We start from the raw sequence: 115,343 nt of genomic DNA, 5'->3' as shown, positions 1-115,343 counted from the left end.
AGCCCGGTGGCTCGCCCTGGCTGGGCGGTCTGGACATCGACGACTTCGGCGGCGACCCGGTGGCGGCCGTCGCCTCCTTCGGCGCGGACGCCTTCTCCCCCGTGCACGGCTCACCTCAGGACGGCAAGGTCACCGATTCCGGTTATGTCCCCTACACCACGCAGGAGTTGGTGCGTCGAGCGCACGACGCCGGGATCAAGGTGATCCCGTGGACCGTCGACGACGAGGCGACCATGCGCAAGCTGATGGACGACGGAGTGGACGGGTTGATCACTGACTACCCGGACCGCCTGCGTGCGGTGATGGCCGAGCGTCGCCTGAAGCTGCCCAAGCGGTATGCCGCGCCACCGCTCGTGCCGCAGAACTGAGCGCCTTGCCGGCCTCCAGCAGAACGCCATCGCCGCATCGGCTCTGGAGACGTCACCGAAGCCAGATTCGCCCGCCAGGCCGGAGGCGACCGCATGACGTCCAGAAACCGCTCGGAAAGTAGCCGACCTCGTACGTCCGGGGCCGTTCCTGCCGATGCAGGCGCGGCCCCGCTGGAGTTCAGACCGCTGACCTCAAAACCGTCCGCCGGCACCTGAAGTCCTACCGCCACGGCACGCTCCCCACGAACACTCCGTTGCCCCACATGGCCGTCCGCCGGGTCACCGACTGGATCATGCGACCCCGGAATGCCTCACCGGCACCGAGCGTAAATGCCTCGACGACTCCGACCGAAGTACCGCGCCGGCCGCAACCGTCCAGTACGCCCGCCACCTGGCACTCATGGTGTGCGAACGGCGCGATGGGCCCCTGGCCCTGGACATCTAGTGCCGTATCAAGCAACGTTCGCCCCCTCTCGCGGGGTTGGGTGCCGCTGCCGGGTGCGTAGTGTCGCGGCATGCATTCACATCGGGTTTTCGAGAACCCTCCGGCCCTGCCTCATGTCGTGGTCGTCGAAGTGTTGGAGCGGGCGCTCAAGGACCGGGGGCATGAGTCCGAGGCAGCGAGCGTGCTGGTCGGGACCGCGTTGAACGACGAAGAGCGGACGTTCGTCGAGCACTGGTGCGTGGAGGTGGGGACACGGGCCGTGCCAGGAAGTCCTCTGCTCGGGCTTGCCGGCCTGTGCCTGGGACATACCGCTCGGCGCTTCGGTCGTCTCAGCGATGAGGCTTTGGCGCTGGCTGAGTCTTTGGCGGCACGTGCTGAAGCGGACCCGACGGAGGTGGACGGGCGGGCACTTGACGGCTTTGACGACGTCAGGAGCTTCCTGCACCTGTGGTGAGTCTGGCTGATGCAGCCGAGCTCAGGCGATGTTCGCTCTGGCCACGAGGTCGTTGAGGCGCTTGTCGGTGGCATGCTTGTTCCGCCAGATGATGTAGCGGCGGATCATGCTGCCCTGTTCCTTGTGAGTGGCATGGTCGGTTCCGTCGAGAGCGAAGTAGCGTAGGGCGGTGAACTGGGCCTCGATGCGGTTGAGCCAGGAACTGTTGGTCGGGGTGTATGCGATCTCGACGTTGTTCGCCGCGGCCCAGTCGCCGACTCGCTGGCACCTCTTCGTGGTCAGGTGCGGGGAGAAGTTGTCACAGACGATCGCGATCCGCACTGATGGCGGGTAGAGCGTGCGCAGGTAGCGGCAGAATTCCAGGAACTGGGTGCGCTTCTTGACTGGCTTGATGTGCCGTAGAGCCTGTCTTTGCCCAGGTCGTAGGCGGCGAACAGGTGCCGTACTCCGTCGTAGCGGTTGTAGGTCGCTCGCCGTCTGCGGCGTGGCGCACGGTCGGGGTCCTTGTTCTTGCCGCTGAGTTCGGCCCACTGCCGGCCGGGGTGAGGCATCAGATTGAGCGGCCCGAACTCGTCGGTGCAGAAGATGACTTCCGGCTCGCCACCCTCGGGTATGACCTCGCCGTCGGCGATCGCGTAGAGGTGTTCGACCCGCGCCTTCTTGGCCGCGTAGTCCGGATCCCGAGAGGTCTTCCAGGTCTTCAGCCGTTGAAAGGAGACTCCCTCCTCGCGGAGCAGAGTGCGCAGGCCCTCGTGGCTGATGTCGTCGACCACCCCCTCGGCGACGAGGAAGTCCGCCAGTTTGGTCAGGCTCCAGGTCGAGAACGGCAGGTCGTGTTCGGCCGGCTTGGACTTGGCGATCTTCTTGATCTCGCGGCGTTCGGGCAGGGTGAAGGTCTTCGGCCGACCGCCGGAGTACTTCGGATACAGCGACTCGAAGCCGTCGGCGTTGAAGTTGTGGATCACGTCACGCACCCGGTCGTCACTGGTGAACGACACCTCGGCGATCTTCGCCACTGGCATGCCCTGCGCGGACAGCAATACCATCTGGGCCCGCCGCCAGGTCACCACCGAACCGGTGCCCCTGCGGATGATCCGTAGCAGCCGCCGACCCTCGTCATCGTCGATCTCACGTACGCGTACTCGTTCTGCCACCCGCACACCGTGACAGCCGTCCGGCATCCGGCCACAGACCCCGGACGGCGCGTCACATCACAACAGGGCAAACGTTCACTGCTACGGCACTAGATCGCCGGCGTCCGCCTCGACGGCCAAGACGGTCGGCGAGAACTCCGCACCCTGGCCAACGGCCTACGACGTGACGACGCAGCCGTCCAGGGAGCCTTGGCCACCACCTACACCTCGGGTGCAGTCGAAGGCAACGTCACCAGAATCAAGCTGTTGAAGAGACAGACGTACGGGCCGGCCCGGCGAGCTCTCCGGCCGTCACTTCCTGACCTCCTTCTCGTTCAGGACGTAGGGCGGTGCGCGTTGCCCGAGCGGCCCGAAACCGACGATCGGTCGGCCCCGATGCGCACAGGCGACGGCCGGACCGGCCGGGTGGGGCGCGTACCCGGCGCATGGGAGCTTGTCGTGATCTCTGTGCAGAGCGGGAGTGCGCGGGCGCACGCCGGGGGATTTCCGAAAGTGCGCTGTTCAAATCAAGTGGTACCCGCATCATTGGGACATCGCGTGGCTGAATATCTCAGCCCATGGCTGATGGCATATTCCTCGGGCGGGTGCTCCTCCTCCTCGACGATTCGATACTTGTGAGTAACCAGGCGAACAGTCGTCTTTCGTGGTCTCGGGTCCTCTAATGTGATTGGCGTGCGGGCGGAGCCGGGTAATCTCCGTATCGGTCCTGGGTGGCTCAGCGCTACGTGGAGGCGTGACGAATCGCCGTTCCGTATGTCCGGCGCCGCGCTGTGGGGGTGTAGGGGTCCGGCGGATTCTCGCGGAAGTGACCGACGCGGAACGCCGGGGTACAACTGATGGACGTGTCGTGGAAAGAGTGAGAACAAGTGGGGGAAGGCCGTGACTAATCCTTTCGATGACGAGGCGGGCCGGTTCGTGGCGCTCGTGAACGACGAGGGCCAGTACTCGCTGTGGCCCGCGCATCTCGAGGTTCCGGGCGGCTGGCGTGCCGACGGGCCGGAGGGCTCACGTCAGGAATGTCTGGACGTGATCGAGCGGGCCTGGACGGACATGCGGCCCGCCAGCTTGGTGCGGCTGACGAGGGACGACGCCCGGTAGACCGGTGGTAGGGCCGCCAGAGGGCGCCTGTGAGGTGTCCTCGGCCGAGCAGTATGGGGGCACTCCGATTTGATCAATTCCGCTCTCGTGTGAGCAGGATTGATCAAATCGCGAGCAGATGTCCGCTCATCTTGCGCCTAAATGCTCGTGCGTCTTTCGTTTGGTGTTCAGTCATTCGGCCGTCCTGCGGGCTCCTCCGCTTAGCTGAGTCGACGCGTTCTCCTGTCGGGGCGGTATGCCAGTATGCGATCCCGGCCGCGCCCAACACCGAGCGCGCGGTGTCGTATTTCTCCGCTTCCTCCTGCCCCGGCGTCGGCGTCGACGATCGGTGCACTGGCGTGGTCGGTTCGCCCGGCCCTTCTTCACCGTCCCCGAAAACTCTCCCCAAAGGTGTGGACCGGCATGCAGGAAAATCGTTCTCTCCTCACGGATGCGGCTTCCGAAGACTTTCTCGAGCTGACCACGGCACAGCAGGGAGTCTGGTACGGGCAGCTCGTCGATCCGGACAGCCCGAAATACAACATCGGGGAATGCTTCGAGATCCACGGTGACCTCGACGAGCAGTTATTCGCAGCCGCGGTCGGGCGCGGCGCTGCCCTGTGCGACAGTCTCAACCTCGAGTTCGTCGCCGACGGGGAGACCGTGCGTCAGCACGTCATCCGCCGCCCCGCGGCCAACACGGGCCGGCTCCACGTCGTCGACCTGTCGGACACCGACGATCCCGCCGCCTCGGCCGAGCGTTACATGGCCGACGAGATGCGCACCGTCGACCGGCTCGACGCCCCGCACCACCACTTCGCGCTGCTGCGTCTCGGCGGTCGGCTGCACTACTGGTACGTCCGCTTCCACCACATCGCCGTCGACGGTCTCGGCGGTGCCGTCTTCGGCCGCCTCGTGGCCGACCTCTACGGGCATGCCGCCCGAGGCGAGGACATCTCCGCATCAGGGCTGCCCGCGGCACCCCTGCGCGAGCTCATAGCCGACGAGGCGGCCTACCGTGCCTCGGAACGCTTCGACGCCGACCGCGCCTATTGGACAGGCAAGTTCACCGGCCGGGCAGGCACAGGCGTGGCGGGGACGGCGGATTCCGGTGCCGGTGCCCGGACACGCGCCGGAACCGCGCTCATCCGTCGGCGTACCGACGCTCCCACACCGGACGCGGCAGGGGTGGACGTCCGGATGCACACGGGGGAGACCCTTCCCGTCACCGTGCTCGACGACCTGCGCGCACTGGCGGCCGACCATCGGACGAGGTGGTCAGCCGTCCTCGTAAGCGCGGTCGCCGCCTACGTCGGCCGGGTCACCGGGGCGCAGGACGTCACCGTGGGCCTCGCGTCGAACGGCCGTCACGGCGGGCTGCGGCACATCGTCGGCATGACGGCCAACATCCTGCCGCTGCGGCTGTCCGTCACCGGCGATATGACGGTCGGGGCCTTGGTCCGTACCGTCGCTGCCGAGATGGGCGGCGCCCTGCGCCACCGGCGCTTCTCCCGAGAGCAGCTCGCCCGTGAGCTGAACATGAGCGACGGCGGGGCCCGCCTGACCGACGTCGTCGTCAACATCATGGGATACGACTTCGACCTCGACTTCGGAGGCAGCCCCGCGGCCTCCCGCGTCCTGTCAATCGGACCGGTCGACGACGTGTCCCTCTTCGTCTCCGAACGGGCCGAGGGCAAGGGGCCGTTGATCGGACTCGACGCCAATCCAGAGGTATACGACCCCGAGGACGTACGGCTGCTCCAGCAGGCGCTCGTGTCCTTCCTGACGGCCCTGGCCCGCGCGGACGCCGGCACGGCTCTTCGCGACATCCCGTTCCTCGACGACTCCGCGGCCGGGGCGCTGCTGAACCGAGGGTGTGGCACCTCCCTGCCCGCTGTGCCCGCGACCTCGGGCCTGCCGGAGGCGTTCGGCGCGCGGGCCCGGCTGACGCCCGACGCCCCGGCAGTGGTGGACGGCACTGCCGCGCTCTCCTACCAGGAGCTCGCGCGGACGGCCGGGGACCTCGCGGGCGCTCTGACCGGCTGGGGCATCGGCGCCGAGGACGGCGTCGGTGTCCTCGTGGGCCGGTCGGCGGCCGTGGTGGCCGCCACGATCGGCACGGCCGGCGCGGGCGCCGCCTACGTACCGATGGACGCAGCCTGGCCGGCCGAGCGGCTCGGCCGCGTCGCCGAAGTGGCCCGCCTCCGCGCCCTGGTCGTCGACGAGGCCGCCGCTGCCCGGCCCTGGGTCCAGGAGACGGCCGCCACTCTGCCGGTGATCGTCGTCGACGGTCTCGGAGCCGTCGTACGCGGCGCTCCGCCCCGGCCCGGACCGCTGCCGGAAGCGATCCCCGCCGGCCGGCTCGCCTACGTGATGTTCACCTCCGGCTCCACCGGCCTGCCCAAGGGCGTTGCAGTCACCCACGCCGACGTGATGGCCCTGGCCGCCGACACGGCCTGGAAGGACGGTGCGTGCGACGCCGTCCTGCTGCACTCGGCGTACGTGTTCGACGCCTCGACGTTCGAGATCTGGGTGCCCCTCCTGAACGGCGGCCGTGTGGTCGTTGCTCCCGGAGGCGTCCTCGAGGCGCCTGCCCTCGAAGAGCTGGTGGGTCGGCACGGAGTGACGGCGCTGTTCCTGACGACGGCGTTGTTCAACGTCGTGGCGGAGGCCGACCCCGCCGCGTTCGCGGGTCTGCGTCTTGTGGCCGCCGGTGGCGAGGCAGCCACCCCGGACCTGATGCAGCAGGTCGCCGCCGCCGCGCCCGGTACACGCGTCCTGCACGTGTACGGGCCCACGGAGACCACGACCTTCGCCACCCGTCACGAGGTGGCCCCCGGTATGCCGGGCGTACCGCCCATCGGCCGGGGCCTCGACGGGATGCGCCTGTACGTGCTCGACGGCGCCCTCGCATTGGTGCCGCCCGGCGTCGTGGGGGAGCTCTACGTCAGCGGCCACGGCGTCGCCCGTGGCTATCAGGGCCGTGCGGCGCTGACCGCCACCCGGTTCGTCGCCGACCCGTACGGCGCACGCGGGGCCCGGATGTACAGGACCGGTGACCTCGTCCGCTGGACCGCGCGCGGCGACATCGAGTACGTCGGACGCGCGGACGGGCAGGTCAAACTCCGCGGATTTCGCATCGAGCCCGGCGAGATCGAGAACACCCTGCACACCGACCCCGGTGTGCAGGCCGCCTGCGTCGTGGTCCGCGAGGACATACCGGGCGACCGGCGACTCGTCGCCTACGTCGTGCCCGCACCCGGAGCCGCGCCGGACGACTCCGCCCTGGCCCGCCGCGTGAGACGCGCCCTGCCCGCGTACATGGTGCCGTCGGTGTTCGTCCTCCTCGATGCACTGCCTCTGAACGCCAACGGCAAGGTCGACCGCCGCGCTCTGCCTGCCCCTCGCGCCGCCGCCACCACGGGCCGCGCCCCACGTACGGCACACGAGGAGGTCCTGGCCGGCCTCTTCGCCGATGTTCTTGGGGTCGACGCCGTCGGTATCGACGACAACTTCTTCTCCCTGGGCGGCCACTCCCTGCTGGCCACCCGCCTCACCGGACGCGTGCGGGCCGCCCTGGGCGCCGAAGTCGGTATGCGCACTCTGTTCGACCACCCCACGGTCGCCACCCTCGCCGCGGCCCTCGACACCACCCGCCCGTCCCGGCCGGCCCTCACACCGCAGCACAGGCCCGAAGCGGTGCCGCTGTCCTACGCGCAGCAGCGCTTGTGGTTCCTCGACCGGGCCGAGGGACCGGGCGACACCTACACCATTCCGCTCGTGCTGGAACTGGAGGGAGCCCTGGACGCGGAAGCCCTGCGCGGCGCACTCGCCGATGTGGTCGCCCGGCACGAGAGCCTGCGCACCGTCTTCGCCGAGCACGACGGTGTCGCCCGCCAGGAAGTCCTCGGCGCGTCCGCCGCCACCGCCCGCGTCCCCCTCGTCGTCGAACTGCCCCCGGCCGGGGAGAACGCCGACGCCTGGGCCGACAGCACGGTGCGCCGCCTGTCCGCGGTGCCCTTCGACCTCGCCGGTGACCTCGGCGTCCGCGCCCACCTGCTCCGCCTGGGCTCCGCCCGTCACATCCTGGTCCTGGTCCTCCACCACGTCGTCGCCGACGGCTGGTCCCTCGCCCCGCTCAGCCGCGACCTCGGAGCCGCCTACCGGGCGAGGTGCTCGGGTGGCAGCGCGCCCGACTGGCCCGAGCTGCGCGTGCAGTACGCCGACTACACCCTCTGGCAGCGCCGACTGCTCGGGGACGACGGCGACCCGGAGAGCCTGGGCGCACGCCAGCTCGCCTTCTGGCAGGAGGCGTTGCGTGGCGCTCCCGACCTGCTCGACCTGCCTCTCGACCGCCCCCGCCAGGCCGTCGCCGGCCACCGCGGCGGCGCGGTCCCCTTCGAGCTGCCCGCTCCCGCGCACGCCGCGCTCACCGGTCTCGCCCGCGCCACGGGCTGCACCCCGTTCATGGTGCTCCAGGCGGCCCTCGCCGTGACACTGCACGCCCACGGAGCCGGCACCGACATCCCGCTGGGCACGGCGGTGGCCGGAAGGACCGACGACGCTCTCGACGACCTGGTCGGCTTCTTCGTCAACACCGTCGTCCTGCGCGCGGACCTGTCGGGCGACCCGGCCTTCCGTGAACTCCTTCAACGGGTCAGGGACTTCGACCTCGCCGCTCTCGGCCACGCCGACGTTCCCTTCGAACGGATCGTGGAGGCGCTCAACCCCGAGCGGTCCGGCGACCACCACCCCCTCTTCCAGACGATGCTGGTCCTCCAGAACCAGGACCGGGCCGCGCTCGACCTTCCCGGCATCACGGTCCACGACCGGTCCCGGCACACCGGGGTCAGCAAGTTCGACCTCACGTTCTCGCTGACCGAGGCCACCGGGGACACCGCGGGCGGCATCGGCGGGTACCTGGAGTACGCCACCGACCTCTTCGACGAGGCCACCGCCCGCGCCCTGTGCGCCCGTTTCGCGCGGGTCCTTACCCTCGCCGTGACCGACCCGGACCGTACCGTCGGCGAGCTGGACCCACTCATGCCCGGCGAGCGGGAACGCCTCCTGGCTCAGGGACGCGGCGCGGAGCGTCCGCTCCCCGCCCGTACCGTCCCCGAAGCGGTCCGGGCGTGGGCCGTGCGCACGCCCCACGCGGTGGCCGTGCGCGACGCGCACACGAGCCTCACCTACGCCGAGCTCGACGCCCGTGCCGACGCACTCTCCCGCGTGCTGACCGAGCGGGGCGCGGGCCGGGAGGACCGAGTGGCCCTCGCCGCGCCGCCGTCCGTGGACACCGTCGTCGCCATGCTGGCCGTCCTGCGGGCCGGAGCCGCCTACCTGCCCGTCGATCCGGAGTATCCGCCCGCCCGCATCCGGCACATGCTCGACGACGCGGAGCCCGTCCTGCTGCTGACCACCACGGCGACCCACGCGGACCTGCCCGCCTGCGACATACCGTGGCTCGCCCTCGACGACCCGGCGACCCGGCCCGAGAACCCCGCCGGCGCCGGCACGCCCCACCCGGCGGACCCGGCCTACGTCATCTACACCTCCGGCTCCACCGGCCGGCCCAAGGGCGTCGTCGTCACGCACGAAGCGCTGGCCAACCACATGGACTGGATGGCGCGGCACCTGGACGTCACCCCGGAGGACCGGGTCCTCGCCCGCACGTCCAGCAGCTTCGACGCCTCCGTATGGGAGTTGTGGCTGCCGCTGACGAACGGCGCGGAAGTCTGTGTGCTGCCGGACGGGGCCAACCGGGACCCCCGTGCCCTCGTCTCCTGGATGAGCCGGTTCGACGTCACCGTCGCCCAGTTCGTCCCCTCGCACCTGGCCCTCGTCCTCACCGAGGCGGCAGACGCCGAGCCGCTTCCCGCGCTCCGTGCCGTCCTGTGCGGCGGCGAACCGCTGCCGCGGGCCCTCGCTCACGACATCGCCGGACTGTGGCGTGCCGAGGTGCACAACCTCTACGGGCCCACCGAGGCCACCATCGACGCCACCGCGCACCGCTTCGGCGGGCAGGGGGACGCCGGCGCGGTCTCCGAGACGGTGCCGATCGGCCGCCCCGTCGACACCATGCGCGCCTACGTCCTCGACGGCCGGCTCCGGCCCGTACCACCCGGCGTCACCGGGGAGCTCTACCTCTCGGGCCCCAACCTCGCCCGCGGCTACCTGGGCCGGCATGCGCTGACCGCCACCCGGTTCGTCGCGGACCCGTTCGGGTCCACCGGCGCCCGGATGTACCGGACGGGTGACCTCGTACGGTGGAACGGGCACGGTCTGCTCGACTACGTGGCCCGCGCCGACGACCAGGTCAAACTCCGCGGGTTCCGCATCGAGCTGGGTGAGGTCGAGGCCGCGCTGCTGGCGCGGCCCGGCGTCACGGCCGCCTGTGCCGTGATCCGGGAGGACGCACCCGGGCGGCGCCGGCTCGTCGCCTACGCCGTCGGCGGTGACCCGGCCGCGCGCCCCGCCGCCCTGCGCGACGCCCTCGCGGAGACCCTGCCCCACTACATGGTGCCCGGCGCCGTCGTCGTGCTGGACGACCTCCCGCTCCTGCCCAACGGCAAGGTGGACCGGCGGGCACTGCCCGAACCCGAGCCGGAGGGCGACGCCCCCGCCGGACCGGGGCGGCGCACGCTCCACGAGGATCTGCTCGCCGGGATCTTCGCCGATGTGCTGCACCGGCCCCGGGTGGGCCCGCACGACAGCTTCTTCGACCTCGGGGGGCATTCGCTCCTCGCCATGCGTGTCATCAGCCGAGTCCGCGCCGTCCTGGGCGCCGAGATCGACGTACGTACCCTCTTCGAGCACCCGACCGCCGGGGGCCTGGCCCGCGTCCTGGACACGCCCGGGCAGGCCCGCCCGCCGGTGGTGGCAGCGGCGCGGCGTCCCGACCCGCTGCCCCTGTCCCACGCGCAGCAGCGCCTGTGGTTCCTCAACCGCCTCGAAGGCCCCAGCTCCGCCTACAACATCCCGCTCGTCCTCGAACTGCACGGCACCCTCGACACCGACGCGCTGCGCACCGCCCTCCGCGACGTGGTGGAACGGCACGAGGCGCTCCGCACCCTGTTCCCGGAACGGGACGGTGTACCGCACCAACTGGTCCTCCCCGTCGACGCCGCCCTGCCCTCCCTGCCTGTCACGGCGCTGGCCCCCGCCGATCTGGAGCAGGCCGTCCTGGCGGCCGTGCGCGAGCCGTTCGACGTGGTCGCGGACGTGCCGCTGCGGGCCTCGCTGCTGCGCTCCGCACCCGGCCACCACGTCCTGGTGCTCGTCCTGCACCACATCGCCGCCGACGGCTGGTCCCTCGCCCCGCTCGCCCGCCACCTCGGCGACGCCTACCGGGCCCGCGTCGCGGGCCTGGAGCCCGGACCCACAACCGGCACCCCTGTGCAGTACGCCGACTACACCCTCTGGCAGCACGCCACCCTGGGCGACGGCGTCACGCCGGGGAGCGTGCTGAGGCAGCAGCTCGACCACTGGCACACCGCCCTCGCGGGTCTGCCCGGACTGACCGGCCTGCCGCTCGACAGGCCGCGCCCCATGACCACGGACCCGAGAGGGGCCGTCCACACCTTCGACGTGCCGCCCCCGGTGTACGCCCAGCTCCTGCGGCTGGCCCGTGAGTCGGGCAGCAGCCTGTTCATGGTGCTCCAGGCGGCTCTGGCCACCCTGCTGCACCGCCACGGTGCGGGTGACGACATCCCGGTCGGCTCGCCCGTCGCCGGCCGGACGGACGAGGCGCTGGAGGACCTGGTCGGGTTCTTCGTCAACACGCTCGTCCTGCGCACCGACCTGTCCGGCTTCCCGACCTTCCAGGAACTGCTCGTACGGGTGCGGGAGTTCGACCTGGCCGCGTACATGAACCAGGACGTTCCCTTCGAGCGCCTGGTCGAGAGTCTCAACCCCGCCAGGGCCCACAACCACCACCCGCTGTTCCAGACGATGCTGGTCCTGCAGAACCAGGAGACCGCGCGCCCCGACCTGCCCGGTCTCACCGTGGAGGACCGGCTCGTCCACAACGGCCTGAGCAAGTTCGACCTCACCTTCGCCTTCACGGAGGAGCCGGGCGAGGACCGCCTCACCGCCGGGGTCGAGTACGCCACGGCCCTCTTCGACCGGGCCACCGTCGAGACGCTCGCGGCCCGCCTGGTCCGCCTGCTGGAGCAGGTGGCGGCCGACCCCGGACGGCCCCTGGCCGACTACGACCTCATGACGCCGGACGAACGCGCACGTGTCACGCGCTGGGGCACCGGACGCGAACTGCCCCCGGGCACACGGGACGCCACCCTGCCCGCCCTCTTCGCGTCACAGGCACGCCGCACCCCGCACGCCGTCGCAGTGACCGGCGACGAAGCCACCCTCACCTACGCCGAACTCGACCGGATCTCCGCCGGCCTCGCGGGCGCGCTCGCGGGCCTCGGTATCGGCCCCGAGTCAGGGGTGGGCGTGCTGCTCACCCGGTCGCCCGCCGTGGTGTCGGTATCGCTCGGCGCGGTCCGGGCAGCCGGCGCGTACGTCCCGCTGGACGCGCGCTGGCCCGGTGAACGCCTCGAACAGGTCGCCGGTGTCGCGGCCGTACGGGTCCTCGTCGTCGACGAGGACGCCTACGCCTCACCCTGGGTGACCGCGACGGCGCGCCGGATGCCGGTCGTCGTCGTGGACCGGCTCGGCCGGATCCTGCGGGGCGCTCCCGGGCAGCCGGGCCGCCCGGCCGCCGTACCGGGTCCCCGGGCACTCGCCTACGTGATGTTCACCTCCGGGTCGACCGGCCTGCCCAAGGGGGTCGGAGTCACGCACGCCGACGTGGCGGCGCTCACGGCCGACTCCGCGTGGGACGACGGCGCCGCCGACGCGGTCCTGATGCACTCCGCCTACGTCTTCGACGCCTCCACGTTCGAGATCTGGGCCCCGCTCCTGCGCGGCGGCCGGGTCGTCGTCGCACCGGACGGCGTCCTGGAGGCCCGTGCCCTCGGTGACGCCGTGGATGAGCACGGCGTGACCGCGGTCTTCCTGACGACGGCCCTGTTCAACGTGACAGCCGAGACGGATCCGGGCGCCTTCGCGGGTCTCCGGCTCGTCTGCGCCGGCGGGGAGCTGGCCTCTCCGGACGCGATGCAGCGGGTGGCGGGCGCCGCACCCGGCGTGCGGGTCCTCCACGTGTACGGGCCGACCGAGACCACCACCTTCGCCACGCGCCACCACGTGGCGCCCGGCTCGGCATCAGGCCCGCCGCCCGTGGGGCGCGCTCTGGACGGCATGCGGCTGTACGTTCTCGACGGCTCCCTGGGCCCGGTCCCGCCGGGGGTCGTGGGCGAGCTGTACCTCGCCGGACACGGCGTCGCACGCGGGTACACCGGGCTCCCGGGGCTGACCGCCGCGCGCTTCGTGGCCGACCCGTTCGGCCCGCCGGGCAGCCGCATGTACCGCACGGGTGACCTCGTGCGGTGGACCCGCGACGGCCAGATCGCCTACGTCGACCGGGCCGACGGTCAGGTCAAACTGCGCGGTCACCGCATCGAACTCGGGGAGATAGAGGGCGTGCTGGCGCGCAGCGAGGGGGTCGCCGACTCCTTCGCGGTCGTCCGTGAGGACACTCCCGGCGACCGGCGGTTGGTCGCCTACGTGGTGCCCTCCGGCGGCGCCCGCCCCGAACCCGGCGACCTCGCCCGGGCGGTGGGCCGGTCCCTGCCCGCCTACATGGTGCCCTCCGCGTTCGTCCTGCTCGACGCGCTGCCCCTGACCCTCAACGGCAAGGTCGACCGGCGGGCGCTGCCCGCCCCCGAGCACCGGGCTCCGGGTCACGGGCGCGCCGCCCGCACGGTCCGCGAGGAGATCCTGTGCGGGCTCTTCGCCCATGTGCTCGGCCTGGCCGGCGCGGGAGCCGAGGACGACTTCTTCTCCCTGGGCGGCCACTCCCTGCTCGCCACCCGCCTCGTCGCCCGCATCCGCACCGTGCTCGGTGTGGAGGTCCAGGTCAAGGCCCTCTTCGAGCATCCCACGCCCGCCGCGCTCGCCGCGGCGCTGGAAGGCGCCGAGGCGGCCAGAAGCCCTCTGGAGCGCGCCCCGCGCAGACCCGACCCGCTGCCGCTGTCCTACGCGCAGCAACGCCTGTGGTTCCTCAACCGGTTCGAAGGGCCCAGCGCCACGTACAACGTGCCGCTCGTGCTCCGCCTGGCCGGCCCGCTCGACGCGGAAGCCCTGGAGAGCGCCCTCGCGGACGTCGTCGGACGTCACGAGAGTCTGCGCACCGTCTTCCCCGACACCGACGGAGTGGCGCGCCAGGTCGTCCTCGACGCCGATGAGGCCGACCTCGACCTCACGCCCCGCGACACCGGCCCCGCCCACCTCGACGAGACCGTGCGCGCGGAGGTGTCGCACGCCTTCGACGTGAGTGCCGAACTCCCGGTACGGGCACGCCTGCTGCGGCTCGGCGCGGAGGACCACGTCCTGGTGCTGGTCGTCCACCACATCGCGGGCGACGGCTGGTCCCTCGCCCCGCTCGCCCGCGACCTGGGTGAGGCCTACCGGGCACGGACCGAGGGCGTGGAACCACCCTGGACGGAGCTGGGCGTCCAGTACGCCGACTACACCCTGTGGCAGCGCGCCCTGCTCGGCGACGCGGACGACCCGGACGGCCGGGCGGCCCGCCAGCTGGACTTCTGGCGCACCGCTCTCGCCGGTGCCCCCGACCTCCTCGACCTGCCGTACGACCGTCCCCGCCCCGCCGTGAGCGCGCACCGAGGTGACGCGTTCGCGTTCCCCGTCGGCGCCGACACCCACCGGGCCCTGGCGGAACTCGCCCGCGCCCGCGGGTGCAGCCTCTTCATGGTCCTCCAAGCGGCCCTGTCGGTGCTCCTGTCCCGGCACGGCGCCGGTGAGGACATCCCGCTTGGCACCGCCGTCGCCGGACGGACCGACGAAGCCCTCGACGACCTGGTGGGCTTCTTCGTCAACACGCTCGTCCTGCGCACCGACCTGAGCGGCGACCCGACCTTCGGCGACGTACTCGACCGGGTCCGGGACTTCGACCTGGCGGCGTACGCCCATCAGGACGTGCCGTTCGAGCGGCTGGTGGACTCCCTCAGCCCGGTCCGGGCCCAGAACCACCACCCGCTGTTCCAGACCATGCTCGTCCTGCAGAACCAGCAGGACGCGGTGATCGACCTGCCAGGTCTCACGGTGACGGAGCAGCCGGTGCGCACCGGCATCAGCAAGTTCGACCTGACCTTCACCTTCACCGAGAGACGTGACGGCGCGGGCCTGCCCGCCGGCCTCGACGGCGTCCTCGAGTTCTCCACCGAGCTCTTCGCCCGCGCCACCGCGCACGCGCTGTCCGGCCGGCTGACCCGACTGCTCGCTTGGCTCGCTGCCGACCCGGACCGCCGCGTCCACACCGCCGACGTCCTCGACGCGTCCGAGCGACGGCGGCTCGAAAGCGCCGCACACGGCCCGGCCCGGACCGGGGCGGCGGGCACCGCTCCCGAGGGCTTCCGTGCCCGATGCGCCCGGAACCCGGCGGCGATCGCCGTGTGCGACGGCGCGCACCGCCTCACCTTCGGCGAACTGGACGCCCGGTCCGACGATCTGGCGTGCCACCTGCACAGCCGGGGCATCGGCCGCGGCGACCTCGTCGCCCTCGCCCTGGAGGGCACCGCAGACCAGGTCGTCGCGATGCTGGCGGTGGCCAAGGCCGGGGCGGCGTACCTGCCGGTCGACCTGGAGTACCCCGAGGCGCGGATCGCCCACATGCTGCGGGACGCCCGCCCGGCTCTGCTCCTCACCCACGGCACCGCACGCGCCGCGCGGTACCGGGCGTCCGTTGCGTGCCTCGCCCTGGACGACCGGGCCGCATGGTCCACCGGGGGCAGTGTGCCGTCGGCCGCCGCCCCGGACCCGCGCGACGCGGCCTACGTCATCTACACCTCGGGCTCCACCGGCCGGCCCAAGGGCGTCGTGGTCACCCACGGCTCCCTGACCAACCACATGGCGTGGATGGCGGACCACCTCGGCCTCACCGACGAGGACCGGGTCCTCGCCCGCACCTCACCGAGCTTCGACGCGTCCGTCTGGGAGACATGGCTGCCGCTCCTGCACGGCGGCTCCACCTGTCCCGTGCCGCCCGCACTCAACCACGACCCGGCCGGCCTGCTGGCCCGCATGCGGGAGATGGGCGCGACCCTCGTGCAGTTCGTGCCCTCGCACCTCTCGCTCGTCCTCAACGAGACGGCGCCGCACGAGGCGCCGGCGACGCTGCGGGCCGTCCTGTGCGGCGGTGAGCCCCTGCCCCGGCATCTGGCGGAACGGGCCGCGCGGGCCTGGCGGGTCGAGGTGCACAACCTCTACGGCCCCACCGAGACGACCATCGACGCCACCGCCCACCACTACCGGGCCGCCGGGACCGACGGCCCGGCGGGGGAGGGGAACGTGCCCCTCGGCCGCCCCGTCGACAACACCCGCGCCTACGTCCTCGACGCCGGCCTGCGCCCGGTACCGCCCGGCGTCACCGGCGAGCTCTACGTCGCGGGCGCCGGTCTCGCACGCGGCTACCTGGGCCGCCCGGGCCTGACCGCCGCACGGTTCGTCGCCGACCCGTACGGTCCCGCCGGCAGCCGCATGTACCGCACGGGCGACCTCGTCCGGTGGGATGCCGACGGCCTGCTCAGCTACGTGTCCCGAGCCGACGACCAGGTCAAGCTGCACGGCTTCCGCATCGAACTCGGGGAGGTCGAGGCCGCCCTCACCGCACTCGACGGCATCACCGCCGCATGCGTCGTCGTCCGCGAGGACCGCCCGGGGGAGCGGCGCCTGGTCGCCTACACCGTGCCCGACGCGCGCGGCGGTGCCCAGGCACTGTCGGACGGCGAGCTGCGCGCCCGGCTGGTGGCGGCCCTGCCGCCGTACATGGTGCCCGCGGTCCTCGTCCCCCTCGACGCGCTGCCCCTGCTGCCCAACGGCAAGACCGACCGGCGCGCCCTGCCCGTCCCGGCGCGCCCCGCGACGGCCCGGCCGGGCGGGGAGCCGCGCACCGAGCGGGAAAGGGTCCTGTGCGAGGTGTTCGCCTCCGTGCTGGGCGCTCCCGCCGTCCGTGCCGACGACGACTTCTTCGCACTCGGCGGCGACAGCATCCTCTCCATCCAGCTCGTCAGCCGCGTCCGGGGGGCCGGCATCGGAGTCACCCCCCGCGACGTCTTCGTCCACCGCACGCCGGAGGCCATCGCGGCCGTCGCCACCGCGCTCGGCCAGGACACCGCCGCACCTGACGGACACGGCACCGGCGAGATGCCCCCGACACCCATCGCCGCCTGGTTCCTGGAGCGGCCCGGAACGACGGACGGGTACAACCAGTCCGGGGTGCTGCGCACGCCTGCCGACGCCGACGAGGCCACCCTCGTGTCCACGCTCCAACTGCTCATCGACCACCACGACATGCTGCGGCTGCGGACCACACGCTCCGCCGACGGCGCAGCCGTACTCGAAGCCCTGCCGCCCGGCGCGGTGGAGGCACGGCACCGCTTCACCCGGGTCGACGTCGCGGGCCTCGACGCCGGCGCGGTCCGCGCCACCGTCGACGAGGCGGGCGAACTGGCGCGCAGGCGGCTGCGGCCCGCGCACGGTGAGGTGGTCGAGGCGGTGTGGTTCGACGCCGGGCCGCGCACCAGGGGGCACCTGCTGCTCGTCGTGCACCACCTGGCCGTCGACGCCGTCTCCTGGCGCATCCTCGCCACGGATGTGGCCACCGCCTGGCAGGCCGTCACCGAGGCGGGGACCGCCGCCGGCCGGCCGGCCGCGCTGCCGCCGGCCACCACCTCCTACAGGAGCTGGGCGCGACTCCTCTCCTCCCAGGCTCGGGAGCCCGCCAGGGAGGCGGAACTGGCCCTGTGGCAGGAGACGGTGAGGACCCCCGACCCACAACTGGGCTACCGGCCGCTCGATCCCGACCTGGACACCGCGGACCGGACACGCACCCTGGTCACCCGCCTGGCCGCCCAGTGGACGAAGCCCCTGCTCACCACCGTTCCGGCGGCCTTCCACGCCGGAGTGGAGGACGTCCTGCTCACGGGCCTCGCTCTCGCCGTGTGCTCCTGGCGGGCGGAGCGGGCCGGGCCGGGCAGGCCCCGGCCGGGCGGCACCGCCGTCCTCCTCGACCTGGAGGGCCACGGCCGCGAACAGATCGCCGACCACCTGGACCTCTCCCGTACGGTCGGCTGGTTCACCAGCCTCTACCCGGTCAGGCTCGACCCCGGGCCCGTCGACGCACGCGACCCCCGACGCTTCGACGCCGCACTCGTCGAACGTGCCCTCAAACGGGTCAAGGAGCAACTGCGGACCATCCCCGACCACGGGGTGGGCTACGGAATGCTGCGCCATCTCAACCCGGACACCCGTCCTCTGCTGGCCACCGCCCCCCACCCTCAGATCGGTTTCAACTACCTCGGCCGCTACCCCGCTCCGCCCGGGGCGGGGGGCGGGCGGGACGGCGCCGACTGGGACGTACTGCTCGACGCGGGCGGGCCGCGCAGCCAGGACCCCGACATGCCCGTCCACCACGTCCTCGACATCAACGCGCACGTCGAGGACCTGCCGGACGGTCCGCGCCTGGTGACCCGCTGGACCTGGCCCAGCGACCTCCTCAAGGAGGAGGACATGGAGTCCCTGTCCGACGCGTTCACCCGCGCCCTGCGCGCCGTGGCGCAACACGCCGAACGACCCGAAGCGGGCGGCTGGACGCCCTCCGACCTTCCCCTGGTCGCGCTCGACCAGGCACAGATCGACCGACTGCAGAACAAGTGGGGTGGACGCAAGTGACCGGGTTCAGACTGGAAGACGTACTGCCGCTGACGCCGTTGCAGGCAGGCATGCTCTTCCACGCGCTGTACGACTCCCGCGCCGTTGACGTCTACACCGCGCAGTTCGTCTTCGACTTTCAGGGCCCCGTCAGTGTCCCGGCTCTGCACGCCGCCGTCGGAGGTCTGCTGCGGCGGCACGCCAACCTGCGGGTCGGTTTCCTCCACGAGGACCTGGACGAGCCCGTGCAGGCCGTCGCCGCCGAGGTGCCCGTACCGCTGGAGGAGCTGGACCTGTCCGGGGCGGCGGGGACGGGCACGGCCCAGGAGCGCCTCAGCGCGTTCCTCGCCGCGGACCGCACCCGCCGCTTCGACCTCGCCACCCCGCCGCTGATGCGTTTCACCCTCGTGCGCACCGCCCCGCAGCGGCACCGGCTGGTGATGACGAGCCATCACATCCTGCTCGACGGCTGGTCGATGCCCCTGCTCGTGCGGGAGCTCTTCGAGCTGTACGCCCACGAGGGCGACGACAGCACCCTGCCGCGCGTCGTCCCCTACCACACCTACCTGGCCTGGCTGGCACAACAGGACCGTGCCGCCTCCCTGGAGGCCTGGCGCACCGCCCTCGACGGCGTCGAGGCGCCCACCCTGGTCGCCGGGCGGGGCGGGGCGGACGCCCCGGACGCCGGCGAACTGCCCGAGACCCTCGTACTCGAACTCGACGCCGCCACCACGGACCGGCTGCGCGAGACCGCCCGCACCCACCGGCTCACCCTCAACACCCTGGTGCAGGGCGCCTGGGGTCTGCTGCTCGGACACCTCACCGGGCGTCCCGACGTCGTGTTCGGCACGACCGTCTCCGGCCGCCCGCCGGAGATCGCGGGTATCGAGTCGATGGTCGGCCTCTTCATCAACACCGTGCCGGTACGGCTCCGCCCGGTACCCGGCGAGACCCTGGCCGCGCTGCTGACCCGGCTCCAGGAGGAACAGGGCCGTCTCCTCGGCCACCAGTACGTGGGCCTGACCGAGATACGCGGCGTCACCGGACTGGACGAACTCTTCGACACCCTGGCCGTGTTCGAGAACTACCCCATGGACGCGGAGGCCCTGCGCACCGCGCAGCAGGCACTGCCCGGCCTCGCCGTGACCGGGTTCAGCGGCTCGGACGCCGCCCACTATCCGCTCACCCTCGCCATCGCTCCGGGTGACGCCCTGAGGATCACGTTCAGCCACCGCACGGCCGTCCTCGGACGCGACGAGGTGGCGCGTACCGTCGCCCGCATGCGGCGGCTGCTGACCGAGATGGCGGACGGCCTGGACCGCCGCGCGGACGCGCTCCCCCTGCTCCTGGACGGGGAACGCGAGGAACTGCTCGCCCAGGGGCGCGGCGCCGGACTCCGGTGCGCCGCCCCGGACGAGGCCGTCGGGGCCGCGGTCGCCCGGCGTGCCGCCCTCCACCCGGACGCGGTCGCCGTCTCCGGCGCCGGCGAACACCTGACGTACCGCCGGCTCGACTCGCTGTCACTGGCGCTGGGCCAGGCCCTGGCAGGGCTCGGTGTCGGCGTGGAGGACGGCGTCGGCATCCTCCTGGGCCGGTCGGCGGCCCTCGTCACAGCCTCTCTCGGGGCCCTGCGCGCGGGGGCCGCCTACGTTCCGCTCGACCCGGGCTGGCCCGCCGAACGGCTCACCCGCGTCGCGCGGGTGGCCGCACTGCGCGCGCTGATCGTCGACGAGACCACCGGAACGCACCCCTGGGTCCGACGGCTCGGCCCGGACGTACACGTGGTGACCGTCGACGCGGCCGGCCGGGTCCGGCAGGGCGGGCCGGCCGTCGCGGCGGCCCTCCCCGCCGTCGCGGGCGGCACCGGGCTCGCCTACGTGATGTTCACCTCCGGCTCCACCGGCCTGCCCAAAGGCGTGGGCGTCACCCACGCCGACATCACCGCACTCGCCGCCGACCGTACGTGGGGCGACGGTGCCTCCGAAGCGGTGCTCCTGCACTCGGCGTACGTCTTCGACGCCTCCACCTTCGAGATCTGGGTGCCCCTCCTCAACGGGGGCCGCGTCGTCGTCGCCCCGGAGGGCGCCCTCCAGCCGGCCGTGCTCCGGGACCTCGCCACCGAGGACGGCGTGACCGCGGCGTTCCTGACGACGGCCCTGTTCAACGTCGTCGCCGAGGCCGACCCCGGCGCCCTCGGTCTGCTGCGCCTGGCTGCCTGCGGCGGCGAGACCGCGGCGCCGGGAGTCCTCCAGCGCCTCGCGGCGTCGCACCCCGGTACCGCCTTCCTGAACGTCTACGGACCCACTGAGACCACCACCTTCGCCACCCTCCACCGGGTCCGCCCCGAGGACGCCCACGACGGGGTGCCCCCGATCGGCCGACCGCTCGACGGCACGCGCGTCTACGTCCTCGACGCGGCGATGCGGCCCGTGCCGCCCGGCGCGGAAGGCGAACTGTACGTCGCGGGCGCCGGTGTCGCGCGAGGCTACCTGGGACACCCCGGCCTCACCGCCACCCGGTTCGTCGCCGACCCCTTCACCGGCACCGGGGCCCGGATGTACCGCACCGGTGACCTCGTACGCCGGGACGCCGACGGCACCCTGCACCACGTGGCCCGGGCCGACCAGCAGATCAAGCTGCGCGGCCACCGCATCGAGCCCGCCGAGATCGAGGCGGCCCTGTGCGCCGATCCCTCCGTGCGCGCCGCCTGCGTCCTGGTCCGTGAGGACCTGCCCGGTGACCGCACCCTGACCGCCTACGTCGTCCCCGCCCCGGGGCGGACACCCGACCCGGACGTGCTCGCGGCCCACCTCGGCCGCCGGCTGCCCGCCTACATGGTGCCGACCGTCATCCAGTCACTCGACGCGCTGCCCCTCACCCGCAACGGCAAGCTCGACCGCGCGGCACTCCCCGCGCCGGCCACCCCGGCCGGCGCGGCGGGCGGACCGCCGCGCGGCGCCCACGAGGAGATCCTCGCCGGGCTGTTCGCCGACGTGCTGGGGGTGGCCCGCGTCGGTGTCGACGACAGCTTCTTCGCCCTGGGCGGTCACTCCCTGCTCGCCACCCGCCTCGTCGGCCGCATCCGTACCGCCCTGGGCGCGGAGACCGAGATCCGCACCCTGTTCGAGAACCCCACGGTCGCCACGCTCGCCCACGCGCTCCAGGACGCCGCCCGCCCCACCCGCCCCGCCCTCGTACCGCAGGAACGCCCCGCCGAGCTCCCGCTGTCCTACGCACAGCAGCGCCTGTGGTTCCTCCACCGACTCGAGGGCCCCTCCGCCACCTACAACATCCCCTTGGCCCTGCGCGTCGACGGACCGCTCGACACGGAGGCCCTGCGCCACGCCCTCCGCGACGTCGTCATCCGGCACGCCGCGCTGCGGACCGTCTTCCCCGAGCACGACGGACGGCCGCACCAGCACATCACCGCCCCGGCCGACACCCGGGTCCCGTTCGTCCTGGAAACCGTCGACGAGAAGGCGCTCCCCGACCGGATCGCAGCCGCCGCGACGGCGCCGGTCGACATCGAGCGCGGGCTCCCGCTCCGGGTGACCCTGCTGCGCCTCGACGACGACGCGCACGTCCTGGTCCTCCTGGTCCACCACATCGCCGCCGACGGCTCGTCCCTCGCACCCCTTACCCGGGACCTCGGCCTCGCCTACCGGGCCCGGACACGGGGCGGGGAACCGGCGTGGACGGACCTCCCCGTCGACTACGCCGACCACACCCTCTGGCAGCGCCGCCTGCTCGGGGACGAGCACGACCCCGGAAGCCTCGTGGCGCGACAACTGGCTTTCTGGAAGCACGCGTTGGACGGGCTGCCGGAGATGGTCGAACTGCCCAGGGATCGGTCGCGCCCCGCCGAGCCCCGGCACACCGGCGCCACCCACGAATTCCTCCTGGGCCCCACCACGGCGCGGGCGGTCTCGGACCTCGCCCGCGACCGCGGATGCAGCGTCTTCATGGTGCTCCAAGCGGCTCTCTCGGTGGTTCTCTCCCGGCACGGCGCGGGCGACGACATCCCGCTGGGCACGGTCGTCGCCGGGCGCACCGACGAGGCGGCCTCGGACCTCGTCGGCTTCTTCGTCAACACGCTCGTGCTGCGCACGGACCTGACGGGTGACCCCACGTTCCTCGAACTCCTCGACCGCGTGAAGCAGTTCGACCTCTCCGCCTACGCGCACCAGGACGTCCCCTTCGAACGCCTGGTGGAACTGCTCGACCCCGCCCGCTCCCGGAACCACCACCCGCTCTTCCAGACCATGCTGGTCCTCCAGAACCACACCCCGGCCGCGCCCCTGGACCTGCCCGGACTCACGGCCGAAGGCGTGCCGGTCGATCTCGGGGTCAGCAAGTTCGACCTGTCGTTCGCCTTCACCGAGACGTACGACGGCGACGGCAGGCACAGCGGCATGCGGGCCACCGTCGACTACGCCACGGAGCTCTTCGACGAAGCCACCGTCCGCGGCCTCGCCGAACGGCTCCTCCTGTTGATCGGCGCCGTGACCGCCGAGCCCGACCGCCCGCTGAGCACGTACGACGTCCTCACCGAGGCAGAGCACACCAGACTCGCCGCCTGGGGCACCGGGCCCGTCGAGAACCTGCCGGAGTCGACCGTCCCCGCGCTCTTCGCGCAGCGGGTCCGGCTCACCCCGGACGCCCCCGCGGTCCGTGACTCCGCCACCGTCCTCACCTACGGCGAGCTCGACGCCCGCGCAGAGGTCCTCGCCCACCACCTCGCGGCACGGGGTATCGGACCCGAGGACCGGGTGGCCGTCGCCCTGCCCCGGACCCACGAACTCGTCGTGGCCCTCCTCGGAGTCCTCAAGGCCGGGGCCGCGTACCTGCCGCTCGACCCCGACTACCCCGCCCAGCGCCTGTCGTACATGCTCGACGACGCCCGGCCGAGTCTGCTCCTCACCACGCCCGCCGTCCGCGACCACCTCCCGGAGTCGCAGGTTCCCTTCCTGTACGCCGACGACCTCGGGGAGCGGGCCCCGGCCTCCGCCCACGCCACCGTGCCGGCCACGCCCCTGCTTCCGGCGCACCCCGCGTACGTCATCTACACCTCCGGCTCCACCGGCCGCCCCAAGGGCGTCGTGGTCACCCACCGGGGCGCCGGAGCCATGGCCAGGACGCAGAGCCAGCGGCTGCGGGTCGCGCCGGGCAGCCGGGTGCTCCACATGGCGTCCGTCAGTTTCGACGCCGCGTTCTGGGAGCTGTGCATGGGGCTGCTCTCCGGGGCCTGCCTGGAGATCGCCGAGCGCGACGCCCTGCTGCCCGGCCCCACCCTCGCCGCGCTCGTCCGGGAGCGGGGCGTCACCCATCTCACCCTGCCGCCCGCCGCCCTCGCCGTGATGCCGCCCGGCTCGCTGCCCGAGGGAACCACGGTGGTCCTCGCCGGCGAGGCCTGCCCGCCGGCCCTGGTGCACGCGTGGGCGCGGGACCGGTTCCTCGTCAACGCGTACGGCCCGACGGAGACCACCGTCTGCGCGACCATGAGCACCTTCCAGCATCCGGACGGGCCGTACGCCCCCGGCCGCACGGTGCCCATCGGGGTCCCCGTCAACGGCACCCGCGTCCACGTCCTGGACGACCGGCTGGTCCCCGTGCCCCCCGGGGTCGTCGGAGAGCTGTACGTCTCCGGCGAGGGAGTGGCCCGGGGCTACCACGGGAAGCCCGCCCTGACCGCCTCCCGGTTCGTCGCCGACCCCTTCGACCGGTGGGGGGGCCGCATGTACCGCACGGGTGACCTGGTGCGCTGGACGGCCGACGGGGAGCTCGCCTACGTCTCCCGCGTCGACGACCAGGTCAAACTCCGCGGCTTCCGCATCGAGCTGGGTGAGGTCGAGGCCGCGCTCTCCGCCCTGCCCGGCGTCGCCGCGGCCTGCGCCGTCGTCCGTGAGGACCGGCCCGGCGACCGGCGCCTGGTCGCGTACACCGTGCCGGCGGACGGCACGTCGGGCCCGGACGACGCCGAGGTGCGCGCGCACCTGGCCACCACCCTGCCCGACCACATGGTCCCCTCCGCCCACGTGCGGCTCGACGCCCTGCCCCTCACCCCCAACGGCAAGACCGACCGGCGCGCACTGCCCGCACCCGGGCGGAGCGGACCGGCCGGCGGCCGCCCGCCGGCCACCGCCCGCGAACGTGCGCTGTGCGACGTCTTCGCGGAGACGCTCGGTGTGCCCGAGGTCGGCGTCACCGACGACTTCTTCGCCCTCGGCGGCCACTCGCTGCTCGCCGTGACCCTCGCCCAGCGCATCGCGGAACGCTGCGGGCACCGCCCCTCCCTGCGCGCCCTGTTCGCGGCACCCACGGCCGAGGGCGTCGCCCGGCTCCTGGAGGACGGGGAGCGGGAGGACACGCAGGAGGACCCCGCCACCCCCGACCTCGCCGCCGAGGTCCGCCTGGCGGCGGACATCACGGGCGAAGGCAGGGCCGGAGCGGCCACGGTCCCCGCCCCCGCCCGCACACCGGCCCGCCCTTCCACCCGGCCCCTTCTGACCGGCGCCTCAGGATTCCTCGGCGCGTTCCTGCTGCGCGACCTCATCGAGACCACCGACGGCCCGGTCGACTGCCTCGTCCGGGCCGACGACGACCAGCACGGCGCGCACCGGCTGCGGGCCAACCTGGAGCGCTACGGACTCTGGCGCCCCCGGTACGCGGACCTGGTCCGCCCCGTCCCCGGGGACCTCGCCGCCCCCGGCCTCGGTCTGTCCCCCGAGGGCAGGGCCGCCTTGGTGCGTCGTCTGGGCCCCGTCATCCACAACGGCGCACGCGTCAACTTCGCCGCCGCGTACGGCGATCTGCGCGCCCCCAACGTGGCAGGCACCGAGGAACTGCTGCGCCTGCTCGCCGACTCGGGTTCCCCCGGGATGCACTACGTCTCGACCACGAGCGTCTACGCCCCGGTCGCCGGATCCGGCATCATCACGGAGTCGACCCCGGCGGGCCCCGCCTCCGGCCTCCCCGACGGGTACGCGCAGAGCAAGTGGGTCGCCGAGCAACTCGTCGGCCTGGCCCGCGAGCGCGGCCTGCCGGTGACCGTCTACCGGCCGGGCCGCATCAGCGGCGACACCACCACGGGCGCCTGCCAGGACCGCGACCTGCTGTGGCAGCTCATCAAGGGGTGCCTCCAGGCGGGCGCGGTACCGGACCTGGCGCACGGCTCGACCGACTGGGTTCCGGTGGATCACGTCAGCGCGGCGGTGGTGGCGCTCGCCGCCGCCGGACGGACCGGTGCCGAGACGTATCACCTCACGAACCCCGACGCCCCGGGACTGGACCGTGTCTTCGACGTGGCCACCCGCCTCGGCCACGAGTTGCGCACCGTCCCCGCGCCTCAGTGGCGGGCCCGCGTCGAGGCACAGCACGACAACGCGGCACAGCTGTTCCTCGGCGACGAGGGCCGGACGCGGCGCGAGGCGGTGGACCACCGCGCATTCGACTCCAGCCGGACGGCCGAGGCCGCGGCGTCCCTGGGAGTCCACCTGCCGCCCCTGACCGACGAGACCCTGATCCGCTATCTGACCTACTTCCAGGAGACGGGTTTCCTGCCCATGCCGCAGGGGGTGCGCGCCACGACGTGAGCCGGCCGCGCCCCGACGGACGACCGCATCCGCCTCCGGCTGTCAGAGGCGGATGCCAGACTCCCTGAGCATGAATGACGACGTGTGTTTGCGAGACGTCAGCCAGGCCGACCTGGAGGTGTTCCTCGCCCAGGAACACGACCCGGAAGCCGCGCGCCGGTCGAACTTCCCGCCCCGTGAACGCGAGGCCTTCATGAGGCACTGGACGACGAAGGTCCTGGGCGACCCCTCCAACCTCGTGCAAGCCGTCACCGTGGACGGGCAGCTGGCGGGCAACCTGGTGGCCTGGTGGCACGAGGAGCGGCGCTTCATCGGGTACTGGCTCGGCCGGGAGTACTGGGGCCGGGGCGTTGGCACTCAGGCGCTGGGCCTCTTCCTGGCCCGGGAGACCACCCGGCCCCTGTACGCCGATCCCTTCGCGGGCAACACCGGTTCGGTGCGGCTGCTGGAGAAGCACGGCTTCCGGCGCACCGGCACGGTCACGTACGGCGAACACGAGCACATCATGCTGGAGCTGCACTGAGAGGGCGTGTCGTCCCGTTGTTTCATCCCGGATCGACCGATTGGGGGCGGTTCAGGTTCCGCGCCAGCTCGGAGCGGATTCTGCGGTGAGTCTGCGGGTCATGAGGTTGATCATCGCGAGGTGGATCATGGCTTCGGAGCGGTGCGGGCGGGCTTCGTGGTCGCGGGCCAGGCGTGCTTCGGCCCTGCCAATTCCTGTTGCGCCGTGGGTGTCCCCTCCCTTCGAAGCGGCATAGAGGGGCCTGGGCCGAGTGGCCCATGGCGGTGCGCAGCCAGGCTCCCGGTGGGTCGCCCTTGTTCCTGACTGCCGCCCGGATTGTCAGAGTGACGGTGATCACGAGCACCCATCGGTGGAAGCTGCGTAGGCTTGTGCAGTCGTCGTGGTGGGGGCCAGGGGGCAAGGTCTCCTGCAGCTGCCTGGCGGGCTGTCAGGAAAGTGAGCAAGCGGTGAGCATGAGTCCTGCACAACCTGGGGAAAGCTGCCCGAACGCGCGACTGGTTGTAAGGTAGGGAAATAGCACTTGACCTGCAAAAACGCAGGCAGGGAGCCTTAATTCAGGAGCGTCTCGATGATGCGTACGATGTTCAAGTCCAAGATTCACCGCGCCACCGTGACCCAGGCCGACCTGCATTACGTGGGATCGGTCACCGTCGACGCCGATCTGATGGACGCCGCCGATCTGCTGCCGGGCGAGCTCGTGCACATCGTGGACATAGACAACGGCGCCCGCCTCGAGACGTACGTCATCGAAGGGGAGCGTGGCTCCGGCGTCATCGGGATCAACGGTGCTGCCGCCCACCTCGTCCACCCCGGTGACCTGGTCATTCTCATCAGCTACGCCCAGGTCGACGATGCCGAGGCGCGGGCGCTCGTGCCCAGTGTCGTCCACGTCGATGCCGGCAACCGCATCGTCGAGCTGGGGACCGACGCGTCCGCCCCCGTGCCGGGCACCCGCACCGAGCGCAGCCCCCACGCCGTTCCCGCGCGGAGCTGACCCGCTCACGCGGCCCCTGACCGAGGGAGCACCCGCCATGGCAGGAGCGAACACCGCAGTCGAGATCCGGGACGACCGGGAGCACGGCAAGCTGGTGGCCTACGAGGACGGAACCGTCACGGGCGTCATCGCGTACTTCGTGATGTACCCCGAGCCGGGGGCCCTCGTGGCCGTACACACCGTCGTCGAACCCGAGCACCGGGGCAAGGGCATGGCGGGCGCCCTCGCGCGTGAGTTCTATGCCATGGCGGCCCGCGAAGGCGTTCCCGTCGTGCCCCTCTGTCCGTACGTCGCCAGGTGGGCCCAGCGCCATGCCGACCAGGCGCCGGAGGTCCCGCAGGAGCTGGTGCGCGGGGCCGAGCGGCAGCTCGCGTCGCATCCTGAGCTGCTCTGAACCCGGGCGGGGCCGCAGTCGGCACAGTGTGTACGTATGGACTCGGCAGGCGCGGGCAGCCGCACGGGGAGACGGTGGAGATGAGATCGACTCGTCCTCGCCAGCCGTCGTTGGAGGCCCGTGATGACACACCCGTATCCCGACCCCGTGCCGCCCGCGCCGACGCCCCCGCCCGTGCCGGGGCCGCCGACGCCGGTGCCTTCCCCGCCGCCTGTTCCGCCGGGTCCCGTACCGCCGGGTCCGGCGCCGGATCCCATCCCGCAGCCGCCCAACCCGAATCCCGAGCCGGTTCCCGAGCCCGAGCCCTCGCCCTCGCCGACGGGATGAGCGGAGCGGTAGTCCGGCCGACGTGACCACCGGTCCAGGGGCGGACCCGTCCGGCCGACGGGTCCATCGGCCTAAGGGCGTGTATCGAGAGTGCGTGCGGCGGCCGGTGTGGCGTAGTACTCCTGTGGGGAGCATCAACGCCGGTCTGTTGTCACCTTGGAGTTGCCGATGGCCGTTCGCCGTGTCGTACCCAATCTCCGGTCGGAGGCTGCGCAGGAGAGCCGGGAGTTCTACGGCCTGCTCGGATTCGAGGAGGTCATGAACCATGGCTGGATCATGACGCTCGCGTCCCCGTCCAGCCCGACGGCGCAGATCAGCTTCATGGCCAGTGACAAGACCGCACCAGTCACTCCCGATATGAGCGTCGAAGTAGATGACGTGGATGCGGCCTACGCGGCCATGCGGGAGAGCGGCGCGGAGATCGTTCACCCCCTGCAGGACGAGGAGTGGGGGGTGCGCCGGTTCTTCGTCCGTGACCCCAACGGCCGGGTGGTCAACGTGCTGGGCCACCGCTGACGGGTCCTCCCGGCTACAGGAGAATGCGGGTCATGGCCATTCGTCGATGGCCGCGACGAGCACGGCCGCCACGTGGCGGACGGCGAGTTTCTCGTAGCGGGTGGTCACCGCCCGGTGTCTCTTGAGCCGGTCGATCCCGCACTCCACCGCGCGCCGCTCCCTGTAGTCGATCTTGTCGAACTTCGGTGGGCGGCCACGGCGGGAGCCCAGCTTCTCAGCTGCCGCCGGGCCCGCATCGGCGGCCGACCAGACTTCTTGCCCTCCGGCACCAGCGGCTCCAGCACCGCCCACTCCGCATCCGTCAGATCTCCACGTGCCACGAACCAAGATCATCGCACCCCGAGATCCACTTTCGATACACGCCCTACAAGGGGCGGACGGTCCCGCAGAGCTCGGTCAGCACGTCGACGTGGACCAGCCCGCTCTCCGCTGCCACCGAGTCCAGCGTCTGAGCGTCGCGCACAGGGGCGAAGCGCAGGCCGGCGCCGCCCGGGTCCCCCGCGAATCCGTACACGGCGGGCCGGGGCAGGCTGTTGTAGGCCCACGGGGTCGAGAAGTAGTACGCCCCCGTGTCGTACAGCGCCACGAAGTCGCCCTCACGTAGTTCGGGCAGTTCGCGGGCGTGGGCCACGATGTCCCCGGCGAAGCAGCAGGGCCCCGCGATGTCCTGGATGACCGGCCGCCCGCTCCGGGGGCGTCCCTCCGCGTCGAAGGCACCGACCCGGAGCGGCCAGGCCTCAGGCATGAGGACGGTACGGGTGGCGACCTGCGCGCCCGCGTGTGTGAGGGCGATCCGGCGTCCGCCGGCGTCCTTCGTGTACTCCACACGCGCGCCGATGAAGCCGTTCTTCGCCAGCAGCGACCTGCCGAACTCGGTGACCAGGTCGTACCGCCCGTCGAAGATCTTCGGAGCGGCCTCCCTGAGTGCGGTCACATAGTCGGCGAAGGCGGGCCGGGCCTCCTCGCCGGTGAAGTTCACGGGAAGCCCGCCGCCGATGTCGATACCCGTGACGCGCCGGTCACCCAGGGTCGCGTTGATCTCCTCGGCCAGTTCGTACGTCTCGGCGATGCCCGCGGCGATGAGTTCCAGCGAGCAGCCCTGGGACCCCACGTGGGCGTGCAGACGAGTCAGCCAGGGCCGCTCGGCGAAAGCCCGTATGACCTGTTCCCTGGCGCCGGGGTCCCTCAGGGCCACTCCGAACTTCGACGTGGTCGTCGCCGTGCTCATCGGGCCGATGGACCCGCCTCCCACCTGGGGGTTCACCCGCAGGCCGAGGACCGAGGCCGAGTCCGGCGAGCGCAGCCCCTCGATACGGCGGATCTCTGCGAAACTGTCCGCGTTCACCGCGACCCCCAGGGCCAGAGCGAGCCGCAGCTCGTCGCGTGTCTTGGCCGGTGAGTCCAGCACGATCCGTTCCGGGGCGAAGCCGGCCTCGACCGCGAGCCGCAGCTCGCCCGGGCTGGCCACCTCGCATCCCATGCCGCAGTCCGCGAGCAGCCGCAGCACCGGAATCAGGGAGGCAGCCTTCGCGGCGAAGGTGTGCAGAACCCGTACCCCCGGCTCGACCGCGAAGGCGTCCCTGAGCGCGTCGACGGACGCGCGCACCCCGTCCGCGTCCAGAAAGCCCGCCACCGGGCGCTGCTCGCCCAGCAGCCCCTGCGCGACGGCGAGGCGGAGCGCCTCGGCGAACCGGGTGGGGCGGAGCGCCTCGGTGTAGCCGGTGGTGCTCGGAGAGCCGGGGGAGCCCTCGGTGGCCGGCGGTGGGGTGCGGCGATTGTCGTCGATGGGAGCCTCGCAGGTCGGAGCCTTCAGGCGATGAGCGGGACCACGGCCTCCGGGGTCAGCATCCGGAAGGTGAAAGCCTGATGAAAGTACAGCCGGATACTGGTGGCGTCGTGGTCCAGATAGCCGATGGACAGGTCCTGCCCCAGGCAGAGCTCGAAGTCGCCGCCCCGGGTGGACAGCAGCACCCCGCCTGCGACGGCAGGTGCCCACAGGATGGGTTCGTCGAGCTGCCGGGCGAGATGGGTGGTCACGGGATAGCCGTGGTCGGAGGTCTCGGACGCCTCGGTGAAGGCATCGGCGCCGAGCAGCAGCCGGTACGGCCCGTCGACACCTGCGAGCCGCAGCCGGGTCAGCGCCTGGCCCACCGCGGCCGGATAGTCGCGCGCGTCCGCGGGCAGCGGCAGCGGGGAGTGCGAGGAACCGTCCCGCAGCCCGGTGATGCCCGCCGCGGCGTAACCGTCGATGACGGCCATGTCCTCGGCGAAGGCACAGGTGCGGGCGGCGTCCTTGACGGGCTGCCAGTCGCTGTCCTCGGAGCCGCGTTCCACGTCGTCGACCGCCGCCCTGGTCACGGTGAACGGCACCCGCCACTCGATGACGGGCGTCGCCGTACGGGCCCGGGCGATCACATCCGGGGTGGGCGGGTCGATGTCACGCAGATGGCCGTCCCCGATCGCCGCCAGCGTAGGTCCCTGCGGGTCGCGGACGTCCACCACCCGGCGGCCGGCGACGTGCCTGCTGAAGGTGCGTCTCGCCTCCTCCTCGATCTGGTCCCAGGCGGCGTCGGTGACGGGGGCGAGCTCACGGTGGAGGTTGTTCATCGCGGGGCGCTTTCTTGCAGGCTGCCGATACGCAGCGAACCGTCGCGCGCCACCGACGCGTCGACCGGGGGCCCGGCCGTCGCAGCCTGCGGCTCGGGGACGCCAGTCGTACCGGCGGGGGAGGGCGGCGGCGGGGGAGCGTCGAGGAAATCGGCGCGAGGGGCGTGGAAGAGGCTGCCGGTGACCGCGGTGGAGAAGTCGAGAATGCGGTCGTGGGTGCCGGGCGGGCTGCCCAGGAACATGTTGCGGAGCATCTGCTCGGTGATTCCCGGATCAGCCGCGTACCCGATGAAGTACGTACCGAACTCGCCTTGTTCGAAGCTGTAGAACGGCATGTTGGCGCGCAGGATGTCGCGTTCGGTGCCGTCGGCCTCGGTGACGGTGTTCAGTGCCACATGGGAGTCCGAGGGTTTGACGTCGTCGGCGAGTTCCATGTCGGTGAACTTCGTACGCCCGATGATCCGTTCCTGCTGCTCGGTGCTCAGCGCGTTCCAGCCCGCCAGGTCGTGCAGATACTTCTGCACCACGACGTAACTGCCGCCTTCGAACGCCGGGTCCTCCGGGCCGACGAGGACCGCGGTCCTGGCGTCATCGCCCACGGGGTTCTCCGTGCCGTCGACGAAACCGAGCAGATCCCGGTGGTCGAAGTAGCGGAAGCCGTGGACCTCGTCGACCACCTTCACCGCGTCACCGAGCCTGCCGAGCAACTGGGAGACCCACTCGAAGCACACGTCCATCCGCTCGGCCCGGACATGGAACAGCAGATCGCCAGGAGTGGCCGGGGCGTGATGCAGCGGCCCCCTCAGTTCCTGGAACGGGTGGAGATCCGCCGGCCTGGGGCCGGCGAACAGCCGGTCCCAGGCATCAGAGCCGAAGCCCGTCACACACGCGAGACCGGCGCTCGGCACCCGGAAACCGATCGAGCGGGCGAACGCCGCGAGATCGGGGAGCACCGCGCGCACGGCGGACTCACCGCCGGGCTCGATGGTGGCGACCAGAACCACTGCGGCGCTGGTCAGAGGTGTTACGACCGGCTGGACCGCGACGGGTTCCGGTACGGCGTCCGACATGCGCGCGCTCCGTGGTCGGTGGACAGGGCTTCCTGCCACTTATCCACACCAGGCACCCGGCCGCACCCTCTCCCGGTCCGGCCGGGCGACGCATCTCCCCGAGCCGCCCCGTCCTCGGCCCTGACCCGGAACGCCCACACAGCTGACGGCGGCCACCTGACGCCGCGCGGATGACGCACCCGGCACGCCGGATCGCCGGCACGGCACCCGGACCGATGCCCCAGTCGCACGTCTCGTCGCGCGCTACCCGGTCGCCGCTGTCCCACCCTGTCGTCCACGCTGGCCAAGCCCGCCGAGGCTGCTCCCGCTGCACGCGCCGCACCCATACGGGTGCCGGATCACGCACGCTGGGTCGCCGCAGGCGTTCACCTGGCGGCATGCTCCGGTGGTTGTGCGGACCTCAACCGCGTGCACCCGCGCGAGGTCCGACGGTCGGGCGCCGCGGAACCAGCTCGGACACACCACTCGTAGCCGGCCGGGTCAGAGCCGTCAGTGTCGCGTGGTCCGGGGACAGGGAGCAGGCAGGGTCGGTGCGGGTGGCGTCGCCGGTCAGGGCGAAGGCCTGGCACCGGCAGCCTCCGAAGTCCTGGTCGCGTCGTTCGCAGGTACGGCAGGGAGAGGGCATCCATTCGCTGCCTCGATAGAGGTTGAAGGCCTTGGACTCCTCCCAGATCCACCGCAGCGCATGGTCCTTGACGTTGACGGGGTCGAGCCCAGGCAAGGTGGCGGCCGCGGGGCAGGGCAGGACTGTGCCGTCAGGGGTCACGGTGAGCGAGACGGCTCCCCAGCCTCCCATGCAGGGTTTGGCCACTCCGTCGAAGTAGTCAGGAGCTACCCAGACGATCTCCAGCCTTCCGCCGAGCCGCTCACGCCATGTGCTGACGGCCTCCACCGCACGGGCGAGCTGGTCCCGCTCTGGCATCAGTGCCTCCCGGTTGAGGAGGCCCCATCCGTAGAACTGGGTGTTGGCCAGCTCGATCCGGTCCGCGCCCCAGCGCAGCGCCAGCTCCACGAGACCGTCGACGGCGTCCAGATTGTGCCGGTGCAGTACGGCGTTGACACCCAGGGGCAGCCCGGCCTCTCTGACGAGTGCTGCCGCGGACTCCTTGGCGGCGAAGGCGCGGCTGCCCGCTATGAGGTCGGAGGCAGCGGGGTCGGCGTGCTGGACCGACAGCTGGACGCTGCGCAGCCCCGCACTGGTCAAGGACTGGAGGCGCTCCTCGGTGAGCCCTGAACCGCTCGTGACCAACTGGGTGTAGATACCGGACTCTTCGGCACCGGCGACGATCGCTTCGAGGTCCTTGCGGAGCAGCGGTTCTCCACCGGACAGATGAGTCTGCAGAACGCCGAGTTCCGCAGCCTGGCGAAACACCCGCACCCAGTGGGCGGCGGTCATTTCCTGTGAGCGTCGTGTCAGTTCGAGTGGGTTGGAGCAGTAGCCGCAGTGCAGCGGGCAGGCGTGTGTCAGTTCTGCCAGCAGGGCCCAGGGAGGTGCGATCGTGGTCATCTGATCCAGCCTTCCTTGCGCATCCGTTCGATGAACGGACCCACTTCTGTATCGACGGGGGCCTGAGGAAAGCGTTCCGCGAGCTCTTCGATGATCCGCCTGAGCGTCCGGGTTCCGTCGCACAGCTCCACCACGTGACGGCCGCTGCCCTCCAGCACCACCACGCGTTCCGGCATGAGAAGGACGTCCTTGCCGCGAGTCCGGTCGTGCCGCAGGATCACACCGGATGCCGGCCGTGGACACCAGGTGGGGTCGGAAGCGGTCATTCAGGCACCTCCCGGTCTGCTGCCCTGCTCCACCCCGTCGAGCAGGGCCCAGAGGACATCGCATTTGAAGGCCAGCGCTGACAAGGCCCGGAGCTGGTCGTCGCGGGTCCGTGCCCAGTCGGTCACCCAGGTCAGTGCCTCGGCGCCGTCTCGGCGCCCCTGCGGAACCCGGCTGCGGAAGTAGGAGAGCCCCGACTCCTCGATCCACGGGTAATGGACGGGAAACGTCTCCAGACGGGTCATCATGATGCTCGGCGCGCACAGCTCGGTGAGCGAGGACGCGACAGCCTCCAGAGCCGGACTGAGCCGGCAGAAGTTCACATAGCCATCGACGGCGAACCGCACCCCGGGGAGCACGCTTCTGCCCGACTCCAGTTCGGCGCGGTCGAGGCCCACCGCCTCGCCGAGCCGCAGCCAGCGCTCGATGCCACCCTCGCCGTCAGCCAGACCGTCGTGGTCCTGGATCCGGCGCAGCCAGGAACGCCGCATGGCCGGCTCGGGCAGCTTCGCGAGGATGAGCGCGTCCTTCACGGGGATGCTGCGCTGATAGTGGAACCGGTTGGCGACCCAGGTGCGCAGTTCGTTCGGGCTGAGCTCGCCCCGGTGCATCCGCACGTTGAAGGGGTGGGTGTCGTGGTATCGGCTTCGCGCCAGCTTCCGTAGTTCGGCCTCGAACAGGGCCGGGGGCAGAGGACCGTCGTCCGGCGCCGCAGGGTGCACGGCTCTCGGGGTGGACCGTACCGGTGCTGTCGTCATAGCTCGATCACCATCCCGTCCTGCGCCACTTCGAGCCCTTGCCCGGCCAGGACGCCGTGCTGAGGGGCCGAGGGGTCGACCAGGGGGTTCGTGTTGTTGAAGTGGGTGTAGAGACAGCGGGCCGACAGCGCGGCCAGTTGTGCGGCCGTGCCGTGAGGGCCGGCGACGGGCAGATGCCCCATGCCGGTGGATGTCCGGGCGGAAATGCCCATGCGGCGGGGCTCCTCGTCGTCCCAGAAGGTTCCGTCGACGAAGACACAGTCGGCGTCGGCCGCTTCCTTGCCGAAGTCCTCACTCCATGCGGCGAGTGCCGGTGCGTACAGGGCCGTCGTCCCTTTGTGAGGGTCATGCAGCCGCGCCGCCACGACCCAGTCGCTGTTCTCCGGCGCGTCCGCGGCGTATCGGGGGCGCTTGGTGGACAGGTGGACCGCTGACACCTCGATGCCCGCGATCACTGCCGGGCTTCGGCCGGCCTGCGGCAGATCGTGCCAGGTGAGTGTGGTGTACGGGGTGAGGACGGTGTCCAGAGCGAGTCGCTCCCGGAGCGCCCGGCGGACCGAAGCGGTGGCGAGGATCTCCAGGTGCCGGGCTTCGCGCAACCTCAACAGGCCGATGGTGTGGTCGAGTTCCGCGTCGGTGAGCAGGACCCGGACGACCGGAGTGCGTTCCTCGCCCGGCCCGGGGCGCAGTCCGGGGTGTGCCTCCAGGTGTTCCGCGATGTCGGGACCGGCATTGACGAGGAACCAGGAATGCGGATCGCCGCCGAGGACGGCGAGGGAGTCGTGGCTACGGCGACGCTCGGGGTGGGCGCGTGCCCCGGAACATCCGGGGCACGCGCAGTTCCACTGGGGAACCCCTCCACCCGCAGCCGTGCCCAGCGTGAGCAGGCGCATGGAGCCTTCTTCTAGAGCGCGTTGAGGGAGTAGGCGGTGACCTCCATGGCCGTGTCGACGACCGTGAAGTCCGGCGTGACCCATTCGGCCGACGTAGCCGCGGGGGTCTCTGCCTGCTGCTGGGAGGTGGTGGATTCGAGCATGGTCGGTATCCCTTCGAAGAACGGAGCATGGGGCGAGGAGGGAGCGGCAGGGGTGCTTCCGGCGTGGCAGGTAGGGGGTCAGGCGTGTGGTGACACGGGCGGTGCGCCCTGCCCTGGCGGCGCGGACGGGGATCTGATAGACCGTAGGGCGGTCCTGTCGGTCCGCCAGGCGGATCGGTGCTTACGCTATTCCTGCGCCTCGGCCATGGCAAGAGGGCGGACGGGGCCGGTGGCACCCCCTCTTGCTGTGCGTTTCGGGCACGCCGGTGCCGCAGCGCGGCCAGGGTGATCGGGCAGATGGACGGCAGGACCAGGGCCGCAGGGAGGGGGGACTACTTGCAGAACGGCTTCATGCCAGCGGCCGACTGGATGCCTCCGATGACGAGCTTCTGGAACTCGGCCGCACCGGCGAAGGATCCGTCCGTGGTGAACTGCTTGGCGTCATGGCCCAGGGTGGTGACCCAGGAGCGCCCGCCGTCGTAGTACTGGCACCACGCGACCGCGTGCTCGTTGCCGTGGCCCGGGTGGCTGTAGTTGCCGGCCACGCCCTTGGTGAGCGTGCTCTCGTCGACCTCGGCCAGGACACGCACCTCGGTGGGGGCGGGCACCAGGTTGTACCACTCGTCGGTGAAGTCCCACCGGGCCGGCAGCTCCTTGGTGGAGTTGTCCTTGCGCTCCACCGTCTGCACGGTGCCCAGCTGCGAGGGGCCGTGATCGTAGAAGTTGGCATTGCCCAGCAGGCCCTCGTACCAGGGCCAGTTGTACTCGGTACCGAAGGCGTTGTGCAGCCCCACGAAGCCGCCGCCGCCTCGGATGTACTGGCGCAGAGAGGTCTGCGCGGCGTCGTCCAGAGCGTCTCGGCTGGTGGAGAAGAAGACCACCGCGTTGTACTTGAACAGGGTGTTCGGGGAGGCGAGCTGTGTGACGTCCTCGGTGTAGTCGACCTGGAAGCCGCCCCGTTCTCCCAGCTTGATCATGGACTTCTGGACCACGTTCGCGTCGGTGAGCGCGGGGTTCAGTCCCGTCGCCAGCGCGGGGCCGAGGTTGGCGTGACGGGGCCCAGCCGTGCGGGTGTAGAGCAGGACCCGGTAGCCCTCGGCCGCGTCGAAATTACCCCAGTCGTGATAGCAGTCCGGGTCCACCCCGCGGCACACCCCGTAGTCCGGGTCGCCCAGTTCCTTCGCCCCGGTGCCGATCCGGCCGTGTGCGACGCTGAGAGTCCCGGTCGCGACGAGTGTCGCGACCATGGCTACCGCCATTCCGAGCGTGGCGAGGACGGTGGTGCGGGTGCTCAGGGCTCTCGCCCGGAGCGTTCTTCCTGACATGGGAGTGCTTCCTTCCGTGATGGACGCATGCGAAACCGGCACGTCGAAGAGACGGAGAAGTGGGGGCGCGCCGGCGTATCGGTGGACCCCGGCCGCACGGACGCGCCTGGCGCGTCGGACCGCATGGGGATGAGCGCGCCGGCAGATCTGCGGCGGAGTGACGTGTGACTGGCGCACAGGGCCGGACCGCGGGGGAGGAGCTACGAGACGACGATCTTGCCCGTGCTCTGCGGGGAGACCGGGTCGTTGTAGAAGAACTCGCCCGGGGTGTCGAAGGTGTACGTGTACGAATCGCCGGGCATGAGCAGCCCGGTGTCGAACTCGGCCTCGAAGAAGGCCACCGCGCCGTGGGCGGTCCTGTTGCCGGCGGGGTTGGTGAACGTCACCGTGGTGCCCCGGGGGATGGCGAGGTGCTGCGGTGACATGGCGTTCTGCGACACCAGGTTCTCCGTGCCCCCGGGCGCTCCCTTCGCGGTGTCCCAGACGCGGCCGAGGGTGACGGTGTTGCCCGCCGCGGCGCCGCTGACCGCCGCCGCGCGGATCTGGTTGCGCTTCGAGGGGGGTACCGGCGCGGGCGCCGGTCCGACCTTGCCGCCGACCTTGAACGCCCACAGATGGTCGCCGCGCGGAATGTCCGGGTAGGGCAGTCCGTTTCCGCCGGCCAGCACGGCGATGTACTGCTCGCCGTCGACCTCGTACGTCATCGGACTCGTATTGACCCCCGCTCCGCACTGCCAGGTCCACAGTTCCTCGCCGTTGGAGTCGTCCAGGGCGGTCAGGACACCGTCCGGGCGGCCCTGGAAGAGCACGCCGCTCGCGGTGCTGAGGACGCCGTTGCCGTGGGCGAGTGACCATTCGCCTTCCTGTCGCCAGGAGACGGTGTTGGTGCGGGGGTCGACTGCCACGACTCCGCCGGCGAAGTACTCGCCGAGAGGGCGCGCGGTGTTGACGCGGCCCCCGTGGGTGTTGGAGTAGGCGGAGTTGATCAGCCCGTACCCGACGTAGACCAGACCCGTGCGGTGGCTGAAGGAAGGCGAGGACCAGTCCGCGCCGCCGCCCGCCCCCGGGTACAGGATGGTCGGCCGGTCCCAGTGCACCTCGAAGAGGCCGCCGGTGGCGTAGAACGGCACCGGCCGGGTCGCCTTGTCGATACGCGGCTCCGTCTCGACGAAGGGTTCGCCGCCGGGGAACGGCTGGGTGGGCGCGGTCTTCTGCGCCGCGTGCTGCGGCACCGGCCGCTCTTCCATGCCGTGCACCGGGTCGCCTGTCGCACGGTCGAGGATGTAGTACATCCCGGTCTTGCTGCCGTAGACGACGACCTTGCGCCTGCGCTTCTCGATCTGGATGTCCGCGAGCACGGGCGACATGACGCCGTCGTAGTCCCAGATGTCATGGTGCACGGACTGGAAGTGCCAGCGTCGCTTGCCTGTCTTCGCGTCGATGGCCACCAGGCAGTTGGCGAAGAGATTGTCCCCGCCCCGGGTGGAACCGTCGGTGCGCGGATACGGGTTCCCGAACGTCCAGTAGACGAGGCCCAGTTCGGGGTCGACGGCGGGGTGGATCCAGCACACCGCTCCGCCGGTCTTCCAGGTGTCACCCTCCCACGTGTCATGGCCGAACTCGCCGGGCCCGGGTGTGCCCCAGAACGTCCAGACGACTTCGCCTGTCGCGGCGTCCAGGCCGTAGCCTCGCCCTCGGGCGCCCGCGGTGCTGCCCTGGGTGCCGACGTAGATCATCCCGTCCCAGTAGACGACCGCCCCGGCCAGACTGCCCTTGCTGCCGCCGCACTGGCCGCTGGCGGGGTCGCATCCCGGGTCGCCCTGGTCCTCGATGAGCATCTCCCGGGTCCACACGACGGCGCCCGTCCGTTGGTCCAGGGCGTAGACGATGTTCGCGCCGGAAATGGTGAAGGCGAGCCCCTGGCCGAGGGCGACCCCACGCATGTTCGTGGTGTCGGTGCCGACGCTCGTCTTCCATTTGACCGCGCCGGTACGCCCGTTGACTGCGAAGATGTTCTGCTGGGTGGTCGCTATGTAGAGCACACCGTCCTGGGCGACGACGGCGCACTGCTGGGCGCGGCCCGTGTCGCCGCCCTCCAGGTTGATGTGCCAGGCACCTCCTAGCTGCTTCACGTTGCGCGGGGTGATCTTCTTGAGCGCCGAGTAGTTCTGGTTGGCCAGGTTGCCCCCCGCCTTGGGGAAGTCCTTCGCCGTTGCCTCGAACGCCTGCTTGGGGACAGGCGTCGCCAGTGTGCCCGTGCGCGTTTCAGCGGCTTGGGCGGGCGAGTTGAGTACTGCGATGCCGGCGGTCGTGCCGGCCGCTGCTGTGGCGAGAAAACTGCGTCTGTCCATGAACCCTCTTTCGTGGCATGACCCTGCCGAGCTGCGAACCATCCGGTGGTCCGGTGTGCGGCGAGGGGGAAGAGAGAGCGGGATGCGGATCTTGGTCCGCTGTGCGGTTCGCTGAACCCGCATGATGGTCGCCGAGAGGCGCTTCCATACGTTAAGGACGTGGCAGCGGCCTGACAAGGGTCAGGACGCGGATTCCTCGGTGGCACGTGGATCGACAGGGTTCAGTCGGGCGGGGAGGACGGACCGGGGGATGGGTCCCTTGTTCCGGCGGCCCTGCCCGGTCTCCTCCCACGCGTGGGCCAGGATGCCCACCGACCGGCTGATCACGAACAGGCCCCTGGCCAGTGGCGCGGGGAAGCCGAGCTCGGCGTAGATGACGGCTGTGGCACCGTCGATGTTCATCGGCACAGGGCGCGCGCCGGCGCGGCGCTGCCGCAGGGCGCGTTCGACGGCCAGAGCCGCTTGCAGATGGTCGCCCGCCACTACGCCGGCGGCCACGGCCTCCTCCGTCAGCTGTAGCAGGGGATCGCGGCGGGGGTCGACCGGGTGGAAGCGGTGCCCGAAGCCCGGAAGGTAGCGGGAATGTGCCTGGCGTAGTGCCATGACCTCGGCAGCCGCTGCGTCCCAATCCCCACCCTCCACATGGTGGATGCGGATCTCCTCGAGCATTTCCACGCACTGCTGCCCTGCTCCGCCGTGTACGTCGCCGAGCATGTTGACACCGGTGGCGATCGCGTTGTTGAGCCCCACCCCGCAGGTCGCTGCCATGCGGGCGGCCGCGATCGAGGGCGCCTGCGGCCCGTGGTCCACGCCTGCCACCAACGCCGCTTCCAGCAGCGCGGACTGGCGTGGTGAGGGAAGGCTGCCGCGCAGCAGGAGCCACAGGGTGTCCACCAGGCCTACCGAGCCGATCAGTTCCTGTACGGGCCGGTCCCGTAGTTCGATGGAGCCGGGCTCGATGTGGCTGACCGCGGTGGCCCACCACTGAGCGGCCTCGTCGTGAGCGGATGCGGACGCGGGCGTACTCATGAGCCTGTCGTCTCCTTCTCGGCGGTGGCAGTCGCGGACCAGCGCGATGCGAGCTCGCTCCTCTCGTGGTTGTGCTCGCCCAGGAGCGGGGGTGGTGTGCGGGGCAGGAAGGCCTCACCGTCGAAGAGCACGCCGCTGCCGAGGACCGGCAGTGCGACGTCCGAGGCGTCGGGTCTGCGGAATTCACCGATGAACCCCCGGTGCCGCAACTGGGGCTGCTCGAGGGCCTCCGGGACGGTGAGGACGCGCGCCGCGGGCACTCCGGCGGCGGTCAGCAAGCGTTCCCACTCCGCTGCCGGACGCTGTGAGAGCGCGCTGTTCAGGGCTGCGTTGAGATCCTCACGGTGGGCCTTGCGGCCCTCCCGTTCGGCGAACCGGGGGTCGGTGACGAGCTCGGGGGCACCGACCAGCCGGCACAGCGTCTCGAACTGTCGCTGCTGGTTGGCGGCGATGTTCAGTGGTCCGTCCGCCGTACGGAATGTGCCGGACGGTGCCGCCGTAGCGTTCTGGTCTCCCATGGGCTCCGGCGGTACTCCGCTGACCATGTAGTTCGACACCGCCCATCCCATGGCCGACAAGGACGTCTCCAGCATGGAGACGTCCAGCCGGCTGCCCTGGCCCGTGCGTTCCCGGTGCAGCAGTGCGGCGCTGACCGCGAGGGCCGCGGACAGCCCACCGGTGGTGTCGCACACCGGGAAGCCGACCCGCAGCGGGGCGGTTTCGGCGGTCCCGGTCACGCTCATCATCCCGGACAGCCCCTGGATGATCTGGTCGTACGCCGGAGCGTCGCTCAACGGCCCGCTCTGGCCGAAACCAGAGATGGAACAGCAGACGAGCCGCGGGTTGATGTGGTCCAGCCGCTCCTGGTCGTACCCCATCCGTGAGAGGACCCCCGCGCGGAAGTTCTCCAGGAGCACGTCGGCGCCGGCCAGCATCTCCTCGAAGACCTCGCGGTCGGCGGGGTCCTTGAGGTCGAGCTCCACGGACTTCTTGCCCGCGTTCTGCGCCAGGAAGGAAGCCCCGATGCCGGCGCGGTTCAGGTCGGCGTCGGGGCCGAGGTTGCGGGCCAGGTCTCCCTGTCCGGGACGCTCGATCTTGATGACTTCCGCGCCCAGGAGCATGAGGTGGTAACTGCAGTAGGGACCTGCCAGGACGTTCGTCAGGTCCAGGACTCTTATGTTGTCGAGCGGTCGCGCATCCATGGGCATTGTCTCCTTACGCGGCGCCGGCGGGCGGCGCCGCTTTCCGGCACGGTTGTCAGCCCCGCGGTCCCAGGGGGTGGTCGAATCCCTGCGACATGATCTCCGCGGCCACCTGCATCAGGTCCTGGGCGAACTCCTCGATCGATCCTTGCGTGATACGTGCACTGGGGCCGCTGAGGGAGAGCGAGGCGACCACCACGCCGGAGGAGGTGGCGAGTGGCACGGCCACGGCCGTGAGGCCGACGTCGCGCTCGCCCTGGCTCACCGCGTACCCCTGCTGCGAGGCTTCGTCGACCCACTCCCGCAGCCGTTCGACGTGCGCCTCGCCGTGGGGCGAGTCCCTCGCGACCCGGTGCATCAGGGCGTCGCTCGCGCCGCTCAACAGCACCTTGGACGAGGCGCCGGCCCAGAGCGGGAGTTCGTCGCCGACCCGCACCACGTGACGCAGCGGCTGGGGACTCTCCTGCTGCGCGACGCAGACGCGATGGATGTCGCGCCGGATCATCACGTTGGCCGTCTCGCCACGCCGGTCGGCCAGCTCGCGCAGGAGCTTGATCGTTTCCTGTGGCAACTCCCAGCTTCCGTGGGCCAGATGCGCCCATCTCCACAATCCGGGTCCCGCGGTGAAACCCGCGTCGGTGGACCACAGAAGCCCGTAACCCTCCAGGGTCTGCACCAGCCGGACCACGGTGGTCTTCGCGAGGCCGGTCGCCTCCACCATGGTCCGGAGGGATACGACGGGTTGCTCCTCGGTGAGCAGCGACAGGATGTCCAGGGCCCGGCGCACACTGCGCACACCGCCCTGTCCTTGCTCGGAATCCATGTTTTCTCCTTCGTACGTCCTTGCCGGGAGAGCCTGCCAGGGATGGTGCGAGGCGGGCGCAACCACGCGTGCGGCAGCGCCGATTTCGGCGGGAAACCTGAGGATTCAACTTCTTCTGACCGGGCTCTTGCCAAGCTCAACCGGCGCCCGTACGTTACACGCCAGTCCACAAGGCGGTCTACGCAAACCGCTAGATGGCTTGTCTGGAGAAGTGATGCTGGAAGTCATCCTCAAATCCGTCGCCGATGCGGATGTCGTCGACGCACTGCCCTTCCTCGCCGGTGCATGGTCGGGTGACGGACCGACGGCGGAGCGCACCGGCCCTTACCTGCGGCGCACCGTGAGCCGCGCCCCCACTGCTCTGCGGGCCGAGATCGACCAGGCCGTCGCCGACGCCCGCCAGTACGCTCCCCAGGTCGCCACGCTCGCCCCGGCAGCACGGGCCGACATCCTGCAGCGCGCCTCCACGGCCGCGCTGACCCACCGCGACCGGCTCGCCCAACTGCTGGCCCTGGAACTGGGCAAGCCGGTGAAGGACAGCCGCGTCGAGATCGAACGGGTCGCCTCGACTTTCGAGGTCTGCGCCGCCGAGGCCCGTCGCATCGACGGGGAGACCCTGCCGGTCGCGGGCTGGAACACGGGTGTCGGCAACAGCGCCTTCACCTACCGCGCACCTGCCGGGGTCGCCCTGGCGATCACGCCCTTCAACGCCCCCGCGAACCTGCTGGCACACAAACTCGGCGCCTCGTTCGCCGCGGGCAACACCACTCTCGTCAAGGCGCCGCCACAGGCGCCGGGTATTTCGTCGGCAATCGTCGCCCTGCTGCTGGACAGCGGCCTGCCCCATCAAGCGGTCCAACTGCTGCACGGCGGAGGCGACGTCGGAGCTGCCCTGTGTGCTGCCACCGAGGTCGATGTCATCAGCTTCACCGGCAGCGCCGCCACCGGCGCGGCCGTAGCCCGTGCCGCCGGCGCCAAACGCCTTGCTCTCGAACTCGGTGGCAACGCGGCGACCATTGTCTGTGAGGACGCCGACATCGAGGCGGCAGCCAAGGCATCCGCCCGTACCGGCTACAGCAACTCGGGGCAGAGCTGCATCTCCGTCCAGCGGGTCTACGTGCACCGCAGTCGCTACGCCGACTTCCTCGACGCCTTCACCGCCGCGGTGGACACCCTGGTCATCGGTGACCCGATGGACGCGCTGACGGACATCGGGTCCATGGTCGACGAAGACGCTGCCGAACGAGTGGTCCGCTGGTCCGCCGAAGCGAAGGAACTGGGCGCCTCGGTGCTGCGCGGCGGAACGCGAGACGGAGCCACCGCGGCTCCGACCATCATCGCCGGGCCGCCGGCCGACGCCTCGGTCGTCGTCCACGAGGTGTTCGGCGCGCTCGTCGCCGTCATGCCCTACGACGACTTCGACACGGTCATCGGTGAGTGCAACGCCAGCCGCTACGGACTGCAGGCCGGCCTCTTCACCCACGACATCAACCGCATCTTCACCGCCTGGCGCGTCCTGCAGGTGGGCGGGCTCATCGTCAACGGGACCTCGAACTACCGCCTGGACCACATCCCGTTCGGTGGGGTCAAGGACTCCGGGTTCGGACGCGAGTCGCCGCGCTGGCTGATCGACGACTACACCGTCGTCAAGACCCTCATGCTCCGCGGCCTGTCCATCTGGGGCGATCGCCACGACCTCACGGAGGAGAACCAGTGACCACCGTCACCGCTGCCGAAGCCCTTGTCGCCCAGCTCGAGTCCTACGGTGTCGAGTACGTGTTCGGGACGTGCGGCCACACCAACATCGCCCTGCTGGACGCCATGGGACCCAGCTCGATCCACTTCGTGATCGCCCGCCACGAGCAGGCCGCCGCCCACGCTGCCGACGGATACGCCCGCGCCTCGGGCAAGCCCGGAGTGCTGCTCACCCATGTCGGCCCGGGGATGATGAACGCGGTCACCGGTGTCGCCACGGCCGCCATGGACTCCGTTCCGCTCGTGGTCATCTCCGGTGACATCCCCTCCTACTACTACGGACGCCATCCGCACCAGGAGGTCAATCTCCACGCGGACGCCGACCAGACCGCGATCTACCGCCCCTTCTGCAAGCGAGCCTGGCCCGTCCAGCGGACCGCCGACCTGCACCGAACCCTGGAACGCGCGTTCTGGACGGCGACGTCCGGCCGTCCCGGTGCTGTCCTCGTCAACGTACCCATGGACCTCTTCTCCCGGCAGGTCGAGCCCTACGTCCCCGGATCGCACGCCATACCCGAGAGCTCTCTCCCCGGCATCACCCAGGAGGCTGCCCGGCGCATAGCCCAGGCGCTGGTGGACGCGGAGCGACCGCTGATCTACTTCGGCGGCGGACTGCGTACACCGGAGGCCAAGCAGGCGCTGCTGAGCCTGGCCGACCACCTCGACATCCCGCTCGCGCACTCCCTCATGGGCAAGGGAGCCATACCCGACCGGCACCCCCTGCTCCTGGGAATGCCCGGCTTCTGGGGACTGGACTCCACCCACGCCCACACCAAGGACGCCGACGTGGTGCTGGCGTTGGCCACGCGCTTCGCGGAGACCGACGCCAGCTCCTGGGAGGCCGCGTACACCTGGAACTTTCCGCCGAGCAAGCTCATCCAGATCGACATCGATCCGGCCGAGATCGGACGTAACTACCCGGTCGAGATCGGGGCTGTCGCCGATGTCGGACACTCCGTGCGCGCCATCGAAGCGGCCGTCCGCACCTTGCGGCCCGAACCCACGCGTCGGCCGGGACTGCGTGAGACGATCGCCGCCAGTCGTACGGAGCTCTTCGACACCGCGGCGGCCAACGGCGCGAGTGACAACTTCCCCCTGCGACCCCAGCGCATCCTCGCCGATCTGCGGGCAAGCCTGCCGGCCGACGCCATCCTGGTGACGGACGTCGGCTGGAACAAGAACGGCGTCGCCCAGTCCTACGACCTGCCGCCCGAGGGCCGCTTCATCACCCCCGGCGGAGCCTCCACCATGGGCTTCGGACCGGCCGCCGCTGTCGGCGTGCAGATGGCGCAGCCTCAGCGCACCGTGGTCGCCCTCATCGGCGACGGCGGGATGAGTGCACAGCTGCCGGCCGTCCCCATGGCCGTGGAACAGGGTCTTCCCGTCATCTTCGCCGTGATGAACAACCGGGCTCACGGCACGATCTCCGACCTCCAGCGCTCCAACTACGGCCGCGGATACGGATGCGACTTCACCGGCCCCGACGGTGAGTCCTACAGCCCCGACTTCGCCGCCTACGGACGGTCCTGCGGGGCCGACGGTTACGAGGTCGCCTCCGCCGAGGACCTGGCGAAGGTGCTCACGACCGCGGTGGAGCGCCGCAGGCCGGCGGTCATCGACATCCCCATGGTCAACGAGCCGGTTCCCACGCCCGGCCACTGGAACATCAACGACATCTATCAGGGCAAGTTCGAGGACGAAGGATGAATCCCATGCGCGCCAGAACCCGTCACACCGTCCCGGTCGTCGCCCTCGGTGTCCTGCTCGCCGCATCGGCGTGCAGCGCCCCCGGCGATTCCGGCTCCGACAAGGCCGACGGCAGCGGTCCCATCGAGATCGCCGTGGTGAACGCCCAGAGCGGCCAGCTCGCGGCGCTGGGCGACTGGGAGGCCAAGGGCGCCAAGCTCGCCGTGGACGAATGGAACAAGAAGGGCGGCATCGACGGCCGCAAGATCAAGGTCACGGTCTTCGACGACCAGGGCGACCCCACCACCGGCACCAACATCGCGCGCAAGCTGGACAACGGCAACTACGTCGCGATGATCGGTACGGCCGAGAGCGCCGTCACCGTCGCCATGGCGCCGATCCTCCGGCAGGCGGAGATCCCCAACATCACCTCCGGTCAGGCCACGGCCCTCGTCGACGTCAAGAGCCCTTTCCTCTTCCTCAACGGGCCCACCAGTACGACCTACGACAGCACGCTGGCCGACTACCTGGTCACCACGAAGAAGTTCAAGAAGATCGCGATGATCTCCAACAACGGGTCCTACGGCAAGGGCGAGCACGACGCCTTCACCGCCGCGCTCAAGAAGTCCGGCATCACACCGGTCAGCGACCAGGTCGTCACCACCGACCAGAAGGACTTCAGCGCATCGCTCTCCCGCATCCGCCAGGCCAAGCCGGACGCCATCTTCCTCGGCGCCGAGGAGGTCCAGGCCGGGCTGATCGTGAAGCAGGCACGCGATCTGGGCATCAAGGTGCCCTTCGCGGGCGCGGCCCCCCAGGGCACTCCGGTCTTCATCGAGACGGCCGGTGCAGCGAACGCCGCTGACACCATCGTCAGCTCCCCCTACCTCAGCAACGAGATCAACGACGCGAGCCGCGCGTTCGCCGCCGCCTACAAGGCCAAGTACAACAAGGAAGCCGAACTGCACGGGGCCAAGGCCTACGACGGCACCAACATCGTGCTCACCGCGCTGAAGAACAGCGGCCTGGCCACCGGGAAGAAGCTCGCCGACGAGATCCGCGCCACCAAGTACCAGGGTCTGCTCGGTGACTTCGCCTACGACGAGACCGGTGTCGGCATCTTCAGGACCACCATCGGCGTCATCAAGGACGGAAAGCTCTCCGCAGCTCAGTAACCACTCCGTCGAGCCGAGAGCCGGGCTCCGCACCGGCTTCAGGGAGCCACCATGCAAGTCACCCTGCAAACCCTCGTCGGAGGCCTCAGCCTGGGGGCGATCTACGCCCTGATCGCTGTCGGATTCTCCGTCGTCTACCGCACCATGGGCCTGGTCAACTTCGCCCATGCCGATGTCGCGATGATCGGCGCCTACGCCGCCTCCACGTTCTATCTCACCACGCACGTACCCTTCGGCATCGCCATCGTCATCTCCATCGTCGTCACCGGCGTCATCGGCCTCGTCATCGAGCGGGTCCTGCGCCCGCTGGAGAACAAGGACTTCGACCTGATGCTGATCGGGACGATCGGCTTCGGCACCGTCCTCCAGGCAGCCGCCACACTCATCTGGGGCACCACGGGACGGGCCATGCCGTCACCGATAACCTCGGGGCCCCTGGAAATCATGGGCATCCGTATTCGCACCTACGACCTGATGGTCATCGCCATCACCGCTCTCTGCGTCGTCCTGCTCACCCTGTTCCTCCAGCGCACCAAGCCGGGGGCAGCCATGCAGGCAGTGGCCATGGACCACGAAGCGGCAACGGCGGTCGGCATCCACGTGGGCCGCAGCAACGCCCTCGCCTTCGCGATCGGAGCCGGCATCGCGGCTCTCGCCGGCAGCCTCGCCGGACCCATGCTCTACGTCGATGCGACCTTGGGCGGCGCCCTCGGGGTGAAAGGTTTCGCGGCAGCCATGCTCGGCGGGTTCGGGAGTATCCCCGGTGCGGTGGTGGGAGGGCTGGCCATCGGGGTCCTGGACTCCTACGCCGGCGACCACTTCCAGGGTTACTCCGTCCTGGTCACCTTCCTTGTCTTCACCGTGGCCATCATGATCCGGCCCACGGGCATCTTCGGCGAGAGAACGGTGAGCCGGGCGTGAACATCCTCAAATCCAAGGCGTCGCTCATCCTGCTGGCGTGTGCAGCCGCCTTCCTGCTGCCCTACGGCCTCAACGGCTACTCGATGCACGTGGTGGACATCGCGATCATCTTCGCGCTCCTCGCCGTCGGCATGGGGCTCGTCATGGGCGTGGCGGGCCAGATCAACCTGGCCCAGGTCGCCTTCTTCGGGGTCGGCGCGTACACCACCGCCATCCTCACCACCCACTCCGGATACGGCTTCTGGACGGCGGCGATCGTCGGGCTCGTCGCCACCGTCCTGGTGGGACTGCTGGTGGGGCTGCCGGCCTTGCGCATGCAGTCCCATTACCTCGGGATCGTCACGCTCGGCCTGGCGCTGGGCTTCGTCAACTGGATCACCAACGCGGAGATCACCGGGGGAGCGGACGGCATCTCGGGCATCCCCGTCCCGCCGCTCTTCGGGATCGACCTCGCCGACGAGTACATGTACTACTACCTGGAGATCGTGGTCTTCGGCCTCGCTCTTGCCTTCGGTACCTTCGTGGTGCGGACCAGGCTCGGCCGCAGGCTGAGGGCCATGCGGGACGACGCCCTGGCCGCGGGCGCCATGGGCGCGGAGATTCCCCTGCTGCGGATGACCGCGTTCCTGCTCGCCAGTGTGTACGGCGGTGTGGCAGGCATCCTCTACGCAGGTCTCATCCGGTACGTGGCACCCGAGACCTTCAGCCTCAGCAACATGTTCCTGCTCCTGGCCATGGTGATCATCGGCGGTCGGCGCAGCCTCGTGGGGTGTGTCGTGGGGGCGGTCGGACTCGTGCTGATCCGTGAGGCACTCGTCGACTTCGCCGTCTACGCGCAGCTGGGTTACGGCATCGTCGTCGTCCTCATGGTGGTCTTCGCTCCCACCGGGCTCGCAGGTGTCCCCGATAGGATCCGGGAGGCCATCAAGCGCCGTACGAAGAGTGATGACGTACGCGCCGCTGAGCTGGGCCCCTACCTGCCCGACGCCGTCCCCGCGGATCAGGCGCCCGATGGGGACACTGCCGGCGGCCCGGCACTGGAGATCAGCCACGTCACCAAGCGGTTCGGGGCGCTGACCGCGCTCGACGACGTCACACTGACGGTGGAACGGGGAGAGATCCGCGGCATCGTCGGACCCAACGGGTCGGGGAAGACGACCCTGTTCAACGTGATCAGCGGGCTGTACAGGCCCACAGCCGGCCGGGTCGCCGGTGTCGGCTGCGACATCGCCCGGGCCCGTCCGTACCAGTTGTCCCTGGCGGGAATGGCGCGCACGTTCCAGAACCTGCGTCTCTTCTCCCAGATGACGGTCCGCGAGAACATCCTCGTGGTGCTCGACCGATCCCGCACCAGCACGGTCTGGCAGTACGCCGTGTGGCCCGTCGGTGTCATGTCGAACGAACACAGGTTGCAGGCTGAGGCGGACCGCATCCTGAAGGAATACGGTCTCGCCGCTTTCGCCGATGCTCACCCGCAGTCCCTTCCCTACGGCATCCAGCGGCGCATCGAAATCGCACGGGCCATGGCCGGACGGCCCAGCTTGCTTCTCCTGGATGAGCCGGCCGCCGGTCTGAACGGAGAGGAGGTCGGTCAGCTCTCCTCGATCGTCCGCTCCATCCGCGACCAGGGCGTAACCGTTGTCCTCATCGAGCACAACATGGGACTGGTCATGTCCTTGTGCGAACGGATCACCGTCCTCGCAGCCGGCAGCGTCATCGCGGAAGGGACGCCCGCCGAAGTGGCGGCTACTCCCGAAGTCATAGAGGCGTACCTCGGCGACTCGACGCCGGCAGACATACCCGCCCACGCCGCACCGGAGGTTCCGTGACCACCACCGCCGCCGAGCCCTCCGCACCGGGCACGGGCACCGACAGCCTCAGCGTCACCGACCTGACCGTTCATTACGGGGGAGTCTGTGCCGTCAGATCAGTCGCGCTGAGTGTCGCCCCAGGTGAGTCCATGGGAATCATCGGCTCGAACGGTGCCGGCAAGACCTCCACGCTCAAGGCGCTCATGGGCCTCGTCCCGCGCAGCAGCGGCCGGATCACCCTCGGCGACACCGATCTCAGCAAGGTACGAGCTCGGGACATGGTCCGGCACGGTGTGGGCTACGTCCCGGAGGGCCGGCATGTGTTTCCCGGACTCTCCGTCGAGAAGAACCTGCTGCTCGGTGCCTACTGCCGCTCGTGGAAGGGAGAAACGCGGGACACCCTGGCGCATGTGTATGACCTGTTCCCGATTCTGCGGGACTTCCGGGGTCGGGCAGCCGGCGACCTGTCAGGCGGACAGCAGCAGATGCTGGCCATCGGCCGGGCGCTCATGTCCAAGCCGAGGCTGTTGCTCCTGGACGAACCCTCGATGGGTCTCTCACCGAAGCTGATCGAGAACGTCCTGGACATCCTCGTCCGTCTGCGGGGCGAGGGCCTCGGCCTTCTGCTGGTCGAACAGAACGCCAAGCTGACCTTCGGGGTCACCAGTCACTGCCTGGTGATGGAGAACGGCTCGGTCGCCATGTCGGGCACGTCCGAGGAACTCGCCCAGGACGAGCGCGTCCGTCAGATCTACCTCGGACTGTGAGCCGGCACGAGATCCCGCCTCTGCGCAGCGCACCTCCGCACTGACCCTCGACCAGCCGCCAGGCAGCGGCTGGTCGAGGCATGCACGGGTGTCAGTACGTCGCTCGGCCGCCACTGGCGTCATAGACCGAACCGGTGGAGAAGCTGATCTGTTCGGAGCAGAGCCATCCGACCAGCTCGGCGATCTCTTCGGGCCGGCCGAAGCGCCCCATCGGCGTCAACGACCGGGACCGGGCGAGCACAGCCGGGTCGGTGTGCGCGTTCATCGGAGTGCTGACGGCCGCGGGCGCCACGGCATTCACCAGGACCCCGGTCGTCGCCAGCTCTTTGCCCAGCGACTTCGTGAGCGCCACCACGGCGGCCTTCGACGCCGAGTAGGCACTCTGGGCAGGGTTTCCGTCCTTGGCCGCGATGCTCGCCAGGGTGACGATCCGACCCCAGCCCGCACTCACCATGCCGGGAACGACGGCGCGGCAGAGGAGGAAAGTGCCCTCGACGTTGACCTGGAAGGTGGTGCGCCACTCGTCGAGGTGCAGTTCGGCGAGAGGACGGGTGGGGCCCACAACGCCCGCGCTGTGTACGAGAATCCCCACCGGGCCCAGTCGGGCGACCAACGCGGCGACGGCTTCGGGGTCGGTGACGTCGAGCTTCTCGTCCGCGCCCGCGGCGAGGTCGGCGGTGACGACCCGCACGCCCTCGGCGCGCAGCTTCGCGGCCGTCGCGGCGCCGATCCCGCTCGCTCCGCCGGTGACCAGGGCGAGTACGCCCTCGGGGTAGCTCATGACTCTCCGGGGGTTGTGGCGTCGGTTTCCTGACCGGCGCCGAGGTGGGCGAGGTGGCGCGCGGCGATCCAGCCGAAAGTCATGGCGGGTCCGAGGTTGATGCCACCTGCCGGGTAGTGGCCGCCCATCACGTTCGCCTGGTCGTTGCCGACTGCGTAGAGGCCGCTGACCGGTTGGTCCCGGTCTCCGAGGACCCGGGCGTGCCGGTCGGTGGCCAGTCCGGCGAAGGTGCCGAAACTGCCCGGCACGACCCGCACCGCGTAGAACGGTCCCTTCTCCAGCGGGGCGAGTGAGGGGTTCGGGGTCGCCTTCGGGTCTCCTCCGTAGCGGTTGAAGGGGGTCGATCCGCGTCCGAAGGCAGGGTCCACACCGCGGCGGGCGGCATCGTTGAACTCCTCGACGGTCGCCGTGAGTCCGGCTGGATCGATGCCGCAGACCCGGGCGAGTTCCGCGAGCGTACGGCCGCGGCGGAGGTAGCCGCTGCGCAGGTAGGGGAAGAGGGGGACAGGGAAGGGCTTCGCCATGCCCAGCGGGAAACGGCGTACGAACCGGGCGTCGGCGATCTGCCAGGCCTCGACCGGCTTGCCGTCCTCGGTCGCCGAGATCATCGCCGCGACGTAGTCGTAGTAGCCGTTGGCCTCGTTGACGAACCGGCGCCCGTCGGGCAGTACGCCGATGCTGCCGGGCTTGGCGCGGTCCATGATGTGCGGGAACACGCCGGTGCGGCCGTTCCGGTAGGGGACCAGGGACACGGGGCACCAGGCGGCCGGGGAGGCCAGGTCGGTGCGGAGCCGGCCGCCGGCCGATATGCCCAAGTCGGCGCCCGCGCCGTCGGCCTCCTCGGGCGCGAGGGTCCAGTGCTGTTCCCCGCGAGGAAACAGCTGGCGGCGCCGGGCCTCGTCACGGGGGAAGCCGCCGGTCGCGAGTACCACGCCCCGCGTCGCGGTGATCCTGAGTGGGCCGTCGGCGGTGGACGCCACCACGCCGGTCACCCGGCCGTCCTCCCGGATCAGTTCGGTCACGGGCGAGGACACGTGGATGTCGACGCCGGCATCCAGGGCCGAGCGCAGCAGCCGGCCGACCAACGCGGTGCCGTTGACCAGCTGCATCCCCCGCCGCGCGGTGACCAGGTCGAACAGGTGCCGGGTGACCCGGCGCGTGGCGTGCAGCAGTCCGCGGACGTTGCCGCGGGCCGCGCCGAGAAAGCCGGCCAGGTCGGGCCCGGCCATGATTCCCATGCCGAGGAACGAGGTCTCGTACAGCTGACGGCGCAGGAGGCGCGCCACGTCGTCGCCGAGTCGACGCAGGTCGGCGGGGGCGGGGGCCACGGAACGGTGCCCCGTGCCGGCTCCGGGGAGATCGCCGTAGATGTCGCAGATCTTCGCACCGGGTACGAAGGTCAGGGCGGTCCGGTCGTGGAAGAACCGCACCATCCGGGGAGCGGCGTCCAGGAAGGCGTCGACCCGGGCAGGCTCGTAGTCCTCACCGAGTGCGGCGCGCAGATAGCCGCTCACCTCCCCGGTCTCCTCCCGGACCCCGTCGGCCTGTGCCAGGTGATTGCCCGGTGCCCACATCCACGCTCCCGACCAGGCCGTGGCACCACCGCACACAGGGGCGCGTTCGAGGACGACGACCCGCAGACCGTGGTGGGCCGCGGTCACCGCTGTGGCGAGCCCGCCCGCTCCGGAGCCGACGACGACCACGTCGTACTCCTGTGACGATTCCGTTCGGGGTGTTCGAGTGGTCACGATGCCGTCTCTTCCTGCGTCCCGGAGCCGACTGTGTGCCGCACCATCCAGGACTATGTAAATTGCGGGATATAATTGGCGCATCACTGTGCCTTCAACTGTCTATATGTGTGGGGCGGGGCAGCACAAGCCCTACGCCGGAAAGGTTCCGTTCATGGAGATCCGCTGGCTCGAGGCGTTCATCGCCGTCGCCGAGGAACTGCACTTCGGCCGCGCCGCCACACGACTGAGACTCGCCCAGTCACCGCTGAGCCAGACCATCCGCAAGCTGGAGAAGGACCTCGGGGTGAAGTTGTTCGACCGCAGCACCCGCAGCGTCGCACTCACGCCGGCCGGGCAGGCATTCCTGCCGCACGCGCACCGCGTGTTCGAAGATCTGGAACTGGGGCGGCAGTCGACCAGGGCCACCGAGGGCGAGGTCTACGGGACCGTGTCCATCGGCTTCTCCGGCGCCCTCAACCACCGCACGCTGCCGCCGCTCACCAGGGCGGTCCGCCAGCGGTACCCCGAGGTCACGCTGTCGCTGACCGGGAGGGTCGTGACCCGCGACGGCATCGAACAGCTTGAACAGGGCGGCTTGGACATCGCCTTCGTCGGTCTGCCGGTCCCTCCGTCCAAGGTGCGTACGCGGCTGATCGGCCGTGAGCCGCTCGGGGTGGCGCTGCCGAGCGACCATCCGCTGGCGGGAGAACCCGAGATCGCCCTTGCCGACCTGTCCGGGGACGGCTTCATCACGACGCCGGCCGATGCCGGTTCGTCGCTGCAGGAATCGACGTTGCAGGCGTGTGTCAAGGCGGGGTTCCGGCCGCGGGTGGTTCAGGAGATCACAGACCCGTACATGATCCTGACCTTGGTCTCGGCCGGTGTCGGTGTCGCGGTGATGCCGTCCGGCATAGCGGAGATCATGCCCTCCGCCGCGGTGTTCGTTCCGTTGCGCGGCGAGCCTGTCCACATGGACCACGCCCTGGCCTGGCGGGAGGACAACCCCTCGCATGTGCTGCGCGCCGTGCTCGCGCTCGCCGAGGAGGTGCTTCCCACGCCGGCACCCTGATTGCACCCTGATTAAGTTTCCGGCAAGCAAAGTCTATGTGAAATCAAGTATTGGACGGCACACATTCGAGCCTGCGAATGTCGTCGACACCCACACCGGGCCCGCTCGGGCACTCCCCGTCCGGGTCCGGCTCCGTCGACGACGCCGGATCGAAAGGAGCGCCCATGTCCGCAACGGCATCGGCTCCTCACCCGGGCAGCACCTCTTCCGGAAGCCGCAACGACCCCAGAAAGGCCGCTCTCTCCGGCTTCCTGGGGAGCACCCTCGAGTACTACGACTTCTTCATCTACGGCTCGGCCGCCGCCCTGGTGTTCGACAAGGTCTTCTTCCCCGACGCCGGAGCCACCGCCGTCCTGATGTCCATCGCCACGCTGGGCGTCGCCTACGTCGCCCGCCCGCTGGGCGCACTGCTGTTCGGCCACTTCGGTGACCGGCTCGGCCGCCGCAACACCCTGATGTTCACGCTGATGCTGATGGGCGGCTCGACCTTCCTGATCGGCTGCCTGCCCGGCTACGGTCAGATCGGTGTCGCCGCGCCGATCCTCCTGGTCGTGCTGCGCCTGCTCCAGGGACTCTCCGCCGGCGGCGAGTCCCCAGGGGCTAGCTCGCTGACCGTGGAACACGCCCCCGACGGGCGCCGCGCGTTCTTCACCAGCTTCACGATGAGCGGAATCATGTTCGGCATCGTCGTCTCGAGCCTCGTATTCATCCCGGTCGCCGCCCTGCCCGAGGACCAACTCCTCAGCTGGGGCTGGAGGATTCCGTTCTGGCTGAGCATCGTGGTCACCGCCGTCGCCTACTTCCTGCGCCGCTCGTTGCACGAGCCGGAGGTCTTCGCCGAGCTGCAGGAGAGCGACGAGACCGCAAAGGCGCCCGTCGTCGAACTGTTCCGCGACCACTGGGTGACCCTGTTGCGGATCGCCGTCTGCGCGTCCTTCGCCATGGTCAACACCATGGTCAACGTCTTCGCCCTCGCCTACGCCACCGAGGTCGCCGGCATATCGAGGACCACCATGCTGGCGGTCATATCGGTGGCCAACGGGGCCGCTGTCCTCACCCAACCCGTCTACGGCATCATCGCCGACCGGATCGGACGCAAACCCGTCTTCGTCACCGGTCTGATCGGTGTGGGTGTCATGGTGTTCGTGTTCTTCGACGCCATCGGCACCCGGAACATCCCCTGGATCTACGCCTCCGCAGTCCTGCTGATCGGCCTGTGCTACGCCGCACCCAACGGCGTCTACCCGGCCTACTTCCCCGAGCAGTTTCCGGCCCGGGTCCGCTACAGCGGCATGGCGATCGGGCTGATGGTCGGCCTGCTCGCGGCCGGTTTCACCCCGCTGCTCGCCACCGCCATGACCGCAGGTGACGAGGCGAACTGGACGCCGGTGGCCTGGCTGTGCGCGGGCTTCACCCTGGCCTCCGCCATCGCCGCGCTGACCGGCCCGGAAACCTTCCGTACGCCCACCGCCCTGCTCGGCGGGCAACGTACGGCGGAACAGACCGGGACCGTGCCGGGCGTCCGCGCCGACGCCACCAGGGCACTGTGATGGGAAGGGTGCTGCGGGCCGGGGTGATCGGGTGCGGCAACGTGGCCGACAACCACGCCGCCGCCTACCGCGACCTGCCCGGTGTCGAACTGGTGGCGTGCAGCGACGTCGACCCGGCCCGTGCCACCCGGTTCGCCGGACGGTACGGGGCCGCGGCGAGCGGCCCCGACGACCTCTTCGAGCTCGGCCTGGACCTGGTCAGCGTCTGCACGCCGCACCCCACGCACGAGGCGGTCGTCACCCGGGCCGCCGCGCACGGCGTGCACGTGCTGTGCGAGAAGCCGATCGCGACCGAACTCGGCGCGGCCGCCAGGATGGTGGCCGCGTGCGAGGCAGCCGGAGTGACTCTCGGAGTAGCGTTCCAGCGCCGGTTCTGGCCCGCCGCCCGGCGGATCCGTACGGCGATCGACGACGGCACTCTGGGCACCCCGGTCCTCGGGCACACCTCGGTCCTCCTGCACCGCGACACGTCGTACTACACCGCCGACGCCTGGCGCGGGACCTGGGAGACCGACGGCGGCGGCGTACTGATGACCCAGGCCGTCCACAACGTCGACCTCCTTCAGTGGTACATGGGCGAGGCAGTCGAAGTGGCCGCCGCACACGCCGCGTTCAAGCACGGCGACGCCATGGAGGTCGAGGACACCGCCGTCGCGACCGTGCGCTTCGCTTCCGGCGGTCTGGCCACGATCGCGGCGTCCACAGCGCTCACGCCCGGGCTCGGCACGAGAGTGCAGATCACGGGGCGCACCGGGGCGACGGCCGGGCTCGCCGAGTATCCGGAGGGCAGCGAAGCCCGGATCGACGTGTGGGCCGTACCCGGTGCCGAGGCAGCCGTGTCCCCCTTCGGGACGGGCCTCACCGCAGACCTTCCCTTGTCCCGGATCAACGGCGCCCTCGCGCCCTTCCACGCCCTGCTGATCGCGGATTTCGCCGATGCCGTACGGGGAAGCCGCGAACCCGCGGTCACCGGGCGCGAGGCCGCGAGGTCCCTGGCAGTCCTTTCCGCCGCCTACGCCTCGGCCGCCTCCGGCCGGCCGGAGGCCGTCCCCACCCTGAACGAGGAGACCACCTCATGACCCTCATCGGGCTCGCCCACCTGACCCTGCTCCAGCTCAGCCCGCCGGAGGTCGTCAGCACCGCGGCAGCGGCCGGCTACGACTTCGTCGGTGTCCGGGTCAACGCGGCCACCGTGGGCGAGAGCCAGTACCCCATGGGGCCCGGCTCACCGATGTCGCGCGAGACGCTCCGGCGCCTCGACGACACCGGCCTGCACGTCCGCGACATCGAGTTCCTGACCCTGCGTCCCGACACCGGCCCCTCCTACTGGCGGCCCGCGCTCGACGCCGGCGCGGCCCTCGGAGCCCGTACGGTCAGCGTGGTCGGCGCGGACCCCGACCGGCGACGCCTGACCGACACCCTCGCCGCGCTGACCGCCGACGCCGAGGCCGTCGGGATCCGGCCCACCGTCGAGCCCATCAGCTACCAGCCGGTGCGCACCGTCACGGAGGCGGCCGAGATCGCCTCGGCCGCCGGTGCGGCAGTGCTCCTCGACGCCCTGCACATCCAGCGCGGCGGCAGCTCGATCGACGACGTCCGCGCCCTCGCACCCCACCTCGTCCCGTGCCTGCAACTGTGCGACGGACCGCTGGCCGCGCCCCGTCACCTCGGCCTCCCCGCGGAGCTGCCGCTCGGGATGACGGCGGACGGCTCGGTCCTGCAGATCGAGGCCCGCGTACAGCGGCAGCTGATCGGCGACGGCGAGCTGCCCTTGGCGGAACTGATCGCAGCGGCCCCCGCGGGGACACCCCTGAGCATCGAGGTCCCGCACGCAGCGCTGCAGTCCCAGCTCACCCCGCTCGAGTACGCGCGGCGCAACCTGCGGGGCCTGCGCGAGGTCCTGGCCGCGGTGAACGCCCATGCCTGAGACGCTCACCCCGGCCCGCCACCGGGTCGCCCTGGTCGGCGCCGCCATCAGCGGATCGCTCTCGCCCGCCCTGCACGAGCGGGAAGCCGCCACCCTCGGTCTCGACTACACCTACACCCTTCTCGACCTCGACCATCTCCCGCCCGGGTGGCGGCTGCGGGACGCCGTCCGGCAGGGCGTGACCGGCTTCAACATCACCCACCCCGCGAAGCAGGCCGTTCTCAGCCAGCTGGACGATCTCTCGCCCGACGCGCGCACGCTCGGCGCGGTCAACACCGTGCTGGTCCCCGAAGGCCGTCTCATCGGCCACAACACCGATCACAGCGGCTTCCTCGCGGGACTGCGCAACGGTCTCCCCGACGCCCCTCTGGACCGCGTCGTCGTGGTCGGCGCGGGAGGAGCGGGCTCCGCCGTCGCCTACGCCCTCGCGGACGCCGGCGCGGCCGTCGAGATCGTCGACGCGGACGGCGGACGCGCCTGTGCCCTGGCCGCCAGGCTGTCGGCGGCGTTGCCGTCCAGGGAGATCACAGCCCTGGCCCCGGACCGGATCGCGGCCGGGCTTCGGCGTGCCGACGGCATCGTCAACGCCACCCCGATCGGGATGACCGGCCACCCTGGCCTGCCCTTCGCAACCGACGCCCTCACCTCCCGGCACTGGGTCGCCGACGTCGTCTACCGGCCTCTGAACACCGCGCTGCTGACCGCCGCCCGCGCGGCGGGCTGCCAGGTCCTGGACGGCGGCGCGATGCTCGTCGCCCAGGCCGCCAGGACCCTCGCCCTGATCACGGGCGCCACACCCGATCTCGACCGCATGCGGGAGCACCTGTCGGCTCTCCACACCCCAAGGACGGAACCGAGCCATGCCTGACAAAGAATCCGACTGGCACCACGAGGTGGACCTCCTCGTCCTGGGCTCCGGCGCGGGCGGTATGGGCGCGGCGGCCGTCGGCGCCCAGGAAGGCATGTCCGTACTGGTGCTGGAGAAGACGGAGTGGCTCGGCGGCACCACCGCCTACTCCGCCGGAACCTGCTGGATCCCGGGACACCCCCAACAGCAGGACCCGGCCGCGGACACCAAGGCCGCGAGCAGCTACCTCGACGACCTGGTCGGCGACCGCGCCCCCCGGGAACTTCGCGAGACCTACCTCGCACACGGCCCCGCCATGGTCGACTACCTGGACCGGATGGGCGTGAAGTTCTGGCATTCCAGGACCGTCGTCGACTACCACCCCGAGATCGAGGGATCCGGAACCGGCCGCGCTCTCGAACCCCACACCTTCGACGGCCGCAAGCTCGGACGGTCCCGGTTCGGCCGGATCCGCCGCCCGGTCCCGGAGTTCGCGCTGTTCAACGGCACCCTCATGGTCCGCCGCGCCGAGGTCAACCAGCTCCTGACCGTCTTCGACGGATCGGTACGCGGCATGGCCGTGGCCGCGCGCCTCGGTGTTCGCTGGGCCGAGGACCGACTCCGGTATCCGCGTGGGACCCGGCTTGCCATGGGCAACGCGCTCGTCGCGAACCTCTACCACAAGCTTCTGCAGCGCTCCGGCGACGTGTGGTTCACCGCACGTACCACCGAGCTCGTCACCGACCGCAGCGGCCGGGTCGTGGGCGCGATCGTCTCGCACCGCGGCCGCACGGTCCGGGTCGCCGCCCGCCGTGGTGTCGTCCTGGCCGCCGGGGGATTCTCCTCCAGCCCGGAGCTGCGCGCCCGGTACATGCCGAAGCCCACCCCCCAGTTCACCCGTGCCGGCGAAGGCGCCACCGGCGACACCTTCTCCCTCGCGCGCGCCGTCGGCGGCACGCTGGGCGAGCCCAAGGACGACAACGCCCTGTGGTTCCCCAGCTCCATCGGCCGGCGCCCGGACGGCTCCACCGCGGTCTTCCCGCACATCTGGGACCGTGCCAAGCCCGGCATCGTCGCCGTCAACGCCGCGGGACGCCGGTTCGTGGACGAGTCGGTCTCGTACCACCGCTTCACCCGCGCCATGTACGACTCGCACAAGTCCGTGCCGACCGTCCCCGCCTGGCTCGTCATCGACTCCTCCGCCCTGGCGAAATACGGGCTGGGCATGATCCGACCGCATCTGCCCAAGGCCAGGCTCAAGAGGTACGCCGACGCGGGATACCTCCGTACCGGCCGCACGGTCCGGGAACTCGCGATCACCATCGGTGTCGACCCGGACGGTCTCGAACGCACCGTGTCCGACAACAACCGCTTCGCCGTCACAGGCGTCGACGAGGAGTTCGGCAAGGGGAACAGCCCCTTCGGCCACCAGTACGGCGATCCCGCCCACACCCCCAACACCAACCTCGGCCCGATCGAGAAGGGCCCCTTCTACGCGATCGCCGTCGTCCCCACCCCCCTGGCCACCGCCCTCGGCCTGCGGACCGACTCCGACGCCCAGGTCCTCGACGACCGGAACCAACCGGTACCCGGGCTCTACGCCTGCGGCAACGACGCCAACTCGATCATGGCGTCCGAGTACCCCGGAGCGGGCTGCCAGGTCGGCGCAGGCCTGACCTTCGGGTACCTGGCCGCCCGCCACGCCGCGCGCTCTCTCTGATCCTCTCCGCCGTGAGCCCACGGCCCCACCACGGAAGAGAAACGTTTCCCATGTCCACCTTCGCAGTCACCTACACCTACGCCGACGATTCGGCTCCCGCACGTGACGAACACCGGCCCGCGCACAAGGACTTCCTGGAGCAGCAGTTCGACGCCGGGCGCCTGCGCGTATCGGGCCCGCTGGGCCCCGACGGCGCTCCCGGCGCGCTGCTCGTCCTCGAAGCGGAATCGGCCGCCGAGCTCGCCGCGCTGCTGGACCTGGACCCCTTCCACCGAGAGGGCCTGATCGCCGAACGCACCATCCGTGCCTGGCAGATCTTCTTCGGCGGTGTGCAGTGAGCGGCACCCGGAACGCGGCCACGACCGCTGCCGGACAAGATGCCGGTACCACCCCGGCCGGACCACGGCACACCATGCGAGCCGCCTGCACCATCGCCAAGGAAACCATCCGCTACGAGGAACGGCCCGTCCCCGTCCCCGCTCCGGGCCAGGCGCTCATACGCGTCGAGACGGTCACCCTCTGCGGCACGGATCTGCACATCTGGGAGGACGACTACGCCACCGAACTGCCCATGGTGCAGGGGCACGAGTTCAGCGGAGTGATCGAAGAACTCCCTGTCCCGCACCCTGAACTGGCCGTGGGCGACCGGGTCGCCGTCTCCCCGATCCTCGCCTGCGGCAGCTGCCACGCCTGCTCCGTCGGCCGCACCAACGCCTGCGACAGGATGTCCGTCTACGGCTGTTACGACGTGGAGGGCGCGCTCACCGAGCTGATAGCCGTCCCCGTCACCAAGCTCTTCCTCGTACCCGAGGCCCTGCCGAGCCACCTGGCCGCGCTGTGCGAACCGGCCAGCATCGCGATGCAGGCCGTGAACCGTGGGCGTCCCGTCGCCGGGGAGAAGGCCCTGGTGCTGGGCAGCGGTCCCATCGGGCTGCTGTGCACGCTGTACCTCACCTCGCTCGGTATCGAGGTCGTCGCCGCCGACACGGTTCCGGAACGCTGCGCGTTCGCGGTTGAGTTCGGCGCGGTGGACACCGTACTGATCGACCCGGCCGTGCCGTTTCCCGACCCCCGTCAAGCGGAGCTGCTGGCCACGTGGACCAGTGGGCACGGGCCTTCGCTGGTCTTCGAGGCGACCGGGATGCCGGACTCGCTGAACAACGCCCTGCAGGCGGTGGCCACCGCGGGCCGCGTGGTCGCCGTCGGGATCTCCGACCGCGAGGTCACCTTCTCCATGCGCACCCTGCCGGTGAAGGACATCGACCTGATCGGCAGCCGCAACAGCCAGGAGCTGATCGGTGTGGCCGCCGAACTGCTCTCCCGGCACACACGACAGGCGGAGTCCCTGATCACCCACCGCTTCCCCTTCGACCGGCTCGGTGGGGCCTTCGAGACGATGCGCTCCCGCACCGGACTGGTCGGCAAGATCGCCATCGACATGCCTGGAGTCGCCTCGTGATCACCACTCCGCTCGCGGACCTGCGCGACCACTACGACGTCGTTGTCATCGGCAGCGGTGCGGCCGGCTTGGTGGCGGCGGTGCGTGCCGCCGACGCGGGTCTGTCCGTGCTCGTTCTGGAGAAGGCCGAACGCCTGGGTGGTACGTCTGCGGTCGGCGGCGGTGTGATGTGGGCTCCGTGCAACCACCTGATGGAGAGGTCCGGTCACCCCGACAGCCGTGAGGCTGCGGCACATTATCTGCGGGCAGCCACAGAGGGGCGGATGACCGGCGCCGAGATCGACTGGTACGTCAGCATGTCGGCCGCCGCGGTCCGCTACCTCGACGAGCACACCGAGGTCCGTCTCGCTCCGCTGGCCCGCCCCGACTATCACCCCGAGTGGGACGGCGCGGCCACCGGACGGGGCCTGGACAACGACCCGTTCGACCCGGCGCCCTACCCGGGGCTTGCCGAAGTCCTGCGTCCACCCACGTACTTCCCCCTGATCAGCATGAACGAGCGGGACGCGCTCAAAGGCGCCCCCGTGGCTCCGGCACTGCTCGCCGAGCGGAAACGCTCCGGCGTACGCACCATGGGCGGCGCCCTGGTGGGACGACTGGTGGTCACGGCCCTGAGGCGCGGGGTGACCCTCACCTCACCCGCTCGGGTCACCGGTCTGGAACGCGAAGGCGCGGGGTGGACCGTGACGATACGCGACGGCGAGGTGCGGCTGACGGCCGGCCGGGTCGTCGTGGCCTCCGGGGGCTTCGAGTGGAATCACCGGCTGCGCGGCGCGTATCTTCCCTTCCCGGTGATCCCGATCAGCGCACCCAGTAACGAAGGCGACGGGCTGTTGCTGGGACTGGCCGCGGGTGCCGCGGTCGGCGACATGACAGCCGTGTGGGGTGTACCCGTGATCACTGCTCCCACACAGCGGTACGACGGCCTGCCGTCGGGCCGCATGGGCAACGTGGAACTGACACTGCCCGGCTCGGTCACGGTCAATGCCCAGGGCCGGCGCTTCGTCAACGAGGCCACCAACTATCACGACCTCAACCGCGCCTTCGGCAACACCGACCCGCGCGGTGGCCGGCGCGCCAACGCACCGGCGTGGCTCATCTTCGACCGGCGCTATCTGGACACGTACTCGATCGCCGGCTCCACTCCCGGTGTCCCCGAGGAGTGGATGACCTCAGCGAGTACTCCGACAGGCCTGGCCCGCGCCTGCGGGATCGACCCGGACGGCCTGGAGCGGACCCTCGGGCGCTTCAACGCCGACGCCCGCATCGGCGTCGACACCGAGTTCGGACGCGGAGCCAGCGAGCAGGACCGGCACCTGGGCGATCCGGCCAACACTCCGAACCCGTGCCTGGCGCCGGTGGAGGAGCCCCCGTATTTCGCGGTGCCCGTCCACGCCGGGGTGCTCGGCACCGCCGGCGGCCTGCGCGCCGACCTCCATGGCCGGGTACTGGACAATCGCGGCGCGCCGATCGAGGGGCTGTACGCAGCCGGGAACTGTTCGGCGACCGTCTTCCACGACGCCTACCCGGGCGGCGGCGCCACGCTGGGCTCGGCCATCACCCGCGGCTTCGCGGTCGGCGAGCACCTCGCCGCCACGGCGACCGCGTCCCCATGACAGCCGGGGGGCGCCCCCATGGGGGACACGTGGATCGGTGAGGGACGTGACCGTGAGCCTCAACCCGCTCGGAGGAAGGGGTAGTCGGTGTATTCCTCCGCGTGCGGCGCGTAGAAGTGTTCCGGCCGCGGCTCGTTCTCGGGGTGACTGTTCCGCCGGCGTTCGACGAGGTCGGGGTTGGCGGACCTCGTCCTCAAGGAGAGCGTCGGTCGCGTGGAGCCCCACACCGACTGCGACACCGCGTGACGCTTCCTCTGTCGGTGGGCGCCTCTAGTCTTTCGCCAACATCACAGCGGGGCGTGCTGATTCGGGCCGCGCCAGGCACTGTGTGGTGTTGTGACTGGTGGGAGAGGCGAAGACCTATGGGTTGGCTGGCAGCGGGTGACACCTACGAAGTCACGCTGGTGGAGGGGCGGGTGGTGGCACGGCGAGCGCCGGGCGTGTCGCCGGCCGGGCAGGAGGGCGAGCAGGAGGGAACCCTGCCCGCGGAGTTGGAGGACCGCCCCGAAGTCGTCGAACTCCAGCGCTTCGCCGAGTGGCTCGACCGGCACGCGGCCGAGTGCGCGGCACGGGTCGGCAACTGGATGGTGTCCTCACTGCCGGTGCCGACCGGTCTGCTGGCGCGGCTCCGGGCCGACGAGGCATGGGAGGCGGCGCTCCGCGACATCGTCATCGTCGGCGACGGCCCGCACGAGGTCGGCTTCCTGCGCGACACGGACGACTCGGGCGGAGTGCGGGTGGTGAACCTGGACGGTGAGACCGTCCGCCTGTCGGCCCGATCGGTGACCATGCCCCACCCGATCCTCCTCCCCGGCTTGGAAGGGCTCCGGGCCCTGGCTGCCGAGTCGGGCCTGGTCCAGGGTGTCGAGCAGATCCACCGGGCCGTCTGGCGCAAGCCGGCCGGCACCGACGGTGCTCCGGTCGCGGTCACCGAGTTCGCCGGCGCCGAGTACCGTTCATGGTTCCACCTCTCCTCCCGTGCCATCTCTCTCGGCTACCGGATCGCCGGCAGCAGTGTGGTCGACCGGATCCGGGACGCCGGACGCATCACCACCGCCTCGGTCGGCATGAGCGATCCCTACACCGAGGAGAGGGCCTGGACCGGCAGCCTGACCTGGTTCGACGAGGGTGGGCGCCGCCTCCCTCCGGACGAGATCGGCCCCGTGGCGTGGTCCGAGGGCATGCGCATGGCCGCTGCCCTGCACGCCGGCCGCACGGTACCCGAGGACGGCGCGGCATGAACGGCATCGGTACGTACACCCACGGAAGGCACATGGTCATGCCTGAGGGGACGACACGGGACGGGGCGGCGGCGGAGACGGAGGAGTTGCTGCGCGCCGGTGCGATACTGCCGCCGGGCACCACCCAGGGGGGCGACCGGGCCGCCCCGGTGTTCGCCCGGACCTACCGGCATCCGGGGCTGGACGGCCGGATCGTCGTGCGCCTGGTGACCGGGGACGGGGCCAGGGACGCGGCAACGGGCTTCCTGGGGCTCGAACCCGAGGGCGAGCCGGTGGAGGTCGGTGTCGGGCAGCACCGGGCCATGGGCTTCCCCGAATGGATACTGGTCCGCCATCCTTCGGACGGCCACCTGGCGATGTCCCTGGTCGAGGAGATGGACAAGGTCGCGCGGACGGTGAGGTCCCGGGCGAAGAGGGCCCGCGCCGCCTACGAGACGATCGGCGAGCGGCTCGCGGGCTCCGTACCGCATTTCCTGCCGACGTTCTACGAACAGGCCGGTCGGGTGTTCCTCGCGGCCGACCAGACCGCGTACGCAACCCAGATGTTCGTCAACGCCCGCAAGGCCGAGACGGCACACGCGCTGCCGTTCGACGAGGCACGCATGGACGCGGTGTTCCTCGAGTTCGCCCTGGCCGGTGCCGTACCGACGAAGATCCTCTCCAGCTATGCCAAGGGGCTTCCTTCCCGCGTACCGGCCGCGACGGCGTTCCGGCACCTGCGCGGGCTTTTCGTCCGGCTCGCCGCGCACGGGGTGCCGCCGTCGAGTCCGGGCGCGACCGACCTGCGCAGACTGGCGAAGCCGGTCGCGGGCAAGAACGCGCAAGCCGAGGAGATGGCCTACCTGCGCGAGATGCTGCCCCTGCCCGGCACCGCCGAGGCGCCTGTCGGCTGGTGGAAGGCCCACCGGGCCGCGCTGCTGGAACTCGCCCGGCAGGAGCCCGCCGTCCGCGGCACGTTGCTGGGCATGCTGCCCGACCGGTGGGAGCGGACCGAGCTGTCCCGGTGGCTGGACCTGCTGGAGAAGTCCGGGGCCGCAGCCGGGCTGTGCGACACCGCGCTGCCCGCCGAGGAACGGTCCCCCGACGGCACGGCCGGATGGGCGCGAAGGTTCCTCACGCTGTGTGGCAGCGATGGCCACCATGCCGCGCCGCCGGAGCTGTATCCGCTCGTCGACCGCATGGCCGACGCGCTGCGCGCCGAACTCCGTGCCCACGACGGCGCCTTCCCTCCTCCGGTCGGCGACGTAAACCTGCTCGACCAGCTTCTGTCCCTCGGCATACCGGTGGCACGGCCCGGCGACGGTCAGAGGCTCGCCCTGGGGGCATGGGCGGCGTGCGCGTACCGGCGTGACCTCCTCGCGCTGGCAGCCGACGCCCGTTTCCTTCCGGCGTTCCTGCGCGGCTGTCCCGACTGGCACAGGGAGGACAGCGAGCAGACCGTCGTCGACCTGGCCAGGTCTCCCGGCGGGCGGCCGATGCTGGCCACCTGGGTGGAAGAGGTCAGCCGGACGTACCTCACCATGGCACTGCCCGAATTCTCCAGCTGGTCGAGCCCGCTGCGCACGCTGTCCTGGCTGCCAGGAGAGGTACTGGCCGTCGCAGCCGACGCGGTACGGGACGCACTGGCCACCGGCCTCGCCCCCGCGCTGGCCCGCACCCTGCGCACCGGCATCCTCGACGAGCTCGGCTGGCCCGCCTGGGAGGAAGCCCTGCGCTCCGCCGCCTCACGGAACCAGGCGCGGGACGTACGGGTCATCGACGGCTGGCCGTACCTCATCGCCGTCTCCGGCGAAGAGGTACGGGTGCTCGGGGCGGAAGGCACGGTCCTCGCCCATGAGACGCGCCTCCCGGACGGTTCGGACCGGCTCTGGTCGTTCAGCTGCTAGTACGTTGACGGCGGGCTGTTCCTCTGGTGGCATTCGTATTCCGCCGCCACCTGGCAGGGGTACTGGCATGACACCGCCGACGGCGCATCCCACCTGACCGTCGAGGGCTCGCACCGCTCCTGGTGGCCCTGCGATCCGGACGGCAGCGGCGGGGTCGACGGAGGCATGGCCCCCGCCTCGCTGCCCCTTCCCGGAGGCGGCCGGACCACCGGTCGCGGGGTGCTCCGCAGAGGGGACGCCTTCCTGCCGAAGACCAGATGGGTGATCGGCGACGGCACGTCGTACTGGGTGTGGGCCAGGCGGGACGGGCAGGACGGGCCGGCCACCTGGCGGACGTACGACCCGGACGGTGACACGATCGGCGAACCCGGGGCACCACGGTGGATCGACGAGGCACTGCGCGCCGATCCGGAGGGAAGCACCCTCGATGCCGCCTGGCTGCGGCCCGCCCCCTCCGCCGTACCGGGCCCGGTCTGCGCACCGGTGGACGGGGTGCTCGGGTGGCGGGTGGTGACCCTTCCCGACGGCTCGCGGCGGGGCGAGGACCTTGCCGGACGCACCGTCCTCGTGCCGCCCGGGGTGAGCGGTGACCCGGAGCACGCGCTGATCTTCCCCGGCTCCGGGCGGCCGGTGGCCGTGGTCCGGAAGTCGCGGACCGTCCAGCTGGTCGGCACCGACGGCGCGCTGGTCGCCGAGGTCCCGTCCGGCTACCGGTCCGGACCCTTCAACGCGGGTACGGTCCAGCTCCCGCCCCTGCGCTACTGGCACCTCCTCCAGCCACGCGACCCGCAGGGGTCCGCCGCACTCCGCCGGATCGACGAGGACACCGCCGCGGCGCTCCTGGCACGGGCCGTGCCGGCGCTGGACGCCGAGCCGGAGGACGAGCCGGGGAAGCAGCGGGCGGAGGGGGACAGCGCGGGCGTGGTGCCCGGCCTGGTCCGCACGTTCCTGCCGGAGGTCGGCCACGACGCACTGCGCGCGGGCATCACCGGGGTGGTGCGGTTCGCCGCCGAGCAGCAGCGCGTCCTGGACGCCGCGCTGTCCCGGCTCGACGCGGCGATCACCGGAGTCCTCCCGCGGGAACCACGGCCCGAACCCGGCGACGAACTGCTCGAGGCCGCGGTGAACGGCGTCGGCCTGACGGGCCGGGGCACGTTCTCCCGCTACTCCCGCTACTACTCCTCCGACCACAACCTGTACGGCCTGCCGCGCCTGCTGGGCCGGTCGATGCGGAACCCGGCCGAGCCGGCTCTCCCGGGCCGGACCCACGTCGAGCTGGCCAGGCAGAAGCCGCTGGAGCGACTGGACGCCCTGGCCCTGCCGGAGCTGCCCGCGATACTGGCCCTGCGGGCAGGCTCCGAGTGCACCGTGGAGGAGCACCGGGAGGCGCTGGACGCGTTCCTCGAGGTATTCGACGCCCAAGGGCTCACGGAGCTCGATCCCGGCCACTGGCGCCGTGTCCGGCTGCGGTTGGACCGGAGCCTGTTCGAAGGGCCCGACGCGGTGAGGGGCGCGAGCGACGAGGCCGTGCTGCACCTCGCCGGCGGCGCTTTCCTGCTCTTCCCCGCCCGATCGCACTGCTTCCTCAGCGAATGGGACCCCGGTGTAGACCCCAGGGGCCTGCGGTACGGGGCGCTCTTCCACGATCCGTCCGGCCGGTTCGAGGTACCCGAGCCGTACACCCTCCTCGCCTCCGGACCGTTCGTACCGGAGCCGACGCGGGCGCCCGGCTGGGCGGCAGTGTTCCGCGCCGAGCTCGCCGAACGCGGCCCGGCCCCCTGGTTCCCGTCGGCCGCCGAGGAGTTCGCGCGGCTCACCGGTGTCACCCCGACCATGGCCCGGCTGGTCGTCGCGGGCCTGCCCAGGATCGACGACAAGCGCGAGGCGGTGCCCTCCGCGACGCTGAAGGTGATCGGGGTGACATCGGCCGACGCGAGCGTGGCCAAGGACGAACTGAAGAACCTCGACCCGGGCGCCCGGCAGGCCGTCGTGGCGGCGCTGCTCCCCGCCGAGCCGGCCCTGCTGTGGACCGACGGCCCCGACGCCGCCCGGGCGGCCGAAGTCTGGAACGAGCGGCTGGGCCGGCGCACGCCCGTCCCCGAGGAGGTGCTCCACGACGCGGTCCGCACCGTCGTGTCCCCGGGATGGGCACCCTCCGCCGCGCTGTACGGCTTCGTCGGCATGGCCACCGAGCCTCGGCTTTCCCGGGACCTGACCTGGAAGTTCGGCCGCTACTCCCTCGAATCCGTCGAGAGAACGCCCGGCTTCGGCAACGACGTCCTCAAGGGCTCGGTGGCCCTGGCCGCATGGCTCGCCCACCGGCTCCCGTCCGGCGACCCGGTCCGCGCGACCCTGCCCGGCGTACTGACGGCGCTGCGCGAACGGCTGGCTCACCCCGGCCTCCTGATCGCCCTCGACCGGCGGATCGACTGGGAGGCGTTCCGCCGGACCGCCGGGGATCCCACGGAGACCGGCGAGGGCTTCGTGCGCTTCGGCGCCGTCGTGGCGGGCACCGAGATGTCCGAGCCCGTCCCCTCCTTCAGGCCCGCACTGCTGGACGGGGCTGGGACCGACTCCCACCTGACGGCGCTGTTCGCGGAGGGAGGGCCGGACGCCCAGGAGACCGCGTTGCGCCTGGCCCACGACCGGCTGTTCGCCGAACTGCTCGCGGACCCCGGGGACCCGGTGGCGGGCGAGCGCGACGCGGACGGGCTCTGGTGGCCGCAGGACCCCACCCGGTCGGTGCCCGACCTGGTCGGCGAAGTGGTCCAGCGGTACGGCCTCGGCGAGGACGCCGCCGTCCTCTACCTGATGCTGCTCGCGATGCCGGACCCCACCGACCGCAACACGGCGCGCTGGACCGGCTGGGGCAAGCAGCGCGGTGGAACAGCCAGGCTCCGGGCCGCCCGCGCCGAACTCGCCGGCACGCAACTCGTGGTCGAGGGCAGCCGCTCCAAGGCCGGACGTTCGCTGTTCCTGCCAGGCGGGTGGACCCAGCTCGCCAAACCGCACCTGCCGCTGGAACGGTGGAAGCTGTCGATGTACGACCTGCTCGACGGTGAGAGCGCCGTCCTGGGCGTCGTCGTGCCCACCCGGCCCGTCGCCGGTCTGTACCGCGAGGCCTGGCGCCGGACCCAGGACGGGGACGGACCGCAGCTGGGGGAACTGGAGGTGCCGCTTCCGCGCAAGCGGCGTCGCTGAGTCCGGCCGCTGGAGGGGGCGGCCGCCCCCGGAGCACTTCGCTCGTACGAAAACCGGTGGCGGGCCCGCCGGCCTGTGGTGAAGATCGCGGCATGTCCAACTTCCTGGAGACCCACCGGCTCGTTCTGCGCGCGTTCACGACGGCCGACACCGACCATCTGCTCGCCCTGGACAACGACCCCGACGTCATGCGCTTCATCAACGGAGGGCGCCCGACGAGCCGTGAGGCGATCGAGACGCGGGTCCTGCCGCGACTCATGCACGACTACCCGTGCTGGGAAGCCCGCGGCTACTGGGCCGCCCAGGAGAGGGCCACCAGCACTTTCCTGGGTTGGTTCGAGTTCCGGCCGCTGGACGAGCACAGCCCCGCCGTGGTCGAACTCGGCTACCGCTTGAACCAGGCGGCATGGGGGCACGGCTACGCCACCGAGGGGTCCCAGGCCCTGATCCAGGCAGGGTTCACGGACCTGGAGGTCGAGCGGGTCACGGCGAACACGATGGCCGTCAACACCCGCTCCCGCCGCGTCATGGAGAAGTCGGGCCTGTCCTTCGTCCGGAACTTCACCGGGGACTGGCCGGAGGCGATCGAGGGCTCCGAACACGGTGAAGTCGAGTACGCACTCACCCGGACCGAGTGGGAACAGCGGTAGACGTCGACGGCCCGGTCCGCGACTCCTGACACTTCTCCCGCTTCTCCGGGCCGCGCCGCAAGCTCATCCCATCGCGGAGCGCCGGCACCTCGGCGACGAGAACCGGTGCAGGTCAGCGCTCCGGGGGCCCCGATTTCGTCGTTTCCCGGGCCTTGTTCTCGGCCGCATCCTTCTTCTTCGCCTGACCGGGCGGTCGAGAGGGGGCCTGGGGCGCCGTGTCACTTCCCGGTGACGCTTGTGCAGTGCCTTTGTCTTTCGGCGCGGGTTGTTGCGGCCTGTCTGCTGAGATGCCCGAGGATGCGCCGTGCGAATGGGGGGACACGGGGCGGAGGCTTTGCTCGGGGGTTTCGCCGGGGCGTGTGCCGGAAGAGGTGCTGAGGCCAGGGGGTTGCGCCGTCGCCGAGGCAGCCGGCGCGCTTTTCTGGCCTGCGGTGCCGGATGGGTCCATCGTGCCGCCGGGGGTACCGGTGGCCTTCGTTGCGGTGCCGTCGTTGTCTTGCGGTGCGGAGGTGCCGGTGACGCCGAACGCGGCCACCACCGCAGCAGTGAGTGCGGCCATCGTGCCGGCTGCGAGGGTCCGCCTTCGCCGTGCGGGCGGGCGTGGGCGAGTGTCCTGCATCCTGGCGGGCATCGGATTTGCGTGGGTGTGGCCGGCCGTTCGTGAAGACGGCCGAGGGGCGACGAGGCTCGTGGTGGACGGCGATGGGGCGGAAGGGACCGGGGCTGTACCGGCCATTGCGATCAGTTCGCGAGCGCAGTCGCGGGCCGGTGGCCGGTCCTGCTCGTCCAGGGCCGTCATCCTGCGCAGCAGGCGACTCAGTTGTTCGGGAAGCTCAGGAGGCAGGGCGGGGGGACGGTGCAGTCGTGCGATCGCGGCCTCCAGAGGGCCGCCGTCGTACTCGAGCTTTCCCGTGAGGCATTCGAGGAGTACCAGGCCGAGGGCGTAGATGTCGGCCGGCCGGCCGACGGGCCGGCCGAGGACCTGCTCGGGAGAGAGGTACGCGGGCGTGCCGATGAGCGTGCCGGTGCCCGTGTGGGTGGTGTCCAGACGTCGCGAGATGCCGAAGTCGGCCAGGTAGGGCCGCTCGGCGCGGTCCAGGAGGATGTTGGAGGGCTTGACGTCGCGGTGGACGATCCCGGCTTCGTGTGCGTGACCCAGCGCCTGGGCGAGGCCGGCGCCGAGTGCGGCGGTGGCCTCGGGAAGCAGCGTGCCCTGGGCGATGCGCTCCTTGAGGGTGATGCCTTCGATCAGTTGCATGACCAGGAAGGCACGCCCATCGTGCTGCCCGGTGTCGAAAGCGGTGATGAGTCCGGGGTGGTGGAGCCGGGCCAGGATCAGCGCTTCGCTGTCCAGGCTCTCCTCCCCGGCGACGCACGCATCGGGCCGGAAAATCTTGACCGCGACCGGTCGTCTCAGCCGCAGATCGAACCCGCGGTGCACGTCCGCAGCACCGCCTGAGCCGAGGCGGTCGTCCAGACGGTACCGGCCGCTCAGCACCTCTGCTGAACACCGGGGACCTGTGGCCTGAGCGAAGTCGCGCAGTCTCATTCCCACTCCCTCTGCATCGGAGGGCTCGCACCCTTGGTGGGTCCGTGACGACCCGCCTCCGCGATGCGGGTACCCGCCAGGAGCTGGACTAGCCTCGCGTATTCACAGTCGCAGCCTGTCCGCCCATCCGCTGGAGCAGCGGGGGAGCGGCGTACAGCGGTTCCTTGTACTCCGCGTGCGGGAGAAGAACAGTGCCCACGGGTGTGGATCGCAGCCTCACCTCGTTTGCATGCCTGTGCGCCGAGCTGCGGTGGACGGGAGCGTTCGCCTCCAGCTCGTCAGATCGTCGGCGTTCGCGCGTCGCGGGGGCGATTCCTCCCGTGTGTGCGGGGGTCGGTCAGCCTTCGACTTCGGTCTTGTCGCCGCCCCAGAGGGTGTGGAAGGTGCCTTCCCGGTCGGTGCGGTGATAGGTGTGGGCGCCGAAGTAGTCGCGCTGGCCCTGGGTGAGGGCGGCGGGGAGGCGTTCGGCGCGCAGGGAGTCGTAGTAGGCGAGGGTGGCGGCGAAGGCGGGGGTGGGGACGCCCTGGGTGACGGCGGCGGCGATCACGGTGCGCCAGTCGTCCTGGGCGGCGGCGATCTCCTCGGCGAAGCTCTTGTCGGAGAGGAGGCTCGGCATCCGGGGCTGGGCCTCGTAGGCGCTGGTGATCCGGTCGAGGAAAGCGGCCCGGATGATGCATCCGCCGCGCCAGATCGAGGCGACCTTGCCGAGGTCGATGTTCCAGTCGTACTGCTCGCTGCCGACCGAGATTTCGTGGAAGCCCTGGGTGTAGGCGACGATCTTCGAGGCGTACAGTGCCTGCTCGACCTGGTCGGCGAATGCCGCCGCCTCGTCCGCACCCAGCTTGCGGGCGGTCGGGCCCGCGAGGTCGCGTGAGGCGTCACGGAGGTCGGCGTGGCCGGAGACGGAGCGGGCGAAGACGGCCTCGGCGATGCCGGAGACGGGAACGCCCAGATCGAGGGCGATCTGCACGGTCCAGCGGCCTGTGCCCTTCTGCTCCGCCTGGTCGAGCACGACGTCCACGAAGGGCTTACCGGTCGCCGCATCGACGTGCGAGAGCACCTCAGCGGTGATCTCGATGAGGTACGAGTCCAGGCGCCCGGTGTTCCAGGTGCGGAAGATGTCCGCGATCTGTGCGGGGGAGTACCCGGCCACGTCGCGGAGCAGGTGGTACGCCTCGGCGATGAGCTGCATGTCGGCGTACTCGATGCCGTTGTGCGTCATTTTTACGAAGTGTCCGGCGCCGTCCGGCCCGATATGCGTGACGCAGGGAGCGCCGTCCTTGGCCTTCGCCGAGATCTTCTCCAGCATCGGTCCCAGTGACTCGTACGACTCCTTGCTGCCGCCCGGCATGATGCTGGGCCCGTTGAGCGCGCCTTCCTCGCCGCCGGAGATGCCGGTGCCGACGAAGTGGATGTCCTGTTCGCGCAGATCGCGCTCCCGGCGGCGCGTGTCTTCGAAGTGCGCGTTGCCTCCGTCGATGATCACATCGCCGGGTTCCAGCAGAGGGGCGAACTCGGCGATCACCGCGTCCGTGGGGTTTCCGGCCTTGACCATGATGACCAGGCGTCGTGGCCTTTCCAAGGCTGCCACGAAGTCGGCGGCGCTCTCGGTCGCGATGAAATCCCCTTCGTCGCCGAACTGTTCGACGAGCTCGTGGGTGCGGGCGGCCGTGCGATTGTGCAGAGCGACTGTGTATCCGTTGCGCGCGAAGTTCCGGGCCAGGTTGCGTCCCATGACGGCAAGTCCTGTGACGCCGATCTGCGCTGTGCTGCTCATTGTGGCTCTGCCTACTTCCGGTCTCGGGGTCCTGGACAGTTTTGGCCGACCGCCATGATGAAACGCGCTCCCGAGCTTACGAGGCGCGGACGACTGCGGACCGGGATGCTGTCAGGGTGTCGCCGATGTCCCCCGGATGGGCATCGCGATCTCCGCCGTCCGCAAGGGCGGCCGTGGTGCCTTCCGCCGGAGGGCCGGGCGCTGCTGGTCGCGGCGTACCGGCGCACGAACCTGCCCCCTGCGGTCCGGCACGGGAAAGCGGCAGGGGGCCCGTCACCCCGGCTGTTCGGCCGGGGTGACGGGCCGTCCGGCCGCGGTGTCGACGAGGAAGCCGCCCGACTGGTGGTGCCAGAGCTTGGCGTACGCCCCCTCGGTGAGCAGCAGCTCCTGGTGTGTGCCCTGCTCGGCTATGCGGCCCCGGTCGAGGACGATGAGGCGGTCCATCGCCGCCACCGTGCTCAGGCGGTGGGCGACGACCAGGGCGGTCCTGCCTTCCATCAGTTGCCACAGCGCCTGCTGGACGAGGGTCTCGCTCTCCGAGTCCAGCGCGCTGGTCGCCTCGTCCAGCAGCAGGACCGGCGCGTCACGCAGGATGGCCCTGGCGAGGGCGACCCGCTGGCGCTGACCGCCGGACAGCTTGACGCCCCGCTCCCCGACCATGGTGCCGAAGCCGGCGGGCAGCTGGTCGGCGAACTCGGTGACGTGCGCGGCATCGGCGGCAGCGCGGATCTCGGCCTCGGTGGCGTCCGGCCGGGCGAAGAGGATGTTCTCGCGCAAGGTGCGGTGGAACATGGCCGGTTCCTGGGGGACGTACGCGATGAGGCTCCGCAGGTCGGCCTGGGTCAGCCGGCTGATGTCCTGCCCACCGATCAGGATGCGGCCCGACTGGAGGTCGGCCATGCGTAACAGCAGCCGGGTCAGAGTGGTCTTGCCTCCGCCGGAGCGGCCGACGAGACCGATCCTCGCACCGCTCGGGACGTCCAGGTCGAGTCCGTCGAAGATCGGCCGGCCGCCGTCGTGCGCGAAGGTCACCTTCTCGAAGCGGACGTCCGCCGTCTTCGCGCGAAGGGGCTCCGGCTCCGGCGGATCGAGCACGGTGGGCGGCGCGACGAGCAGCTCGGTGAACTGCGCGGCCTCGGTCATCGAGCTCTCGAGACGGCGGTAGATCTGGTTGAACTCGAACATGATGCGGGTCGAACCGGTGTAGTAGGTGAACGCCACCACGATCGCCTCCACGCTGCCGCCACCCGCGCCGAACGCGACGGCGAGGAGCAGGCCCAGGCCGTTGGTCAGGACCGACATCGGAGCGACGAAGGTGTCGATGCGGAGGTTTCCGTAGTCCCACGAGCGCAGTGTCAGCCGCCGGGACTCGGCGACCCGCGCCCTGTGCTCGGCGGCCTCGCGCTCCTCGGCGGCGAACGCGCGCACGGTGTCCATGTTCATCAGCGCGTCGGAGACATGTCCGGAAACACGCGCGATCGCCTCCTCCCGCCGGTTGACCAGCTGCTGACGGCGGCGGATGAGCGGGGCGGCGCACACGGCGGTCAGCGCGATCATCGTCAGGAGCCCGGCCACCAGCAGGGGGTCGTAGGTCCAGAGGATCACCGTGCCGAACAGCAGCGGCGCCAGGCTTCCTATGACGCTGAACGTGAGGGTGTCGACGAACTCCTCGAAGCGGGAGGCGAAACTCAGCACCCGCTTCGTCAGGGAGCCTGCGAAGTTGTCCTGGAAGAAGGCGGCGTCCTTGGCGAACAGGGCATCCATGCCGGTGACGTACAGGTGCTCGATGCCGAGTGCGTCGACCCGGTTGAGGCAGTGCAGGCCGATCCGCCACATCGTCTCCGCCAGGAGCAGGACCCCGGTGAACACGGCGATGTAGGGCAGTGCCTCGCGGACGCCGATGCCCCCGCCGTCCGCGATGCGGCCGACGAGCTTGGCGACGACCAGCGGTGCGAGATAGGTGATCCCGATGTTGCCGATGGCCGGCAGCAGAAGCGCCGGCACGGACAGTCCGGGTAGGCGGGACAACTCCCGAAGGTAGTGGCGAAGTGCGATCCGGACCGGGCCGCTGTCCGGTCCGGTGCCGTGAGACTGCTGCGATCCCATGCCGACCTCATGTCGTTTCGCGGGCAGTTGCTCCGGGTTCCGCCGCGGTGTGAGGCCTGCGGGAGGGCGGCGCCGTACCCGGCGGAGCGCTCGCCGTGCGTCCGCGGCGAGAGATCCGGGACTGGGAAGTCTCCCGTGGCCGGGCAGGCGGAGTCCAAGCGTTTTCGTGGGGAGGGACAGCACACCGGTGCGTTTCGGCCGGTCCCTGCGCACGCCCTCGCACCACACGGCGCGTGCGTACGGTCATGCCGGGCCGGTCGTGCAAGGGCGTGGGCCGGTGCGCCGCCGCGAGGGGAGTGGGCCTGTGCCGCCTCAAGGACGGCCATAAGGGGCGCCCGCGGTGACCGGTGGACGGCCGCGGGGGAGCGCCCTCGGCAAGGGACGGACGGGGGAACGCGGCCGGCGTGATCCGGGAGTACGGGCACGGGGAACTCGCGCCGGCGTGCCGCTCGGCATGCGGGCCGCCGCTCGAAGTGGTCGTCGGCGCGCCGGCCGCCCGAAGCGACGTCGCCGCGCGGACCGCTACCCGAACAGATCCTCCTCCTCGGGGATCACATGCATGGCCGCTTCCTCGGCGGAGGCGGCCGCGCCGTCGATGCCGACATCCTGTGCGGTGAGGGTGGAGGGCACGTGGCCGTCGCCGCCCTGCGTGAGCCGCCCGGCACGATCGGTGCCCACTTCCGTGTCGTAGGGCTCTCCTTCACCACCCGCGAGATCGCCGATCCAGTCGTCGGCGGCCCCCGGAGTCTCGGGAACTTCCCTGGTCAGGCGGCTGTCGAGGGATTCGCCCGTGTGCTGCTCCGACGCGGTGGTCCCCTCGTCGTCGACGGCCCAGGGCCGGTCGGGCGGGGAGTACCCCTCCTCCAGGACGTCCGTGACCCCGGACGTGTCCAGGGTGTCCTCCACATCCAGCAGGTCGGCGGGGTCGGAGGCCTCCGGCTCCTGCGGCTGGTAGACGTCGTCCCCCCGGTCGCTCTCCCTGTCGGTCATGGCGAGTCCCTTCCTCCGGGTCCCCCTGTACGTAATTCCACTCCGGTCCGGCGAGGGGCGCAACGGATAGGGGCCGCGGGCAGCCGTGACGCTGATTCAGATGACAATGAAAACGATTGTCGATAGCGTGTGTGCGGGCGGCCCGGAACCTCCGCGGGGGTGACTCCTGCCTGCCCGCAATCCCGATCGCGCCATGAAAAAGGGGGAGTTCGTGAGTCATCTGCTGGTGGTCGAGAGCTGGGTGGGGTCGATGAGCAGACTGCTGCCCCGCGCCCTGGGGGAGGCGGGGCACCATTTCACCTTTCTCACCCGCGACCTGAGTCATTACCTGCGAGCCGCGCCGGAGGGGGCCGGTCACCCCCTGCTCACCGCCCGTAACGTGGTGACTGCGCCGACCAACGACCTCGACCTGCTGATTCCGCAGGTGGAGAAGGTGCACGGCGTCCTGGGCTTCGACGGGGTGGTCACCTCCTGTGACTACTACCTGCCGACCGCCGCCCGGATCGCCGCTCACCTCGGCCTGCCGGGCCCCTCGCCCGAGGCCATGGAGAACGCCTGCCGCAAGGACGCGACCCGCGCGGTTCTCGCCGCCGCCGGCGTCCCCGGCCCCCGCTTCGCCGTCTGTACGGACGAGGCGGACGCCGTCGTGGCCGCCCGTGGCCTGGGCTACCCGCTGGTCGTCAAACCGGTCGACCTCTGCGCCGGCATGCTCGTACGCCGGGCCGACGACGAGCAGCAGCTGGCCGAGGCCTGCCGCGCCCTCGCGGCCTTCCCGTACAACGCGAGGGGGCAGCGGCGCACGCCCCACATCCTGCTGGAGGAGTTCCTCCTGGGGCCGGAGGTGAGCGTAGAGACCGTGACCTGCCGCGGGGTGGCCCACGTCGTCGGGGTGACGGACAAGAGCGTCGGCGGGGCCCCGGCCTTCGTCGAGACCGGGCACATGTTCCCGGCCGCCCTGGACCCCGACGCGCTCGCCGCGGTCACCGCGACCGCACTGGGCGCGGGGGCCGCGCTCGGGCTCGACGACGTCGTGGCGCACACCGAGATCAAGCTGACGGCTGACGGCCCCCGGGTCGTGGAGGTCAACCCCCGCCCTGCGGGCAACCGCATCACCGAACTCGTCCGCCATGTCACCGGGATCGATCTGGCCGCCGTCTGCGTCGATGTGGCACTCGGCAGGCAACCCGTCCTCCAGCCGCGCGACACCGGGCTGCGCAGTGCGGCCATCGGCTTCCTGGTTCCCGACGCCCCCGGGACCCTCGCCTCCTTCGACGGCGCCGCCGGAGTGGCGGACATGGACGGGGTCATCGAGGCGCAGTTCGCCGAGGCAGGCCGCACGGTCGAGACGGCGGACAGCAACAACGCCTACCTCGGGCACGTCATGGCGGGCGACACCGGCGGACTCGGCGCCCGTCAGCGCGTCGAGTCCCTGCTTGCCGGAGTGCGACCCCGGCTGGTGCGCTCATGACGGCGGGCGGGTCCTCACGCCCCCTGACCCCGTGTTTCGACACGCTTCTCGACCAGGTTCTACGAGGGGAATTCGGCCCGGGACCCCGGACCCGGCGCATCGATGTCGCCTTCACCACGTCCCAGGCCGTACGGCACGAAGGGCGGCACGGCGGCTATCGCAACGAGGTCCTCAGCCTGCGTCTGGGCCGCAGCGTCGGCTCGTGCGCGGTCGAACCGGGCGCCCTGCCCGACGGCACGGTCGAGGACTGTGCCGGTGCGGAGCTGGCCGCGCTGCTCGCCCATCCGCTGCTACCGGTCCGGGTCGCGGCGCTGGACGCCTTCCTGATGGACGTCCTGCCGCACACCCCTGCCCAGGGCGCCCAGCCGGTGGACATCCCCGCCGGCAACTCGCTGGAACGCTCGCGGGCCCGCGCCTCCGCAGTGGTCGACCTGCTGCAACTTCCCCCCGGACGAACGGTTCTGTTGGTCGGAGTCGTCAACTCACTTCTCGCGGAGCTCCGTTCACGCGGCCTGCGTGCGATTCCCTGCGACTTCAAGGGCGGGACCACGGAATGGGGTGAGCCCATCGTGACCGACGCCCTCGCCGAGGTCGGCCGCTGCGACGCGGTGCTGGCCTCCGGAATGACGCTCGGCAACGGCACCTTCGCACCGTTGAGCCGGAGCGCGTGGGAACTCGGGAAGCCGCTGGTCATGTTCGCGCAGACCGGAAGCGCGGTCCTGCCGCGTTTCCTCGGCGCGGGGGTGGCAGCGGTGTGCGCGGAACCGTACCCCTTCTTCTGGCTCGACGGCGGACCCGGCACCCTCCACCGCTACCGGGCGCACGACGGAGGCACCTCATGAGCACCCTTTCCCTGCCCGCCCTCGCACCCAACCGCGAGCTCCTGTCCCTCATCGGCCGCACCCCGCTCGCCCGGATCACCACCGGGCTGCCCGCGCGGCATCCGGGCTTCTGGGCCAAGCTCGAAGCACACGCCGTCGGCGGCATGAAGGCCCGCGCCGCGGTGTCCATGCTGCTCGGCGCCGAGGAACGCGGCGAACTGCTCCCCGGAGCGCCGGTCGTGGAGTCCACCTCCGGCACCCTGGGCATAGGGCTCGCCTTCGCGGGCCAGGCGCTCGGTCACCCGGTCGTACTGGTCGGTGACAGTGAACTGGAGCCTTCCATGCGGCAGTTGCTCCGCTCGTACGGAGCCCGGCTCGAACTCGTCGACCGCCCGGCCGTGCACGGCGGCTGGCAGGGCGCCCGCCTCCAGAGGCTGCACGACCTGCTCGGCCGGCTTCCCGGAGCCTACTGGCCCGACCAGTACAACAACCCGGACAACAGCGCCGGTTACGCCTCCCTCGCGGCGGAACTGGCGACCCAGCTCGACCACCTCGACATCCTCGTCTGCAGCGTCGGTACCGGCGGACACAGCGCCGGCATCGCCGGGCCCCTGCGCCGGCACTGGCCCCGGCTGCGTCTCATCGCCGTCGACTCCACCGGATCGACCATCTTCGGGCAGCCTCCCGCTCCCCGGCTCATGCGCGGCCTCGGCAGCAGCATCCACCCGCGCAACGTCGCCTACGAGGCCTTCGACGAGGTCCACTGGATCGGTCCCGCCGAGGCCGCGGACGCCTGCCGACGGCTCGCGCGGGGCAATTTCGTCAGCGGCGGCTGGAGCACGGGCGCCGTCGCACGCGTCGCCGCGTGGGCCGCCGGTGCTCACCCGGGACAGGCCGTCGCGACCGTCTTCCCCGACGGGCCCCACCGCTACCTGGGAACGGTGTACGACGACGACTTCCTGACCGCCCACCAACTGGACCCCCGTCTCACCGCCGACCGTCCCGTCGACATCCCGCACCCGCGCGCCGCGCAGACCGGGGGATGGGCCAGGTGCACCACCGTCACCGATCCTCTGGCCGGCGGCGACCTGGGGAGGCAGCCGTGAAACTCACCCAGACCACGGTGCGGCTGGTGCTGGCCGAGCCGCTGCGCATCTCGCGTTCGACCATGACCGCCCGCGACGCCGTCCGTCTGACCGTCGAGCACGAGGGGCTCAGCGGCCACGGCGAGGCCGTCACCAGTGTCTTCTACGGTCTCGACGCCCCCACGCTGCAACGCCTCGCCGCTCGGACCGCCGAGTCGCTCACCCGTTTCGCGGGCCCGGAGACCGCGCTGCACGCCCTTCGGGTCGGTGAGTTCACCGGGCCCGACACGCCGGCCGCGATGACGGCCGCGACCGAGGCGGCACTCCTCGACCTGGTCGGCAAGCGCACCGCCACCGCCGTCCACCGCTTCCTGGGGTCCCCGGTGGCGCCGAGAGCCGCCACCGCCCGCACCATCTCCCTCATGTCGCCGGGCCGGGCGGCCGTCCAGGCACGCGCCCTGGCCGACGCGGGCTTCTCCCTCATCAAGATCAAGGCAGGCGATCGGGACCCTGAAACGGATCTCGACCGGGTACGCGCCGTCCGCGCCGCCGCGCCTCGCGCCCGGCTGCTCCTCGACCCCAACGGGGCCTGGTCGGCGGGCCAGGCGCGCGCACTGCTGCCCCGTTTCGCCGAACTCGGCGTCGAGGCAGTCGAGCAGCCGCTCACCCCCGGCGACCCCGAAGCCCTCGCCCGGTTCGCGGCGCGCTCTCCCGTGCCCGTCATCGCCGACGAGGACGCGGTCACCTACGAGGACGCGCGGCGGCTCGCCGGGCGTGTCCATGGAATCAACGTCAAGCTCGCGAAGTGCGGCGGTGTCCACGCGGCCCTGCGCATCGCGACCCTGATCGAGGGCAGCGGCACGGACCTGATGCTCGGCTGCCTGACCGCCAGCACCCTGGGCATCGCCCCCGCGGTCCACATCGCCGACCGTGCCCGCTGGGCAGACCTCGACGGGCACCTCCTGCTGGCACACGACCCGTGGACCGGCATCGGCGGCACGGACGGGTTCGTCACCGCCGGCGGAGAGCCGGGGCTCGGCGTACGACCGCGCGCAGGGGGCGCACCCCGTGCGGACGACGTGCCTAGCGCCGAACCCGATGCCGGTTCCTGTACCCGTGCCGGATCCCGTGCCGCAGCCGCATCCTGGAGCGAGGCCTCATGAGGACCTTGCACGAGATCCGCGGCTTCCCGCTCGCCATCCGTCTGCTGCTGGTCAACCAGCTCGGTGTCAACACCGGTTTCTATCTCCTCATCCCTTACCTCGCCACCCACCTGGGCGACGGCCTGGGCATGTCGGCGGCCGTCGTCGGCGTCGTACTCGGCGTACGCAATCTCAGCCAGCAGGGCCTGTTCCTCATAGGCGGCTCCGCCGCGGACCGGCTCGGCGCGCGGGGTGTCATCATCGCCGGCTGCGGGATACGCACCGTCGGTTTCGCCCTCTTCGCGCTGGGCGACGGGCTGCCCGTGCTGCTCGCCGCGTCCGTGCTCAGCGGAGTGGCCGGCGCCCTCTTCAACCCGGCCGTCCGCACCTACCTCGCCCAGGAGGCGGGGGAGCGGAAGGCCGAGGCCTTCGCCCTCTTCAACGTCTTCGCGACCACCGGCGCCCTCATCGGCCCTCTCCTCGGCAGTCTCCTGCTGCTCGTCGACTTCCGTGCCTCCGCGCTCACCGCCGCCGGGATCTTCGCCCTTCTCACCGTCGCCCAGGCACTGGTGCTCCCCGCCCGGGACGTGCCGGCGGCCACCGGCAGCGTCGCCGCCGACTGGCGTGAGGCCGTCGGGAACCGGGCCTTCCTCGCCTTCGCCCTGGTCATGGTCGGGATGTTCACCCTGGAGAACCAGCTCTATCTGCTGCTGCCCGACGGCGCCCGGCAGGCCACCGGCTGGGACGGCGCCGCAGGCCTCGTCTTCCTCACCGGGACGATCGCCGGCATCGCGCTCCAACTGCGGATCACCCGCGCGCTGAAGGGACGAGGGAGCAGGGGCCGCTGGATCGCCACCGGGCTCGTCCTGATGGGGCTCGCCTTCGTACCCCCCATGCTGGTGGCCGGCGCCGGCACACAGCCGGACGGCACACTCGACGCCGCCCTGCGCGTCCTGCCCGTGCTCGCCGGGGCCCTTCTGCTCCACCTCGGCGTCATGACCGCCCAGCCCTTCGTCATGGAGCTGATCCCGGGCTTCGGGCGGCAGGCCCTGACCGGTACGTACTTCGGGATCTTCTACGCCGTCTCCGGGATCGCTGCCGCCCTCGGGAACGCCGCTGTCGGCTGGGCCATGGACGCCGCGCAACGGCAGGGGGCGCACGACGGTGTGACCGAACTCCTGCCCTGGGCCTGCTGCCTGGCGACCGGACTGGCCTCGGCCGCAGGCGTGTTCTGGCTCCAGCGCAGGGGGACCCTCCCCCGGACACAGCCGGCACCCGTGGCGGTGGCGGCATGAAGCAGCGCAGGGGGAACCTGCTCACCGATCGCCCCGAGCTGTACGAGGCGAGGTTCCCCGACCCCGAACAGCTCGCGGGCCGCTGGGCGGAGGAATGCCTGCGGCGGCACGGCGCGGGCCCGGCCGTCCTGGACCTCGGCTGCGGTACCGGCCGCGACGCGGCCTGTCTCCACCGTGCGGGGCGCCGTGTCACGGCCGCCGACCTCTCCGCCACCATGCTCGCCCACGCCCGCGTCCACCACCCGGGGCCGGTACACGTACAGGCCGATCTCAGCCGGTTCGACTTCGGGCGGGGTGTCTTCGACGCGGTGGTGTGCCTGGACAGCTCACTGCTGTACTGCCACACCAACGAGCAACTGGACGGGTTCCTGACGTCCTGCCGCCGCGCCCTCGGCCCCGGTGGACTGCTGGTCGCCGAGATGCGCAACGGCGCCTACTTCCTCGGGCGCGCCGAACCTCCCGCCGCGCCCGGAACCGCGCGCTTCACCTGGCAGGGCACCACCTACCGCTCGACCACCACCCTGTACCTGGACCGAGCCGCGCAGCTCCTGCGGCGCACCCGCCACTGGACCGCCGACGACGGCACCCCGGCCGTCGAGGAGCGGTCGGCGTGGCGGCTGCTCCTGCCCCAGGAACTGCGGCACTTCCTCACCGTCCACGGCTTCGACGTCCTCGCCCTGCACGACGGCCCCGGGCCACGCACCGAACCCGTCTGGCGTCCCGGTGCCGAACCCGGCACCGCGGCCGACGGAGACCGGCTCCACCTCGTCGCGAGGAAGAGGACGGCCCGCACCTCCGCCCACCCACCCGTAGGAGAGCAACCATGACGACACCCCACGACAAACACGAGCGCTTCCCCGCCCTGCGCAGGCGCGGCTTCCTCGCCGCCGGCGTGGCATGCGCCGGTGCGCTCGCCCTCACCGGCTGTTCCGGATCCGGCGCCACACAGGACACGGGCGACAAGGCTGACGGCACTCCACGGCGCGGTGGACGGCTGCGTGCCGCCTTCGCGGGGGGCGGCGCGGCGGAGACCCTCGACCCGCACCTGGGCAACCTCTTCGCGGACGCCGCCCGGGGAAAGGCCCTCTTCGACAAGCTCGCCGACTACGCAGCCGACCTGTCCGCCGAACCGCGCCTGGCCGAGGCCTGGGAGCCGAACGCGGGCCTCGACCGCTGGAAGGTCACGCTCCGGCAGGCGGACTTCCACGACGGGAAGCCGGTGACCGCGGCCGACGTCCTGTACAGCTACCGGCGCATCGCCGATCCCGCCAAGGCATACCGAGCCCGCGCGTCCCTGGAACCCGTCGACCTGGCGGCCAGCCGGGCCACGGGTGAGCGCACCGTCGAATTCGTACTCAAGCGTCCGACCGCCGAATTCCCCAACGTCATGGCGGCGTTCGGGACCTACATCGTCCAGGACGGCGCCACCTCGTTCGACCGCGACCCGGTGGGCTCCGGCCCCTTCGAGTACGTCTCCTTCACACCGGGCCGATCCACCGTCCTGCGGCGCAACGAGGCCTACTGGGACGGTGCCCCGCACCTCGACGAGCTCGAATTCGTCGTCGCCAACGAGGAGTCCGCCCGGATCAACGCACTGCTCGGCGGCCAGGTCGAGTACGCCCACGAGCTCACGCCCGCGACGGGACGCGCCCACGAGAAGGCCGGTGCGATCGGGATCGTCCGGCTGCGCAACAGTGCCATGCAGGCGTTCGCCATGAAGACCGACCGCCCGCCCTTCGACGACCCCCTGGTCCGCGAGGCGTTCTTCCACATCGCGGACCGCGCGGAACTGGTCGACGGCGCCCTGTCCGGGGCGGGAGAGCAGGGGAACGACCTCTTCGGCAAGGGCTACGAGTACTACGCCGACGAACTGCCCCAGCGTGAGCAGGACCTCGACCGCGCCCGCCATCTGCTGAAGCGGGCCGGTGCGGAGGGCCTGAAGGTCACCCTCGACACCTCCGCCGTCGCCGCGGGGTTCACCGAGGCCGCCGGCATCTTCCGCGACCAGGCGGCACGCGCCGGAGTGGCCGTCGAGGTGCGGATGGGCAGCAAGGACTCGTACTGGAAGGACATCCTCGACTCCGGCACCCTGTGCTGCTACCGGTCGGGCGCCATGCCCATCGAGTCGCACATCTCCCAGCGGCTGCTCACCGGCTCCACCACCAACGCCACGAAATGGCAGGACAAGAAGTTCGACGCGCTCTACCAGCAGGCCCAGTCCACCAAGGACAAGGCGGGGCGGGCCACCCTCTACGGCCGGATGCAGCGGCAGCTGCACGCCGAAGGAGGTTTCCTCGTCTGGGGGTTCGGTGACTGGATCCTCGGCACCGCACCCAACCTGCGTGGCGTCGCGCGTGAGGCACCCGCCAACACCCTGGACTGGGCACGCTTCGACAAGGTCTGGCTGGCGTGAACGGACGGCGTTCCTGGATCGCCCGGCGGCTGGTACTCGGAGCCGTGCAGACCGCCGCCGTCGTACTGCTGGTCTTCGCGCTCACCGAGGCACTGCCGGGTGACGCCGCCGTGGCCTTCGCCGGTGACCAGCCCGACCCGGAACGCATCGCGGCCGTCCGCGAGGCGATGGGACTGGACCGACCCGCCCACGAGCGCCTGGCCGAATGGGTCCTGGGACTGCTCCACGGCGACTTCGGTACCTCACTCACCTCCGGGCGGCCGGTGTCCGGCTTCCTCGTGGACGGCTTCGGCCCCACGCTGCTGCTCGCCGGCCTCACCGTGCTGCTCCTGGTGCCCCTGGGCATCGGCCTCGGTGTCCTCGCCGCACGGCACGAAGGCCGGTTCACCGACCGCCTGATCAGCTCGGCAACCCTCGGCGTCTACGCGGTGCCCGAATTCGCCCTCGGGGTGCTGCTGGTGAGCGTCTTCGCGCTGCGGTTCGGCTGGCTGCCGCCGACCGCGCTGGGCTACGGGGACGACCTGCTCGCTCACCCCACCGTGCTGGTCCTGCCCGTCCTGGTCCTGCTCGCCAGGCCCGTCTGCTCCCTGGCACGGCTGGTCAGGGCAGGCATGATCGAAGCGCTCGCCGCCCCCTGGACCGCGCAGGCGCGACGCTACGGACTCTCCGGCACCCGCGTCCGCTACGGGCACGCCCTGCCCAACGCCCTCGCCCCCGCCACCCAGCAACTGGCACGCACCATCGACTGGCTGCTGTGCGGTGTCATCGTCGTGGAGGCCCTCTACGTGATCCCCGGACTCGGCACCGTCCTCATGAACGCGGTCGCCGACCGCGACATACCCGTCGTGCAAGGTCTCGCCGTGGTGTTCGGCCTCGCCACCGTCGTGCTCAACCTCGGCGCGGACCTCGTCACCCACCGGCTCGCGCCACGCTCGGGGGTGGCCGCGTGAAGCGTCTTCGCAGATACGGCCCCGGAGCGGCCGTCGTCGCCCTCCCACTCGGCCTCGCCCTGGCCGGCCCGTACCTGGCGGGTGAAGCCCCGGCCCGCGCGGCCTCCTTCACCCTCGGCGAGGGCTACCGCCTCGGTACCGATTTCGTCGGCCGCGACGTCGTGCACCAGGTACTGCTAGGAGGCCGGCCCGTGGTCCTCGTCGCGCTCGCCGCGACGCTCCTCGCGTATCTTGTCGCCCTGCCGGTCGGGCTGGTCGGCGCGCTCACCCACCGCAGATGGCTGGAGGAGCTGCTGATGCGTCCCCTTGACGTGCTGCTCGCTGTTCCCTCACTGCTCATGATGCTGCTCGTCGCCGCTGTCTTCCCGCCCGGCGCCGTCGGACTCGTGCTGCTGGTGGCGTTCGTCTCGGTTCCCGACGCGGCCCGGATCGTGCGTGCGGCAGCGGCCGAGGCGGCGTCCCGGCCGGCCGTGGAGGCGCTGCGGATGCAAGGGGAGAGCTGGTGGCGCCTCGCCGTCGGCTGTGTCGGGCGGTCCATCGCACGGACCCTGGCGGCCGACGCGGGCATCCGGCTGACCGGAGTGCTCTACCTGGTGGCCACCGCGGCCTTCCTCGGCATCGGAGTCGCCCCCGACGCCGCCGACTGGGCGGTGATGGTCGACCGCAACCGCACCGGACTGCTCATCCAGCCCTGGGCCGTCGTCGTGCCCGCCCTGCTCATCATCGCCCTGACCATGGGCAGCAACCTCCTGGTCGACGCCGCGATGGAAAACCGCACCCCGCCCCGGAAGGGCCGCCGACCATGAACCAGGAACCAGCGCTCGCCGCCCTCACCGACCTGACGGTCGAGGTGGACGGCGAGGTGCTCGTCGACCGGGTCTCGCTCCGGATCCTGCCCGGCACCGTCACCGCGCTGGTCGGCGCGTCCGGCAGCGGCAAGACCACCACCGGCCTCGCCCTGCTCGGCGAATACCCCGCCGGCGCCCGGGTCACCGGAGAGGTCAGCGTGCACGGCGCCCGGATCGGTTACGTCCCCCAGCACCCCGCCGCCGTTCTCAACCCGGCCCGGCGGACCGGGGCCCTCCTGAACGACATGGCACGACAGCAGGTACGCCACCTGCCCCGCCGCGAGCGGCGAGCCGCCGCCGGAGAGCGCCGTGTCCAGGCACACGCCGACGCCCAACTCGACGACGGGGAGACGCTGTCGCGCCGGTACCCGCACCAGCTGTCCGGTGGCCAGCAGCAACGTGCGGTGCTCGCCCAGGCGCTCCTGCTCGGCGCCCGCATCGTCGTCGCCGACGAACCCACCACCGGCCAGGACGCGTTGACCAAGCGGCGTATCGTCGGCGAACTGGCGTCGCTGGCCGCCCGTGGCATCGCCGTGCTGCTGCTCAGCCACGACCTGGACGTCGTACGCGAACTCGCCGACGAGGTACTGGTGATGCGCGGCGGACGCGTCGTGGAGCAGGGCGCGGCCCGCGCCGTCCTGGACACCCCCACACACCCGTGGACGAAGGAACTCCTCGCCGAGCCGAGGAACATGCCGTACGCGGACCCCGGACACACGGGCGCGGAGGTGCTGACCGTCGGCGCACTGGTCGCCCGGCACCGGAACGGGGGTGCGCGCGAGCCCGTCCTGCGCGTGGACCGGCTCGCCCTGCGCGCCGGGGAATGCCTTGCCGTGCTCGGACGCTCGGGCAGCGGCAAGACCACCCTCGCCCGCTGCCTCGCGGGACTCCACCGCGACCACTCGGGGCAGATCCTGCTGGACGGCACGGCCCTTCCGCGCAGCCTGCGCGAGCGCAGCCGCGAACAGCTCGCCGCCGTGCAGTACGTCTTCCAGGACGCCCGGGCCGCGTTCGACGAGCACCGGCCGGTCCTGGACCAGGTGGCCCGCACCGCGACACGCCTGCGAGGGGCGGGCAGGCGGGAGGCGACGGAGGAGGCGCGCCGGGTCCTGAGTGACCTGGGCCTGGACGGGAGCCTCATCCGCAGGCTGCCCGCCCGGCTGTCCGGCGGCGAACTCCAGCGGGCCGCCCTGGCACGGGCACTCCTCGCCCGGCCCCGGGTGCTGATCTGCGACGAGATCACGTCGGGGCTCGACCCGGTGACCCGGCGCTCCCTGCTGGACCTGCTGGCCGCACTGATCCGGCGGAGCGACGGGCTGAGCGTCGTCCTGATCACCCACGACATCGGCACCGCGGCACCGGCGACACGCATGGCCGTGCTGGACGCGGGCGAGGTGGTCGAGGAGGGGCCGAGGGACCGGATCCTGAACGCACCCGAGCACCCGTTCACGGCCGAGCTGATCGGTGCTTCCCGAGGGTGGGGAGCTGCGGCACGTCCCTGAGCCCGTCGGCCCCCCGGACCGCGACGCGGGGCCGGCCCCCGTGGTGTGAACACGCGACCGGACGAGCGCTTGGGCGGCGTCGTGCTCCGGCGTCACTCCGGCCGCGGTGGTCGAGGACGGCACGTAAGAAGTCCACCCGACCGATTCACATCGCGGATGCGTCAATCGGTGACGCAGAGGTGTTGGCCCGTGACGGCCGCCGGGTGCGAGGCTGACTGCGGATCGCGCGGGCGAGGTAAGGGGAGTACGGATGAGAGTGTTCACGACGCAGGCCGGGGCGGTCACGGGGCGGCGTGCCGAACGCGATCCCGGGATCGTCGTGCTGCGTGGAATCCCTTACGCCGCCCCGCCGTTCGGGCCGAGGCGCTTTCGCGCCCCGCGTCCCGCGCTGCCCTGGGACGGGGTCCGGGACTGCGCCGACTTCGGCCCCGTCGCCCCGCAGTCCGCGCGGTTGCCGGGGGCGCCGGCCTGGTCGCCCGGTGACGAGGACGTGCTCAGCCTCAACATATGGACCCCCGGCGGGAGCGGCGACTCGCTGCCCGTGCTCGTCTGGATCCACGGCGGCGCCTACGTCTTCGGTTCCTCGGCCCAGCCGGACTTCGACGGGACTGTCCTCGCCGGTCACGGCCTGGTGGTCGTGACACTCAACTACCGTCTGGGCTTCGAGGGGTTCGGCCACGTCCCGTACGCCGAGGACGGTGAGAGCTGCCCGGACAACCGGGGCCTGCTGGACCAGGTGGCCGCCCTTACATGGGTACAGGACAACATCGCCGCGTTCGGCGGTGACGCCGACCGGGTCACCGTGGCCGGGCAGTCCGCAGGAGCGACCTCGGTCGCCTGCCTCATGGCCATGGCCGGGGCGCGCGGCCTCTTCCGGCGCGCTGTGGCCCACAGTGCCGTGAACGCCTGCGCCTCGCCCTGGTCGGCCGCCCGGACCACGGCGGAGGTGGCCGCGGAGGCCGGGGTGCCCGCCACGTACGAAGGGCTGATGTCCGCCTCACCGAAGACGCTGGTCGATGCCTCCGACCGGGTGGCCGACACCTACCGGCGCGACCCCGGATCAGGCCCACGTCACTACGATCCGGCCATCTACGGCCCCGTGGCAGGAGGACCCACCCTGCCCCTCGACCCCCTCACGGCCTGTGCCGGGGGAGCCGGCCGCGATGTGGAGCTGCTGGTGTGTCACACGGCGGAGGAGTACTGGCTGCTGGACGCGGTGGGCAGCTGCGCCAGGATGTCCGACGCCGGTCAACTCGACCGGTTCGCAGCCGACTTCCAGCTGTCACCCACTGTGCTGGAGGCCTATCGCGCACGCATGCCCGAGGCCTCCGCGCAGGAGCTCTTCCTCGCTCTGTACGGGGATCTGCTGTTCGGCGAGTACAGCAGCCGACTGGCCGAGGCGCACGTGAGAGCGGGTGGCCGGAGCCGCCTGGCGCGCTTCGTCCGGCAGCGCGACGGCCTGGGGAAGCCGGTCAGGGCCTGGCACTGCGCGGACATCCCGTTCGCGTTCGGCACCTTGTACGACGAGGACGTCCACTTCCTCATCGGGGGTCCCCCGGGCGAGGCAGACCGCGCACTCGCGTCGCGGATGACGCGCGCGTGGGCGGAGTTCGCGGCCACCGGCGACCCCGGCTGGCCCGCGCTCACGCCGACGGGTGGTCCCGTGCGGATCTGGGACACCACGACAGACGTGCCTGCCGGCCGGTGGGACGACTTCCGTGTTCCGTGGCGCGCGGCAGGGCTTCCTCTGCTCTCCCCGTGACCTCGCCCCGACGCCGGTCGACGCATGAAGGCGTCATTGGCATGGACCTGCCCTTCGAACTGGTCTACAGTCCGTAACGGCATTTCTGAGAGCGCTCTCAGATGGCTCTCGGCTGCTTCCTGTTCCACCCCCACGAAGCTGGAACAACACGAAGGGGCACTCCCTTGAGACATACGACGATGGTGCGGACCGGTCTCTCCGCACTGCTCATCATCGGCACCTGGGCGACCGCCGGCCTCACCCAGGCCTCCGCGGCGGACGCCTCCTCCTCCACCGGCGGCCCTCAGGCCTCCGCGGGCCTCATCACCGCCATGCAGCGGGACCTCGGGCTGACCGAGGACCAGGCGGTGGCCAGGATCACCGCGGAGAAGGCCGCGACCGCGCTGGAAGGTACGGCACGGAGCGCCGCCGGCGCGTCGTACGGCGGCTCCTGGTTCGACGCGGACAGCGGCAAGCTGACAGTGGCGGTGACCGACGGCGCCAAGGCCCGAGCGGTCCGCGCCACCGGCGCGCAGACGAGCCTCGTCAGCCATACGGCGCGTCAGCTCGACGCCGCGAAGAGCAAGCTGGACGCACTCTCGGCCCCCAGCGGCGTCAGCAGCTGGCACGTGGATCCCCGGGCGAACAGTGTGGTGATCAACGTGGTCGCCTCCGAGCAGGGTGACAACGATGTCCGCGCATTCGTGGCCAAGGCGCGCGAAGCCGGCCCGGTCACGGTGAAGCAGACAGCCGAGGCCCCGCAGACCTTCGCCGCCGGTACGGTCGGCGGCGACCCGTACTACACGGGCAACGTCCGGTGTTCCATAGGCTTCTCGGTGCACGGCGGCTTCGTCACGGCCGGGCACTGCGGACAGGCCGGGGGAGCGGTGAGGGGCTGGGACGGCTCGGCCATCGGCAGCTTCCAGGGATCGTCCTTCCCCGAGAACGACTACGCGTGGGTCAACGTCGGCAGCGGCTGGTGGACCGTCCCGGTCGTGCTGGGCTGGGGCACCGTGTCCGACCAGCTGGTTCGCGGATCCAACGAGGCCCCGATCGGTGCCTCCATCTGCCGCTCCGGTTCCACCACCCACTGGCACTGTGGCAACGTCCTGGCGAAGAACGAGACGGTCAACTACAGCCAGGGCGCCGTACGCCAGATGACCAAGACCAGCGTGTGCGCCGAACCCGGCGACTCGGGCGGTTCGTTCATCAGCGGCGACCAGGCGCAGGGCGTCACCTCCGGCGGCTGGGGCAACTGCGGCAGCGGCGGGGAGACCTGGCACCAGCCCATCAACGAGATTCTCAACCGGTACGGGCTGACGCTTCACACCGCCTGACCCGAGTGACCCCGCCGGGTGCCGGTGGCCCGGCGGGGTCACCGGCGCGCGGAACATGACTGGTCTGCTGCGGCAGCAGGGTGGCCCCCTGCCGCAGCAGACCCTTGTCGTTTTGGGCGCCGCGCGCCCGGGGCCCCTGCGGGGTAGTCGTTGCAGGGGCTGTCCACGGCGCCCCGCGCTCCCACGGCCATTCCCGAACTCCCTGACTGGCTACCGCACTTCCAGCTCTGCGGCGGGCCGGGAGCCACACAGGACATCTTCTCGCGGGCTGCCCTCCCCGGTCCCGTCGCCGCACCAGCCGGGCGACCCGCTCTTCGGGGCGGGGGATCCCCGACGTGGCCGTCAACTCCTCGGTCGAGCGACCGGAAGCCGTTCACCGTCTATTGACATGCTCTCGACGGCGGCGCAACACTGACAGCGCTTCGGAGAGCGCTCTCCGAAGCGCTCGCGCACACTGCGCCAGCAAGCTCCACTCTCCCCCCACCGTGCACCTGAAGCGCACGGGACGCAGAGCAGTATGGAGGTCCGCATGGCCGAATTATCCAGACGAACCCGCTTGGTGTCCGCCCTCGTCGTAGCCGTCGCACTGGCCCTGGTGGTCATGGGGCTCGCCCCGATCGGCGGCAGCGGAGCCCTGAAGGCAGGGGCCACCCCGAAGGCCGCGGAGGCGACCGGTGTCGCGTCACACGTGATGCAGGGTCACGTCATGGCGGCGGCCGGTCCTGTTCCTTCGGGCGACGATCCCGACGGCGACGGCTACATCCCGGCGAACCCGCCGGTCACCGGAGTGGTGCCGTCCACCGAAATACCGCCGCACCGGTATTTCCACGAGTTCCAGGCGAACTGCTCCGTAAACCACACCGGATCGGTGGACCCGATCGTCTACCCCGGTCAGACAGGCAAGTCCCACAACCACACCTTCATGGGAAACGGCACCACGGACGAGAACAGCACCACCTCGTCGCTCAGCGCGGGCGGTACCGCGTGCAAGGCGCCCGGCGACCTCTCCGCCTACTGGATGCCGACGCTCTACAACGGTGACAGGGAGGTGCGCCCCGTCGGCCCGCAGACCATCTACTACAAGGCGGGAGTCACCGACTACCGGACCGTGCGGCCCTTCCCCAAGGGGCTGCGGTTCGTCGTCGGCAGTCCGACGCAGACGGCCGAGCAGTTCCGTGACCACCCGGGCATGGTCGAGGGGTACGAGTGCGGTGAGAGCTACCACAACTACGAGTTCCCGGCGTCCTGCCCGACCAGCCGGGACACGCAGCTCAACCTCCGTATGCAAGCTCCCAGTTGCTGGGACGGCAAGCATCTGGACACCCCGGATCACCAGGCCCACATGAGGTACCCCATCGTGATGGGTGCCAATCAGGACGTCTGCCCGGCGACCCACCCGGTCGCGCTGCCGATGATCGAGTTCAAGATGGCCTGGCCGGTCAACGGCGACATGTCGCAGGTGAGGCTGGCCAGCGGAACCGGTCACTCCTTCCACTACGACTTCTTCAACGCGTGGGACGACGCCACGCTCGACGCCATGGTCGGTCACTGCATCGTGGGCGGCCTCCAGTGCGACGCCCGGGGCTACGACCAGAACAACCCCGGCGCGGGCGCCGCGCTGGACGAGAACTACGAACTGCCCTGACCGCTCACGCTCTCCCTCTTGGGCGCACCGCGCCCAAGAGGGAGAGCGCTCTCCCACATTTCCCCCACAGAGGAGCCGCAGCCCTCATGAAACTGCCACCTGTCATCCCCGCGGCCCGGCGTCGCAGCCGAACGACGGCACGGCTCGCCGTCGCGGCCCTCATCACCGCCGCGGCGGCGACCCTCCCCGCGCCGGCCGCGCAGGCGGCCGGGAGCGTGGTGAAGGTCGAGGGGTCGCAAGGAGCCTGGAGACTGACCGTCGACGGTGCGCCGTACACGGTGAAGGGCCTGACCTGGGGCCCCGCGGTCTCCGACGCCGACCGCTATATGCCGGACGTCAGGTCGATGGGTGTCAACACCATCCGCACCTGGGGCACCGACGCCACCACCAAACCCCTGCTGGACAGCGCGGCCGCCAACGGCATAAAGGTCGTCGCCGGATTCTGGCTCCAGCCGGGCGGCGGGCCCGGCAGCGGTGGATGCGTCGACTACCTGACGGACGCCGGCTACAAGAACACCATGCTGGCCGAGTTCCCCCGGTGGGTGGAGACCTACAAGGACCACCCCGGTGTACTGCTCTGGAACGTGGGCAACGAGTCGGTGCTCGGCCTGCAGAACTGCTACAGCGGTGCCGCCCTCGAACAGCAGCGCGACGCGTACACGACGTTCGTCAACGACATCGCGAAGAGGATCCACGCCGTCGACCCGAACCACCCGGTGACCTCGACCGACGCGTGGACCGGAGCCTGGCCGTACTACAAGAAGAACGCACCCGACCTCGATCTGTACGCCGTGAACTCCTACGGTGCCGTCTGCGACATCCGGAAGACCTGGGAGGACGGAGACTTCGACAAGCCCTACATCGTGACCGAGGGCGGGCCGGCCGGTGAGTGGGAGGTACCCGACGACGCCCACGGCGTGCCGGACGAGCCGACGGACCTGGCGAAGGCCGAGGGATACAGCAGGGCGTGGCAGTGCGTCGCGGGTCACCCGGGGGTGGCGCTCGGCGCCACGCTCTTCCACTACGGCACCGAGTACGACTTCGGCGGCGTCTGGTTCAACCTGCTTCCCGCCGGACAGAAGCGGCTCGCGTACTACGCGGTGAAGAAGGCCTACGGCGCGGACACCTCGGGCGACAACACACCCCCGGTGATCACCGGCATGAGCGTGGAGCGCGCCTCGGCGGTCCAGGCGGGCAGGCCCTTCACCGTGAAGGCCCAGGTCTCCGACCCCGACGGTGACCCGCTCACCCACCAGGTGCTGCTCGGCAGCAGATACGTGAACGGCAGCGGACAACTCGACGACGCACGCTTCACGGACAAGGGGAACGGCACGTTCGAGCTCACCGCCCCTGACCGCCTCGGCGTGTGGAAGGTCTACCTCAAGACCACGGACGGGAAGGGCAACGTCGGCATCGAGACCAGGTCCTTCCGGGTCGTGCCGCCGCAGGTCGGAGGGACGAACCTCGCGGCGGGCAAGCCGGCGACCGCGTCGAGCTTCCAGCCCGGCGGGGTCGGCTGCCCGTGCCCGGCGGGCAACGCGGTCGACGGTTCCTTCGACACGCGCTGGGCGAGTGAATGGGCCGACCAGCAGTGGATCCAGGTGGACCTCGGCACGAGGTCGGCCTTCGACCACGTGCAGCTGGCATGGGAGACCGCTTACGCCAAGGGGTACACGGTGCAGACCTCGGACAACGGCCAGGAGTGGACCACCGTCCGCACCGTCACCGAGGGCGACGGCGGCATCGACGACCTCGCCGTCACCGGCGAGGGGCGTTACGTGCGGGTGAGCGTTTCCGTGCGTGGCACCGCTTGGGGCTACTCGCTCCACGAGTTCGGCGTCTACCGGAGCTGACCGCCCGCAGAGCCTGCCGCGCCGTCCCACTCCCCGCCGTCGGCGTGGCCGGAAAGTCCGCGGCGGGCCACGAACCAGCGTGGCCCGCCGCGGACTCACGCCTGCTCACTCTGTCCGGAACCCGTCCGATCCGTGCTCCTGCCCGCGAGGCGCCGTACCCGCACGGTGCGCATCGTTCCGCCATCGCGGGGCGCCGCGCTCACCGCACCGTGGGGATCGTTCGGCTGTCACTCAGCACCGCACTCAGGCCCGGCCGGCCAGGCCCTCTGTCCCGGTCGCCTCGTGCGCCTGCCTGGCCGGAGCGCCTGCTCCCGGCCTCGGGGTGTGGGTGAGGTGCACCCGTGCGAACTCGCCGAGATCCGTGACCGAGAACGCGCGCTTCTCCACCACCCGGTCCGAGACCGCAGCCGCATCGCGGACCAGAAGCGCACCCACCGCCTGCGGGGGATACACGCGGCGGCCGTTGGTGCCGAACCGGCGGCCGACAGGCGCGGCCTCGCTCTGGCTGAACCGGCGGGGCCTTCCCGCAAGGGTCCCCCAGGCCGGAGTCGACCTTCATCCTCGACGCGATGTCAGAGCGGTCCCTCCGGGCCCTCGTCGCCCGAGCTCAGTTCCTCGGCCCGCAGAGCCAGATCCTGGAGCACGTCGGCGGAGGTCACGTCCCCCTGGCCGGAGTCATGAATCTGCGCGAGCGCGATGAAGGCAAGGGTGAACGCTCCGACGAGCTGTTCGACGGCGCCGCCGACCTCGCGCCCCACCAGCACGGCCATCTCCTCGACCGTGGCGTCGGAGGGGATGGCGATGTGGGGCATGGTCTCGTTCAGGAGAGTCGTCACCATGTTCCCGCCCGCGTCGGGGTCCCCGCCGCCGTCGTCCTCCTCGGCGTGGCGCTGCATCTCGGCTGCTTCCGTGAGAATGCCGATCACTCGCTTGAGGACTTCGCTCTGCTCCATACGGCGAGCATAAAGCGCCGGACCTCCCACGCCCGTCGCCCCTCGTTGGTGTGCCGCACGGCGGACGCCCCGGACACCGGCGGGTGGGGCCGCCGGGCCGGGGGCTCGGGCCATGGCCCGGGGAAAGGATCAGGCCGCTCTACCCTCGCGAGCGGGGGGCCGCCTGCATCCCGGTCACTTGACGGCTCCCGCCGTGAGGCCGGCGACGAGATAGCGCTGCAACAGCAGGAACCCCGCGACGACCGGCACGCTGACGACGAGTGAGGCCGCCATGACCTGGTTCCAGTACACGTCGTTCTGGGTGGCGTACCCCTGCAGGCCGACCGCCAGGGTGCGGGTGGCGTCGTTCGTCATCACGGAGGCGAACATCACCTCGCCCCAGGCCGTCATGAACGCGTAGACGGAGACGGCGACGATCCCTGGCACCGCTGCCGGTACGACGACCCTGAACAGTGCGCGGACCGGGCCGCAGCCGTCCACCATGGCGGCCTCGTCCAGATCCCTCGGGATGGAGTCGAAGTAGCCGATCAGCATCCAGATGGAGAACGGAAGCGAGAACGTCAGATAGGTGAGGATCAGTCCGCCCCGCGAGCCGTACAGAGCCAGGCCGGTGCTGTTGCCGATGTTGACGAAGATCAGGAACAGCGGGAGGAGGAAGAGGATGCCCGGGAACATCTGGGTGGAGAGGACCGTCACGGTGAAGACCCGCTTGCCGCGGAAGGCGTACCGGCTCACCGCGTACGCCGAGAACACCGCGATGATCACGGACAGGACGGTAGCCGCCCCGGCCACGATCAGGGAGTTGACGAAGTACCTGGCGAGCGGGACGGTCTCCCAGATGTCGAAGTACGGCTGGACCGTCAGCTCCTCCGGGATCCAGTGGAACTTCCCCGACACGTCCTGGAGTGGCTTCAGGGAGCTGCTGATCATCACGTAGACCGGCAGCAGCACGAAGCCCGCGAGGAGTGTCAGGACCACGCGCCTGGTCCAGAGGAAGGACCGCGGCGCCGCCATGGGGGACCGGACGGTGCGCGCGGCGGTGCGGCTAGGCATGGGAGCCCTTCCTTCCGCGTGAGGTGAGGAACAGATAGACGGCGGTCACGACCAGGAGGAAGAGCAGCAGCAGCACCGACATCGCGGAGCCGGTACCGAAGTTCCAGGTGACGAACGACGACTGGTAGATGTGGATCGATATGAGGTCCGCGCTCGCGGGAGCCGCCTTCCCGAACAGCACGTACGGCGTGTTGAAGTCGTTGAACGTCCACAGGAACAGGACGAGCACCAGGACCTGGTTGACGGGCCGGAGCGAAGGCATCGTGATCCTGCGGATCTGCTGCCAGACGCCCGCGCCGTCGATCGAGGCGGCCTCGTACAGCTCGCGCGGGATGTTCTGCAGCCCGGCCATCAGCATGAGGAAGGCGAAGGGCCATCCCTTCCAGACGGAGACGATGATCAGCGCGTAGATGCTGTTGTCGCCGATCAGCCAGAAGGACGGCTCGTCGGTGAGCCCCAGTTGGTCGTGCAGGACGTGATTGATCATCCCGTTGTCCCGCTGGAACATGAACGCCCAGGTGATGACCGCCGCGTAGACCGGCAGGGCGTACGGGACGAGGAAGACGGCCCGCAGGAACCCCCGCCCCCGGAAGCTCTCCTGGAGCATGATCGCCGCGGCGACGCCGAAGAGCCATGCGAGACCGACGGCGAAGAAGGTGAACGCACAGGTGACGAAGAAGGACTGGAGCAGGGCCTCACCGATCGGCGCGTCGAAGTCGACGGCGACCCTGTAGTTGTCCAGGCCCGTCCAGGGAGCGGCGCCCCAGTTGCTGATGAAGAACTGGGTCAGCCGGCGGAAGCTCATCACGATGCCGACGACCATCGGAATCACGTGGATGAGGAGTTCGAGCAGGACGGCGGGGAGGAGCAGGAGATAGGGCAGTCCGCCGCGGCGGATCCGGTCGGGGATGCGCGGCAGTCGTCTGCGCGCATCCCCGCTGCCCCGGTTCGTACCCCTGGTCGACTTGTCGACCGGGCGGTCCGTGGTCACGGTGGCGGTCATGGAGAGGGCCTCACTGCTGCATCGTCTGCTGGGCCTTTTCCAGGCGCGCCTTGACTGATTCGGTGGTGACGGGAGTACCTGCCGCCGCGTCGGCGAACAGCTCCTTGACGGCGGTGCCCACCGCCGTCTCGAACTGCGACTCGTTCGGCACCTGGGGGAGCGGCGCGGCACTGGTGGCGAGCGTGTCGCGCAGGACCTTCAGCTCCGGGGCGGCGAAGGCGGGATCGGACTGGGCGGCCTTGACCGGCGGGATCGACCCGTAGGTCTTGCAGAGGATCTTCTGCTCCTCGTCGCTCGTCATGAACTTCACGAACTTCTTGGCGCCGTCGATGTTCTTGGTGTTCTTGAACACCGCCATGTTGATGCCGGCCACCATGGAGTTCGTCTGCTTGCCCTGGCCCGGGGCGCCGGCCGGGACGGGGACGGGTGCCACGCCCCACTCCTCCGGCTTCATGCCCTGGGCCGCGAACGTGGTGGCGGCGGCCTGCCACAGGACCATGGCCGTCCTGCCCTTGGCGAAGTCCGTCAGCGACTGGTTCTGGGCGTACTCGGCGTTGCCCGGGGCGATGATCTTGTCCTTGGCCATGAAGTCGACGTACTGCTTCACGGCCGCGACGGCACCGTCCGAGGTGAAGTCGGCCTTTCCATGCTCGTCGAAGAAGTCCGCGCCGTGCTGCTGCCCCAGGACGAACGTCTGGTGGATGTTGTTGGAGAGGTTGGAGCCCTCGGCGCCCAGGGCCCACTTTCCGTCCTTGGACAGCTTCTTGCCGGACGCGACGAGCTCGTCCCACGTGGTGGGCGGTGCGGTGATGCCGGCGTCGGCGAACATCTTCTTGTTGTAGTAGAGGGCGTACGACAGGGAGTAGAGCGGTACCGCGGCGGGGGGCTCGCCCTCCTTGCCCGCGGATGCGACAGCCGATTCGAGGAAGCGGTCCCTGCCGCCGATCGCCTCGAAGTTCTCGTCGTCCCAGGGGAGCAGCGCGCCGGTGGCCTGGAGCGACGCGGACCAGGTGTTGCCGATGTTGAGAACGTCCGGGCCCTGACCCGAGGTGGTCGCGGCGAGGATCCGGTTCAGCAGGTCGGCCCAGGGCACGACCTCCAGCTTCACCTTGATCCCGGTCTCCTTCTCGAACTTCTTGAGTTCGGGCGTGAGGATCTTCTTGTCCGCCTCGATGTTCGGGCCCTGGTTGGACGCCCAGTAGGTCAGAGTCTTCGGCGACTCGTTGCTCCCGCCGGCCGACGACGTGCCACCGCCGCAGCCTGTGACTCCAGCGGCTACGGAGACGGCGAGGGTGACTGCTGCTGCGGCTCTGAGGTGACGCATGAAAGGTGGCCCCTTTCCGGGGAGGGCGGCGTTCAAGATCCGAACGCGCGCCCTCACTTAATTTAGGTTGTGATTTAAGAGCTGAAGAAAGTGCCCGTCAAGTGCCGGGACCGGGGTATGTTGCCGGAGGGAAGGGAGCAACATGGCTGAGCGCAGCAGACGGACCGTGCGTGACCTGCGAAGGGGCAACCGGGCACGGGTATTGCAACGGTTGTGTTTCGACGGGCCGTTGAGCCGTCAGGAGCTGGGCCCCGCGACGGGGCTGAGCTCAGGATCCATCAGCAACGTGGTCGCCGAGCTGGTCTCGGAAGGGCTGGTGGAGGAGGCGGGGATCGTCGACTCAGACGGGGGCCGCCCCCGCACCCTGCTCCGGATCGCCTCGGGCGGAGGGCTGTTCGTGGGCATCGACATCGGTGAGACCCGGGTCCGTGTCGAGCTGTTCGATCTCTCGCTGGCGGAGATCACGCGTACCGACCGCCTGCTGGCGCAGCACGGATACGACGTCGAGCGCATCGTCGGCCATGTCCGCTCAGGCGTGTCCGACGTCCTGCGGGACGCGGGAGCCGACCCCCGGATGCTGCTCGGTATCGGGATCGGGGTGCCCGGCATCATCGAACGCGACGCCCCGGAGGCCAGGGGAGGACCGGGCGCGGTGGTGCACGGCCAGACCATCGGCTGGAGCGCAGTCCCCTTCGAGCGGCTCCTCCGGGAGGCTGTGGACGTCCCACCGGAGGTGCCGTTCTTCATCGACAACGGTGCGAAGACCCTGGGCCGTGCCGAGATGTGGTTCGGCGGCGGCCGGGGAGCCGACGCGGCCGCGGTCGCGCTGATCGGTTCGGGAGTCGGCGCGAGCGTCAACCGGGGGGACATCCTCGACGAGGACCTCTCCAACGCGGCGCTGGAGTGGGGCCACACCACGGTGCAGATGCGAGGCCGGCGCTGCCGTTGCGGATCCATCGGCTGCCTGGAGGCGTACGCCGGTGCCGAGGCCATGCGTGAGCGCTGGCAGGAGGCAGGCGGCCCCCTGCCCCCGGACGCCGACGACGAACGCGCCCTCGCCGCCCTGCTCGCCGCCGCCTACCCCGGCCCCGGCGGGGGAGCCGCGGACCCGGTGGCGGTCTCGATCCTTGACGAGACGGCGGAGTGCCTGGGCGCGGCGCTCGCCGACCTGGTCAACCTCTTCCTGCCCGAACGCATCCTCCTCGGCGGCTGGGCGGGCCTGCTCATAGGCCCTCACCTCCTCCCGGAGATCCGCCGGTACGCGCAGGAGTACGCCCTCCGGCACGCGGTCGCCCGCACCACGATCGATCTGGGACACCTGGGACCGGACGCCGTCACCGTCGGCGCCGCGACGTTGCCGCTGGCCGACTTCTTGGCCCGCGGCGGCACACGCCCCGCGCGGACACCGCTTCCGGCCGGGGGAGCGGCTGCCACGGCCAAGGAGCGGGGGACGCCGAGCCGCAGCCGAGCCACGACGGGCTGAGCGCCGCCGGGCCGGGCATGAACGACGACCGTCCGTCGCAGCCAGGGCCCTGCGGTCGTGGGCAGGCGAAGTGCACAAGCGGAAGTTGTCATTCGCGTAGCGCGGATGATCTTCGGCTGACTACGGTGGACCATCGGATCAGGGGCGTACCCCGATCGATCCATGACTACGCGCACGGCCGTTACGCATGCCATGCAAGGGAACGCCTCTGCGGCGGAGATGGCGTGCCACCGGACGACGGCTCGTTCCCCAGCCTCGGCCGTGAGGCGGTTCGCGTCGCCGGGACCGGAGGTGCGCGCCGCCGGACACCGCAGAGGCCAGAATGTGAGCAGACAGATGCAACCGACGTTCGTCCTGGTTCATGGAGCTTTCGCGAACTCCTTCTCCTTCGCGCCGCTCCAAGCCGAACTCGGCCTTCTCGGCCATCGCTCCGCTGCCGTCGATCTTCCGGGGCACGGGTTCGCTGCGACGTACCCGCGTGCCTATCAGGCACCGCAGGATCTCGAAGGGCTTGCCACCGCCCCCGGGGCCATCAAGGGCGTCACGCTCGCCGACAACGCCGCGCACCTCATCGGGGTACTGGAGCGAGCCAAGCGCAACGGGCCCGTCATCCTCGTCTCGCACAGCCGGGGCGGCATGACGGCCACCGTTGCGGCCAATCGGCGCCCCGAACTGATCGACCACATCGTCTACGTCTCCGCCTGGTGCCCCGTCGACCTCGACGTCAGTGCCTACTACGCCGAGCCCGAGATGGCCACCGTCGACGCCACAGGGCTGGCCTCCGCGATGGTCGGGAACCCCGCTGAGCTCGGTCTGCTGCGCTCCAACTTCCGCACTGCCGACCCCGGCGTCCTCGCGGCCTTCAAGGCGGCATTCCTCGCCGACGGGACGGACGAGGAGTTCATGGTCTTCCTCAGTACCTTCCAGCCCGACGAGAACCTCGACGTCGGCACACCCGAGGACCGGGCACAGGCCGACACCTGGGGACGGATTCCCAAGACGTACGTCCGGCTGGCCGAGGACACCAGCGTCCCGCTCGCCATGCAGGACCGGATGATCCGCGAGGGCGACGCGCTGACGCCGGAGAACCCGTACGACGTCCGTACGCTCACCAGTAGTCATCTGAAGTGGCTGATCGATCCGGCACCGGCGGCCCGGATTCTGGGGGAGATCGCCGAGCTCCTGCCTGCCCACCCATGAGGGACCGGCCGGTAGCCAAGGCCCCGAACCGCTGAAGCGTGCCGATGGCTCTGTCTTCGCAGTGTTGCGCTTGATGTACCGGTCCTTGCCGGAGCCCGAGGCCGTCCGCCGTTCAAACCCACTACAGGCGGGCGGCCGTGTGGCCGAAGACCTCCTCCGGGTCACGGCTGTGCCGCCCAACGGCTGCCCCTCGGGCCTCGACGACGGCTCCTGGCTTCCCCGGCCACCGATACGGCTGCTTCCCGCACGATGGAGCCCCACCGGCACCTTGGCCGCCCATGACCCGAAACTGGCTCAGGAGCGCGGGCGAGCCGAGTGGTACGAGCACTGCACGTTGCACGTGGCAAAAGTGGAACGGAGCCACGCGTTCACGCGGGCGGAGGGCTCGCCGAGCCCGACGACAGGCTGACCGGGCGAATCCAGCCACCCCACCGAAGCCGGTCCCTGCCGACCCTACCGGGTCAGTGTCTCGAAGCCGTTGTCCGTGCAGTAGTCCACGACACGCCCTTCCGCCTCCGAGTCGTTGTCGTGCATCGCCGCCGAGGTGGCCTCGCCCAGGGATCGGCCCCCGCCCACGGTTTCCTTCCGGATCGGTCGCATGGCGAGGAAAGCGTCCTCGGCGAGCGCCCCGACCTCGTCGAACTCCGAGGCGTCCGGCGGGTCGGCCTCCGCCGCGTTCCGGGCTTTCTGCCACGTCCCCAACTGCGTGCAGTAGTTCTCCCGCTGCTCGGTGAGCCGCTGCTGGCCGGCGGCGTCGGACGCGGAGGAACATCCCGCGGTCAGCACCGCCAGTACGACGAGGCCCGGAAAGACCGCCTTGCGCATGACACCACTTCCATCCGGTCGAAACCGCGCCCGTTCGCCCCTGTCACCTGCAACTCCGCGAGGAGGATACCGGTGTGAGGCACCGTGGTCCCGACGGCGGTCAGCGTCGGGCGGGGTTGCCGCGCAGGAATGCGGCGGCGGAGCGCGAGCCCGCGGAAGGGGACACCGCTCAGGCGGAGTTCCGCACCACCAGCACCGGTTCGAAGATGACGGACGTCGCCGGGCGGTCGGGCGCGGCCAGCCGGTCCAGCAGCAGGCGGCACATCTCCGCCGCCATGTCCTCCACCGGCTGGCGCACCGTCGTGAGCGAGGGCCGGCAGGCCGAGGCGGCGCCGCTGTCGTCGAAACCGATCACAGCCACGTCCTCCGGTACCCGCCTGCCGTGTTCCCGCAGTACGTGGCAGGCGCCCACCGCCATCAGGTCGTTCGCCGCGAACACCCCGTCCAGGCCGGGATGCCCGGCCAGCAGCCGAGCCATCGCCGCCTCGCCGCTCTCCTGGGTGAACACCCCCTCGGCGACGGGGACATCACCATGTCCGCGCAGCGCCATCGCGTCCCGGAACCCGGCGAGACGCTCCTGACCCGCCGGTACGTCCAGCGGCCCGCTGATGGTGGCGACCTTGCGGCAGCCGCGTGCCACCAGATGCGCGGCTGCCAGCCGGGCGCCCTCCCGGTGGTCCAGATCGACATAACTGATCCTCGCGGGCCGCCCGGGGCGCGCGTACAGCACCGCGGGCAGTCCGGCGTCCGTGACCAGGCCGGGCAATGGGTCCTGCGCGTGCGTCGAGACGATGAGCGCCCCGTCGGCGCTGCCCTGGCGCACGTACGACACCACCTCGTCCCGTGCCCCTGAGGTCTCGGCGAACATCAGCACCGGGTGCATCCCGCGCGGACGCAGGTAGTTGACCACCCCGGTCACCACGCGCCCGAAGAACGGGTCCGCGAACACCCGGGCGGTGAAGGACCCCTCATTCGTGTCCGCTTCGACTCCTGCCCCCGACACCACCAGGGCGATGGTTTCCGTACGCCGGGTGACGAGGGAGCGGGCCGCCCGGTTGGGGGCGTATCCGGTGACGGAGACCGCCTGTCGTACGGCTTCCTGGATCACCGGGTCGACGTTGCGCACCCCGTTGACGACCCGCGAGACCGTGGCACGTGAGACACCGGCCGCTCGCGCCACGTCCTCCAGGGTGGGGGTCGCGCCGACCGGGCGCGGAGCATCCGTCATGGGCGCATTTATAGCATCAGCCCGGCGCCGGGATAGAGCGCTCTCCCAGGGTGGCCGACGCTGGTCGGAGGGGGAGAGGGGGCCCGGCCCCCAGGGGTGGTGCGCCGGGGCGCATGCGCGGCGAGCGGCGAATGTTCACTTGTCACCATCCGTCGTATGCCCATAAGTTGGCCGCTTGCGACGTGTCCTACAGCAGTGGGGGAGCCACATCATGGCCGCGAACGGACGGCACCGCAGATATCAGCCCAGCCGCATCAACCGTGCCTCGCTCACGGTGACGGCGGGAGGAGCGGGCCTCGCGCTCCCGCTCCTCACCGCCGCCTCGGCGGGCGCCGCGTCGACGGACGTGTGGGAGAAGGTCGCCGCCTGCGAGTCGACCGGGAACTGGCACATCAACACGGGTAACGGCTACTACGGGGGCCTGCAGTTCACCAGGTCGACCTGGGCCGCCTACGGGGGCACGGCATACGCCGCGCGGGCCGATCTGGCGACCAAGGACCAGCAGATCGCCGTCGCCGAGAAGGTGCTCGAAGGACAGGGCCCGGGAGCCTGGCCGACGTGCTCCGTACGGGCGGGTCTGAAGCAGGGGGGTGAGGCGCCCGGGGCCGACCCGCGGACGAAGCGCCAGGCCGCCGCCAAGACAGGGCAGGGGAAGGCGCCGCAGTCCGGCCCGTCCAAGAAGACCGCCGCCGAGTCCGGGGCGGCGAAGGCATCGCCGACGGCGGTGCCCGGTGAGCGCGAGTCGTACACCGTCGCGCGGGGGGACTCCCTCTCGGGTATCGCCACCGCCGAGCGGGTCCAGGGCGGCTGGCAGCGGCTGTACGCGGCCAACCGGACGGTGGTGGGCGCCGACCCCGACCTCATCCTGCCCGGGCAGCGGCTGTCCCTGGACGTGGCGAATGCCCCGGTGGCGGCGCCGAAGCCCGTGACCGCGGCGCCGAAGCCGAAGCAGAAGAGCGCGCAGAAGGCAGCTCCCGAGGCCGCGCCGAAGACCGCCCGCCAGCCCGCGAAGCCCGCGGCCCGGGGCGACAAGAAGACGTCCAAGGCGAGCACCGGACTCACCGCCCCCGTCTCGGCCCGCACGGGGACTCCGTACCACCAGGCGGGATCATGGTCCAGCGGCTACCACACCGGCGTCGACTTCCCGGTACCCACCGGCACGTCGGTGAAGGCCGTGGCATCGGGAAAGGTCGTCTCGGCCGGCTGGGCGGGTGCCTACGGCTACGAGGTCGTCATCCGGCACGGGGACGGCAGGTACAGCCAGTACGCGCACCTCTCCTCGCTCCATGTGCGCGAGGGCCAGCAGGTCGGCAGCGGCCAGCGGATCGCCCGCTCGGGGTCCACCGGCAACAGCACCGGCCCGCACCTGCACTTCGAGATCCGCACCGGCCCCGGGTACGGCTCCGACATCGACCCGCTGGCCTACCTCAGGGCGGGCGGAGTCAGCGTCTGACCACCGGCCTGCCTCAAGGCAGACGGAGTCAGCGTCCGAACGGTTCCGGCAGGCCCTAAGTCACCCCGGCGGGCGGGCCCGGAGACGGACGGGGAGTCGCCGAACTCCACGCGCCCGCTTCCGTGGTCCGGCGGCAGGGTCAGCGGCAGCGAGAGTGCCGTGGGGGCGGGGAACCGACCGGGGAGGGTGGCCCGCGGCGGGGCACCGGGCTTCGCCGGCTCGGGCAGCACCACGGCGCCGTCCGTGTCACCGTCCGCGTCGACTTCCTCCGGCGCGTCGTCGGCCGGGTCCTCGGGGGCGCTCCGCCCGGCCGCCGACGCGCCGGAGGACTCGGGCTCCCGCTGCTCGGCCCCCACCCGCTCCGTGGTCAGCAGAACCAGACCCGCAGCCGCGAGCGCGCCGCAGCCGATGGCGAGCAGCGTGCCCGTCATGCCGTAGCGGAACTGCTCCCCGAACATCGTGAGCCCCACCGCGGCCGCGACGACCGGGTTGACCACCGTGACCGTCGCGAGGGGGGCCGCGAGCCCCGCTCCACGGTAGGCGGCCTGGGAGAGCAGGAGCCCGGCCGCGGCGAGCGCGGCGATCACCAGCAGGGTCGGCAGCCCCGACTTCACCGCGCCGGAGGTCCACTCCACGGCGACGGTCTTCGTGAACACCGACGCCATGCCGAAGGCCACACCGGCGCCGGTGGCCAGCACCACGCTGTGCAGCATCGGCCGGTGGAGTCCCTTCGCGACGACGAGCAGCGCCACCACCGCGCCGAAGGTCCCCGTCGCGAGCATCAGCTGCTCGGGCCCCGCCAGCGTGTGCGATCCGGCGTTCCCCGTCAGCGCCAACAGCCCGGCCAGGCCCACCGTCGCCATCACCGCGCCGCGCCAGGCGGTACGCCCCGCCCTGCGCCGGACGAAGACCGCCGCCATCGGCAGCGCGAACACGATCGTCAGGGCACCCAGGGGCTGTACGAGGCTGAGAGGCCCGTACGCCAGCGCCACCACGTGGAGGAGAGCCCCCACTCCGTTGAGCGCCACAGCCACCCACCAGGCGCCGTTGCGCAGCGGCGCGTACGGGCGGCTGTCGCCGGCCGCCGCCACGCGCTCCTGGACGATCGCGCCGGCCGCGTACGCGACGGCTGAGACCAGCGACAGGAGCACGGAAAACACGAGGGAACTCATGTACACCACGATGTCTCGTCGGAGCGGCCACGTCGTCGTCCTTCAGGCGGCGATTCGGCCTACTGCTCCGGTAGTACGTCGATCACTCCTGGGTCCTCCTCTCGACGGTAGTCCTCCTCGCCCGAGAGCTCAGAAGTTCGCCCCAGGAGGTCACGCCGTGCCGACGAGTGGTTCCGCAAAGTACGCAAAAATGACCCGTGCCGGACATTTCGCCGGAACGGGCCTCGAACGATCACTCAGGTGCTGAGCTGGAACTCGGCCCGGATGCGCTTGCCGACGGGCACCCGCTCCGCCGTGAGCCGGTCGCAGAGCGCGACGACGATCTCCATGCCGTGGCCGCCGAGACGCGCCGGGTCGGGGGAGTAGAGCACCGGCAGCGCCGTGCTGCTGTCGTACACCGTCACACTGATGTGCCGCGCGTCGCCTTCCAGCTCCAGCAGGTAGGGGCCGTGGCTGTAGCGGTCCGCGTTCGTCACGAGTTCGCTGACGGCCAGCATCAGATCGCTGCGGGTGTGGTCACCGAGGACGGCCAGCCACTCCGCCGCGAGCCTGGAGAGGAAGCGGTCGGCGAGGGCGCGCGCCTGCGCGATACAACCGGGCTCTCCGTCGAACACCTCCGCGGCGTGCAGAACCTCCGCGGATGGAGACCCCTGACAGGGGTGGTCCGGCCGTGAGGTGGCCTGTTCGTTCATGTGCTCCAGCCAGGGCGCGCAGGGGAGGTCATCGACCTCTTATCGCCGTTCGTCTACCCGCGTCGAGAGATCTCACTCCGGCGGATCTCCCGAGATCTTACGCGCGTGGCGGCAGCCGGACCACGCTGACGAAGAAGTCGTCGATCTGGCGCACCGCGCCGATGAACTGCTCCAGGTCGACCGGCTTGGTGACATAGGCGTTGGCGTGCAGCTTGTAGCTCCGCAGGATGTCCTCCTCGGCGGAGGACGTGGTGAGAACCACCACCGGGATGAGCGCCAGCTCAGGATCTGTCTTGATCTTCTCGAGCACCTGCCTGCCGTCGTACCTGGGCAGGTTCAGGTCGAGGAGCACCAGATCCGGACGCGGCGCGTCGGCGTACTCGCCCTGGCGGTAGAGGAAGTCCAGGGCCTCCTGGCCGTCGCGCACCACGTGGAGCGTGTTGCGGATCTTGTTGTCCTCGAACGCTTCACGGGTCATCAGCTCGTCACCGGGATCGTCCTCGACCAGCAGGACCTCGATGGGCTTTACGGCGTCGTTCACGGGGTGTCTCCCGACCGGGGGGTGAGCGGGGCGGGGGCGAGCAGCTCCGCCGTGGTGTGCGTGGGCGCCTCAGGAAGGACAGGCAGGGTGAAGTGTATGAGTGTGCCCTCGGCGGGTTCCGGGTCCAGCCAGATCCGGCCACCGTGGAACTCGACGATCTTGCGGCACAGCGAGAGCCCGATGCCGGTGCCCTCGTACTCGTCGCGGGCGTGCAGGCGCTGGAAGATGATGAAGACCTTGTCGGCGAACTCCGGCGCGATCCCGATGCCGTTGTCGGCGACCGTCAGGTGCCAGTCCTCACCCTCCCGGACACACCCGACCGTGATCCGGCACGGGACGTCGGTCCTGCGGAACTTGACCGCGTTCCCGACGAGGTTCTGCCAGACCATGGTGAGCGACGTCGAGTCCCCGAGGAGCTCAGGGAGCGGATCCTCGCGTACCACGGTGGCCCCGGACTCCTCCACGGCCAGCGTGAGGTTGGACAGCGCGCGGTCCAGCGCTCCACCGAGGTCGACGGGCTTCCAGCTCTGCTGCACCCGTCCCACCCGGGAGAAGGTCAGCAGGTCGTTGATGAGCACCTGCATCCGCTTGGCACCGTCGACCGCGAAGTCGATGTACTGCCTTCCACGTTCGTCCAGCTGCGTCCCGTAGCGCTTCTCCAGGAGCTGGCAGAAGGAGGCGACCTTCCGCAGCGGCTCCTGAAGGTCGTGCGAAGCCACGTACGCGAACTGCTCCAGCTCGGAGTTGGACCGGCGCAGTTCGGCCGTCTGCTCGGCCAGCAGGGTCTCGCGGTCCTGCGACTCGGCCAGTTCCGCGACCAGGCGACGACGCATGTCCTCGGCTGCCGCGGCGACCGCCCTGACGTCCGAAGGGCCGCGGACCGCGATCTTGCTGGTGAAGGCGCCCGCCCTGACCTTGTTCGACGCCGCCGTCAGGGCCGCCAGCGGCCGGCCGACCACGCGGTGGAACAGCATGCTGAGCGACACGACGGCCAGCACGAAGCCGACCACCAGGGCGAGGAGCACGCGGTCGCGCGTGACGCGCGCGTCGTCGAGCTCCGCACGGGCCTGGTCACGCGCGTCGTCCAGATGACTCTGCTGGACCGTGTAGAGCGCACGCAGCGCGTCGAACTCCTGCTTGCTCCGCAGGATCGGTGCGGACGACGCTCCCGTCGGCCCGCTCGCGCGCACGGTGGCAATCAGGGGTTCGGCCCGCAGGGTGCGCCACTGCTGGGCGGCCTTCTCGATCCTCTCCAGGTCGGTGGCGTAGGGCTCTTCGCCCCCGAGGAGTTGCCGCACCCGGGCCAGCCGCTCCGCCTCGGCCCGCCCGCCGGCCCGGTAGGGCTCGAGGAACGTGGTGTCACCGGTGAGCGCGTAGCCCCGGACCCCCGTCTCCTGGTCCAGCAGCGAGTTCTGCAGCTGGAAGGAGGAGGAGCGGGCCGGCTGGATGCGGTCGACCAGGTCCGTCGTGCGGTCGGAGATCCGGGCGAGGACGAGTCCCCCCACGACGAGGCACCCGCAGACCACCAGCACGAAGCCGGCGAGGATCAGGTGGACCCAGTTCTGCACCGACAGACGGGCTATCGGACCCGGCCTCGTGTCGGTCGTTTTCCGTGTGCTCATGATTCCGGCCTCCAGCCGAGATGGAGTACGGCCACGTCGTCGGCGAGCCCGCCGTACGGCGACGCGCTCTCGGTGGCCTCGGCGACCAGGGCGTCCACGAAGGCGCGGGGCTCCAGCGCCCCGTACTTGCCCGCCATGGCCAGCAGCCCCTCCTCGCCCAGCCGGGACCGGGGACCCGTACGCCCCTCGAAGAGACCGTCGGTGAACAGGACCAGCTCGGTGCCCGGGCGGAGCTCCAGCTCGGTGATCGTCCAGCGGCCGAGGCCGGGCAGCAGGCCCAGTGCCATGCCCGTGTCCGGCTCCTCCCAGGTGACGTCCGTGCCGTGCCGCATCAGCAGCCCCGGATGGCCGGCGCGCCCGACGAAGACCTTGTCCCGGCTCGGCGGGAAGACCAGCGTGGTCACGGTGGCGAACACGTGAGGGTCGGACCGCTCCGCGACGAGGATCCCCTCCAGCAGGCCGACCTTCTCCCGCTGGGAGACACCGGTCAGTACGGCCGTACGCCAGGCGACCCGCAGGCACACCCCCAGAGCCGCTTCTGCGGCCCCGTGCCCCGACACGTCACCGATCACCGCGTGCACCGCACCGTCGGCCGTCTGCACCACGTCGTAGAAGTCGCCGCTCAGCAGTCCGTGGGCACGCCCCGCCTCGTAGCGAGCGGCCACCCGGAAGCTGTCGTCCAGGAGCAGCGGAATGGGCAGCAGAGCACGCTCCAGACGGGCGTTCTCCTGGGCGATCAGCTGGCTGGTCCGCATCGCGGCCGCCGACCGCTCGGCGTGCTTGCGCTGGAGGGCGTATCGGACCGCGCGCCCGAGGACCTCGGGGTCGATACGGCCCTTGACGAGATAGTCCTGGGCGCCCTGCGCCACCGCGGACAGGCCGGTCTCGGACTCGGCCAGACCGGTCAGCACGATGATCGCGGCATCCGGCGCGGACGCCACGAGCTGACGGACGGCGTCGAGGCCGTTCACGTCGGGCAGATGCAGATCCAGCAGGACGCAGACCGGCGTGCGGCACTCCAGCAGGAACCGCCGGGCCTCGGCCAGCGTCTTGCACCACGTCAGCGGGGCGTCGAGCTCACTGTCCGTGAGCATCTCCTCGACGAGGAGGGCGTCCCCCGCGTCGTCCTCGACCAGGAGAAGGGCAGCGCCGACTTCCCAGACGGACGTATCGGCAGCGGCGACGACTCGCTGCTGCTCCGGGATCGGACCGGGCGCTCTCACCCGCGCAGAGGTGTTCAACGGCGACTCTGTCACTTTCCACCCCCTCCGACGGACGGCACGGGGCATCCGCTGCCGTTTCGGCAGGAAGCATATGCGACTGATGCCCGGCGCTCGGCCGGGCATCAGGGATTCAGGGGGTGGCGGGTGCGATCACGCCTCGACGCACATGCCCGCACGCAGGCGCTGCACGATCCGGCTGAGCAGGCGTGACACGTGCATCTGGGAAACACCCAGTTCAGCACCGATCTGAGCCTGAGTCATCTCTTGTCCGAAACGCATCCTGACGATCTTCCGCTCGCGGTCGTCCAGCTGCCGCAGCAACGGTGCCAGGGCGTGCAGGTTCTCCACGGTCTCCATCGCCGGGTCGTCCTCGCCCAGCACATCGGCGTAGGCGCGCTGGTCGCCGCCCGACTCGCTGTCCGCGCTCGGCGTGTCCAGCGAGCCCGCCGAGTAGCCGTTGGCCGCGACGAGACCCTCGATGATCTCCTCCTCGGGGAGATCCAGATGCACCGCCAGCTCGGCGACCGTCGGGTCGCGGTCGAGCTCCGCCGACAGCTTCTCCTTGGCCTTCGCCAGCTCGACCCGCAGCTCCTGCAGGCGGCGCGGCACGTGCACGGACCAGGTCGTGTCACGGAAGAAGCGCTTGATCTCGCCGACGATGTACGGCACGGCGAATGTGGCGAACTCGACCTCGCGCGACAGGTCGAACCGGTCGATCGCCTTGATCAGGCCGATCGTCCCCACCTGGATGATGTCCTCGGTGTCGTCCCCGCCCCGGTTGCGGAACCGGGATGCGGCGAAGCGCACGAGGGAGAGATTCATCTCGATCAGGGTGTTGCGCGCGTACTGGTACTCGTGCGTGCCCTCCTCCAGGTCCTGGAGGCGGTCGAAGAACAGCTTCGACATCGCCCGGGCATCCTGCGGGGCCACCTTGCCGGCGTCCTCGATCCATGGGAGCGCGGCCGTGTCGGAACCCGTGCCCGCCTCGTCGCACCGCCTGGCAGCCGTGCCGATCGCTTCGGTGGTCCGCACTGACATGGCCGTCATGGTGTCGCCCTCCCTGGAGTCCGATGTGGTGACCAGCGCTTGCCCCGGTATCCGGAAGGTATGCCACCGAATTCCTGGAAATTTTTTCGAGGGCGCTGAGCCGGAGCGAGTACAGCCACCGGATGTAACGATTCGTGTCGGTTCGGGCGGATATTCAAAGCCCCCCTCGGACCAAGGTGTGAGTCGCGCCGCATTCCGGGCACCTGTGGTGTTCCGGAGCAGCGGGCAGAGAGCAGAGGAGCGGCTCATGAGCGGAACCGGCCCGGCGGGCCGTACGGCCGACAGGACCGTCACCACCAGGATCCCGGCACGGCTGGACCGGCTGCCCTGGTCGCGCTGGCACTGGATGATCGTGATCGGGCTGGGGACCGTCTGGATCCTCGACGGACTCGAGGTCACCGTCGTCGGCAACATCGCCAGCCGCCTGTCCGAGGACGGCAGCGGCCTGGACATCACCGACGCCCAGGTCACCGGCATCGCAGCCGCGCTGTACGTGGCGGGAGCCTGCTCGGGCGCGCTGTTCTTCGGATGGCTCACCGACCGTTACGGGCGCAAGAAGCTCTTCCTGATCACCCTCGCCGTGTATCTGGCGGCCACCGCGCTCACGGCGATCTCCTTCTCGGCGTGGTGGTTCTTCCTCTTCCGCTTCCTGACGGGCTTCGGGATCGGCGGGGAGTACGCGGCGATCAACTCGGCCATCGACGAGCTGATCCCCAGCAAGTACCGGGGCCGCGTCGACCTCATCATCAACGGCAGCTTCTGGCTCGGCGCGGTCGCCGGCTCCCTGCTCTCCGTCCTCGCCCTGAACACCGACATCTTTCCCAAGGACATCGGCTGGCGGCTCACGTTCGCGCTGGGTGTGGTCCTCGGACTCGTGATCCTGCTGGTGCGCCGCCATGTGCCGGAAAGCCCTCGATGGATGTTCATCCACGGACACGACGAAGCCGCGGAGAAGCTCGTCGACGACGTGGAACGCGAGGTGGAGGCGGAGACGGGAAGCAGCCTGCCTCCGGCCGAGCCCGCGATCACCGTGCGGCAGCGCAAGAGCATCGGCTTCGGGCTGATCGCCAGGACCGTGTTCCGGTCCTATCCCAAGCGGGCGGTCCTCGGGATCGCCCTCTTCATCGGCCAGGCGTTCCTCTACAACGCCATCACCTTCGGCTTCGGCTCGATCCTGGTGAAGTTCTTCGACGTCTCCAGTGGCGCCACCGGCTACTACTTCGCCGTCATCGCCTTCTGCAACTTCCTGGGACCGCTCCTGCTGGGCCGCCTCTTCGACACGGTGGGACGCAAACCGATGATCGCGGGGACCTACATCCTCTCCGGCCTGCTCCTTTTCGGCACCGCTTGGCTCTTCGGTGCCGGGGCCCTGACGGCCGTCACCATGACGGGCTGCTGGTGCCTGGTCCTCTTCGTCGCCTCCGCCGGAGCCAGCTCCGCCTACCTGACGGTGAGCGAGATCTTCCCCATGGAGACCCGGGCGATGGCGATCGCGTTCTTCTACGCCGTAGGTACGGCGGCGGGAGGCATCACCGGTCCGCTGGTCTTCGCGGAGCTGACCGCGAGCGGGGTGGTCGGCGACACCGTCCTGGCGTTCTGCATCGGAGCCGCCCTCATGGTCGCCGCCGGTCTGGTCGCCTTCTTCTTCGCGGTGGCGGCCGAACAGAAGTCCCTGGAGGACATCGCGACCCCCCTGTCGGTCAGCGAGGGCCGGGAATGACATCCGAACGGAGCAACGCCCGACTCATGGCAGACTTGACCGGGGCATTCGGCCCGTGCGCGCCTGCCCTCGCCGGCCCCGGCCGGATCACTCCCCACCGAAGCCGAGAGCGGCATGAGTGACGAGTGACAGAGGAACGGCAATGACGGTGACAGAGGACAGCCCGGAGTTCGCTCCCGGTATCGACGAGTTCGGTCCCGGTATCGACCCGGAGCGGCTGGCCGTCTGCCTCAGCGTGCTCGACGAGCTCGACACCATCGAGGTCGACCACCCCGACGCCATCGCCGTACGCCGGGCGACCGCGGGCATCTACCGCACGGTGAAACAGCGCCGCCGCCAGGAGCGCCGCGCCGCCAAGACCGCGCACGACAAGGCCGTCACCGAAGCGACGGCGACCGGATCGGCCGAGCGGATCGACGACGAGACACAGGGCGTCCTCCCGTCCTCCTCCGCCACCGCCGAGATCGCGGGCGTCCTGCGGCGCCCCAGGTCCTGCTACGTCTGCAAGACCCGGTATGTCGAGGTGGACGCCTTCTACCACCAGCTCTGCCGTGAGTGCGCCAAGGAGAACCGCGAGCGGCGCGACGCGCGCACCGATCTCACCGGGCGCCGCGCCCTGCTCACCGGTGGCCGAGCCAAGATCGGCATGTACATCGCGCTGCGACTGCTGCGTGACGGCGCGCACACCACCATCACCACCCGCTTCCCCAACGACGCGATCCGCCGGTTCAAGGCCATGCCGGACAGTGACGAATGGATCCACCGCCTGAAGATCGTCGGTATCGACCTGCGTGACCCCGCCCAGGTCGTCGCGCTCGCGGACTCGGTGGCCGCCGAGGGGCCGCTGGACATCCTCATCAACAATGCCGCGCAGACGGTCCGCCGTTCCCCGCAGGCGTACAGCGAACTGCTCAGCGCCGAGTCCGCCCCGCTGCCCGCCGGTGAGCTCCCCGCGGCCCAGGTGATCGGTACGTTCGGCAGCGGCACGGTCGACCGCGTGGCCGCGCTGCCCGCCGCCCGCAAGGAGCGGGAGGGGCTGAGCGCACAGGACGTGACGGATCTCGCCCTGGTCACCGGCTCCGCCTCGCCGGCCCGCATCGCGGCCGGCACCGCGATCGACGCGGGCGGACTGGTGCCCGACCTCCACGACACGAACAGCTGGATCCAGACCGTGGAGGAGGTCGAGCCCATCGAGCTCCTCGAGGTCCAGCTCTGCAACTCCACCGCGCCCTTCATCCTGATCAGCCGGCTCCGCCCGGCGATGGCGCGGACGGAGCCGAAGCGCGCCTACGTGGTGAACGTCTCCGCGATGGAAGGCGTGTTCGGCCGCGGCTACAAGGGCGCGGGACACCCGCACACCAACATGGCCAAGGCGGCGCTGAACATGCTGACCCGCACCAGCGCGCAGGAGATGTTCGAGAAGGACCGCATCATGATGACGGCCGTGGACACCGGCTGGATCACCGACGAGCGTCCGCACCCCGACAAGATGCGCCTCGCGGAGGAAGGTTTTCACGCCCCGCTCGACCTCGTCGACGGCGCGGCGCGGGTCTACGACCCGATCGTGCGTGGCGAGGCGGGCGAGGAACTGTACGGCTGCTTCCTGAAGGACTACGCGCCCGCTGGCTGGTGACCTCGAACCCCTGACGCCGTTCCAGCACCCCCGCAGCACCCGTTTCTTCCGCACCACCTGCCACCTGCGTCAACAGGAGGCACGGCGGCGGCCCGTAATCACAGGGCCGCCGCCGTTTTGTTGGCTGAAAGTGACCCAGGCCACACGTTCTGTCGAGCGCGACGGCGCTCATTTGGTTAGGCTGAGGAGAACGGACGCCACCAAGGGATCCACGAAACTTCCTCGGCCGTCCCGGGACAGGTCTGTAA

At 70.9% G+C, this 115,343-nt stretch carries 80 protein-coding genes and 2 pseudogenes (1 of these 82 cut by a window edge); 47 read left to right on the top strand and 35 right to left on the bottom strand.

Going from position 1 to position 115,343, the window contains the following annotated elements; translation table 11 throughout:
- Positions 1-368, top strand: the 3' end of a protein-coding gene (locus ABZY45_RS24235; RefSeq protein WP_356742894.1) for a glycerophosphodiester phosphodiesterase family protein. The gene continues 727 nt to the left of window position 1, outside the view; only the last 368 of its 1,095 coding nucleotides appear in the window; its start codon lies off the left edge, out of view; the stop codon is at positions 366-368.
- A 515-nt stretch (positions 369-883) separates the two neighbouring features.
- Positions 884-1,267, top strand: coding sequence for a hypothetical protein (locus ABZY45_RS24230; RefSeq protein ID WP_356742892.1), 384 nt, complete (start codon positions 884-886; stop codon positions 1,265-1,267).
- Between the two features lie 21 nt (positions 1,268-1,288).
- Here ABZY45_RS24230 and ABZY45_RS24225 read toward each other — a convergent pair.
- A pseudogene (locus ABZY45_RS24225) lies at positions 1,289-2,421 on the bottom strand (IS630 family transposase).
- Between the two features lie 879 nt (positions 2,422-3,300).
- Here ABZY45_RS24225 and ABZY45_RS24220 point away from each other — a divergent pair.
- From ABZY45_RS24220 to ABZY45_RS24205, 4 genes are all read left to right on the top strand, one after another.
- Positions 3,301-3,519, top strand: coding sequence for an MbtH family protein (locus tag ABZY45_RS24220; protein ID WP_356742891.1), 219 nt, complete (start codon positions 3,301-3,303; stop codon positions 3,517-3,519).
- A gap of 402 nt (positions 3,520-3,921) precedes the next feature.
- Positions 3,922-18,312 (top strand): amino acid adenylation domain-containing protein, encoded by a 14,391-nt coding sequence (locus ABZY45_RS24215; protein WP_356742890.1) that lies wholly within the window; start codon positions 3,922-3,924, stop codon positions 18,310-18,312.
- Positions 18,309-25,883, top strand: a complete 7,575-nt coding sequence (locus ABZY45_RS24210) for an amino acid adenylation domain-containing protein (protein ID WP_356742888.1) — start codon at positions 18,309-18,311, stop codon at positions 25,881-25,883. Before ABZY45_RS24215 ends, ABZY45_RS24210 begins: the two co-directional genes overlap by 4 nt.
- Positions 25,884-25,953: 70 nt before the next feature.
- Entirely contained in the window at positions 25,954-26,406 is a 453-nt protein-coding gene (locus ABZY45_RS24205) for a GNAT family N-acetyltransferase (protein WP_356742887.1), read from the top strand.
- Between the two features lie 51 nt (positions 26,407-26,457).
- On the opposite strand, the pseudogene ABZY45_RS24200 reads toward ABZY45_RS24205, so the two are convergent.
- Positions 26,458-26,580 (bottom strand): annotated as a pseudogene (locus ABZY45_RS24200) (IS5/IS1182 family transposase); the annotation flags it as partial.
- 394 nt (positions 26,581-26,974) lie between these two features.
- Between ABZY45_RS24200 and panD the strand changes: the two are divergent.
- The 3 genes from panD to ABZY45_RS24185 all read left to right on the top strand — a co-directional run bounded on the left by panD (position 26,975) and on the right by ABZY45_RS24185 (position 28,637).
- Positions 26,975-27,400, top strand: a complete 426-nt coding sequence (gene panD, locus ABZY45_RS24195) for an aspartate 1-decarboxylase (RefSeq protein WP_356742886.1) — start codon at positions 26,975-26,977, stop codon at positions 27,398-27,400.
- Positions 27,401-27,437: 37 nt separating this feature from the next.
- Entirely contained in the window at positions 27,438-27,794 is a 357-nt protein-coding gene (locus ABZY45_RS24190; protein ID WP_356742884.1) for a GNAT family N-acetyltransferase, read from the top strand.
- A 495-nt stretch (positions 27,795-28,289) separates the two neighbouring features.
- Complete coding sequence (locus ABZY45_RS24185) at positions 28,290-28,637, top strand: VOC family protein (RefSeq protein ID WP_356742883.1); 348 nt, start codon at positions 28,290-28,292, stop codon at positions 28,635-28,637.
- A 30-nt stretch (positions 28,638-28,667) separates the two neighbouring features.
- Here ABZY45_RS24185 and ABZY45_RS24180 read toward each other — a convergent pair whose 3' ends face one another.
- The 14 genes from ABZY45_RS24180 to ABZY45_RS24115 all read right to left on the bottom strand — a co-directional run bounded on the left by ABZY45_RS24180 (position 28,668) and on the right by ABZY45_RS24115 (position 42,609).
- Positions 28,668-28,928, bottom strand: a complete 261-nt coding sequence (locus ABZY45_RS24180) for a hypothetical protein (protein WP_356742882.1) — start codon at positions 28,926-28,928, stop codon at positions 28,668-28,670.
- Positions 28,929-29,001: 73 nt separating this feature from the next.
- Positions 29,002-30,450, bottom strand: a complete 1,449-nt coding sequence (locus ABZY45_RS24175; protein WP_356742961.1) for a diaminopimelate decarboxylase — start codon at positions 30,448-30,450, stop codon at positions 29,002-29,004.
- Positions 30,447-31,244, bottom strand: a complete 798-nt coding sequence (locus ABZY45_RS24170; RefSeq protein ID WP_356742881.1) for a family 1 encapsulin nanocompartment shell protein — start codon at positions 31,242-31,244, stop codon at positions 30,447-30,449. Before ABZY45_RS24170 ends, ABZY45_RS24175 begins: the two co-directional genes overlap by 4 nt.
- Complete coding sequence (locus ABZY45_RS24165; RefSeq protein WP_356742879.1) at positions 31,241-32,314, bottom strand: Dyp-type peroxidase; 1,074 nt, start codon at positions 32,312-32,314, stop codon at positions 31,241-31,243. Before ABZY45_RS24165 ends, ABZY45_RS24170 begins: the two co-directional genes overlap by 4 nt.
- 400 nt (positions 32,315-32,714) lie before the next feature.
- On the bottom strand, positions 32,715-33,821 hold the full coding sequence (gene pqqE / locus ABZY45_RS24160; RefSeq protein WP_356742878.1) for a pyrroloquinoline quinone biosynthesis protein PqqE: 1,107 nt from the start codon (positions 33,819-33,821) through the stop codon (positions 32,715-32,717).
- Entirely contained in the window at positions 33,818-34,087 is a 270-nt protein-coding gene (gene pqqD, locus ABZY45_RS24155; RefSeq protein WP_356742876.1) for a pyrroloquinoline quinone biosynthesis peptide chaperone PqqD, read from the bottom strand. Before pqqD ends, pqqE begins: the two co-directional genes overlap by 4 nt.
- A complete protein-coding gene (gene pqqC / locus ABZY45_RS24150) occupies positions 34,088-34,843 on the bottom strand; it encodes a pyrroloquinoline-quinone synthase PqqC (protein ID WP_356742874.1) in 756 nt (251 codons plus the stop codon).
- The gene (locus tag ABZY45_RS24145) at positions 34,840-35,736 is read right to left on the bottom strand and encodes an MBL fold metallo-hydrolase (RefSeq protein ID WP_356742872.1); all 897 of its coding nucleotides are present in this window, start codon (positions 35,734-35,736) and stop codon (positions 34,840-34,842) included. The genes pqqC and ABZY45_RS24145 overlap by 4 nt, the downstream gene beginning before the upstream one ends.
- A gap of 11 nt (positions 35,737-35,747) precedes the next feature.
- Positions 35,748-35,879, bottom strand: a complete 132-nt coding sequence (gene pqqA, locus ABZY45_RS24140) for a pyrroloquinoline quinone precursor peptide PqqA (RefSeq protein ID WP_356742870.1) — start codon at positions 35,877-35,879, stop codon at positions 35,748-35,750.
- 332 nt (positions 35,880-36,211) lie between these two features.
- Positions 36,212-37,204: a ThuA domain-containing protein gene (locus ABZY45_RS24135; protein WP_356742868.1), complete on the bottom strand. Its 993-nt coding sequence runs from the start codon at positions 37,202-37,204 to the stop codon at positions 36,212-36,214.
- A 200-nt stretch (positions 37,205-37,404) separates the two neighbouring features.
- Positions 37,405-39,555 (bottom strand): PQQ-binding-like beta-propeller repeat protein, encoded by a 2,151-nt coding sequence (locus ABZY45_RS24130; protein ID WP_356742867.1) that lies wholly within the window; start codon positions 39,553-39,555, stop codon positions 37,405-37,407.
- Between the two features lie 180 nt (positions 39,556-39,735).
- Positions 39,736-40,584 (bottom strand): citryl-CoA lyase, encoded by an 849-nt coding sequence (locus ABZY45_RS24125; protein WP_356742865.1) that lies wholly within the window; start codon positions 40,582-40,584, stop codon positions 39,736-39,738.
- A complete protein-coding gene (locus tag ABZY45_RS24120; protein WP_356742863.1) occupies positions 40,581-41,786 on the bottom strand; it encodes a CoA transferase in 1,206 nt (401 codons plus the stop codon). Before ABZY45_RS24120 ends, ABZY45_RS24125 begins: the two co-directional genes overlap by 4 nt.
- 55 nt (positions 41,787-41,841) lie before the next feature.
- Positions 41,842-42,609: an IclR family transcriptional regulator gene (locus ABZY45_RS24115; RefSeq protein WP_356742861.1), complete on the bottom strand. Its 768-nt coding sequence runs from the start codon at positions 42,607-42,609 to the stop codon at positions 41,842-41,844.
- 214 nt (positions 42,610-42,823) lie between these two features.
- Here ABZY45_RS24115 and ABZY45_RS24110 point away from each other — a divergent pair, with 214 nt between their 5' ends.
- Genes ABZY45_RS24110 through ABZY45_RS24085 form a run of 6 tightly spaced genes read left to right on the top strand, consistent with a single transcriptional unit; the run spans position 42,824 to position 50,724 of the window.
- Positions 42,824-44,326, top strand: coding sequence for an aldehyde dehydrogenase family protein (locus ABZY45_RS24110; protein ID WP_356742859.1), 1,503 nt, complete (start codon positions 42,824-42,826; stop codon positions 44,324-44,326).
- The gene (locus tag ABZY45_RS24105; protein WP_356742857.1) at positions 44,323-46,071 is read left to right on the top strand and encodes a thiamine pyrophosphate-binding protein; all 1,749 of its coding nucleotides are present in this window, start codon (positions 44,323-44,325) and stop codon (positions 46,069-46,071) included. The genes ABZY45_RS24110 and ABZY45_RS24105 overlap by 4 nt, the downstream gene beginning before the upstream one ends.
- Positions 46,072-46,076: 5 nt before the next feature.
- Positions 46,077-47,225 carry an ABC transporter substrate-binding protein gene (locus ABZY45_RS24100; protein ID WP_356742855.1) on the top strand — a complete coding sequence of 383 codons (1,149 nt, stop codon included), beginning with the start codon at positions 46,077-46,079 and terminating at the stop codon, positions 47,223-47,225.
- A gap of 51 nt (positions 47,226-47,276) precedes the next feature.
- Entirely contained in the window at positions 47,277-48,146 is an 870-nt protein-coding gene (locus tag ABZY45_RS24095; RefSeq protein ID WP_356742853.1) for a branched-chain amino acid ABC transporter permease, read from the top strand.
- Positions 48,143-49,975, top strand: coding sequence for a branched-chain amino acid ABC transporter ATP-binding protein/permease (locus ABZY45_RS24090; RefSeq protein ID WP_356742851.1), 1,833 nt, complete (start codon positions 48,143-48,145; stop codon positions 49,973-49,975). Before ABZY45_RS24095 ends, ABZY45_RS24090 begins: the two co-directional genes overlap by 4 nt.
- Positions 49,972-50,724, top strand: a complete 753-nt coding sequence (locus tag ABZY45_RS24085; RefSeq protein ID WP_356742849.1) for an ABC transporter ATP-binding protein — start codon at positions 49,972-49,974, stop codon at positions 50,722-50,724. Before ABZY45_RS24090 ends, ABZY45_RS24085 begins: the two co-directional genes overlap by 4 nt.
- A 91-nt stretch (positions 50,725-50,815) precedes the next feature.
- On the opposite strand, the gene ABZY45_RS24080 is transcribed toward ABZY45_RS24085, so the two are convergent.
- The gene (locus ABZY45_RS24080; protein ID WP_356742847.1) at positions 50,816-51,505 is read right to left on the bottom strand and encodes an SDR family NAD(P)-dependent oxidoreductase; all 690 of its coding nucleotides are present in this window, start codon (positions 51,503-51,505) and stop codon (positions 50,816-50,818) included.
- Positions 51,502-53,253, bottom strand: a complete 1,752-nt coding sequence (locus tag ABZY45_RS24075) for an FAD-dependent oxidoreductase (protein WP_356742845.1) — start codon at positions 53,251-53,253, stop codon at positions 51,502-51,504. The genes ABZY45_RS24080 and ABZY45_RS24075 overlap by 4 nt, the downstream gene beginning before the upstream one ends.
- Before the next feature lie 154 nt (positions 53,254-53,407).
- On the opposite strand from ABZY45_RS24075, the gene ABZY45_RS24070 reads away from it, so the two are divergent.
- The 13 genes from ABZY45_RS24070 to ABZY45_RS24010 all read left to right on the top strand — a co-directional run bounded on the left by ABZY45_RS24070 (position 53,408) and on the right by ABZY45_RS24010 (position 70,401).
- The gene (locus tag ABZY45_RS24070; RefSeq protein WP_356742843.1) at positions 53,408-54,304 is read left to right on the top strand and encodes a LysR family transcriptional regulator; all 897 of its coding nucleotides are present in this window, start codon (positions 53,408-53,410) and stop codon (positions 54,302-54,304) included.
- Positions 54,305-54,468: 164 nt separating this feature from the next.
- The gene (locus ABZY45_RS24065; protein WP_356742841.1) at positions 54,469-55,854 is read left to right on the top strand and encodes an MFS transporter; all 1,386 of its coding nucleotides are present in this window, start codon (positions 54,469-54,471) and stop codon (positions 55,852-55,854) included.
- Positions 55,854-56,933, top strand: coding sequence for a Gfo/Idh/MocA family oxidoreductase (locus ABZY45_RS24060; protein WP_356742839.1), 1,080 nt, complete (start codon positions 55,854-55,856; stop codon positions 56,931-56,933). The genes ABZY45_RS24065 and ABZY45_RS24060 overlap by 1 nt, the downstream gene beginning before the upstream one ends.
- On the top strand, positions 56,930-57,781 hold the full coding sequence (locus tag ABZY45_RS24055; RefSeq protein WP_356742837.1) for a TIM barrel protein: 852 nt from the start codon (positions 56,930-56,932) through the stop codon (positions 57,779-57,781). Before ABZY45_RS24060 ends, ABZY45_RS24055 begins: the two co-directional genes overlap by 4 nt.
- Entirely contained in the window at positions 57,774-58,649 is an 876-nt protein-coding gene (locus ABZY45_RS24050; RefSeq protein WP_356742835.1) for a shikimate dehydrogenase, read from the top strand. The genes ABZY45_RS24055 and ABZY45_RS24050 overlap by 8 nt, the downstream gene beginning before the upstream one ends.
- Positions 58,642-60,348 carry an FAD-dependent oxidoreductase gene (locus ABZY45_RS24045; protein ID WP_356742833.1) on the top strand — a complete coding sequence of 569 codons (1,707 nt, stop codon included), beginning with the start codon at positions 58,642-58,644 and terminating at the stop codon, positions 60,346-60,348. Before ABZY45_RS24050 ends, ABZY45_RS24045 begins: the two co-directional genes overlap by 8 nt.
- Positions 60,349-60,398: 50 nt before the next feature.
- Positions 60,399-60,686, top strand: a complete 288-nt coding sequence (locus ABZY45_RS24040; protein WP_356742831.1) for a YciI family protein — start codon at positions 60,399-60,401, stop codon at positions 60,684-60,686.
- A 74-nt stretch (positions 60,687-60,760) separates the two neighbouring features.
- On the top strand, positions 60,761-61,807 hold the full coding sequence (locus tag ABZY45_RS24035; protein WP_356742829.1) for an alcohol dehydrogenase catalytic domain-containing protein: 1,047 nt from the start codon (positions 60,761-60,763) through the stop codon (positions 61,805-61,807).
- Positions 61,804-63,423: an FAD-dependent oxidoreductase gene (locus tag ABZY45_RS24030; RefSeq protein ID WP_356742827.1), complete on the top strand. Its 1,620-nt coding sequence runs from the start codon at positions 61,804-61,806 to the stop codon at positions 63,421-63,423. The genes ABZY45_RS24035 and ABZY45_RS24030 overlap by 4 nt, the downstream gene beginning before the upstream one ends.
- 362 nt (positions 63,424-63,785) lie before the next feature.
- Positions 63,786-64,664: a DUF4132 domain-containing protein gene (locus ABZY45_RS24025; RefSeq protein WP_356742825.1), complete on the top strand. Its 879-nt coding sequence runs from the start codon at positions 63,786-63,788 to the stop codon at positions 64,662-64,664.
- On the top strand, positions 64,661-66,550 hold the full coding sequence (locus ABZY45_RS24020) for a hypothetical protein (RefSeq protein WP_356742823.1): 1,890 nt from the start codon (positions 64,661-64,663) through the stop codon (positions 66,548-66,550). The genes ABZY45_RS24025 and ABZY45_RS24020 overlap by 4 nt, the downstream gene beginning before the upstream one ends.
- A 165-nt stretch (positions 66,551-66,715) precedes the next feature.
- Positions 66,716-69,751 carry a hypothetical protein gene (locus ABZY45_RS24015; protein WP_356742821.1) on the top strand — a complete coding sequence of 1,012 codons (3,036 nt, stop codon included), beginning with the start codon at positions 66,716-66,718 and terminating at the stop codon, positions 69,749-69,751.
- A gap of 92 nt (positions 69,752-69,843) precedes the next feature.
- Positions 69,844-70,401: a GNAT family N-acetyltransferase gene (locus ABZY45_RS24010; protein ID WP_356742819.1), complete on the top strand. Its 558-nt coding sequence runs from the start codon at positions 69,844-69,846 to the stop codon at positions 70,399-70,401.
- Between the two features lie 112 nt (positions 70,402-70,513).
- Here the strand turns inward: ABZY45_RS24010 and ABZY45_RS24005 are convergent, their stop codons facing one another.
- The 4 genes from ABZY45_RS24005 to ABZY45_RS23990 all read right to left on the bottom strand — a co-directional run bounded on the left by ABZY45_RS24005 (position 70,514) and on the right by ABZY45_RS23990 (position 76,823).
- Positions 70,514-71,950, bottom strand: coding sequence for a protein kinase (locus ABZY45_RS24005; protein WP_356742817.1), 1,437 nt, complete (start codon positions 71,948-71,950; stop codon positions 70,514-70,516).
- A 337-nt stretch (positions 71,951-72,287) separates the two neighbouring features.
- Positions 72,288-73,727, bottom strand: a complete 1,440-nt coding sequence (gene gndA, locus ABZY45_RS24000) for an NADP-dependent phosphogluconate dehydrogenase (RefSeq protein ID WP_356742815.1) — start codon at positions 73,725-73,727, stop codon at positions 72,288-72,290.
- A gap of 273 nt (positions 73,728-74,000) precedes the next feature.
- Entirely contained in the window at positions 74,001-75,833 is a 1,833-nt protein-coding gene (locus tag ABZY45_RS23995; RefSeq protein WP_356742814.1) for an ABC transporter ATP-binding protein, read from the bottom strand.
- A gap of 522 nt (positions 75,834-76,355) precedes the next feature.
- Positions 76,356-76,823, bottom strand: a complete 468-nt coding sequence (locus ABZY45_RS23990; RefSeq protein WP_356742813.1) for a DUF5709 domain-containing protein — start codon at positions 76,821-76,823, stop codon at positions 76,356-76,358.
- 211 nt (positions 76,824-77,034) lie between these two features.
- Between ABZY45_RS23990 and ABZY45_RS23985 the strand changes: the two genes are divergently transcribed.
- The 14 genes from ABZY45_RS23985 to ABZY45_RS23920 all read left to right on the top strand — a co-directional run bounded on the left by ABZY45_RS23985 (position 77,035) and on the right by ABZY45_RS23920 (position 94,923).
- Positions 77,035-78,291, top strand: a complete 1,257-nt coding sequence (locus ABZY45_RS23985; RefSeq protein WP_356742811.1) for an ATP-grasp domain-containing protein — start codon at positions 77,035-77,037, stop codon at positions 78,289-78,291.
- A complete protein-coding gene (locus tag ABZY45_RS23980) occupies positions 78,288-79,133 on the top strand; it encodes a DUF364 domain-containing protein (RefSeq protein ID WP_356742810.1) in 846 nt (281 codons plus the stop codon). Before ABZY45_RS23985 ends, ABZY45_RS23980 begins: the two co-directional genes overlap by 4 nt.
- On the top strand, positions 79,130-80,218 hold the full coding sequence (locus ABZY45_RS23975) for a pyridoxal-phosphate dependent enzyme (RefSeq protein ID WP_356742809.1): 1,089 nt from the start codon (positions 79,130-79,132) through the stop codon (positions 80,216-80,218). The genes ABZY45_RS23980 and ABZY45_RS23975 overlap by 4 nt, the downstream gene beginning before the upstream one ends.
- Positions 80,215-81,360 carry an enolase C-terminal domain-like protein gene (locus tag ABZY45_RS23970; RefSeq protein ID WP_356742807.1) on the top strand — a complete coding sequence of 382 codons (1,146 nt, stop codon included), beginning with the start codon at positions 80,215-80,217 and terminating at the stop codon, positions 81,358-81,360. The genes ABZY45_RS23975 and ABZY45_RS23970 overlap by 4 nt, the downstream gene beginning before the upstream one ends.
- On the top strand, positions 81,357-82,634 hold the full coding sequence (locus ABZY45_RS23965) for an MFS transporter (protein ID WP_356742806.1): 1,278 nt from the start codon (positions 81,357-81,359) through the stop codon (positions 82,632-82,634). The genes ABZY45_RS23970 and ABZY45_RS23965 overlap by 4 nt, the downstream gene beginning before the upstream one ends.
- The gene (locus ABZY45_RS23960) at positions 82,631-83,461 is read left to right on the top strand and encodes a class I SAM-dependent methyltransferase (RefSeq protein WP_356742805.1); all 831 of its coding nucleotides are present in this window, start codon (positions 82,631-82,633) and stop codon (positions 83,459-83,461) included. Before ABZY45_RS23965 ends, ABZY45_RS23960 begins: the two co-directional genes overlap by 4 nt.
- Positions 83,458-85,047 (top strand): ABC transporter substrate-binding protein, encoded by a 1,590-nt coding sequence (locus tag ABZY45_RS23955; RefSeq protein WP_356742803.1) that lies wholly within the window; start codon positions 83,458-83,460, stop codon positions 85,045-85,047. The genes ABZY45_RS23960 and ABZY45_RS23955 overlap by 4 nt, the downstream gene beginning before the upstream one ends.
- Positions 85,044-85,997: an ABC transporter permease gene (locus ABZY45_RS23950; protein ID WP_356742802.1), complete on the top strand. Its 954-nt coding sequence runs from the start codon at positions 85,044-85,046 to the stop codon at positions 85,995-85,997. Before ABZY45_RS23955 ends, ABZY45_RS23950 begins: the two co-directional genes overlap by 4 nt.
- A complete protein-coding gene (locus ABZY45_RS23945) occupies positions 85,994-86,803 on the top strand; it encodes an ABC transporter permease subunit (RefSeq protein ID WP_356742800.1) in 810 nt (269 codons plus the stop codon). Before ABZY45_RS23950 ends, ABZY45_RS23945 begins: the two co-directional genes overlap by 4 nt.
- Entirely contained in the window at positions 86,800-88,347 is a 1,548-nt protein-coding gene (locus ABZY45_RS23940; RefSeq protein WP_356742799.1) for an ATP-binding cassette domain-containing protein, read from the top strand. The genes ABZY45_RS23945 and ABZY45_RS23940 overlap by 4 nt, the downstream gene beginning before the upstream one ends.
- Before the next feature lie 250 nt (positions 88,348-88,597).
- A complete protein-coding gene (locus ABZY45_RS23935; protein ID WP_356742798.1) occupies positions 88,598-90,109 on the top strand; it encodes a carboxylesterase family protein in 1,512 nt (503 codons plus the stop codon).
- Positions 90,110-90,288: 179 nt separating this feature from the next.
- Positions 90,289-91,425, top strand: coding sequence for a S1 family peptidase (locus ABZY45_RS23930; RefSeq protein ID WP_356742959.1), 1,137 nt, complete (start codon positions 90,289-90,291; stop codon positions 91,423-91,425).
- A gap of 529 nt (positions 91,426-91,954) precedes the next feature.
- Complete coding sequence (locus ABZY45_RS23925; protein WP_356742797.1) at positions 91,955-93,070, top strand: DUF1996 domain-containing protein; 1,116 nt, start codon at positions 91,955-91,957, stop codon at positions 93,068-93,070.
- 86 nt (positions 93,071-93,156) lie between these two features.
- Complete coding sequence (locus ABZY45_RS23920; RefSeq protein WP_356742795.1) at positions 93,157-94,923, top strand: discoidin domain-containing protein; 1,767 nt, start codon at positions 93,157-93,159, stop codon at positions 94,921-94,923.
- Positions 94,924-95,166: 243 nt separating this feature from the next.
- Here the strand turns inward: ABZY45_RS23920 and ABZY45_RS23915 are convergent, their stop codons facing one another.
- The 5 genes from ABZY45_RS23915 to ABZY45_RS23895 form a co-directional block, all read right to left on the bottom strand.
- Positions 95,167-95,376, bottom strand: coding sequence for a hypothetical protein (locus ABZY45_RS23915; RefSeq protein WP_356742793.1), 210 nt, complete (start codon positions 95,374-95,376; stop codon positions 95,167-95,169).
- 119 nt (positions 95,377-95,495) lie between these two features.
- Positions 95,496-95,876 (bottom strand): hypothetical protein, encoded by a 381-nt coding sequence (locus ABZY45_RS23910; RefSeq protein WP_356742792.1) that lies wholly within the window; start codon positions 95,874-95,876, stop codon positions 95,496-95,498.
- 174 nt (positions 95,877-96,050) lie between these two features.
- Complete coding sequence (locus tag ABZY45_RS23905) at positions 96,051-96,929, bottom strand: carbohydrate ABC transporter permease (protein WP_356742790.1); 879 nt, start codon at positions 96,927-96,929, stop codon at positions 96,051-96,053.
- Positions 96,922-97,932 (bottom strand): sugar ABC transporter permease, encoded by a 1,011-nt coding sequence (locus ABZY45_RS23900; RefSeq protein ID WP_356742788.1) that lies wholly within the window; start codon positions 97,930-97,932, stop codon positions 96,922-96,924. The genes ABZY45_RS23905 and ABZY45_RS23900 overlap by 8 nt, the downstream gene beginning before the upstream one ends.
- A gap of 10 nt (positions 97,933-97,942) precedes the next feature.
- A complete protein-coding gene (locus tag ABZY45_RS23895) occupies positions 97,943-99,256 on the bottom strand; it encodes a sugar ABC transporter substrate-binding protein (protein ID WP_356742786.1) in 1,314 nt (437 codons plus the stop codon).
- Positions 99,257-99,398: 142 nt separating this feature from the next.
- On the opposite strand from ABZY45_RS23895, the gene ABZY45_RS23890 reads away from it, so the two are divergent.
- Positions 99,399-100,739 carry an ROK family transcriptional regulator gene (locus tag ABZY45_RS23890; protein WP_356742784.1) on the top strand — a complete coding sequence of 447 codons (1,341 nt, stop codon included), beginning with the start codon at positions 99,399-99,401 and terminating at the stop codon, positions 100,737-100,739.
- Between the two features lie 336 nt (positions 100,740-101,075).
- Entirely contained in the window at positions 101,076-101,939 is an 864-nt protein-coding gene (locus ABZY45_RS23885) for an alpha/beta hydrolase (protein ID WP_356742782.1), read from the top strand.
- 453 nt (positions 101,940-102,392) lie between these two features.
- On the opposite strand, the gene ABZY45_RS23880 is transcribed toward ABZY45_RS23885, so the two are convergent.
- Together ABZY45_RS23880 and ABZY45_RS23875 are read right to left on the bottom strand one after the other, a co-directional pair.
- Positions 102,393-102,764, bottom strand: a complete 372-nt coding sequence (locus ABZY45_RS23880) for a hypothetical protein (protein ID WP_356742780.1) — start codon at positions 102,762-102,764, stop codon at positions 102,393-102,395.
- A 169-nt stretch (positions 102,765-102,933) separates the two neighbouring features.
- Complete coding sequence (locus ABZY45_RS23875) at positions 102,934-103,992, bottom strand: LacI family DNA-binding transcriptional regulator (RefSeq protein WP_356742778.1); 1,059 nt, start codon at positions 103,990-103,992, stop codon at positions 102,934-102,936.
- Between the two features lie 211 nt (positions 103,993-104,203).
- On the opposite strand from ABZY45_RS23875, the gene ABZY45_RS23870 reads away from it, so the two are divergent.
- Positions 104,204-105,445 (top strand): transglycosylase family protein, encoded by a 1,242-nt coding sequence (locus tag ABZY45_RS23870; protein WP_356742776.1) that lies wholly within the window; start codon positions 104,204-104,206, stop codon positions 105,443-105,445.
- Here ABZY45_RS23870 and ABZY45_RS23865 read toward each other — a convergent pair.
- From ABZY45_RS23865 to ABZY45_RS23840, 6 genes are all read right to left on the bottom strand, one after another.
- Positions 105,415-106,617, bottom strand: a complete 1,203-nt coding sequence (locus ABZY45_RS23865; protein WP_356742774.1) for a DMT family transporter — start codon at positions 106,615-106,617, stop codon at positions 105,415-105,417. The genes ABZY45_RS23870 and ABZY45_RS23865 overlap by 31 nt on opposite strands.
- Positions 106,618-106,853: 236 nt before the next feature.
- Positions 106,854-107,309 (bottom strand): ATP-binding protein, encoded by a 456-nt coding sequence (locus ABZY45_RS23860; RefSeq protein WP_356742772.1) that lies wholly within the window; start codon positions 107,307-107,309, stop codon positions 106,854-106,856.
- A 97-nt stretch (positions 107,310-107,406) separates the two neighbouring features.
- Positions 107,407-107,850: a response regulator gene (locus ABZY45_RS23855; protein WP_145805322.1), complete on the bottom strand. Its 444-nt coding sequence runs from the start codon at positions 107,848-107,850 to the stop codon at positions 107,407-107,409.
- A complete protein-coding gene (locus ABZY45_RS23850) occupies positions 107,847-109,472 on the bottom strand; it encodes a CHASE3 domain-containing protein (protein ID WP_356742770.1) in 1,626 nt (541 codons plus the stop codon). Before ABZY45_RS23850 ends, ABZY45_RS23855 begins: the two co-directional genes overlap by 4 nt.
- Positions 109,469-110,728, bottom strand: coding sequence for a fused response regulator/phosphatase (locus ABZY45_RS23845; RefSeq protein ID WP_356742768.1), 1,260 nt, complete (start codon positions 110,726-110,728; stop codon positions 109,469-109,471). Before ABZY45_RS23845 ends, ABZY45_RS23850 begins: the two co-directional genes overlap by 4 nt.
- Before the next feature lie 117 nt (positions 110,729-110,845).
- On the bottom strand, positions 110,846-111,742 hold the full coding sequence (locus ABZY45_RS23840; protein ID WP_356742766.1) for an RNA polymerase sigma factor SigF: 897 nt from the start codon (positions 111,740-111,742) through the stop codon (positions 110,846-110,848).
- A 247-nt stretch (positions 111,743-111,989) separates the two neighbouring features.
- Here ABZY45_RS23840 and ABZY45_RS23835 point away from each other — a divergent pair, with 247 nt between their 5' ends.
- Complete coding sequence (locus ABZY45_RS23835; protein ID WP_356742764.1) at positions 111,990-113,462, top strand: MFS transporter; 1,473 nt, start codon at positions 111,990-111,992, stop codon at positions 113,460-113,462.
- Between the two features lie 142 nt (positions 113,463-113,604).
- Complete coding sequence (locus ABZY45_RS23830; RefSeq protein ID WP_356742762.1) at positions 113,605-115,095, top strand: SDR family NAD(P)-dependent oxidoreductase; 1,491 nt, start codon at positions 113,605-113,607, stop codon at positions 115,093-115,095.
- Positions 115,096-115,343 lie beyond the last annotated feature (248 nt).

Source organism: Streptomyces sp. NPDC006516, from assembly GCF_040611875.1.
Classification (GTDB): Bacteria; Actinomycetota; Actinomycetes; order Streptomycetales; family Streptomycetaceae; genus Streptomyces.
This window is presented reverse-complemented; position numbering and strand designations above follow the sequence as displayed.

What these genes read in the sequence shown, in the direction of transcription:
- ABZY45_RS24230 (WP_356742892.1), top strand. Translation starts at nt 884, where the DNA reads ATGCATTCACATCGGGTTTTCGAGAACCCTCCGGCCCTGCCTCATGTC.
- ABZY45_RS24215 (WP_356742890.1), top strand. Translation starts at nt 3,922, where the DNA reads ATGCAGGAAAATCGTTCTCTCCTCACGGATGCGGCTTCCGAAGACTTT.
- ABZY45_RS24205 (WP_356742887.1), top strand. Translation starts at nt 25,954, where the DNA reads ATGAATGACGACGTGTGTTTGCGAGACGTCAGCCAGGCCGACCTGGAG.
- panD (WP_356742886.1), top strand. Translation starts at nt 26,975, where the DNA reads ATGATGCGTACGATGTTCAAGTCCAAGATTCACCGCGCCACCGTGACC.
- ABZY45_RS24190 (WP_356742884.1), top strand. Translation starts at nt 27,438, where the DNA reads ATGGCAGGAGCGAACACCGCAGTCGAGATCCGGGACGACCGGGAGCAC.
- ABZY45_RS24185 (WP_356742883.1), top strand. Translation starts at nt 28,290, where the DNA reads ATGGCCGTTCGCCGTGTCGTACCCAATCTCCGGTCGGAGGCTGCGCAG.
- ABZY45_RS24170 (WP_356742881.1), bottom strand. Translation starts at nt 31,244, where the DNA reads ATGAACAACCTCCACCGTGAGCTCGCCCCCGTCACCGACGCCGCCTGG.
- ABZY45_RS24165 (WP_356742879.1), bottom strand. Translation starts at nt 32,314, where the DNA reads ATGTCGGACGCCGTACCGGAACCCGTCGCGGTCCAGCCGGTCGTAACA.
- pqqE (WP_356742878.1), bottom strand. Translation starts at nt 33,821, where the DNA reads ATGACCACGATCGCACCTCCCTGGGCCCTGCTGGCAGAACTGACACAC.
- pqqD (WP_356742876.1), bottom strand. Translation starts at nt 34,087, where the DNA reads ATGACCGCTTCCGACCCCACCTGGTGTCCACGGCCGGCATCCGGTGTG.
- pqqC (WP_356742874.1), bottom strand. Translation starts at nt 34,843, where the DNA reads ATGACGACAGCACCGGTACGGTCCACCCCGAGAGCCGTGCACCCTGCG.
- ABZY45_RS24145 (WP_356742872.1), bottom strand. Translation starts at nt 35,736, where the DNA reads ATGCGCCTGCTCACGCTGGGCACGGCTGCGGGTGGAGGGGTTCCCCAG.
- pqqA (WP_356742870.1), bottom strand. Translation starts at nt 35,879, where the DNA reads ATGCTCGAATCCACCACCTCCCAGCAGCAGGCAGAGACCCCCGCGGCT.
- ABZY45_RS24135 (WP_356742868.1), bottom strand. Translation starts at nt 37,204, where the DNA reads ATGTCAGGAAGAACGCTCCGGGCGAGAGCCCTGAGCACCCGCACCACC.
- ABZY45_RS24130 (WP_356742867.1), bottom strand. Translation starts at nt 39,555, where the DNA reads ATGGACAGACGCAGTTTTCTCGCCACAGCAGCGGCCGGCACGACCGCC.
- ABZY45_RS24125 (WP_356742865.1), bottom strand. Translation starts at nt 40,584, where the DNA reads ATGAGTACGCCCGCGTCCGCATCCGCTCACGACGAGGCCGCTCAGTGG.
- ABZY45_RS24120 (WP_356742863.1), bottom strand. Translation starts at nt 41,786, where the DNA reads ATGGATGCGCGACCGCTCGACAACATAAGAGTCCTGGACCTGACGAAC.
- ABZY45_RS24115 (WP_356742861.1), bottom strand. Translation starts at nt 42,609, where the DNA reads ATGGATTCCGAGCAAGGACAGGGCGGTGTGCGCAGTGTGCGCCGGGCC.
- ABZY45_RS24110 (WP_356742859.1), top strand. Translation starts at nt 42,824, where the DNA reads ATGCTGGAAGTCATCCTCAAATCCGTCGCCGATGCGGATGTCGTCGAC.
- ABZY45_RS24100 (WP_356742855.1), top strand. Translation starts at nt 46,077, where the DNA reads ATGCGCGCCAGAACCCGTCACACCGTCCCGGTCGTCGCCCTCGGTGTC.
- ABZY45_RS24095 (WP_356742853.1), top strand. Translation starts at nt 47,277, where the DNA reads ATGCAAGTCACCCTGCAAACCCTCGTCGGAGGCCTCAGCCTGGGGGCG.
- ABZY45_RS24080 (WP_356742847.1), bottom strand. Translation starts at nt 51,505, where the DNA reads ATGAGCTACCCCGAGGGCGTACTCGCCCTGGTCACCGGCGGAGCGAGC.
- ABZY45_RS24070 (WP_356742843.1), top strand. Translation starts at nt 53,408, where the DNA reads ATGGAGATCCGCTGGCTCGAGGCGTTCATCGCCGTCGCCGAGGAACTG.
- ABZY45_RS24065 (WP_356742841.1), top strand. Translation starts at nt 54,469, where the DNA reads ATGTCCGCAACGGCATCGGCTCCTCACCCGGGCAGCACCTCTTCCGGA.
- ABZY45_RS24060 (WP_356742839.1), top strand. Translation starts at nt 55,854, where the DNA reads ATGGGAAGGGTGCTGCGGGCCGGGGTGATCGGGTGCGGCAACGTGGCC.
- ABZY45_RS24055 (WP_356742837.1), top strand. Translation starts at nt 56,930, where the DNA reads ATGACCCTCATCGGGCTCGCCCACCTGACCCTGCTCCAGCTCAGCCCG.
- ABZY45_RS24050 (WP_356742835.1), top strand. Translation starts at nt 57,774, where the DNA reads ATGCCTGAGACGCTCACCCCGGCCCGCCACCGGGTCGCCCTGGTCGGC.
- ABZY45_RS24045 (WP_356742833.1), top strand. Translation starts at nt 58,642, where the DNA reads ATGCCTGACAAAGAATCCGACTGGCACCACGAGGTGGACCTCCTCGTC.
- ABZY45_RS24040 (WP_356742831.1), top strand. Translation starts at nt 60,399, where the DNA reads ATGTCCACCTTCGCAGTCACCTACACCTACGCCGACGATTCGGCTCCC.
- ABZY45_RS24035 (WP_356742829.1), top strand. Translation starts at nt 60,761, where the DNA reads ATGCGAGCCGCCTGCACCATCGCCAAGGAAACCATCCGCTACGAGGAA.
- ABZY45_RS24025 (WP_356742825.1), top strand. Translation starts at nt 63,786, where the DNA reads ATGGGTTGGCTGGCAGCGGGTGACACCTACGAAGTCACGCTGGTGGAG.
- ABZY45_RS24020 (WP_356742823.1), top strand. Translation starts at nt 64,661, where the DNA reads ATGAACGGCATCGGTACGTACACCCACGGAAGGCACATGGTCATGCCT.
- ABZY45_RS24015 (WP_356742821.1), top strand. Translation starts at nt 66,716, where the DNA reads ATGGCCCCCGCCTCGCTGCCCCTTCCCGGAGGCGGCCGGACCACCGGT.
- ABZY45_RS24010 (WP_356742819.1), top strand. Translation starts at nt 69,844, where the DNA reads ATGTCCAACTTCCTGGAGACCCACCGGCTCGTTCTGCGCGCGTTCACG.
- ABZY45_RS24005 (WP_356742817.1), bottom strand. Translation starts at nt 71,950, where the DNA reads ATGAGACTGCGCGACTTCGCTCAGGCCACAGGTCCCCGGTGTTCAGCA.
- gndA (WP_356742815.1), bottom strand. Translation starts at nt 73,727, where the DNA reads ATGAGCAGCACAGCGCAGATCGGCGTCACAGGACTTGCCGTCATGGGA.
- ABZY45_RS23995 (WP_356742814.1), bottom strand. Translation starts at nt 75,833, where the DNA reads ATGGGATCGCAGCAGTCTCACGGCACCGGACCGGACAGCGGCCCGGTC.
- ABZY45_RS23990 (WP_356742813.1), bottom strand. Translation starts at nt 76,823, where the DNA reads ATGACCGACAGGGAGAGCGACCGGGGGGACGACGTCTACCAGCCGCAG.
- ABZY45_RS23980 (WP_356742810.1), top strand. Translation starts at nt 78,288, where the DNA reads ATGACGGCGGGCGGGTCCTCACGCCCCCTGACCCCGTGTTTCGACACG.
- ABZY45_RS23975 (WP_356742809.1), top strand. Translation starts at nt 79,130, where the DNA reads ATGAGCACCCTTTCCCTGCCCGCCCTCGCACCCAACCGCGAGCTCCTG.
- ABZY45_RS23965 (WP_356742806.1), top strand. Translation starts at nt 81,357, where the DNA reads ATGAGGACCTTGCACGAGATCCGCGGCTTCCCGCTCGCCATCCGTCTG.
- ABZY45_RS23960 (WP_356742805.1), top strand. Translation starts at nt 82,631, where the DNA reads ATGAAGCAGCGCAGGGGGAACCTGCTCACCGATCGCCCCGAGCTGTAC.
- ABZY45_RS23955 (WP_356742803.1), top strand. Translation starts at nt 83,458, where the DNA reads ATGACGACACCCCACGACAAACACGAGCGCTTCCCCGCCCTGCGCAGG.
- ABZY45_RS23940 (WP_356742799.1), top strand. Translation starts at nt 86,800, where the DNA reads ATGAACCAGGAACCAGCGCTCGCCGCCCTCACCGACCTGACGGTCGAG.
- ABZY45_RS23935 (WP_356742798.1), top strand. Translation starts at nt 88,598, where the DNA reads ATGAGAGTGTTCACGACGCAGGCCGGGGCGGTCACGGGGCGGCGTGCC.
- ABZY45_RS23930 (WP_356742959.1), top strand. Translation starts at nt 90,289, where the DNA reads ATGGTGCGGACCGGTCTCTCCGCACTGCTCATCATCGGCACCTGGGCG.
- ABZY45_RS23925 (WP_356742797.1), top strand. Translation starts at nt 91,955, where the DNA reads ATGGCCGAATTATCCAGACGAACCCGCTTGGTGTCCGCCCTCGTCGTA.
- ABZY45_RS23920 (WP_356742795.1), top strand. Translation starts at nt 93,157, where the DNA reads ATGAAACTGCCACCTGTCATCCCCGCGGCCCGGCGTCGCAGCCGAACG.
- ABZY45_RS23910 (WP_356742792.1), bottom strand. Translation starts at nt 95,876, where the DNA reads ATGGAGCAGAGCGAAGTCCTCAAGCGAGTGATCGGCATTCTCACGGAA.
- ABZY45_RS23905 (WP_356742790.1), bottom strand. Translation starts at nt 96,929, where the DNA reads ATGCCTAGCCGCACCGCCGCGCGCACCGTCCGGTCCCCCATGGCGGCG.
- ABZY45_RS23900 (WP_356742788.1), bottom strand. Translation starts at nt 97,932, where the DNA reads ATGACCGCCACCGTGACCACGGACCGCCCGGTCGACAAGTCGACCAGG.
- ABZY45_RS23895 (WP_356742786.1), bottom strand. Translation starts at nt 99,256, where the DNA reads ATGCGTCACCTCAGAGCCGCAGCAGCAGTCACCCTCGCCGTCTCCGTA.
- ABZY45_RS23890 (WP_356742784.1), top strand. Translation starts at nt 99,399, where the DNA reads ATGGCTGAGCGCAGCAGACGGACCGTGCGTGACCTGCGAAGGGGCAAC.
- ABZY45_RS23885 (WP_356742782.1), top strand. Translation starts at nt 101,076, where the DNA reads ATGCAACCGACGTTCGTCCTGGTTCATGGAGCTTTCGCGAACTCCTTC.
- ABZY45_RS23880 (WP_356742780.1), bottom strand. Translation starts at nt 102,764, where the DNA reads ATGCGCAAGGCGGTCTTTCCGGGCCTCGTCGTACTGGCGGTGCTGACC.
- ABZY45_RS23875 (WP_356742778.1), bottom strand. Translation starts at nt 103,992, where the DNA reads ATGACGGATGCTCCGCGCCCGGTCGGCGCGACCCCCACCCTGGAGGAC.
- ABZY45_RS23870 (WP_356742776.1), top strand. Translation starts at nt 104,204, where the DNA reads ATGGCCGCGAACGGACGGCACCGCAGATATCAGCCCAGCCGCATCAAC.
- ABZY45_RS23865 (WP_356742774.1), bottom strand. Translation starts at nt 106,617, where the DNA reads ATGAGTTCCCTCGTGTTTTCCGTGCTCCTGTCGCTGGTCTCAGCCGTC.
- ABZY45_RS23860 (WP_356742772.1), bottom strand. Translation starts at nt 107,309, where the DNA reads ATGAACGAACAGGCCACCTCACGGCCGGACCACCCCTGTCAGGGGTCT.
- ABZY45_RS23850 (WP_356742770.1), bottom strand. Translation starts at nt 109,472, where the DNA reads ATGAGCACACGGAAAACGACCGACACGAGGCCGGGTCCGATAGCCCGT.
- ABZY45_RS23840 (WP_356742766.1), bottom strand. Translation starts at nt 111,742, where the DNA reads ATGACGGCCATGTCAGTGCGGACCACCGAAGCGATCGGCACGGCTGCC.
- ABZY45_RS23835 (WP_356742764.1), top strand. Translation starts at nt 111,990, where the DNA reads ATGAGCGGAACCGGCCCGGCGGGCCGTACGGCCGACAGGACCGTCACC.
- ABZY45_RS23830 (WP_356742762.1), top strand. Translation starts at nt 113,605, where the DNA reads ATGACGGTGACAGAGGACAGCCCGGAGTTCGCTCCCGGTATCGACGAG.